The following is a 112,501-nucleotide window of genomic DNA, read 5'->3' as shown; positions in this document are numbered from 1 at the left end:
ATAGCGGGCGAACCCGTAGAGCCCGCCGACCACCCCGCCCCCGGCCTCCTGGCCCGGCACGGGCACCGTCGTCTTCGAGGGTGCCCCCACGGAGAAGGTGAAGGCGCCGGAGACGGGGTGGCTGTCCGCCGAGACCACCTGGTAGGTGACGGTGAAGGTGCCGTCGGGCTGTCCGGGGCGCAGCTTCACCCCGTAGCTGTTGCCGCCCAGGTCGGCGACGTCACCGGTGTCGACCTGCTTGCCCTTGGGGTCGTACACGCGCACCGAGCCGTCGGACGTCGCGACCTTCTCGGAGAAGGTGAGCGAGATCTGGGACGGCGCCTCCTGGACCACGGACCCCTGTTGCGGGTCGCTGCCGGTGAGCGCGGCGTGCGCGGAGACCGGCACGGCACCGGCGAGCACCGCCGCGACCGTGGCGAGCAGCAGCAGAAGCAACGCCCTCAGCCGGTGCGACGACGGCGAAGCACCACCGGCCGACCGTCTCGCGACACCGGACTGCCGCACGCCCTCCGACCGCGTCGCCGCGCCGGACCGCCGTACCTCACTGGACGGTCTCGGCCGGCGCGACGGCCGCAACCCGTTCAAGGGCCTCAACGGGGTTCCCTCCCTCAGTGACCGGTCGTCGGCTGGTACGTCGCCGATTTCACGGGCATCTCGACCGTGATGGCCTTGGACTTGGTGAAGTTCAACCGCAGGGACACCGTCTCGCCTTCCTTCGGCTTGCGCTTCAGGTTCTCGAACATCAGGTGGTTTCCGCCGCTCCGGAGGACGAGTTCGCCACCGGCGGGGACCTTCAGCGCCGAGACCTGCTTCATCGCCTGCCCGGCCGTCCGGTGGACGGTGACGTCCTGAGCGAGGTCACTGGTCACGGAGGTCAGCTCGTCCGCCGCGCCGCCCTTGTTCTCGATGACGAGGTATCCGGCCGCCATGGAGTCCGTGACCGGCTGCGGCATGTACGCCGCCTTCACGGACAGCTCGGCCGCGGAGGAGCCGGAGGAGCCCGACAAGCCGCACCCGGTCAGCACGATCCCACCGGCCGCGATCCCACCGGCCACGAGCACAGCGACCCCGGCCGCACGCACCCTCACGGCTTCGCGCCCTTCAGCAGCTTCGGCAGGTCCTTCTCGTAGTCCTGCACGGTCGCGCTCTTGTCGTACAGCACATAGCCCGCGTCGGTCTTCGGTGAGAACGCGATGACCTGGGTGCCGTGCTCCGAGACGGTCTTGCCGTTCTTGTCCTTGGTCGGCGGGGCGATGGAAATGTGGAGCTCGAGCGCGCCGGCCTGGATCTTGTCGAAGTCGCCGGTCAGGCCGACGATCTCGGGGTCGATGCCCTTGAGCCACTTGCCGAGCTCAGCCGGGGTGTCCCGCTCCGGGTCTGTGGTGACGAAGACGATCCGGAGGTTCGCCAGCTCCGACTTCGGCAGCTTCTTCGCGACCTCCTTCTTCGCGACCGCGATGTTGTTCATGGTCAGCGGGCACACGTCGGGGCAGTTGGTGTAGCCGAAGTAGATCAGCGTCGGCTTGCCCTTGGTCTCCTTGCGGAGGTCGTACGACTTGCCCTCGGTGTCGGTGAGCACCAGGTCCGGCTTGACGAACGGCTGGTCGAGAACCGTGGACGCCTTGGTCGGTCCGGTCTCGGAGACCTCGGCGACGGACGTCGTGGACGCGTCCTCGCTGCCGCAGGCGGAGAGACCGAGGACGGCCGCGACGAGCAGGGCACCGGCCGCGTACGTCTGCCTCGTCCTCCTCCTGTTCTTCATGTTCTTCGTGATCTTCTTATTCGTGTGCATATGAAAATGTCCCAGATGGTTTGAGCCCCGGCGCGCCCCGGGCGGGCGCCGCTGCGGCGGACACACATGCCGTACGACGACCGCGTGCGCGCCGGGGACGGGGAAGCAGGGAGTCGGGAGTCAGGGCCTCAGACCTCGGTGCGCCGACGGCCGGCGAGCACGCCGTACGCCACGCCCGCGGCGCCGACGACGATGCCGACGATGGCGAGCACGCGGGCCGTGGTGTCACTGCTGTCGGCGGGCTCGGCGGCGGTCTCCTTCGAGGCGGCCTCGGCGTCCTTCGCGTTCTTCGCGTCCTCCGACTGCTCCGACTCGTCCGAGGCGGCGGTGGACGAGCCGTGGTGGTCGCCGGACGCGGCGGACAGCGCGAGCACCGGCGCCGGGTGCTCGGGCTCCTCCTGCCCCTTCTGCGGGACCTCGATCCAGCGGACGACCTCCTTGTTGGAGTACGTCTGCAGCGCCTTGAAGACCAGTTCGTCGGTGTCCTCGGGGAGCTGGCCCAGGGAGAGCGGGAACTTCTGGAAGTAGCCCGGCTCGATGCCCTTGCCGGTGGCCGTCCAGGTGACCTTGGACACGGCCTCGTCGATCTGCTCGCCGTGCAGTTCGATCGGCTTGTCGAGCTTGGCGCGGGTGACCTGGATCTTCCAGCCCGGGACGGCCTCCGGCTGGGCCGAGGCGAGCGGGTGGTCGGTCGGGAAGTTCACCTCGACCTTGGTGGTGGAGGCGTTGTCGCGCTCGTTCGGGACCTTGAAGTTGACGGTCGCGTACCCGCCCTTCGCCGCCGTGCCCTCCGCCGCGACGCTGACGTGCGCGAACGCGGGACCGGACAGGACGATGACGGCGGAACCGGCGAGGGCGCCGACGGCGGCGATACGAGAAGCCTTCATGACTGGTGACACTCCACGGTGAGTGAGTAGAGGAAAGGACGGAAGGGGAACGCGTGTCATGACCAGTTGAGGGGAGGCGCGAGGAGCGCGGATCGAGCCACGCTCGCACCCGCACTCACACCTGCGCCCACACCCGCAACCGCACGCGCGCGTGCGCCGCACGCCGACGTCCCCGACTCCCTCCCCCGTCGATGCGCGGCGGGGCGACGCGAGGCGGTGGAGCCCCGCGCTGCCGAGCCGTGTGCAGGCAGTACGTGGAGTGTGAGTGCGACTGGGCCGTCGTCGTGTCAGGCGGCGAGGGTGAGCGCGGCGCTCGGAGGGCCGCGTCGGATCACCGTGTGCTGGAGCGCGGTCGTACACGGGGTCGGCGGCGTCGGGTACGTGGGGCGAGGGGCGCGCGATAGGGCGCCCGGCGCGCCCGGAAGCCCCGACCGCAGGGCCCGCGCCAGCGCGAGCGCCCCCCGCAGCGACCGTACGAGCGGCTCGTGGGCCGACAGCCGGGCGAGGCGCAGCAGCGCGAGGTCGCCGTGGCGGAGCAGCCACCCGGCGGCGACGGCCGCGAGAACGTGGCCGAGCAGCATGGGCAGGGACGGCAGGACGGCCGCCGAGGAGTCCGGCGCGGTCGTCATGGCGTCCGCGGGGTGGTGCGTGGCGTACGTACCGCTCAGCCCCGCGTCGACGAGGATCCGTCGGGCCTCGGCGGGGCTGATCGCCGCGGCGGTGGCCCCGCAGACGAGTCGCGCGGCGCGTTCGACGAGCGCCGCGTCCATGGCGGCGGTGGCCTTCGAAGTGGCCCCCGCGCCGTGCTGGCCGAGCCCGAAGAGAGTGTGCAGCACGGTCTGGCCCACGGCGAGCAGGGCCGCGATCCCCGGCAGTGAGCGTTCCCTGCCGGCCAGGGCGGCGGCGACGGCGAAGACGCCGACGAATCCGACACCGAGGCTCCACAGCGGAATGCTCGCGCACGAGGCGAGCGCGTGGCCCGCGCCGGCCAGCACGACGCAGACCGCGGCGAACACCGCGGCCCGTAGAACCCGGAGATCACCTCCGGTGCGTGTGCGGGCTTTCATGGCGGGGTCATCATCCCATCGAGGTCCGGTCGGGGGAGCGCCGGGTGCCCACGCTGAGGTACGCGGCGGGAGGGAGCAGTGTTCAGACGGCCGTACGGCACCGGATGGAGGGGAGGCACCCTCGGCACACGGGACCGTCGCGCGCCGAGTGACACACATACTCCTGGGTCCTGAGGTGTGGAAGTGGTGGGGGATTCGGAAGGGTTTCGTCCGCATACACCGAATGTGACGAGGCCGCATCCGCCGTATGGGCGGCGGGACCGGTTCCGGGCGATTGCGGGCCCGTCTCGGTGGCAATACGTAACGGTATGTCGAGCCGCGGCCGGGAGGCTGGAGCATGAGCATCTGGTGGTCACTCCATTTGCGGCGTGATGCTGCGAGCGTGCCGCTCGCCCGGCGGCTGCTGCTCGGCACGATGGAGACGGCGGGCGTCGACCCTGACGTCTCGTACGACCTCTCCGTCGCCCTCAGCGAAGCCTGTGCCAACGCCGTGGAGCACGGTGGCGCCGTCCCGTCGGGCAGCGTCTCCGAGGCGTTCCGGGTCACCGCGTACCTCGACGGCGAGAAGTGCCGTATCGAGGTCGCCGACTCGGGCCCCGGCTTCCCGCACCGCCAGCCGCCCCGCCAGGCCCACGCCGACGACGAGAACGGCCGCGGTCTCTGGCTGATCCGCGAACTCGCCGACCACGTCCACGTCGGCAACAACCCGGGCCGCGGCGCCGTCGTGAGCTTCGACAAGATCCTCAAATGGCGAGAGGGCGCACCGCTCGTGGCGGTGTAGCGCGTGCGCGGTCTGGGCCGCGTGGCCGTCCGGTTGCATACTGGCTGGATGGGGGAGTTGGCGACCAGTACGGGCGTCCACCGGTGAGGGGGACGCAGCCGCGGGCCGACAGAACGTCACCGGACACGGCAGCTGAGGCCTGCGCGCAGACACCCGCGCCGACGGCGCGCGTGACCGAACAGCATGTGGTCAAAGAGCATGTGATCAAAGAGCATGTGGTCAAAGAGCATGAGACCGAAGAGCACGTGACAGACCAGCGCGTGATCCCGCCGTGCCCGTTCCCACGCCGTACGACGACACCGAACCGTACGTCGGCACGCCTCGACCGACCGTGCCACTCCGTACGACACGGTCGGCCGGGACGACCGCACCCAGCCGTACGACACCTGCCTGCCCCGCGGCGCACGCGTGCCGCACGCCACTCCGCGCCGGGCGTGCGCCTCGCGGGGTGTTCCCGGGCATGGGCTCCCCCGAAGATGTCCACCGCCGACGTCGGGCACGTCCCGAAGACCTTGCCCGCCATGGTGGTTGACGACCGGCGGGGGCGGGGATTGGCGGGGCACACGGGCGGGACGGGACGACAGGGGATGGCGAATGCAGCTCACGGTGCGTACCTCGGACGGTCGGCGCCTGTCGATCAACGATGGCGGGCATCCCGCCGGCCGACCTGTGTTCCTGCTGCACGGCACACCGGGCAGCAGATTCGGGCCCGCTCCGCGTGAACGGGTGCTGTACCAACTGGGCGTTCGGCTGATCACTTTCGACCGGCCCGGGTACGGCGACTCGGACCGGCTGCCGGGCCGTACCGTCAGCGCGGCCGCCGCCGACGTCCGGCACATCGCGGACGCGCTCGGCATCGGCCGTTTCGCCGTGGTCGGTCGCTCGGGCGGCGCCCCGCACGCACTGGCCTGCGCGGCGCTGCTGCCGGACCGCACGACTCGGGCGGCGGCCCTCGTGAGCCTCGCCCCGCGGGACGCGCCCGGACTGCACTGGTTCGACGGGATGACCGAGTCGAACGTGCGCGAGTACGTGAACGCCGCCATCGGCCGCAACCGGGTCACCGCGACCCTCGGGCGCCGTTCGCGGTCGATCCTCGCCGACCCGGCCGCGTCCGTCGCCGAGATGGCCGGCGGGCTCCCCGAGTCGGACCGGTGGATCGTCGCGGACGCCGGGATCCAGGACATGCTGGTCCGCAACTTCGCGGAGGGCCTGCGCAGTTCCCCCGACGGCTGGGTGGACGACGTGATGGCGTTCAGCACGGGGTGGGGGTTCGATCTGGGCCGGATCAACACGCCGGTGAAGCTCTGGCACGGCGAGGACGACATCTTCGCCCCCGTCGAACACACCCGCTGGCTGGGCCGGCACATCCCGGACGCGGAGGTCGAGGTCGAGCGGGGCGCCGCCCACTTCGGCGCGCTGCGGGTCCTGACCCGGGTCCTGAGCTGGGCCGTGAGCTAGGCCGTGGGGGAGGCCGGCGCTCCGCGGGGCGCCGGCCTCCGGACCTCCCCGGTGCTCAGGTCTGCTGCGGCTCCAGGTCCCTGCCCACCCGGCGCCATACGCGGATGGACTCGGTGACGGGATGGGTGTCGCCCAGCAGCACGGACGCGCGGGACTCCGTCTGCTGCTGGAGCCGTTCGGCTTCCTCCTGGCGCTGCATGTCCCGCAGGGTGATCGACAGATTGCCGATGCTGACCAGCACATCGGGATGGGTGGGACCGAAGCGGCGGCGCAGCCCCTCGACGGCCAGCCGCTCCCAGTGCTCGGCACGGTCGTACATGCCCATCTCCCCGTAGGCGTTGGCGAGATTGAGTCCCGCGCAGAGCACCGCCGGGTGGCCCTCCCCGAGGTCCTCCGCCAAGGCCTCACGGGCCTCCTTGCTCAACTCGGCGGCCTTCTGCACCTCGCCCAGGGCCCGGTGGTAGATGGACAGGTTGTTGAGGCAGTACATGACGAACGGGTGCTCGGGGCCGAAGGAGGTCTTGTAGCCCTCCAGCACCTCGTTGACCAGTTCGACCGCCCGCGCGGCGCCGTTCTCGGGATCCGTGGCGAAGTAGTCCGCCGCGAGGTTGAGCCTGCAGGCCAGGGCCTCGGGCAGGTTACTGCCGTAGCGGTCGCGGTACAGGGCGTACGTCTCGGAGGTCTCCTGGCTGATGCGCAGCGCCTCCGCGATCTGGCCGTCCTTGCGCAGGGAGACCGCGAGGCTCTTGTCGACCCGCAGCACCTCGGGCACGTTCGGGTTCATGACCTGCTTGAAGCCCTCGCGGACCTCGCGAAGGATCTCCACCGAGTTCTTGTAGTCGCCCAGTTCTCGCAGGTCACGCGCGTGATGGCCCTTGGTGGTGAGGGTGTAGGGGTGCAGCGGCCCGAGCAGCGCGGTACGGCGGCGGACGGTGTCCTCGTCGAGCTGCCGGGCGGCCTCGCTGTCGCCGGCCAGCCGGTAGTCGATGGCGAGGTTGTTGGCGGCGGACAACGTACGAGGGTGATCCTCGCCGAAGATCTCACGGAAGCCCCGGTAGATCCGCTGGTCCAGGTCGAGGGCCTCCTTGAAGCGGCCCACCGCGCGCAGGTCGGCGGCGAAGCTGCCGGAGGTGATCAGGATGCTCGGATGGTCGTCGCCGAGGAGTTCCCGCTGGTCGGCGAGGGTCTTCTCGTCGAGGTCGAGCGCCTCCTGGTACTGCCCCTGCGAGCGCAGCACATTCGCCAGCTCGAAGCGGAGGTTGAGGATCTGCTCGTCGTTGGCGTCGGGGAACTCACCCGACCAGAACTCGTTGAGCTGGCTGCTCAGGGTGCGGGCGGCGTGCAGGTCACCGCGCTTCCACAGGTAGCGGACGCGGTAGACCATCAGCTGCCGCGGGTCCTCCTCCGAGCAGTTGCGGATGTTGGACGGCGTCAGATGCGGCCAGATCACCTCGAAGCCCGGCCATTGGGCGGGGTCGTCCAGGGCCTCTTCGGGCGGTCGGGCGGCGGCCAGGATGCGGTGCACCTCATGGATGGTGTCGTCGAACTTCACCTCGTCCATGCCGTCGCGGACGGCGGCCTGGACGAGGCGGTGCACCTGGATCGAGTTGTCGGTCGAGTCGACCTTGGCGAGGGCGAAACGGTTCAGTGCCTGGGTGACCCGGCCCAGCATGTAGCGGGCGCGCAGGTCCCGGTCGTACGGCAGCAGTGCCTTGATCATCGCGTCGCTGCCGATGAGGCTCATCGAGATGGGTTCGGCCGAGAAGAACGCGCAGAGTTCGAGGAGGCGGGCGGCGGCCGGCGACTCGTCCCTGAGGCGGTTGATGGAGATGTTCCACGTGGCGCCCACGGACCTCGGGTACTCCACGGCCTCCACCGCCTCCTTGACGGAGAGCACCTGGGTGGACTGTTCGCGCAACTGCTCGATGTACTCCTCGACGGGTGTGGCCGTCGCCTCCAGCCAGGCCGCCGCGACCTCGATGGCGAGCGGCAGATCGCCCACCGCGTCGGCGACCAGCCCGCCGTCCTCCTCGCTCAGCCCCGGCACCCGGCGGCACAGGTGCTCCACGCTCTCCTCGCGGGTGAAGACCTCCACCTCCAGCGGCTGGACCTTCGGCAGGGTGGGCCGGGTGCGGGTGGTGGCCAGGAGGTGGCCGTAGACGTGGTCGGGGACGGGAGCGGTGTAGTCCGGGAACTTCTTCAGCACCTTGTCGAGGTCCTCGACGTTGTCGAAGATCAACAGCCAGCGATTGAACGGTTCCCCGCTCCGCAGAGCTTGGATCACCGCCTCGGCCGCCTCCTTCACGTCCTCGCCCACACCGAGGCCGAGGGGCTGGGCGAGCGCCGCCAGCTTCGGCAGCACCAGCTCGGGCTGCTCGGCGTCGACCCACCACACCACGTCGTAGTCCGCCATGAACCGGTGGGCGTACTCACGCGCGAGCTGTGTCTTGCCCACACCGCCGAGACCGTGCAGGACCTGCGGCACGCGCTGCCCTGGGCGGTTCGTGGTCAACTGCTCGCGCAGCTTGTCCAGGATGGTGGAGCGACCGGTGAACCACCGGTAGCGAGCGGGGACGTTGGAGACGCGCCTGCCCACACTGGGGAAGCGCAGGCCGCGCGAGCTGGGGGAGACGGTGGAGACCGCTTCGGGGCGGTCGAGGCCGTGCAGCAGAGCGCTGTACGCCTGGGTCTCGTTGAGGCCCTTGAGGTCGATGACGCTCCGGCCGGCGAACGGCAGGCTGATCTGCACGTCGTCGACACGGATCGACAGCGGCTGCTGCCGCTTCTCCGAGCCACCGGAGTGCACCGCCGCCTCCCAGGCGACCCTCGCCCGGCGGGAGTCTACGAAGCTGGGCGAGAGCACCGCGAGCACCCGGTGCGCCCCGCCGGGCATGGCCTCGGCGCCGATCTCCGCCGTCGGCATCGTCTGCACGTTCTTCGGCACGACCTCGAAACCGGCACCGCGCAGCACCGACTCCAGCCAGTCCACCCACATCCGGTCCTCGGACACGTAGTAGAGCGTCAGCTGAGACAGCGGCACCGGCCGCTGCCGGGTGTACGCGGCCTTGAACTGGGCCCGCTTCGCCTCACTGATAGGCGGCAGCTTGGTGACCCGCTCCTCGGTGATCACGGAGGTGAGCCGTTCGCAGGCGCTCAGCATGGAGTTGGCCGACTTCGGCGGGTCGCCGAAGGCCGCGAGGATCTCCTCGTACGCGTAGTACGGCTGGTAGAGGATCTCCGTGGTCGCCCAGTAGTCGGCCATCTGGTCGGTGTTCAGGCCGGAGGGCAGTCCGGAGAATCGTTCTCTGGCGCGGGCGCGGCCGGCGTCCAGCTTGTCCTTCTCACCGAGGTCGATGCGCATGGCGACGGGCAGGATGCGGATGCCCTTCTCGCCGTGCAGCTCCTTGATGTCCTGCGCGACGGCGGCGGCACCCTCGATGCTCTGCTCGCTCAGCGTGTAACAGACGACCAGGGTGTTCGGCATCTGCACGGTGCAGATGTCCGCGAGGTCGCTCAGACCCGTCCGGCTGTCGATCAGCGTGTAGTCGTAGTAGCGCTGCATGTCGTCGCGCATCGCGTCGAAGAACTGGCCGCCGCCGTAGCTGGCGTAGAAGCGGTCCCAGTCCATGTTGCCGACGATCGGGTAGTCCCGGTGCCGTTTGCCCGCGGACAGGAAGTCCAGGCTGCCGCCCTCGGGAAACGCCCAGTCCAACGACAGGGCGTGCGGCCTGACCCGGGCGTAGTGGCGGTGCCAGTCCGGCGCCCGGTCGGGCAGGTTGCGCAGCGCCTCGCGGCGGTAGTCGTCGATCAGGTTGATCAGTCCGGGGGTCCCCCGCAGCAACTGCGCGTCGAGGAAGGGATGGAAGAACTTGTGCAGGCCCGGCGCCTCCAGGTCCCAGTCCACGGCCAGGACACGGTGTCCGTTCGCGGCCAGGATCCAGGCCACGTTGGCGAGCGCCATGGTCCGCCCGGTGCCGCCCTTGTACGAGTAGAACGTGATCACGGTGCCGTTGCGGCTCTTGCTCATGCTCATGCCCTCCGCCCTGTCGGCCTCTTTCGGCCTCGCTCGTCGCGCGCCTTTCGGTGGTCGTGCCAGGTGGTGCTGCCGGGGTCCGTCACCCGGGGCTCGCTAACCCAGGTCGGGCCCCCTCAGCCGTGGAGGCTCGCTCGGTGGTCCCTCCGGTGGATAGGTCTCGACGTTCTCCCAGTAGTAGTGGACGGCCGACGTCACGGCGCGGTGCAGCTCGTTGCCGAAGGAGTCCAGGTCACGGATGCTGCCGTTGGCCGAGTAGTGGCCGGCCCGGTCCGTCATGCGGGACACGAGCGTGCGGTAGGTGAGCTCGTCCAGCTCACGTTCCCGCTCGGCGGTCACGACGTCGTCCTTGTGCCGGGGAGTCATGACGCTGATCCAGGGCCGCCGCTCCCCGCACAGCCTGCCCACCAGCTCCCTGCTCCGCTGCGACTCCAGCGCCCAGCGGTCGAGCAGCATCAGTCCGGGCGCCTTGGGCCTGCCCTCGTTGAGCATCCGGGCGCTCTCGTCGAGCACGCCGATGTTGACCTTGTAGTTCCTGGTGCGTACGAGTTCCGCGGCATGGTCGCCCAGTGGCATGGCGGACTCGGGGTGGTAGGGGTTCCAGTCGTGGGGCTGGTCCCCGTAGAAGTCCGGCTTGCGACCCTGCGGCAGTTCCGAACGGGTGCAGGCCAGCACCGATATGTCGAACTCCGGCGGACGCTCCTCCGATCCGAACGCGGCGGGCAGGGACTCGTACTCCTTGGAGATCTTGCCTTCCTCCAGCGAGGCCTCGTTGGCCACCCGCACTATCTCCTTGGCCAGCCGGTACACGGCCCGCTCGTACTCGTCCCTGAAGTAGCGGAGTTTGATCAGTCCGTAGAAGCCCTCGTCCGCGTAGTCCTGACCGAAGGCGGCGTGGTTGAACTGCAAATCCCTCGCCACCTGGGGCATCTGAGCCGGTTCCACCGGCACCCATAACGCCGGGATGATCGTGTTCTCCCGGGCGGGACCGCCGCGCGCCCGCTGGGTGACCTGGCGTTGCGAGAACGCCCACCACTCCCGGCCGCACTGCCGGCTCGTGAAGTAGCGCGGCGAGTACAGCGGTACGAACACCTTGCAGCGCGCCAAGTTCATGGACAACTCGTCGGTCCACTTGGTGCCGACCGACATCTTCTGGTCCAGGAACCCGACCTTCGCCCCCCGGGGCAGGTCGGTCAGCCCCATGATGTGCTCGCACAGACCGTCGTACAGCTTCTTGACCCACACATCCGGGTCGCCGCCACCCGAGTCATGACTGGGTGTGTGCGCGTAGCTGAGGAAGAAGTACGGGTTGCTCCCCCCTCTGGCCAGACCGGCTCCTTGCACGTATGCCCCCCGACGCTCCGTGACTGGGCCCCTAGTGTAGGAACCCACAAGTCCTGTTCGGAACAGGACGAACACACCCGACTCGGCTCCGGAAGGTCATGTTCTGGCAACCCGATGCCGGGACGGCCGACGCGAAGGGTGAGGGGCCGCACCGCCCCGGGGGCCGGAGGATCGGGGCGTCGCGGCTGGAAAGAATGCGGCCCGACCAGGCCTGAAGCCGCCGCCCCCTCCGTGCGGGGCCTACCGCGCCGCCTCCCAGGCGCCCCGGTGCTCCCCGGCCGCCTGCCGGGCCGCCCGCAGTGCCTCCGCCCCGACGTCGGCCGTCCGGAACCCTCGGAGGGTCCCCCGCATCCCCGCCACGAACCGCTCCCCCGCGGGAGTGAGCGCACCGGACCCGGCGAGGGTCTCCACCGCCTCGGCCGTCTGGTCCCGCCAGCGGGAGAACTGCACCTCGGCCTTGCGGGCCGTGTCACCGTCGGCGGACCGCCACCGCGCGAACCAGAAGTCGATCACCGCCAGATGGGCGTACGTCCCCTGCAGCAGCCCCTCCAGCGGACGCGGATCAGGGCGCCAGGGAGCGTAGAACAGCTTGTCGCACGACGGGTCGTGAAGATCCGTCAGGTCGAGTACCGCACCGAGCTTGACGTGCTGGAACTCATGGACGAGCAACAACGCGAGCGACTCGGGGTCGGCGGGGCGCGCGATGGCGACCGCCCCGAACGCGTCGCGGGCCGCCGAACTGATGTCGGAGCCGTCGGAGGCGGGGCGGAGCGGGGTGACCACCTGGAGCCCGGCGGCGATGCCGGGGGCGTACTGCGGAAGTTCGCGGCGGATCCACGCCCACGCGGCAGCCAGATCGGCCCGCCATGCCTCGGCCTCGCCCTCGTCGAGCCGGGGGTGCGCAGGATGCCCGTGGCAGTCCCGCCAGGGGTCGGTGTCCTCCAGCGCGACGGCCCAGCCGTCCAGTTCGAACCGTCGGCTCCCCCGCCAGGCCGGGTCCTTGGGGCCCTTCCAGGACACCGTGTACGTCGTGCCGTCCGCGCGGACCGTGAAGCCCTCGTCGTCCGTGCGGACCTCGGCCTGTTCGACGCCGTCCCCCAGCGCGAGGACTCCCAGCGTCGGCAGCCGCAGCACCCCCTCGTGGACGGGCACGACGACGGCCTCCGCCCGTCCGGCGCGCAGTGCGGCGGCCGCGGCGATCTCCGCCACGCCGCGCATGGCGGTCTCGGCCGCGTCCGGGCCGCCCCGCAGCGACCGGAGGGCCCAGGGACGTACGTAGGGGTGGGTGAGGACCCGGTCGACGGATTCGGGGGCCGTGCCGTCGAGGAGTGTGAGTGTCTCCCAGGCGGCCTCGCCCAGCGGGGTGTGCGGTGTCTCGTGCCAGACGAGGCCCAGCAACTCGCGGCCGAGGGAGAGCTGGTGGCGGGCCAGCAGGTCCGTGGTGGCGGTGGAGCCGAGGCCCGCGGCCAGTTCGTCGAGGTGCTCGTCGGCCAGCGCGGGCTGGGCGGACTGGTCGGACATGTGTCGGTCCCGGATGTCGGTGATGAGGTGCAGCAGGTCGGAGCAGTACACGGACGGGTTGAGGAAGCCGCTGCCGGTCCGGTACCGGTGGGCGTACAGCCCGCCGCCGCAGGAGCGTACGACCGGGCAGGCCCGGCACTGGTCCGACAGCCCGCCGAGTCCCTGCTGCCGGGCGACGAGGCCCGGGTGCGCGGCCACTTCGTCGAGCGAGTGGGTGATCACGCCCATGCCGGTGGCGGGAGCGCCGTCGTAGGCCGTCTTGAGGGAGTCGGCCTGTTCGAAGCTGCCGTCGGTCTCGATCACGGCGAGGTCGGCGGGCGCCAGCCCGAGCGACTCGGTCAGGCTGCTGTCGCCGCGCAGGGTCCGCAGGACGGAGTCGAAGATCCGTACGTCCATGGGGCGGCCGTCCGCCGCCCAGCGGTCGTACACCGCCAGCAGCCAGCGTGCGTAGGCCGTGCCGTCCGTGTCGTCGGCCGGCCGGAGCGGGGGTTCGTCCCAGGTGGCGTGCGGGAGGAGGAAGTCGACGCGGGGCGGGCGGAGTTCGGCCAGCGCGTCGTAGACGGCGACCGGGTCGTTGCGCACGTCGATGGTGCACAGGATGCCCGCGAACAGGTGGCGGTAGCGGGGCCGGTCGAGCAGGGCGATGCCCCGCAGGACCCGGTCGTGGCTGCTGCGCCCGTTGGCGTAGCGGCGGTGCAGGTCGTTCGCGGCCTTGTCGCCGTCGAGCGAGACGCCGACCTTGATGTCGAACTCGTCGAACAGGTCGAGGAAACGCTCGTCGAGGGTGACGGCGTTGGTGTGGATCCGCAGGTCGAGCGCGCTCACACCGGTGAGCGTCCGATGCAGTTCCTCGGCCGCTCGGCGCAGCCGGATGTGACCGGCCAGGAGCGGCTCGCCGCCGTGCAGAACCACGTGAACGGTGTCCAGGCCATGCGTTGTGGCATGTTCGGCGATGCGTTCCGCCGTGGCCTTCAGGACTTCGTCGGACGTCACAATGGGCCGACCGCGCCAGCTTTGGTCCGCATGTTCGAACACGTAGCAGTGATCACATGCCAGATCGCAGCGGCTGTGCATTTTGAGCACGAATTGGCGTAAGGGGTGGATTGGTCGGCCCATGGGTGTCATGAGAGGTGTGTCAGTTCCCGATCGATGGGTGATCGATGAGATCAGACCGAGCTCTGGAAGGCCGCCACCGCGACCCTGCCCGGCCCCCGCCGATCGACGCCGTTCGACACGGCGCGAGTCACCGCCGGGGACAGTGCGCCGCTACTCTGTGCAGCCAAACGCACGAGGGAAACCCGCTCCGGGCCGACCGCGGTCGGCTTTCCCGGCTCTTCTGCCGCGATGTCGAGAGAAGCGTTCATTCGGACCTCATCTTCTGACAGCACCTCAGGTGCTGACCTGTATGGCCTTCGATAACTGAAGCATTGGCCGACGGGAACCGCGCGCCGGGAGGGCCGAGTCAGAAGCTGCAGGGGCCGACTGGACGAGCGGCATCAGATACCAGCCGGCCTGATTGCGTGCTGACGATAGCGCCCGTACCGGACGGCGAGCGCCTCCTCCATGACATAAACGTGAGGCGGGTCACACCAGTGGGTGAATGCCCACACCTCCCTCTGTCGCCAATACCGAGGCCACCGCCCTGAGGCCTGGTCAACCTCGCCATGATGACGATCGCGAGCAGGCCTGGACCTCGTAAGGTTTTTGCTTATTTTTTACTCTTGCGCTCAACGATAAAAGGGTAAACGGTCCTCGAGGTGGCGTACTGGACTCGCTCTGAAGCGCGAAAGGCGCGGGGTGCGCTCTTCGCGCCCCACCCCAACCAAGTGCGCCCCCAAGCGACTTGATCGACTTCTGTCCTCGTGGAGAGCCCGGCGCGGTCCCATACAGCGTTTCGGGGTTCCGGGCAAGATCCGGAAGAGTCACTCTCCGTAGCGCCAAGCAGGTGTGGAACGCCGACCAAAGGTGACGACGCCGCGCCCCGGCGAACGGTTCCGCCTCGGCCGACCGACCCGCTCCCCACGCTCAGCGCCCTCACAGCCGCCTCCCAGCCCTCTGACGGACCGCGTGCCGGGTTTCTGCGGCATGACGGGACATCACACCAGCGGAACGATCACTCGGCGTCGGGCGCTCGCCGCGGCCGGAGGCACGGTCGCGGCCGATGGGCCGGCGGTCGCGGGTTACCGGTCGGCGTTCGCGGACGAGACGAGCGACGCGGCGGGGACGTCGGCCCGACGTGTCCTCGACGAGGGGGTACGGACACGACGGCCGGCCGCCGGGCCCTGGCCGCGTTCGACGCGGACCTGCATCAGCGGGGGTGGGACGGGGCGCCTGGTAGCTCGGGGGCCACTGCTGTCGGGCGGGTGCGGGTGATCCGTGGTTTCTCGCGCAGTTCCCCGCGCCCTGAAGGCTTGGGCCTGCGGGCCCGGCCTTCATCGGGATGGCGCCGTTGCAGGGCACGGACGGGGCGCAACCCGGTCGCTTTTCAGGGGCGCGGACAGCCCCCGCCCACGCGCAGACAAGGACGGTGGCCGGAGCACTCCCAAGGGCACCCCGGCCACCGCCCCCTTCTCAGCTCTCTCCGGCACCCTTCACGGACGCCATCCACAGCTCGACCTCATCACTCCGGCGAGGAAGCGCGGCGCTGAGGTTCCGGTTGCCGTTCTCCGTCACCAGGATGTCGTCCTCGATCCGGACACCGATCCCCCGGTACTCCTCCGGAACGGTCAGGTCGTCCGCCTGGAAGTACAGCCCGGGCTCGACGGTCAGCACCATCCCCGGCTCCAGCGTGCCGTCGACGTACGTCTCCACCCGTGCCGCCGCGCAGTCGTGGACGTCCATGCCGAGCATGTGCCCGGTGCCGTGCAGGGTCCACCGGCGTTGCAGGCCCAGTTCCAGGACGCGCTCCACCGGGCCCTCGACGAGCCCCCACTCCACCAGCCGCTCGGTCAGCACCCGCTGCGCGGCGTCGTGGAAGTCGCGGTACTTGCCGCCCGGCTGGACCGCCGCGATGCCGGCCTCCTGCGCGTCGTACACGGCGTCGTAGATCTTCCGCTGGATCTCGCTGAAGCGGCCGTTGATCGGCAGCGTGCGCGTGACGTCGGCGGTGTAGTACGTGTGGGTCTCCACGCCCGCGTCGAGCAGCAGCAGGTCGCCGGAGCGCACGGGGCCGTCGTTGCGGACCCAGTGCAGTGTGGTGGCGTGCGGGCCCGCGGCGCAGATGGAGCCGTAGCCGACGTCGTTGCCCTCGACCCGGGCCCGCAGGAAGAACGTGCCCTCGATGTAACGCTCGGAGGTGGCCTCGGCCTTGTCGAGCACCCGGACGACGTCCTCGAAGCCGCGCACGGTCGAGTCGACCGCCTTCTGCAGCTCGCCGATCTCGAAGTCGTCCTTGACCAGCCGTGCCTCGGAGAGGAAGACGCGCAGTTCCTCGTCGCGCTCGGCGGTGACCTTGTCGGTGAGCGCCGCCTCGATGCCCGCGTCGTGGCCGCGGACGACCCGGACGGGGCCGGTGGCCTCGCGCAGCGAGTCGGCGAGTTCGCGGACATCGGAGACCGGAATGCCGTACAGCTTCTCCGACTCGGTCAGCGAGTGGCGGCGGCCGACCCACAGCTCGCCCTGGCCGGAGAGCCAGAACTCGCCGTTCTCGCGGTCGGACCGGGGCAGGAGGTAGAGCGTCGCCTCGTGGCCCTCGTCCTTCGGCTCCAGGACGAGGACGCCGTCCTCGGTCTGGTTGCCGGTGAGGTACGCGTACTCCACCGACGCCCGGAACGGGTACTCGGTGTCGTTCGAGCGGGTCTTCAGGTTGCCCGAGGGGATCACCAGCCGGTCGCCGGGGAAGCGCGCGGAGAGCGCGGCGCGGCGGGCGGCGGTCTCGGCGGCCTGGGCGATGGGCCGCAGGTCGTGCAGCTCGGTGTCGGCCCAGCCGGACTTCATGTTCTCGGCCAGCTCGTCGGACACGCCCGGGTACAGGCCGTTCTTGCGCTGCTTGATGGGCTCCTCGGCTTCGGTGGCCTCGTTCTCCGGGGTCGCCGGCTCGAGCTCGTCCGCCACGGTCATCCTCCTAGGTACGGCACTGGACCCCGTCCATCGTACGGTCGCGACGGACGGGGCCCAGGGCCCTTCAGGACGTCTCACAGGCGGTCACCGAGGGCCTACGCGCAGCAGCCGTTGGGCTCGCGGGGAGCAGTCGTGCGGGGCTCGCGGGATGCGGTCGTACCGTCACACGGGAGGCAGCCGTACGGGCTCGGGGGGGATGCGGTCGTACGGGCTCGCGGGGAGCAGGCGTGCGGGTTCGCGGGAAGCGGTCGTACGGGGCTCGCGGGAGCAGCCGTGCTCGCTCGCGCGATGCCGTCGCGGCCCGGCCGGGGCCGGCTACTCGAACCGCGCCGCCAGCAGCACCACGTCCTCCGCGCCGTCCGTCGCGTCGAGCTCGTCCGGCAGCACGGTGCGCAGGACGTGGTCGGCGAGGGCGCAGGGGTCGGCGCGCAGCGCGCGGGGGACGCCGGCGGCGGCCGCGTGGAGCCGGGCGAAGGCGCGGTCGACGGGCTCGCCGGTGCGCTGGAGGAGGCCGTCGGTGTACAGCAGGACGGTTTCTCCTGGCTGGGCGGTCAGCTCGATGCTGGGCGCCTCCCAGCAGGCGAGCATGCCGAGCGGCGCCGACAGGGACGTCTCCACGAACTCGGTGCGCCGGTCGCCGATCACCAGCGGCGGGCTGTGCCCGGCCCCGGCCAGCGTGAGCTTGCGCGGCGCGGGCTCGACGTAGGCGAAGAGGGCCGTCGCGGAACGGGCCGGCTCGGTGAGGCGAAGCAGCAGTTCGAGGTCGGAGAGGACGGCGACGGGGTCCTCGCCCTCCATCACGGCGTACGCGCGCAGCGAGGCCCGCAGCCGGCCCATGGCGGCGATCGCGCTGGGCCCGGACCCCGTCACCGAGCCGACCGCGAGGCCGAGCGCGGCGTCGGGCAGCGGCAGGGCGTCGTACCAGTCGCCGCCGCCGCGCGGTCCGGTGCGGCGCCGGGCGGCGAGCTGGACACCGGGGACCCGGGGCAGCCGGGAGGGCAGCAGTTCCTCGGCGATCGTCGCCATGGACACACGGGTCCGCTCGACCTCGACGAGCCGCGCCAGGTGCTCGGCGGCGTACCGCGCGTACAGCCCGACGAGGTGTCGCTGCCGCTCGGCCGGTTCGGCGGGCTCGTCGTACAGCCAGACGACGGCGCCGAGGCGGCCCGCGGCGTCGGTGGACAGGGGGAGCGCGTAGCTGGCGGCGTATCCGAGCCGGGCGGCGACCTCGCGGTGGCGGGGGTCGAGCCCGTCCTCGGCGAACAGGTCGGGTTGAGCGATCTCGCTGTCGCCGCCGGGCAGTCCGTCGAGGATGCGGCCGTACGGCAGGGAGCTGCGCGGCACGGTCTCCATGTGGCCGAGGTCCGCGCGGCCGAGGCCGAGGCCGATGGTGGTGTCGGGCCCGAGCCCGTCGCGCGGTTCCAGGACGACGAGGCCGCGCCGGGCGCCGACCAGGGCGGCTCCGGCGTTCAGTGCCTCCTGAAGGGCGCCGTCGAGCGCGTCCGTGCGTGCCAGGCGTTCGGTGAGTTCGTGCAGGGTCGTGAGGTCCGAGACCCAGCCGGCGAGCCGGTCCTGGAGGACGGCCCCGGGGGGCGTGCCCGCTCCTGTGGCAGGGGTGACAGGCGAGGCGCCCGGGGCGGCAGGCGCGGGCGCGACAGTGTGTGCCGGAGAGGGAACCGTGGAATCGATTCCGGCCACTTTCGGAGGGTGAGGGGCGTTCATGGTGTCCGGCTTTCCGACCGGTGCGTATTGCTGAAAAGCATCGCAAACCCCCATGTCATTCTGCGCCGCTAGCAGTGTCTCCACATGTACACGCACTCGTGAGGGGATGTCCAGCATTGTCCTGCTGGGATATGTGGTGTCCGCGTGGCCCTGTTGGACTCGTGTCGGGTTGCTGTCCAGTCCTTTGGAAAAATCAAAGTTGGCTTAAAAGTGTTGTGGTGAACGGTGTATTGAGGTCGACTGGCCTTGTTCAACAGAGCGTCACAGCGATCGTGATGGGTACGTACTCGGTGAAGGCCAGGGGTGGCGCCAGCCATCCGGAACCTGGCGACGGAACCGGGCGTCCTATCCACCGACGACCGAGCCCCATCCTCCCGTGGCGGAGGCGGCGAGCAAACGCCGGACGGCAAAACGCCAGGCGTCGCCACCCCCACGCCACGCCATGCTTTGGACAGACTGCAAGTCAGCGCAAGCGATGGACGCGGACGTAGCCGAGCCAGCCCGCAGGGGTTCCCCTTGTCCGCGACAGGGGTGTGATGCGCCAGCAGGTACGCACAGTGAAGTGAACGACACATGTTGTGAGTGACCCCACGGTGTTGCCATGCGTGCAACGGAAAGGACGAGCGCTCATGCGCGAGATCCCCGGAAAGCGACGCAGGCTCCTGTCCAAGCGCAACGGCGGGAGGCCCGAGCTGCTCGAGCAGGCCCTGACGTTCGCGAGGGAATGGCAGTGGCCCGTACTCCCGGGCGTGGCGCCGGACCCGCAGGGGCGCGCCCGCTGCGCCTGCCCGGACCCGGAGTGCGTGGTGCCCGGCGCTCACCCGTTCGATCCCGGCCTGCTCGCCGCCACCACCGACGAGCGCATGGTCCGCTGGTGGTGGACCAACCGGCCCACGGCACCCATCGTCCTGGCCACCGGCCGCAGCGCGCCGTGCGCGGTCAGCCTGCCGGCCCTCGCCGCCGCACGGGCCCTCGCCGCGCTCGACCGCGGCGGCATGCGCCTCGGCCCGGTCGTCGCCGCCCCGCACCGCTGGTCGATCCTCGTCGCCCCGTACTCGATGGAGCAGCTGGGCGAACTGCTCTACGCCAAGGACTTCGTCCCCGGCTCGCTCCGCTTCCACGGCGAGGGCGGCTACATCGCACTGCCGCCGTCCGAGACGGGCCACGGCCGGATCCGCTGGGAGCGCGCGCCGCTGCCCGGCTCCGCGGCCCCCTGGGTGCCCGACGTCGAGGCCGTCGTGGACGCGGTCGTCGACGCCCTCACTCGTACGGGTGTGAGCGCCCCCGAGTTCTGAGCCCGCCCGGCGCGCGCTCGGCCGGGCGCCCCGGTGGGTCGTTATCTTCCGCTCATGCAGCGTCTTCCCGGGGGCCTCGTGGCCCCGTCGCCGCGCGGTCGGCACAGTGCGCCCTCACCCCGGACCCACCGAGCGACCGGAGTGGTGCGCGGTGGTCCGGACGCGCGCGGGCTCCGGCTCCTCGGGCTGACGGTCGTGGTGGCGTGCACCCTCACCCTGCCGCTCGTGGCATCGGCGGGACCCCTGGCCGACGCCGGCGACACCATGGCGCGGCGGGCTGCCGGACGACTCGACGGCGCGGGTGTGGAGCGGCTCTCCGCCGATGCAGCCGATGCAGCCGATGCAGCCGATGCAGCCGGGGCCGCCGGAGCCGCTGAAGTCGCCGATGCCGCTGAGGTCGGCGGACGCGCGGCGGCCGGGCACTCCGGGGGCGGGTCCGCGGGGAGACCGGCGGTCGGGTCCGGCGACGGACCTCACGACGTTATCGATGACAAGGCACGGGACGCCCGCGGGGACGCGGAGTCGTCCCGCTCGCACATGCTGCTCGGCCTCCGGCTCGCCACCGCCGCCCGATGCGGCCCCGAACTCACCTCGCCCGACGGCATCGAGGCCCAGACCTGCGTCCTCACCCAGGGTGAGGAGACCTGGGCGCGTACGTACTACCGCAACGCGACCGGACGGGAGCTGAGATCGGCCCTCAGCGTGATGGGTCCCGGCGGTCGAAGTGTGCGCATGCACTGCGTCGTGGGCGCGGAGGACGAGCCGGGGGTGTGTGAGACACCGAGGGAGCGCACTCAGGGCGAGCCGGGAGCGTACACGGCCGTGGCGGAGTTCGCGGCACCCGACGGAAGTGGGCCACTGCTCCTGCGTTCCGGTAGCAACTCCCCCGGCTCTCAAGGGCGTTGACGGCGACGCTGAATCCGTACAGTGCGGCCGCTCGCGGGCCCGGACATGAAAAGACCCGGTTGCTGGCGACGGGGGATGCACCAGCAACCGGGCTGATGGAACCGTAACAAGAGATCGGCGCTTCGCAAATTCGATCTCGGCTATTCGGACACGAATTTGCCTGTCACGTAGGGGAGTTGTGACAGGAGTCACCACAAACGCAGGGTCAGCGCCGACCGGTGGACGACCGGCCGGCGCTCCCCGTGTCAGCTGAGCGTGACCTGCCGGTTGGTGAGTCCACCGCGCGCCCGACGCTCGTCCGGGGTGAGCGGAGACTCCTCCGCCAGAGCCGCGGCGAGCCGCTCGGCGAACTCCGCGGCCGGCTTCTCGATGTCGTCCGCGCCGACCCCGGTGGGGAGGTCCCACACGGGCACCGTGAGCCCGTGAGCACGGAAGGAGCCCACCAGACGGGTGCCCTCACCGAGGCTGGAGGCGCCCGCCGCGTGCAGCCGCGCCAGAGCGTCCAGAAGACGCTCCTCCGGGTGCGGCATGACCCAGCGCAGATGGTTCTTGTCGGGGGTCTCGCACCAGTAGGCCGCGTCGACACCGGAGAGCTTCACGGTCGGGATCGCCGCGGAGTTGGCCCGCTCCAGGGAGGCGGTGACCTCCGGGGTGGCGTTCTCCGTGTCGGGGACCCAGAACTCGAAGCCCGTGTGCACAACTGGCTCGAACTCACCTTCGGGGTCGAGCAGGTCCTGCAGCCGCGGCCCGTCGGCCGGGGCGCGCCGGCCCTGGACGGGGGTGCCCGGCTCGGCGACGAGGGCGCGCTGGAGGGTGTCGGCGAGGTCGCGGCTGATGTCGCCCGACGCCGTGTCGTTCTGCAGGCCGATCAGCACCGAGCCGTCGTCGCGGCGCAGCGCGGGCCACGCCATGGGCAGGACGGTGGCGAGCGTGACCGACGGGACGCCCTCGGGGAGCGCCTCGCGCAGCTTCAGCTCGACGGTGGCGGCGGGGACCAGCTCGCGCAGCGCCACCCAGTCGCACTCGCCGGGCAGGCCCTCGAACGGGCGCTGCACCAGCTCGGTCACGGCCTGGGCGGCGGCCCGGCCGTGACAGGCCTTGTAACGGCGGCCGCTGCCGCAGGGGCAGGGCTCGCGCGCACCGACGACGGGGACCTGCCCGTCGGCGCCTGCGGTGCCGACTCCGCCGGTGCCCTGCGGGCGCTTGGCCTTCGTGTGGGGTCGCTTCTTGGCCATCGTGGGTGTCTCCCGATCACGGCTCGTCTCGTACTGGCGCGAGCCTAGCCGCTCGTACGGCGGCCGACGGGACCCTGTGGACAACGCACCGAGTCGTCCCTGAACCGGTGATTCAGGCCAGGTTGGTCGGTCGTGCCCGGGGTGACCGAGGGGCAGTGCAGGGCCGATCGAGGGTCAGTCCATGTCCTCGAACGCGTCCGCGAAGTCCAGGTCGGGCAGGGACGAGACCGACGGGGCCGTGACGCGCGTAGCGAAGTCGTCGCGGCGGTGGGTGTGGCGGACGTCGTCCTGGACGACGACCCAGACCGTGACCTCGCCCCGGGCGTCGTCGCGTACGCCCCAGTCGTCGGCCAGTGCCGTCACGATGTTCAGTCCGCGGCCGCCGTGTGCGGTGACCGAGGGGGTGGACGGAATCGGGCGGGTCGGGCCACCGCCGTCCGTGACCTCCAGGGTGAGCCGCCCCGAGGGGTCCATGCGCCACGCGCAGCGCACGTCGCCGTCGCCGGCCAGCGCGTCGTTGAGGGGCCTGCCGTGTTTGCAGGCATTGCTCAGTAGTTCGGAAAGGATCAGCAGGGCGTCGTCGATGACCGATTCCGCCACTCCACCGTCGCGCAACTGATCACGCAACCGGTGCCTCGCCTGCCCCACGCCCGCAGGGCCATGGGGTACGGCCATGCTCGACGACGTGGGCACCTCCTGTGCCACCACCAACGCCACCCCCGAGACCTCCTTCACCCCACGCCACGGTGTGAATGCCCCATGGGACTGGACTGGAAACCGGCCAACACATGTGCTCTGACGCACTCACACCGATCGAATACGGTCCGAACGCGCCGGTGCACTCCCTGTGAGGAGCTGGCTGAATTTCGCCCCCGATGTACGGACTTGTCCGCGCACACAGATTCGCCGGTCTGGCGGAATTCTTACCTCCGCCGAGCTGGTGTGCGGGGCTGCGGAGAGGGCCAGTGGCATGGCCAGGACTGAACAGGCGTGTATGCCCTGTATGGCGCGTATGGCGTGTATGCGGACGGGAAGCGGCGCGGCACGCGGAGGAGCACCCGGAGGGGGCGCGCCGTGGGGGCGCGGAGGGGGCTGCGGCGTGTGCGGCGAGGGTCGGTGGTGGGAGGAGGGGTGCGTACGCCGGCGTGCGCGACGCGGATCAGCGGTGGAGCTGGTCGAGGACCGCGCGGGGGCGGTTGGTGATGATCGCGTCGACGCCGAGGCCGACGCAGAGGTCGACGTCCTCGGGTTCGTTCACCGTCCATACGTGGACCTGGTGGCCGGCCTTCTTCAGGCGCTCGATGTACGCGGGGTGATTGCGCACGATCCGGATGGAGGGGCCCGCGATCCGGACGCCGCCCGGCAGGCGTCCGTCCCGCAGCCGGGGCGAGACGAACTGCATGAGGTAGACCGCGGGCAGCGTCGGGGAGGCGACCCTCACGCGGTGCAGCGAGCGCGCCGAGAAGCTCATGATCCGTACCGGCGACTCGTCGGCCGACGCCGGCGCGTCCAGCCCGAACCGCTTCAGCAGCACCAGGAGCCGCTCCTCCACCTGCCCGGCCCAGCGCGTGGGGTGCTTGGTCTCGATGGCCAGTTCCACACGGCGTCCCGCGTCGGCCACGAGTTCGAGCAGTCGTTCCAGGGTGAGGACGGAGGTGTCGGCCCGCTCCTCGGGGGCGATCTCCCAGTCGGGTGCCTCGTCGCCGTTCTTCCATGAGCCGAAGTCCAGCGCGGCGAGATCGGCGAGCTCCAGGGTGGACACCGCGCCGCGACCGTTCGACGTACGGTTGACGCGTCGGTCGTGGACACAGACCAGATGGCCGTCCGCGGTCAGCCGGACATCGCATTCGAGGGCGTCCGCACCGTCCTCGATCGCCTTCTTGTACGCGGCCAAGGTGTGCTCGGGGGCTTCCTCGGAGGCCCCTCGGTGGGCGACGACCTGGATCGGGAGCTGTCGTGCGTGGGTCACCGCGTCATGGTGCCACCGTGAAGGGGGTACGCGTCGGGGCGGTGGCGTCGAGCGGCTGCGGCACCAGGGGTGATGCGCACCTTTAGTCAGATAGATCCTATATAAAGGTTCCTCCCGGACCCACAGACACCGCTTATGGTGCCCTGACGGCTCGTGGGAAAAGCTGACCGCATACAGAAACTCGCGCACGGCCCCGCCGTGCGCCCGAGACGAGTCGACCGCTGACAGGTGACAGCCGTGGATCGAGGAGAGAAGCTGTGAGCACCGAGAACGAGGGCACCGCGGTACCCCCGGCCCCGTCCGCACCTCCCGTGCCGGTGGACACTCCCGCTGCCTCCGCGCCGGCCCCGGCCCCCGAGCCGAGCGCGGCCCCCGCGGGAACCACCTCCGAGTCGGCACCGACCGCCCACACGGCGCCCCCGGCTGCCACGGCCGGCGCCGCCGCCGAGAACGCCCCGACGGCCCAGCTCCCGCCGGTCCCGCCGACCGCACCGGACCAGACGGCGGTTCAGCCGCAGCCGCCGCACGAGCAGCCGGTGGCCCACGCACAGCCGCAGCCGCACGGCCGGCAGGCTCAGCCGGAGCTGGTGACCGCGGGTGCGCCCGGGTACGCGGCCGCGTCGGGCCCCGGCCATGGAGCCGGCCCCGGCTACGGGCAGGCGCCCGGCGCTGGCGGAGGTTACGGCCAGGCGCCCGGCGGTCCTGGTGTGCCGAGCGGTCCCGGTGTGCCGGGAGGTCCGGGTGCTCCCGGGGGCACCTCCGCCCCCGACGCCGCGTGGCCGCCCCCGGCTCCGCCGGCCGTCCCGTCGTACGCGGACGGCGGGCACACGTACGCCGACGGCAGTGGTGTCGCGGGACCCGGCGGCCCCGGGGACCAGGGCGGCGCCGGCGGGCACGGCGGTGGCGCGGGCGGCGGCTGGGGCTCCTCGTGGCAGCAGACGCAGCAGCCGGCCCCCCAGCCGGGCGGCAAGAAGCGCGGCGGCCTGATCGCGGCGGTCCTGGCGGCCGCGCTGGTGGCGGGCGGCGTCGGTGGCGGCATCGGCTACACGCTGGCCGACCGCAACGACAACTCGACGGGTTCCACGACCGTTTCGGCCTCCCAGAACGGCGGTGACGTCAAGCGCGCGGCCGGTACGGTCGCCGCGGTGGCCGCGGCGGCGCTGCCGAGCACGGTCACGATCGAGGCGTCCGGCAGCGACGGCGAGGGCGGTACGGGCACGGGCTTCGTGTTCGACAAGGAAGGACACATCGTCACCAACAACCACGTGGTGGCGGACGCGGTCGACGGCGGCAAGGTGTCGGCGACCTTCCCGAACGGCAAGAAGTACAACGCCGAGGTCGTCGGCCACGCGCAGGGTTACGACGTGGCGGTCATCAAGCTGAAGAACGCCCCGTCGGACCTCAACCCGCTGACGCTCGGTGACTCCGACAAGGTGGCGGTGGGCGACTCGACGATCGCGATCGGCGCCCCCTTCGGTCTGTCGAACACGGTGACGACGGGCATCATCAGCGCGAAGAACCGCCCGGTCGCCTCCAGTGACGGCTCCTCGGGCAGCAAGGCCTCGTACATGAGCGCCCTGCAGACCGACGCGTCGATCAACCCGGGCAACTCCGGCGGTCCGCTGCTCGACGCCCGGGGCAACGTCATCGGCATCAACTCGGCGATCCAGTCCGCGAGCAACGGCGGCTTCGGCTCCGGCCAGGCGGGTTCGATCGGCCTGGGCTTCGCGATCCCGATCAACCAGGCGAAGAACGTGGCCCAGCAACTGATCAAGACGGGCAAGCCGGTGTACCCGGTGATCGGCGCGTCGGTCTCGCTCAGCGAGGGCACCGGCGGCGCGGAGATCACGGACTCCGGCGAGAACGGCGCGTCCTCGGTCACGCCCAACGGCCCCGCCGACAAGGCCGGTCTGAAGTCCGGTGACGTGATCATCAAGCTCGACGACCACGTCATCGACAGCGGCCCCACCCTCATCGGCGAGATCTGGACCCACCAGCCCGGTGACAAGGTCACGCTCACATACATCCGCGACGGCAAGACCCGCACCGCCGAGGTCACCCTCGGCGAACGCCAGGGCGACAACTGACGAAGGCGCGGCTGGCGGGGGCGGTGCCTCCTGGCGTCCCCACGCACCGCCCCTCTCACGGGGCGGTGCGTGACCCGTCCTCCCCGCGAAGGGCCCACGCGCGGCCCACGGCCCCCGCGACCCGCGCCGGGCCGGTACGCTGTACCCGCTCCGCCCCTGGTGGGCCGGGGCGTGGGTGGGTTGCCCGAGCGGCCTAAGGGAACGGTCTTGAAAACCGTCGTGGCGCAAGTCACCGTGGGTTCAAATCCCACACCCACCGCATCGCAGGTCAGAAGCTTGCAGGTCAGAAGGGGTGCCACTCTCCGGAGCGGCACCCCTTCTGCATGCACCCTGTCTCACCCTGATTCGGCGGTATCCCACTTCTGACCAGCGCGTGCGGCCAACCTGCGGCCAGGATTCAGGACCCCTTCGCGCCGTCCTCGTGCTCCGCCAACCCCTGCTCGATCAAGGCGTTCATCTTCGCCTCCTCGCCGTCCAGGACCTTGGCGTAGTAGCGCTGAAGGACGGCGACGCTCTGTCCCGCGCGCCGGGCGGTCTCGGCGAGGCTCACCCCGGAGCGAAGCCAGAACGACACACAGGCGTGCCGCAGGTCGTACGGAATGGCGGCCAGCGGAGAGGCCACCTGCGCGGGCGTGAGCACCTTCCGCCGGGCCTCCTTCCACGCGGCTCCGTACTCCTGCGAACGGATCGGCCCGCCACGTACGGCGCTGAAGAGTCGTCCCTCTGGGGTGGTGCCGAACTCGTCGATGTGGGCGCGCAGGATGGCGACCAGCACCGGAGGGATGGGTACGGGCCGGACAGCGCGGCGGGCCCGATGCTTCAGTTGCCGTTCCTCGTACGGCTTGCCGTCGTCCGTCCACGCGGACCCCACCTGCGGCCGTGCGCCGGCGAGCATGAGTCGCCCCCAGCCTTCCGCAGGAAGGTCGCACTGGTCAGCGCTCAACATGGACACTTCCTCCGGGCGCATCGCCGCGTAGTAGATGCACCCGAAGAACGCGACGAGGTGAGCACCACGCGGTCCTTGCGCGCGGACCGCGTCCAGCAGCGCCCGTGCCTGCGCTGGCGTGGCGACGCTGCGCACGTCCAGTTCCTCCACTGCCTTGGGTGTCTCCCAGTGCACGCGGAGCAGCGGATTACCGGGCAGCAACTCGTGTTCCACGGCTAGGCGCAAGCAGTTGCTCAGCACCGCGCGGCGGCGCCGGAACGTGTTTGCAGCCGCGGGCTTCCCGTCCTGCCGCTTGGCCAGGTGCTCCAGCACCGTGCGGACGCGCTTGGCGCTGTCCAGGTCGACCACGGCCGGCGCGTTGCGCTCCACCCATGCCAGCGCCTTGGCTTCCGCCTCGGGTGGCTCCTGGCCATGACGCCCGGCGTTGAAGCCCCACTGGTAGAGGGCACGGCGCAAGATGTCGTCGTCCGGCCGCCCCTTGCCGGTCGGACACAGAGCCATCGTGGCGATGGTCAGGCTCTCCGCGATGCTCGCCCGGTGCTTCGCCGCCGCAGTCGGCCACTTCCGGGCGGCGTGTCCACGGGCGTGGGCGTACCAACTCGTACGGTTCCGCTCGCGCACCTCCGAGACAGGAAGCCCCGTCTCGGTGTCGAACGGCTCACCCTTGCGGGTCGCTGTCAGCAACTCCGCCCGGCGGGCGTCCGCGAGGGTCTTGGTGGCGAACTTCTCTTGGAACTCCGTCCCGTCGACCTGCCAGCGCAGTTGGAACGGAGCGACCTTGCTGGGGCGCTTGCGAACGCTCCAAAGGCGCACGTCGTAGCTGTGCATTGATCTCCCTGATGGAAGAGGGTCCCGCTGATCAGCGGGACCCTCCGGGGCGGTCTGGTTCAGGCGCTCATCTCGTACTTCGCCCACCACGCGTCGAGGTCGCTGCGGCGGCAGCGAAGCTGCCCGTTGGGGAGCTTGATGAGCTTGGGAGCCTTGCCGCGGGCACGCAGGCGGTAGAACGCGGCGCGGCTCATCTCGATCTCTTCGAGGACTTCGCGGAGCTTGAGCTTCTCGTTGCTGGGCAAGGTCGTGACTCCTTCTCGGGCGAGGCGTCCCGGTGGCCTTCTGAAAAGTCCGCTACCTGCGCTACCTCCGCTTCCTTGCAGGTCAGAGCCTTGTCGGAGGTAGCGGGAAGGGGTAGCGGTAGCGGATGGCGTGGCGAGGGGTAGCGGGCCGCAGGGGTGCGACCCGCTACCGGGTTTGTGCAGGTCAGGTGCTGGTTTCGATGCCGGGTAGCGGGAGTAGCGGATTTTCCGGGGGAGGGGGGCAGTAGCGCTGCCAGGCGTCGTGGAGGTCCGTGGCGTAGTAGCCCTTGAGCACGCTTCCGCCGGTCTTGATGTTGCGGGAGGTGACCGGGTCGCCGTCGGCCGTGACGTACTCGGAGAGCATCCGGGAGAGCCGGCGGGAGTCGAGTGGCTTGCCGTTGAAGTCGGCCCATGGTGCGTCGTCGAGGGCGTTGAGCCGGTCGAGGATGGCGACGGTGGGCAAGCGGTCGATGCCGAGCATGACGTGGTCGCGCAGGTCGGTGAGCAGGCGGATGCCGATGCTGCCCTTGTCGTTGGCCTGCGATGCCTTGACCAGCATCAGGCACGCTTCCCGTGCACGCTGCGGCCAGTCGCCGCCGGCCGCGTCCGCGATGGCGATCAGCGGTTCCCACACGTCCGCCGGCCGGTCGGCAACCCCGTCGGGCATCTCGGGGAAGGAGTCGGTGACCTGCTCCTGTACGGTCTCGGTCCACTTGGCGAGCCGGTCGCGGAGTTGGTTGCCTTCCCGCACGTGGATACGGGTGCGGAACTGCTCCACCCGCTCGTTCCTCGCGCGGCGGCGCATTCGGATGATGACGGAGCGGGTCATGATCGTGTCGGGGAGGTTGCCGAGTCCGGCGACGGCGACGGCGCAGTACGAGGGGAAGCCCTGTACCTGCTGGTTGGCGCCGTCTCCGACGCACCGGTACATCACCCGGCCGCGAGTGTGACCGGCGTTGATGAACCCCCGGAGCTGCTCGTTCTCCCCGGCCTTGGGGCCAAAGATGGTGTCGATCTCGTCGAAGAGGATCGTGGGCCGTCCGCCGTCGACCCCGGACACGGACCGGAACAGGGCGGCGGCGGACGCGTCCACGGCCGCCATGGCGCGGGGGACGAGGGTCTCGACGACTTCCAGCGCCCGTGACTTCCCCGACCCTGGTTCCGGGGACAGGAAGGCGAGGCGGGGGGTGGAGTCGAAGGCGTCGAGCAGGTGAGCGTGCGCGTCCCACAGCGTGACGGCCACGTACGCGGCCTCGGTGGGGAAGACGTTGAACCGGCGGTGGAAGGCTTCCACGTCGTTGAGCAGTGCGGCGCCGTCGATGGCGGGGGTGGTGGGGGTCGCCTCGCTCATGCGGCGGCCCTCCCTTCCTGGGGGCTTCGGAGCGGGCAGCGGGTGCGGTGGAAGGTGTAGTTGTCGATCAGGTCGGTGACGGCCCGCTGGCCGCGGGCGGTGTCGGTCTTGCCGCACGCGCAGGCGTAGGCGGCGGTGGGGATGGCGGCGGGCCGCTTGGACCAGCGGGCGCCGTCGTGGGGGTGGCGGTAGACCGGCGGGGCGTAGATGCGGATGCCGGGACGTTCCGGCGTCGGGTCGTCCGGGTCGGGGAGCCGGGCGGCGTCTGGCTGCGGCTTCGGACGAAGGGCAGAGGGGACGCCCTTGCGGGCGGCGCCTGTCGGCTCGCCCACGGCCGCTGTGTCCACAGGCTGTGGAGCGGCGTGGGGGCCGGTGGGGGTGTTGGTAGGGCAGTCCAGGGCGGGGGGAGTTGGCGCCGTCATGCCGCCTCCCGTGGGGTGGCGTGGGCGATGACCCAGTCCAGGGCGCTGCGGATGGTGGTGCGGCACTCGGCCGGCGGCAGTCCCGTAGCCTCCCCCGCCCCCTGGATTGCCTGCTCCACCACGTGCCGGGGGATGTCGCCCCACGCCACGAACCGGGCGACCTTGCAGGCGCTGCGGTGCAGGGTGTTGTTGCGGCCGTTCGGCCCGCCCTCGGTCGCGGAGGCGATGACGGCGCACTCGCGCTCCAGCGCCACACGTGCGGCGCGGGTGCCGTCGTGGACCCGAACCGGCACCGGAGCGGGCCGCTCAGACTCGCGCAGCAACGCGGCGATCCATGAGGGCAGTTCGGCGACGGGCGCGTCGTGGGTGACCTCGTATGTCCCGTCGGGGGTGGTGCTGCCGGGGGCGACGACGTAGCCGCCCCATGCGCGGGTGTCGATGTGCGGTCCGAGACGGTCCACGCTGCACTTCAACCGCATCCCGGCGGGGGCGGTGAAGTAGAGGTGTTCACCGCGCGCGGTCCGCACCCGGTAGGTGTCAGGGAGCACCTGTCCGGCGCGCTCGCAGAGCGCCTGCAACGAAGTGGCGCCGTCAGGCGCTCCTTCTGGCTCTTCCGCCTTGACCGGGTCGAGGTCGATGACTAGCAGCCCGGCCGGACCGGTCGCGATGCCGACGTTGTACGGGCGGGCGGTCCACGCGGCGCGGATCAGGGCGGGGTCGGTGGTGGCGCGCTCCTCGGGGGTTCGGTGCCCGCCGGCACACCGCCCGGTGCCGGGGCATGCGCGTTCGGCGTGTCCGGCGGGGCGCTTGCTGTGGGGGTGGAGCGGGATGACCGGCCATCCGCGCTCGGCCACCGTGAGGGCGGACACGAGCAGCGGCAGACGCTCCGGGGCAGCGGTGAGGATGCCGGTCATGCAGCCACCCCCACGCGGGTGCGGGTGGCGAGGTAGGCGCGGCCGATGTGCTCGCTGTAGGCGGGCGGGATGGCCTCGGTCAGTTCCTCGCGCACGTCGGTCCAGTCGATGCCGAGTGCGGCTTGCAGCTCCGGGACGGACGGTTTGCCGCCGCCGTTGCCGTAGGCGGCCACGTACGGGCCGTCGTAGAAGCGGCCGTGCCGGTAGCCGCGCACCCGGCCCCGGTGCGGCACGTGTGCCGGCTGCTCGATGCTCCAGCCGCCCAACTCGAAGTTGCGGTGTCGGATCACTCCGAGACCGAACATCTCCCCACACAGGGTCAGGTCTTTGCGGATCTTCGCGCGGCCGTTGGGCTGCTCGATGACGTACGGCAGGCCCGCCTTGTCGAGCAGTTCACGGGTGGGCGCCACGAGGTCGATATGCGAGCGGCCCCAGCCCTGCGAGGCGTTCGTGCCCACGGTCAGCGCACACCCGTGCTGGCACGGCGGGGAGGCGTGCACGAACGCGTACCGGCGGATCTCGCCGGTGGCGATCAGATGGGCGAGGTAGGCCAACGCGTCGCCCCGGTGGTACGGGAACGGGTAGTTGGGCCGGTGGGCGATGTCGCAGCCGCGCACGGTGAATCCGGCGCGGGCGTAGCCGATGGCGGCGCCGCCGGCGCAGGAGAACAGATCCAGCAGTAACGGCCGCTGGTCGTCTCGCCGGATGTCGGTGGGTTGGGTCATGCTGGGAGACCTCCACAGGTCTGTTGAGGACTAGGGAGACAAGGGCGGCCCCGCGTTCTTTGGCGAGAGGTGGGGGCCGCCCTTGGCGTAGCTACTGGTAGAAGCGGTTCCGTTTGATCACGGCCTTGCGGATGTTGACCGTGGTCCCGCCCCCGCTGTGTCGGGGGCCGAGGACCTGCACGGCGATCCAGCCGCCGAAGATGACGGCGGCGAGGATGATGAGCTGCTGGACGAACGCGGCGAGTGCGGCGATGAACGACGTGAGGAGCACGAGCCCGCCGCACACGGCGAGGAAGCCCACTCCCCCGAGCGCGACGTTCACCGCCGTACGCGAGACGGCCGGCCGTGTCTCGGCGGGCGCCGGGGCCGGGGCGGGTGCGGGGGTGAGGGTGTAGCCGGTGACGACCCGCCCGTCGGGGAGCACGACACTCTGCACCGCCGCAGCGGTGCCCGGCGGGGCGGGTACGAGGGGCGCGGCGGGCGGGTGCACGGTGATGGGTTGGGGGTGGTGGACTTCGATGGCCGTGGAGTGTTCGGGGTGGACCACGGGGCCTCCCTGGGGATGGCGGCGGGCCCGCGTCGTCGGGTGTGACGCGGGCCCGTGGGTGGGTGTGACGGGTAGGTGTGATGTGGTGTGACGGGTCGCTGTGATGGCGCGTCACACGCGGGTTTGCCTAGGGGTTTGGGTGTGACGGTGCCGTCACATGTGACGGGTGTCAGGCGGCCGTGAGGGTGGGGATGATCCGCCACCGGCCGGTGGTGTTCGTCGCCTCCAACCGGCCCTCTTCGGCGGCTTCCTTCAGGCGCTTGGACACCCATGAGCGGCCGAGGTGGTGCTTGTCGCACCAGTCGGTGAAGTCCTTGGGGCCGACGACCATGCGGCCCTCGTTCTCGAACTCCACCAGCGCCTGGTCGAGCAGGCGGCGTGCTTCCTCGCCCTTGGGCTTGCGCCCGGTCTCCTGTCCGAAGATCGGGGCGTCGTCGCCCTCCTCCGAGGCGGGGAGTTCGGCTTCGGGGTCGATGTGGTCGTCTTCGGCATCGACCAGGGGCCCATACCCGATGTCGTCCACGTCGTCCTCCTCCACGGCGGCGGGCCCGGCGTTGGCGGTGCGGCCGGTGTAGGCGTTTCCGGCGACGCTGGACGCGGCGCCGGCGGTGATGGGGTCGGCGGTCGCGCCGTTGCGCTGTGCCCAGTCGGCGAGGACCTCCATGAGCGAGACCGCGCCGGGCCCGAACCCCCAGGTGCGGCCGGGGGAGGCGTAGCGGGACTCGTCGACGCCGGGGGTGACGAGATAGCAGTAGCCGGGGCGGCGGTTTCCCCACGCGCCGGGGTGGGCGCCCGCGTCGAGCACCGTGTCAGGCAGGGAGAACGACTCGTCGCGGGGGTCGCAGCCGAGTGCGATCACGGACGGCAGGGACGCGCGGGTGCTGGTGGACATCTGGTCGTACGACGGCCGCTGGAGCGACACGACCAGAGAGACGCCGGCGGAGCGGGCTTCCTGGGCGATGCCGGTGAACGCGTCATCTCCGAGGTTCCGCAGCGTGCTGGCGGCCTCTTCCATCCACGCGACCAGGTACGGCATCCCCACGCACCCGCACGCGCGGCCGTCTGTGCGGCAGGTGTGCTTGGGGTCGTTCTGGGCTTCGGCGGCCGCGGGGACCCACTGGCGGTAGTTGTGCTGGCCCAGCCACCGGGTCCGAGCGGGGATGACGGCCTGGATCGCTTCCACCATGACCTCGGTGGGGGTGCCGCCCTCGGCGGCCCAGTCGATACCAGGGAGCAGGGGGCGGAAGTCCTGGAACATCTTCGGGTCGGACAGCCACAGCAGCACATCCCGCCGGGACAGGATCTCCGTCTGAAGGTTCAGGGCGGTCTCGCCCTTGCCCGACCCGGTGCCGCCCGCGACCAGCACGTGGGTGCCGTTGCGGCCCGCTTCCGGGTCGCCGGGCAGCCACAGGTACATGGGGGAGCCGTCGTCGTAGCGGCCGATCACCAGCGGTTCGGCGATCGAGCCGCCCAGGTTCGACGGGCCTTGCCAGTACGCGGGCTGCGCCAGCATGTCCTCGGGGACGATGACGAGTTCACCGCGCCGGGAGGAGCCGGGGTCGGGCTGGTAGCGCACGGCGGACGTGGGCAGATCCAGCGCGGACGCGATCCGGCCCAGAGCCTTGGACACGTCCTCGTTGGTCTGCTCACCTGCCTCCACCGCGAGCGGGGCGGTGACCCGGTTCGGCTCCACCTTCGCGTCGCCGATCTGCGCCCGCGCCAGCCCCACCTTCTCCAACAGGCCCTTGTCGCTGCTCTGGCCGGCGGGGTCGTCGTTGCGGCGCAGGATCATCCGGATGTTCCACGACAGCGCGAACACCGGCCCGCCGATCAGATACATGTCGGCCAGTGGCCCGGCGGTCGGCCCGGCCAGGCACGCGGCCGTCGTCCACGCGGACGCCGCGGCCACCGTGATCGCGGAGTGCAGGCGCCGCTGCTGGGTGGTCGACCGTCCGGCCCACCACGTGACACCGGTCAGGGCCACGGAAGCGAGGGTGAGGCCGACCCCGGCGCCCGCGCTCTGCTCCCACTTCAGACTGCCCAGCCCGCCCGCGATGCCGACCCCGGCGGCGGCCACCCACGGGGGCAGGTGCGGCATCGCCCGACTCAGCAGGTACGCGCCGATGCTGCTGCCTCCACCGTGGGACTCGCCCGGCAGGAGACCGGTACCGGTGTAGTCGGCGACCAGGCCGTTGTCGAGGAAGTCGGTGTGCCGCACGCGGCGGCCGTTGCTGTTCCTTGCCATCGGTCGACCTCCCTACTGCTGGTCCCAGTTCATGACCGGCTGCGCGGGGCGCCGGGCACGGTGACGGACGCGGTTGATCTCTTCCTCGAACTCCTGCTGGAACGTCGCGTAGCAGGCGGCGGCGTTCTTCGCGGCGCTGCGCAGGTCATCGGCGGCCCGGTTCATCTTCCGGGCCACCTTCGCCGCCCGGATGCGAGAGCCGAACGCACGCCCCTCCGGGTCCGGCACGGCCGCCAGCACGCCCTTGAGGATCTCGGTGCCCATGGCGACCTCAATCGACAGAGTCACGGCCGCCGCACGCAGGGTGTTGCAGTAGTGCCGCACCAGCGCCGGGGAACTGAAATCCGGGGCCGGGAGCAGCGCTTCGGCGTGCGGACGGCCGCCGCCCGCACGCGAGCCGGCGGCGCGCTTGTTGTTGTTCACGGTGACGTTGATCGGCGGGACGATCGACCCGCCGAGCGCGCCGACGAACCCGCCGGCGGCGGCCCCGGCGTTGGCGAACTTGCCGGTCTTCGGGTCGTTCACCGGCCCGCGCGCACGCTGGCCGTTGTTGTTCTGCGCCATGGAGACGATCTCCCTCGGGTCAGCGGGACGGGCGGACGAAGAACCAAGTGGTCTGCGCGGCGATCAGGATGAGCCACCACAGCAGCGGCAGCGATCCGGCGAGCGGGCCGAACCCGGCGGCCAGCGCCAGCCACACGGCGGCGAGCGTGGCGAGCCCGCCCAGCCCGATGCGCCAGAACAGCACCGAGCCGGACGCGGGGCGGCGGCGCTGCATGACCAGCAGCCACACCAGCGGCGCGGCGGCCAGCGGGGCGACGACGAGAGAGGACCACCAGCCGATCAGGTGCAGCAGCCCGGCCACGACGAACGCGAGCACGGCGAGACCGGTCGGGGCGAGCACACGGCGGAAGCGCCACAGTGTGCGACCGAGGAAGCCGAGGGCTTCGCGGGTCAGGGAGGGCTGTTCGGGGACGACGATGACGAACGGGTCGGAGCGGCGTCCGCGCTGACGCGGGATACGGACGGTGTGGACACCGGCGGCCGACTTCACGGTGCGGGAACGGGTACGGCTGGACACAGCGAAACTCCCAGGATGGAGGGTTGGTTGAGGGTGCTGTGCGAGGTTCAGGCGGCGGCCTGCTCGGGGTGGGCGCAGAGCACGCACATCCCCAGCGAGGTCGGCAGGCAGTAGCTGTAGACCACCCGGCACTGCGGGCATGTGCGGCGGGCCAGCATGGCCAGGGCCAGCGCACCCCACTTCCGGGAGGTCATCGGGCGCACCGGCTTGGCCAGGTCGATGCGGTACAGGTAGGAGACGCGAGGGCCGCCGGCGCGCCGGTTGTAGCGCATCACCTGCGCCGCTACCGGCTGACCACCGGGCCGTAAGCCCTTGGTGCGGAGCTGGCGGCGGGTGGCGTAGCCATCCGGGGCCATCCGCCAGGGGTAGGTGGGGATGCCGTAGCGGGCCCCGGACGGGTCGAAGCACTTGCTGTAGGCGGTCGGCATCACTCACCGCCCACGGCGACCAGATGCGGCCGGTCGTTCTCGTCGGCGCTGCGGACCGCGAGGATCTGCTTACGCGCCCACGACTCGCTCATGCCGTACGCCTCACCCAGCGCACGCGCGGACAGCGGGCGTGCGGCCTGTACGGATTCGGCGTACGTACGGCGTGCGTCCTGCCGCATCCGCTCCAGCTCCGCATCCTCGAACTGAGCCTGGCGAGCGGCTTCCTCCTCCGCACTCAGCTCCGCCGTGCGGGCAGTGTGCGGGGCGTGCGGATCGTCGGCCCGCACGGCATCCGCACGCTCCTCCACCTGCGCCGACACCACCGGAGCAGGGGCCGGACGCGTGTCGGCGGGGGCGGTGTCGGGGAGGTCGCGCGTGGTGTCGGCGGGGGTATGCGGACGCCGTGCGGATTCATCCGCACACTCCCCGTCCGGGGCCCGCACGGCGGCGGTGGGCTGGTGGTGCAGCACCTTGGCCACCAGGTCGGAACCGAAGTAGATCGACCCCACCGGGAGGGAGGTGGCCAGCAGCACCAGGGCCCAGTTCGCGGGGTCCCAGTCGGCCAGCCGTCCCCAGTCCACGGCCCGGCCGTGCAGCTCGGGCACAAGGCCGTGGACGTAGTTCAGGACGAGTGAGGCCAGGGTGTAGACGGCCAGCACCCGCAGCGCGAACCGCTTGTCACGCTGATCGGTCAGCACGAGCGTGGCGACCAGGGCGAGCGCCATCAGACCGTCGACCACGAACGGGTACAGGGTCGCGGCGGTGGCGTCCGCGCCGACCACGCGGGCCACGTCCCGCAGCGCGTTCCATGACACCCGGAACGCCATGACGACCACGGCGACCAGGGCCAGCACCAGCAGCGTCTTGCCGGTCCGGTTCATGCCGCGCCCCCGACCAGTTCGGGGGCCCGTACGTCGCCGTAGCCGGTCAGCTCCAGCGTGGCGCCCGCGTAGTCGGCGGACGCCTTCAGTACCCGCGTTCGGCCGTTGTTCTGCTCGCGGTAGACGACGGCGTCCGGGGCGATGCCCAACGCCTCCCGCCACGTCTCGAAGTCCGGCAGGTCGCGGTGGAACCGCAGCTCCAGCCGGTCCGGGTAGATCGGAGACACTTGTACGTCCGGCGCCGGCAGGTGCCCGAAGTCCACCGCCAGCACACGCAGCACCCGCAGCGCGGTGGCCAGGTCGTCCAGGGTCAGCGTCTCGCTCACGCCCCCACCCCCGGCAGGACCGTGACGGCCCGGTTCGCCAGCTGGCGATGCGCGGCCAGCACCTTGCGCCGGGCCCGGCGGATGCGCTGGTGGTCCACCTCGGTCGGCATGCGGTCCAGCAGGCTGATCCGCACGTCCAGCAACTCGACCTCCGCCTCGATCAGCGGCGTTTCGACCGCGATGGCGTCCAGCTCCGCGATCGTCGGCTCGCAGTCGAACTCGTCGGCGGCGGTAACAACCGCCTGAACAGCACCGATGTGCTTCATGGGTCGTGCTTCCTCTCGAAGGGTGGAACGGCCCGAACCGCACCCCCGGAGTTGGCCCTCCGGGGGTGCTCGCCGTTGAAGGAAAAGCCGCGCGTCATGCGCGGTCGCGGCCACTGAGGAGCGGCCGAAGTGCCCCGCACCGGACTCGAACCGGTCGGGATGCCGTACGGGGCGCGCCGGTCTTCTCCGCCTTGTTTCCGACCCCTTCGGGCAGGCGGACCACGGGTTACCGGCAGTTCCCTGTGTGAAGTTCTCAAGCAACGGACGCTGCCTTCGTACTCACCCCTGCGGGGCTTTCCTCCGGGCGCTCTTGTACGGCAGAACCGTACATGACACCCCATCCGACTTGTCTGGAGGAGTGCCGCTGGGCAAGAGACTGCACGAGTCGCGCTTGGAGAGTCAAGCCCCCTGGTCTAACTTGTACGGAGGAGTTGGAGCAGAGGAGTCACATTGCCGGTGCGACGCGGTATGACGAAGGCGCAGGAAATCGCCTATGACCTGCGCGAACAGATCCAGTCCGGCCAACTGTCGGGGGGTGAGGCGCTCCCCAGCGAGTCGAAGATGATGAGCCAGTACGGCTACAGCCGTGAGACGGTGCGCGCCGGCGTTCGCCTCTTGATCGAAGAGGGCTTGGTCGTGACGGGACAGGGGCAGGGGAAGTACGTCCGACAGGACTATCCGCCGGTCGTGTGGAACTGGACGACTTTGGAGAGCCGGAGCCGCCATGCCACGGCGGTTGAAGGGCGGACCGCTGGTGACCAGTGGGCAAGCGCGATCGCCGAAAACGGCAACGCCCCACGCCAAGACATCACGGTCTCGATCGTGGAGCCCCCAGCCCACGTGCGTGAATGCCTCGAACTCCCTGCGGACGGGCTTGCAGTTGCTCGCAAACGGGTCCGGTTCATAGACAACCAGCCGTACGCGCTGGCTGATTCGTACTTTCCCCAGGCACTTGTCAGCGGTACACCCCTGATGGAGCCACGTGACGTATCGGCGCCAGGTGGGGTACTGGCTTCATTGGGCCTCGTGCAAACCAAGTACAGAGACGAGATCTCAGTTCGAATGCCAACTCGTCAGGAGGCTGAGCTACTTGCCCTTCCCGCGGCAACACCAGTCGCAGAGCACACTCGAACCGGCTACGACGCGGACGGCCGTCCCCTCCGCTGCATGGTCACCATTCTTCCCGGAGACAGGCACAAGATCCTTTATGAAGTCGACACGGACTGAGTACCTCCGCCCTGCGGCGGCGGAGGACGTACCCGCCCTCCTAGCTCTGCGCGTTGAGGCTGAGGGGTGGCTACGCAGCAAGGGCACGGACCAGTGGAGTGACCCTGAAACCGGCGAACGGGCCATAGCGAAGTGGCGCGCCAGCATAGACGAGGGACGCGCATGGGTCGTCGTCGGCGAGTCTGACGAAGTGCTCGCAACAGTCAGTCGGGGGCCGGTTGACCGAGATTTCTGGACGGACGATGACCGTCCAGAGACAGGGCTGTACCTGTACAAGCTGATGGTCGCGCGTGAAGCGTCAGGGCGGCACCTTGGCGCACGTGTCATTGACTGGATGTCCCGGCTCGCAGCGCTGGAAGGGCGAAGCTGGGTGCGCATCGACACCTGGCGCACCAACACAGGGCTGCACGCCTACTACGAACGGCTTGGCTTCATGCACGTTCGCACTGAAACGCCGTCACATAGGCGCTCTGGATGGCTCGCGCAGCGCCCGGCGGGTGCGCTCACCATGCCTGATGACCTCTTGTCCGTTGGCGTCCCGGAGAAGCCGCATGGGGACATGCCCGCGCGCGTCGCAGTGCCGCTTCAGAACCGCTAGCGCTGGTCGGTCACGCTCCGCTCTGTTTAAGGCTCGCGCGCGCCAGCCGCTGGTGGCGCGCGCAGCGAGCCTTCCTCCCGTAGAAGCGGCCTCGGGCGTCCGGCCGTTCGTACGGTGGCACGCTCGATTTGGGTGGAGCCAGACCCGCGCTCCGGGGGTGGGGCCTAATGGCAGACGGTGATGTGCGTCGGTTTCCCTGTCTCAGCGGTGGGCACAGCGACTTCGAAGATGGGTTTGGGATGATTTAAGAGGTTGCGAAGGTAAAGAACATCTAAAGAATGCCTAAAGCATTCGTTGTGTTCTAGTCAGTGTCGGGTTCCAGTACTACGCTCCGTCACTGAAGGTGCAGCGTAGCGACGGAGCGTAGTACTGGAACCCGACACTGACAGCCCATGCTTGAATCGTGGATGCCCTGTGTGATCAGTGCAGGTCGTGGGTGTTGTCACCAGCCGTAGGTTCAGGGCAAGAAAAAACCTGACCCACAAGGGGTCAGGTGAGTTATGAAGAGACCGTATCGCTAGAAGACTAGTCCGTCAAGTTCTGGCGGAAGCTGGCTTGGCAGATCTACCAACCAGCTGGGCGACTGTAGGGCCCGACAGGATCGGGCATCTGGTGCTGCTTAAAGTCTGCAGGCGTTAGCTGCTTCCACCAGTGAGAGCCCACACCATCCTGCGGGTTGCCCCTCAGGTCGCCAGCCAAGAACCCCGAGCCTGGGTTGACCAGTCCCACCGGTACGCGCTGGCGCGCCTCAGCCAGGGGGAAGCGTAGGTCGCTGTCGTTGGAGATCACAATCGCAGCGTCTATCGCTCCGCCAAGCACGTCGAGCAGAAGGTGGGACGCGACGTTCACGTCGCTGCCCTTCTCTTCGCTGTTTGCGACCGATGCCATGAAGATCCCTGATTGAAGGGGCGTGCCACCATCCTGAACCATGATCGGCCAGTCTGGAGCGACAATCTGGGGCCGGCCTCTGCGGTCCTTTCTCGCTAGAGGCGCACTCTTGACCCGATAGACGTACTTGCCGTACTCGATGTGATCGACGCTGTTATGGGCCACCAGCGCCTTCAGGTAGATGTCCTGGTCACGCTGCGCAGAGGGGTTCGTAGCTGCATTGATACGAGCTGTGCAGTACACGATCCTCTCAAGGGTGGCGCTAGGCCAGATTGGAGTCGCGCTGAGCAGTGAGCCTGCCAGCCCCCGAACGTCTAGCCAACGCCAACCGGTTGTTCCTCGGCCGCACAGGCCACGACCGCCGTAGTAGACGTTGTACGCGTCTACGTACACCCCAATGCGCATCCTCGAAACCTAGCACCAGGGCAGTGCCGCTGATGCCCAGAAGGCATGTACGGCAGTGAGCCGCTTCAACTTTAAGGCGACCGCTGCGTGCCGCTGACTGAAGAGCCAGCAGCGAGCCCAAACCTACGCCTGGCATGGTCGGGCCAGCAGGGAAGAACGAGTGCTCGCCAAGCAGCCCACGGCTGACGATGACCCATCCCTACCTTCATCGCCGGGTGTGCCCTAGCCAAGGCGGCTGCCGGGGGCTCATGTCCACCCGGTGCCCGTGCGGCCAACCTCTGGCCAGCGGGCTGCAAGCCGCGCCCGACCTGAGGGGGTTCTTCCGCGGGTCAAGGCGCATCGGGCTGTGCAGGACCGGCCGATCTTGAAAGCCCTCACCGCCTGGTCCGTCAGACTTTCCCTACACCATCAAGCCCCGCCCTTCCGGGCGGGGAGGAGGGGTCCTTCACTTCCGCATCCCCGCGGAGGCCAGCCGGCCTCCGCCGTGGCGCACTTACGGGGCCATGATCACTCGCGCCAAAGCAGCTCCAGGCCAAAGGCGCTATGCCGGCCACTCGATACGACGCATCCCAAGGGGGTGGCCGTGAGCGAACTCGACGTGTCGGCCTGCGCATCGAGGTCGACTGAGTCGCCAGTGGTCCCCATATTTATCCGAAAATCCTGTGATAGAGCCACTTGATGCCGTCCCATGCCACGTTGGCACTCTTGATTGTTTGCGATAGCCATCCGAAGCCGGCAGCATCCAGCCATTCACAGAGACCGGTGACTGCGCTCTTTGTTTCTCGAACTACGGATCCCTTGGCGCTGGCAGCAGCCCGGAGGAGCCGGCCAAGCTCGGCGTCAGTTAGGTTCTCGATGTTCGCCACAGTCTTCTTTCCCGTCGCTCATCGGTTCGCTCGTCGCTGGCTTTCATGACTTGATCTCGGACCCTCTCAGGGATGAAGTCGAACGGCCCGAAGGCCTTAATGGGATCAAAGATCCAAGCTCTTTTGGTGTCGGAGCAGGATGTGATCATCCCGGAAAAAAGCTCCTGAAGTCCGTATAGGTTGCTTGCGGAGTACGGATACATTTCGACGGTTCGTCCCAGGATCGCTGAAATTTTCACGGAGCGGTCTCGAATAATTTCCGCGATGATTTCCTCTTGATCCTCGCTTGGCAGGTTGAGGCGGTAATTCCAGTCCATTGGATCGGCTAGGTCGATTTGATTTACCCCGAATACGATCTTCTCGTGATGATCGGCCAGGAGTTGCAAGTAACCCTGATCGATTGCAATGGCACGCTGGCGTGCAGCCAACACCCACAGGACGACGTCGCAGCGGCCTAGGTTGCTTTGATACATCTGGAGGTAGTCGGGATCGCGTGCTACGTCCTCCCCGAGCCCCGGTGCGTCAACAATGCGAAGCTTCAGTTGATCTCCAGTGAGCGATGTGGGATTCGCTGTGACATTCAGGTCAACATTGAGGAACTCTTTGGTGCACGCCACTGCGTGACTGATCGGCAAGTGCGTCTTGAACATCGCATTGATCGTCGAGGACTTGCCCGTTCCCGAGGTTCCGATGACGCCGATCGTGGGTGGGTACTCGCGCAGGTAATCCGCCATGGACGTGCTTACTTCATCTGCGATATCCGGAGGGAGCGTGAGCTGCTCCGTGCTCCCTGAAGAGATTTTCGACTTGCTGTGTAGACGCGTCATGGCAACCTCGTGTTGATTGCATAGGAAGCAGTAGGACATGGACGGCGGTAGCCCGTTCCAAATGTCAAGAAGTCACTGCTGTTGGCCTGGACGAGTCAACTCTCAATCTTAGATCACTCCTACACGTCCGGCCACTCGGGGAACCTTCAGTCGGCCTTAGTCGAGTGAGGAGGCCTTCAGAGGGTGATGCACAGTTTGTCTAAAAGGCTGACCGCGAGCGGTGATCTTGGCCAGAGTGATGAGTCGCTATTTGCCGCAGTGCAACTGATCACGAACTCGATCGTCGGATCCGGGCAAGGCTCGACGGACCACAAGCCGCCTCATCGTCTGCATGGCGCGATGCAGCGAAGTTCAGCAACCAAGGTGACCGCGCGTGACCGGGCCCAATCGCTACCGGCCTCGTAACCAGTCCACCAGGCCTAAGCGATCCTCACGCCCGTAGTTCGCATCGAGGAGCGCAACTGGCAAGGGGTCAAGGTAGCGCAAGTATGGTGGCGGCCCTGCCGCTCAGTCTCAACGGCATTCCCATCCGTGGAAGTTCGCGCCCGTTCAAGGCCGTGTCAACCGAGGGTGACACGCAGGATCTGAACGGCCCTGAACTACCAGGAACGGCAACCAGCAGAGCTGGACAGCGTGTTGGGGGCGCCCGCGCACGAGACGGAAGATCGCCGGCTCCCCCCCTCCCGGCTGGAACACCAGCCCTGCCTGGGTCGGGCGCGAGCGTCGGCGCTCACCTTCAGCAGGCCCCTGTCGGCGAACCCAGGTTCGCCGACAGGGGCCTGCTGCTGGACCGACGCAGGGTCACCTTTGTTGCGTCGCACCGCCGTTCTGGTGCCGCGCTCATGCAACCTTAACTTTCCTCGTGATATTTTCACGCCTGTGATTAAGGATGAGGTCGCCCGCATCCGTGATGCCGCGGCGCAACTCTGTGAACCCCTGCACGACGCCTTCGCTTGGGCTGTCCAGCGGCAGCGCAGCCAACTCCCGGAGATGAACGGCCCCGCCTACGGCTGGATCCGCACTCACATGACCCGCGCTCTTGTTCACTCGCGGCTCACATCGGACGCTGACAGCCTCGGCGACTGGAAGCTCAGCGGCAACCATCGTCGTAACGGAGAGCTGTGGCTTACAAACGACGAGTACCGCACCCGACTGCTGCACGGGTTCCGGGATGACCACGTCCCAGCTCCGGGGCCCAACCGTCAGCGCCGGGCCTTCTACCAGAACCGGCCACTGGCGAAGTTTGGCCAGATGACCCTGCTCGGCCCGGAGGACAACGACCTGCTTATCCTCTGGCGTATCGATGCTGAAGGTGCGCCGTTGTTTCGGGTGGTGCGAACGATTGGCACCTGGCGGTTCGGCAAGGAGCAGCTAGTCGATCTTGACTTCCCGCTTCTCACCAGCGCGTCCGACCTGCGCGACCTTCACTTCGAGCCGCAAGATGAAGGTCTGGAACTTGAACTTCCGAACGAGGAGACGAACGATGCCGACGGCACTGGAGGCTTCTCCTGGTGAGCGGCTGCGGACTCTCCGTGACCTTCTTGGGCTCACCGGCGCCGACCTCTATCGCCTGACCAAGATCAGTCAGAGCTGGATCTCACAAGTGGAGACTGGAGCCCGAGAGCCGGCAGAAGACCGGCTCCGCGTCATCGCCGAAGCCACCGACACCCCGATGAGCTTCTTCTACGCAAGGCCGTCTTCCGTGCCGCTGGACTCCTTGCGCTTCCGCAAGATGGCAACTGCTAGCAGGACCGTCACTCGCCGTATTAGTGCGTTCTATGGCGAGGGCTTCCGCGTAACCGAAGAGATCACGGGCCGGGCTCACTACCCGGCTCCGCCTCTCCCGTTCGCCAGTGAGTCGGAGCTGGGTGATGATGACATCGAGGAGCTTGCAGCGCAGACTCGCGTGGCCCTTCGCCTGGCTTCTGACAAGCCGATCCCACACCTGACCCGCGCCCTGGAGCGGTCGGGCATTGCCGTTGCTCCCATCGTGCTACCTGACCCAACGGGTGACTCAGTCAGCCCAACAAACAAGCACTTTGGTGTGTCGTACTGGGCAGGTATCGGGGAAACGGCGCTGATTGCATACTTCCCTGGCCCCCAGGGGGACCGCGACCGGTTCACCCTTGCCCATGAACTCGGGCACCTCGTGCTTCATACCTTCAGGCCTCATGCAGGCGACCCAGAAGGTGAGGCAAACCGGTTCGCGGGCGCCTTCCTCGTGCCGTACGAGCGGGCGCGAGAGGAGATGACAGACCGCCTGACACTGGAGGGCTTCGCCCGCCGCAAACAGGCCTGGGGCGTGTCTATCCAAGCCCTCATCCTTCGTGGCGCTGCTGTAGGCAACATCGGTGAGAGCCGTAAACGTTCGCTGTATGTGCAGCTGACTCAGCGAGGCTGGCGTAAGGAGGAGCCTGTATCAGTCGGCCAAGAGGACCCCTTGCTCCTGTTCAGCCTGCTGCAGCGCATGTATGGAGACAGGCCGTACCTGCCTGCCTCGGACGAGCTGGCGATCCAGCCCGCGGTTTTGCGCTCCATTGCCCCGCAGCCGGTCAGCAAGAGGCCTGCCGCTGAAGCGTCGTTGCCTCGTCCTGACGGAAAGGTTCTGAACTTCACTCAGCGTGCCATACAGTCGTCGGCAACTCCCCGAAGGGCGGCGCAGTAGAGACGTGGTGGCCGACTAGCTCCCTTCGGACCCACGTGACTAGCCTGAGTCGATTTGCGCTCCTGGAGTCTGGCCAACCTGTGGCCAGGCTCCCGCCTCCATACTTGTCGTTCGATCTGAAAGCCCAGGTCAGGATGTGAGAGCTAGTGCGTGCTCGGCGGTCTTGAAAACCGTCGTGGCGCGAGTCACCGTGGGTTCAAATCCCACACCCACCGCATGGCGAAACGGCCCCTGACCAGGCAATCGGTCAGGGGCCGTCGTCGTGCCCGGTTCCCGCTCAGCACCGTGGTACCCCGCGGCTACCCGCTGGATCGGGCACGGTCGGGGCACGAGCATCTTGTGATCCGTAGCTCTACGGATGTCGGTCATGATGGTCATCCATGATGCTGCGCGGCCTTCAACGACCACTATTGGGCGCGGGTGGTTGCTGTGGGCGCTGTACCTCGCTGCCGTCTCGATTCCTGACCCCGTCAGTTGACGGCTGCCTGGACCGCTACGCGCCGGGAGCCCGGTACTGAACTTGCCCGGCTTTGCGCAGGGCCTCCATGGTTTCGTCGACGGTCAGGAGAACGGTCGTCTCGAACGAGTTGAGCGCGCCGCCTCCGCTGATCGCCAAGGCGACCGCGGCCATGGAGACGTTGTCCGGGGCCTCCCACAGGTTGTAGCCGTCGCGGGTGCCGAACGCGTACCAGAAGCCGTGGAGCTTGCCGCCGACGGACTCGATGTACGACTGAGCGGCCTTGGCGCGGTCCTCGGGGTGGCCGATGAGTCTCGCCCAGGTCTCCGGCGTGTAGCTGAACCTCGATAGATAGAGCGGCATCATGTCTCCCTTTCGTCCCGACTAGGGATGCCCCTGCGGGATGGGACCCGCCTCCGAGGTCATCCGCTTATCCCCCGAACGGCGGGGGTGATGACTGCCGGTCGCGGGTGTGGTGGGCGGCATTGGGCTCGCGACCTGGCTGGTCTTCGGGGCTCCCATGACCGGGACGGGGGCATGCGGTTGGTGCGGCATGGCTTGGCGTTGGCGTCTCTCGGCGCGGTCAACGGCGGTGCCTGGCTGATGTTTCCGGCAGGGAGGACGATGCGTCCGATGTGGTGGCCGGCTGAGGGCGGGGCGGGGAGCGGGTCGGTCGGTGGGGCAGTCAGCGGCTGTGCCGGGCCGCGTACACGTCCAGGGGTTCCAGCGCGCCCCACGCCTGGTCGAAGCTGTCCGCGAAGTACCGCAGGAAGGCGGGGCCTTCGACGCTGAAGCCCGTCAGTTGTTGGCGGCCGGCGCCGGAGAAGGACAGGAACGTGACGGAGTCGTCCACGAGGCCGGTGTTGTGCCAGGCGCAGGAGGCGGTCCAGGGCATGACGCGCGCCTCGTAGGCGTAGATGTCCGCCGTCTCCTTCTGGTGGTCGAGCAGCCACTGCAAGTACGCCGGCTCCGGTGTGCTGTCGCGCTCGGGGACGCCGATGATGCGCCGGGCGCTGGCGCCCTCACCGGAGTGGTCCCGGGCCCAGTCCAGCACCGTGCTGTAGTACTCGGCCACTTCCGGTGCTCCCCAGTGGCTGGGCGGGTGCCGTCGGACGTAGGTGAGCCGGATCTCGCGGCGGGCCGCCCGGATGCGCGCGGCGGAGGCGCGGTAGAAGGACGACGGGTCCGGGTAGCGCACCATCTCCGCCCTCAGCGCCTCCACCGGTTCCTCGGGGCCCTCCCGCTTGAGCCTGTCCAGCTCCGTCCTGGCCTCGCGCCACAGGGACTGCCACTGGCTCCACTCCCCGTCCAGCGCGGCGACCAGGCGGCGGGTGACCGTCTCGCCGGGCAGACGGCGTCCGTTGAGGGCCTCGGAGACCGTCGACGGACTGCACTGGGCCCGCGCGGCGATCGTCGTGACCTGCGGGGTGCCCGCAGTGATCCGCAGCCGGCTCAGCTCCGCCGCGAAGCGGCGCACGGCCGGCGGCACACCGCCCGCGTGGACGTTCATCGTTCCCCCTGAGGGCGTCGCCCGGTCCGGTGACCGTCATCCGGTCCGGTGACCGTCATCCGGTCCGGTGACCGTCATCCGGTCCGGTGACGGCGATCGGCTCCGACGCCTGTGATCGGTCTACGACTGTGATCGGTCTACGACTGTGATCGTCCCACTCTCTCCCGTGCGGCCGCCGAACTTCGCCGAATCCCGCCGAAGAAGCCCGAACTCCGCCGACGCTTCCAGGACTTTCGGGCTCTGCCGGAATCCCTGGACCGCGTGGAGCGGCGCCTGGTCAACTGGCCGACATCTCAAGCCGAGGATCGGAAGAGGAAGGTGACCGCACATGCCGATCGACCTCAGGATGTCACTGCGCCGCCACTACACGACGTTTCTCGCCGTGCTCGTGACCGGGATCGTTCTGATCCTGGCGGTCAACGACACCGCGCGCACCCTGGACGTCTACCTGAACTGCCTGATGAGCGTGGCAGGCATGATCGCCGCCTATGTGCTCTCGCCGCCGGACCCCTCCCGCCCGGCCGACCGTGATGAACGGCCCGGCGCGACGGGGGACGAGGCGCGGTGATTACGGCGGCGTGGCCGGGAGCCGGGGCGGCGCGCCGGGAGCCGGGTTCCGGGTCCGGATCACCGGCGCCCTGCCGCACACCGGGCACACCAGGCACGCCGTGAACGGCCCCCTGACCACGTCGGATGGCCAGGGGCCCTTCTTCTGCGCGGTGGGCGCTAGGCCGCCTTGGGGGGCCGAGCCGACCGGGTCGGCCGGGCAACGGGGCTCGGGGCCGTGGCCGGGTCCTGTGCGTCCTCGGGCCAGTAGGGCTCGTCCTCTCCGAAGTCCGGGGCCCGGAACGGGTCGGTCGTCGGAGGCGGCGATACCGCGGTCGGACGGCTGGGCTGCCCTTCCAGGGCGGAGAACAGCGACGTCGGGTCGATGAGAGGTCTGCCTTTCGTTACAGGCCCCTGAGGGGACCTGGTGTGCCGTGACCGGGCACAGCGGTTCTACAGCTTGGTCATCTTGGCGTACGGGCTCGAGATCCGCACCTGCGCCGAGCCGAAATCGACGAGCGCCGCGATTCCGTCCTCGATGCCGACCACCCGGCCGAGTCCGTACACGTCGTGCGTGACCTGGTCGCCCAGGGCGAAGTGCTTGGGAGCCGGTGCGACCGGGGCCTTGAACGGGCTGGTGGGCAAATGACGCTTCGGTGCCGCGGGCTTTGTCATGGCTCAGTATGAGCCTACGCGTCTCCGGCCCGCTGTGGCCGTCGGCACATATCTCTCGGGAAAACCGTGTTATTCCGGGCACCACGGGAGATCAGCCGACGCCGTCGTATCGCACAAGCCCGTGGGCTCACACAGAGCCGCGCCGGGCGAGCGTACGGGGGCTTGGCCGCTCGCCGGTGTGCGTCCGCACGCTCTGCCGGGCGCAACCCGGTGCTGGAACGATCCCCGTGCCGGTACCGGCGAGAAATCAGCTGAAGGGGGCCTGGCATGGCTGTGGTGTTGTCGATGCACTGGGCGGGGGTCACGCCGGAGCAGTACGACACGGTGCGGGACGCGGTCGGGTGGGAGGAGGTGCCGGCGGTCGGCGGGCAGATGCATGTGGCCTGGTTCGACGACCAGGGGTTCCATGTGACGGATGTGTGGGACTCCCAGGAGGCGTTCGAGGCGTTCTTCGGCGAGCGGCTCGCGCCCGCGATCCAGAAGGCCGGCCTCACGGGGTCGCCCGAGATCGTTTTCAGCCCGCTGCACCGACGGTTCGTCGCGCCGGGCGTCAGCGGTACGGGGTGAGCGGTACGGGATGAGCGGTAGGCGATGAGCACCCGCGCGTTCCGGTGAACGCGCGGCTGGAAGGGGTGTCCCGGTGTGTGGGGCGCCCCTTCGTCTCCGGATGCGGGGCGGAGGACGGGCGCTGATTCTGGAGGGGACGGCGAACAGCGGAAGGAGCCGCGATGTCTGTGATCGACAAGCTCAAGCACATGCTGAAGGGCCACGAGGGACAGGCCGGCAAGGGCGTCGACCGTGCCGGTGACTTCGTCGACGAGAAGACCCAGGGCAAGCACAGGCGTCACGTCGACACCGCTCAGGACCGGCTCAAGCGGCAGATGGGCACGGACCAGACAGGCCGGACGGACCCGGGCGGCCGGGAAGAGCCCCCTCTTCGGTAGGTGGCATAGGCCACGCGGCCGAGGGTCAGTGGGGGCGCCTCGGGCAGGCCACATGGCATCTACCCGGTTGCTACGAGTGCTCTGGCCCCCCCATCCCTCCTTACCCCCTCCGCCCCGACATCCGAGCCGCCGACGCCACCGTCGAGCGGGCCTCGCGTTCCGTGAGGCCCGTGTGGATCGCGGCGTCTATGAGGGCGTTCGCGAGGTCGGGGCCGAGGCCGTTCTCGTAGGCGCGGCAGGCGGCCCAGAAGAGGCGGGTGTTGCGTTGCCCTTCGTGGGCGGTGAGGACGAAGTGGATCAATCCGTGGCCGTGGTCGTGGCCCCGGGCACCACCACGGCCACGGCCTTCTCCGTGGCCACGGTCGTCAGCCGCGGGGATCCCGCCGCCCTCGTCGAAGCCAGGGCCACGGCCCGGCCCCAGACCCCTGCCGCCCGGCCCGCCGGCCGCGCCTCCCCGCGCTCGGGGGCTCCTGACCGGCGGCAGCAGCAGCCGCAGCAGCGCTGAAGGGCAGGGGGCCGGCGGGAGGTGGCCCGTTCCCGGGACCGTGCCGTACACGCCGCGGTCCGTGCGGGACCCGGGGCCGACCAGGTAGCCGCCGGCGCCCCTGATGTCGATACCGGGGGCGAGACGGCTCGCCGAGTTCGGCACCACCACGTCGGGCGGGCCGGTGAGCCACAGGTGGCGGCCTCCGCTGGGGGTCAGGATCACGACCGTGTCCGGGATCGTGAAGAGGTGGCGCAGAGCCAGTTCACGGAGGGCCGCGGAGGAATCCGTACCGGATTTGGTGTCGAGGTCGACGCCGATCAGATGGTGGGGGTGGAGACCGCACGCGATGCCGTAGCCGGTGGCCCAGGGCGCGGCGGCGAAGAGCGCGCGGACGCGGCGGGGATCGGTGGAGGCGTCGTACACGCCGTGGCCGAAGCGGCCGCATTCGCCGTGGCAGGGGGTGGGGGTCGGGTCGTCACGGTGAGGTGAGCGCAGGGCCGGGAGTTTCGAGCGGGACAGGGGGATCACCGCCAGTCCGCGTTCGGCGGCGGAGAGGGCGTGTGCCAGGGCCAGGGTGGTGGCCTGCCGGTCCATGGTGGCCATGCCTCTATATTCGTACGTACGTTCGATAAAGGGAAGGGGGTCCGGGCGGGGTTTCGGGTGTCCGGTCATCCCCGCAACGGCTCCGGCTTCACGGCCATCGAGCAGGACAACGCCGTCGTCGGCTTCACCGCCATCTGGTGAGCCGGCGGGGGTGGCGGATCCGGCCGCGTGGCTCAGGGGTCGCCGCCCCCGGGTGTGGGACATGTTCGTGGGGTGTGTGCGCCTGTGCGGCGGTACTTCGGTGCCGCCGCACAGGCGTTTGACGTGATGGACCGATGCGGCCGGATCTGCGGGGTGCTTCCATGTCGCCACGCAGCTGGATCGGTGCGGAGCCACCTCGCAGCAGCGTCGGCGTATTGACAGTTCCCCCACCCCTTCCTTCAATCTGACGGATAGTCAGAAACCTCCGGAGGGGGCCGTGGCGTGGTGGTCGAGGATCTGTCCGTGCGACTCAAGGTCTACGAGGGGCGCCCCGCCGTACGCGGTGGTCTCGGCAAGGACCCCGTCAACTCGCCCATGATCCGGCACTGGTGCGAGGCCATGGGTGACACCAACCCCGCGTACACCGGACCCGACGCGATCGCGCCGCCCACCATGCTCCAGGTGTGGACGATGGGCGGGCTGAGCGGACACGAGACGCGTTCACCGGCGTACGAGGAACTCCTCGCCCTCCTCGACGGCGCCGGGTACACCTCCGTCGTCGCCACCGACTGCGAGCAGGAGTACCTGCGGGTGCTGCGCCCCGGGGACGAGATCACCTTCGACTCGGTCATCGAGTCGGTGTCCGACCGGAAGACCACCAAACTCGGCACCGGGTACTTCGTCACCACCCGCATGGACGTCCGCGTCGGCGACGAACTCGCCGGCACCCATCGCTTCCGGATCCTCAAGTACGCGCCGCGCGCCGCGGTCCCGCCACAGGACCCGGCCCCGCGCCGCCCCCGCCCCGTCGTCAACCGCGACAACGCCGGCTTCTGGGAGGGCGTCGCACGGCACCGCCTCCTCATCCAGCGCTGCACCGGATGCGGCGCGCTGCGTTTCCCCTGGCTGCCGGGGTGCAACGCGTGCGGCTCGCCCGCGTGGGACACCGTCGAGGCGAGCGGCGAGGGCACCGTCCACTCGTACGTCGTCATGCACCACCCGCCCTTCCCGGCCTTCGATCCCCCCTACGCCGTCGGGCTGATCGAGCTCGCCGAGGGCGTACGGATGGTCAGCAACGTCATCGGGGTGCCGTACGACAAGGTGCGCATCGGCATGCCCGTACGGCTCGCGTTCGTGCGGTACGACGAGGAGTTGGAGTTGCCCGTGTTCCGTGCGGAGGAAGGGGCGCGGCCATGAGGGCCGGGGACGGGCTTCCTCCGCTGCGGATCCCGATCACGCGGACCCTCGTGGTCGCCGGAGCCATCGCCTCGCGCGACTACCAGGACGTGCACCACGATCCGGAGCTGGCGCGGCGGCGCGGATCGCCCGACGTCTTCATGAACATCCTGACGACGAACGGGCTGGTCGGACGGTACGTCACCGACTGCTTCGGCCCGCGTGCCGTCCTCCGCAGGGTCGCCATCCGGCTCGGCGCGCCCAACTATCCCGGCGACACGATGGTGTTGGCGGGCACGGTCGAGGAGGTCGACGGGGACACGGCCACCGTGAAGGTCGTGGGGGACAACGGCATCGGCCGACATGTCACGGGGACGGTCACCGTCACCGTCCCGGCGGAGGGCGTCGTATGAGTGTGCGGGCGAAGGACCGGCTCGGCGGGCGGGCCGCCGTCGTCGGGATCGGGGCGACCGACTTCTCCAAGGACTCGGGGCGCAGTGAGCTGCGGCTGGCCGTGGAGGCGGTGCGGGCCGCGCTGGACGACGCGGGACTGACGCCCGCGGACGTGGACGGGATGGTGACGTTCACGATGGACACGAGCCCGGAGATCACGGTCGCGCAGGCCGCCGGCATCGGGGAGCTGTCCTTCTTCTCCCGCGTCCACTACGGCGGCGGGGCGGCGTGCGCGACGGTGCAGCAGGCGGCGCTCGCCGTCGCGATGGGCGTCGCGGAGGTCGTGGTCTGCTACCGGGCGTTCAACGAGCGGTCGGGGCGGCGGTTCGGGGCCGGCGTGCGGCACCGCGAGCCGTCGGCGGAGGGGACGGCACTCGGCTGGACCCTGCCGTTCGGGCTGCTCACCCCCGCGTCCTGGGTGGCGATGGCGGCGCAGCGGTACCTCCACACGTACGCGCTGACCCCGGAGGCGTTCGGGCACGTGGCGGTGGTGGACCGCAAGTACGCGGCCACGAATCCGGCGGCGTACTTCCACGGGCGCCCCATCACGCTCGCCGAGCACGCGGCCTCCCGGTGGATCGTCGAGCCGCTGCGGCTGCTGGACTGCTGCCAGGAGACGGACGGCGGCCAGGCCCTCGTCGTGACGTCGGTGGAACGGGCGCGGGACCTGCCGAACCCGCCCGCGGTGATCGTCGCCGCCGCCCAGGGAGCCGGCCGGGCCCAGGAGCAGATGACGAGCTTCTACGGCAGCGATCTGACGGGGCTGCCCGAGATGGGCGTCGTCGCGCGCCAGCTGTGGCGGACCTCCGGGCTCGGGCCGGGCGACATCGACGTGGGCATCCTCTACGACCACTTCACGCCGTTCGTGCTGATGCAGCTGGAGGAGTTCGGGTTCTGCGCGGCCGGGGAGGCGGCCGGGTTCGTCGCGGAGGAACGGCTCCCGCTGAACACGCACGGTGGCCAGCTCGGCGAGGCGTACCTGCACGGCATGAACGGCATCGCGGAGGCGGTACGGCAGCTGCGGGGCACCGCGGTCAACCAGATGGCCGGCACGGAACACGTCCTGGTCACCGCGGGCACCGGAGTACCGACCTCGGGCCTGGTGCTGGGCACGGACGGGTGAGGGCGGCGAGGACCCCGTACCCGTACGGCCGGACAGGCGTTCCTCAGGGAGGCACCCTCAGTGGATGGGGGCCGTTCATCCACCTCCAGTAGGTGGGGTCTGCCCCACTCCTACAACCTGAGGGGGATTCGTCTTCGGGACCTGCGGCCGATCCGCCGGGGCGGGCCCGCTCCTAGCGTGGAGCCATGACCACACTCGTCTGCACCAGCGCTTCGAACGCCGCTGCACCGGCGACGCGGACCCTGCCGAACCCGCCGCTGGTGACCCTGTCGTACCCGTCGTTCTCGGCGTACGTGAAGGCCCGTCAGCCGCTGCTGCTGCGGACCGCCCGGTCGCTGACGGCGAACCCGAGCGACGCCGAGGATCTGCTGCAGACCGCGCTGGCCAAGACGTACGTCGCCTGGGAGCGGATCGAGGACCACCGGGCGCTCGACGGGTATGTGCGGCGGGCGCTGCTGAACACGCGGACGTCCCAGTGGCGCAAGCGCAAGGTGGACGAGTTCGCGTGCGACGAGCTGCCCGAGCCGGACGGCGTCCACACGTCGGACCCGGCGGAACAGCAGGCGCTGCACGACGCGATGTGGCGGGCGATCATGAAGTTGCCGGCCCGCCAGCGGGCGATGGTGGTCCTCAGGTACTACGAGGATCTCAGCGAGGTGCAGACGGCCGAGGTCCTCGGGGTCTCGGTGGGCACGGTGAAGTCCGCGGTGTCGCGTGCGCTCAGCAAACTCCGCGAGGACCCGGAACTGGAACCCGTCCGCTAGCCCGGTCGTTGGCCTGACATGCGGCTGCGATCAAGCTCCTCAGGTAACGCTCTCTGATCGATCATCCCGGCACCTAGTGACATACCGCGCGGTATGTGAGCAGAATCAGCGCAACCGTTACCACCGCGTAGGCAGAGCCGCCCCGGGAGGACGCCGTGCTGAGCACCATGCAGGACGTACCGCTGTTGATCTCCAGGATCCTGACCCACGGACAGGTCATCCACGGGACGTCGCAGGTGATCACATGGACCGGCGAGGGGGAACCCGACCGCCGCTCCTACGCCGAGATCGGCGCCCGTACCGCCCAGCTGGCCCACGCCCTCCGTGAGGACCTCGGCGTCGAGGGCGACGAGCGGGTCGCGACCCTCATGTGGAACAACGCGGAGCACGTCGAGGCGTACTTCGCGATCCCCTCCATGGGAGCCGTCCTCCACACCCTGAACCTGCGGCTGCCCCCCGAGCAGCTCGCCTGGATCGTCAACCACGCCGCGGACCGGGTGATCATCGCCAACGGCTCGCTGCTCCCCCTCCTCGCGCCGCTCCTCCCGCACCTCAAGCCGGTGGAGCACGTCGTCGTCTCCGGCCCCGGCGACCGGTCGCTGCTCGCCGGAGCGAGCGTCCAGGTGCACGAGTACGAGGACCTGATCGCCGGCAAGCCGACCACGTACGACTGGCCCGAGCTGGACGAGCGCTCCGCCGCGGCCATGTGCTACACCTCCGGCACCACCGGCGACCCCAAGGGCGTCGTCTACTCCCACCGCTCGATCTACCTGCACTCCATGCAGGTCAACATGGCCCAGTCCATGGGCCTGACGGACGCGGACCTCTCCCTCGTCGTCGTCCCGCAGTTCCATGTGAACGCCTGGGGCCTGCCCCACGCGACGTTCATGACCGGCGTCAACATGCTGATGCCGGACAGGTTCCTGCAGCCCGCCCCGCTCGCCGAGATGATCGAGACGCAGAAGCCGACCCACGCCGCCGCCGTCCCCACCATCTGGCAGGGCCTGCTCGCCGAACTGAGCGCCCGCCCGCGTGAGGTCTCCTCCCTCACCCAGGTCACCATCGGCGGCTCCGCCTGCCCGCCCTCCCTCATGCAGGCCTTCGACAAGCTGGGCATGCGCGTCTGTCACGCCTGGGGCATGACGGAGACCTCCCCGCTGGGCACCATCGCCCGGCCGCCGGCCCATGTCGAGGCCGGCTCGGACGAGGAGCTCGCGTACCGCCTCACCCAGGGCCGCTTCCCCGCCTCCGTGGAGGCCCGCCTCACCGGCCCCGGCGGCGAGCGGCTCCCCTGGGACGGCGAGTCCGCCGGTGAGCTGGAGGTCCGCGGCCCCTGGATCGCGGGCGCCTACTACGGCGGCCAGGGCGCCGAGCACCTCCGGCCCGAGGACAAGTTCAGCGAGGACGGCTGGCTGAAGACGGGCGACGTCGGCACGATCAGCCCGGACGGCTTCCTCACCCTCACCGACCGCGCCAAGGACGTCATCAAGTCCGGCGGCGAGTGGATCTCCTCGGTCGAGCTGGAGAACGCCCTCATGGCCCACCCGGACGTCGCCGAGGCCGCCGTCGTCGCCGTGCCGGACGAGAAGTGGGGCGAGCGCCCGCTGGCCACCGTCGTGCTGAAGGACGGCGCGAGCACGGACTTCGCGGCGCTGCGGTCCTTCCTCGCGGAGGAGGGCCACATCGCCAAGTGGCAGCTCCCGGAGCGCTGGACGATCATCGAGTCCGTCCCGAAGACGAGCGTCGGAAAGTTCGACAAGAAGGTGCTGCGCAGGCAGTACGCGGACGGTCAGCTGGACGTGACGCAGATCTGACGGACGTGACGCTGATCTGAGGGTCCGGCGTCTGGCCGGCTGAGAAGAGCTGTACGACTTGGGGCACTGTTTCACGTGAAACAGTGCCCCAAGTGCTGTTGTCGGGCCTCAGCCCGTGTGCCGACGGCCTCAGGTCGTGCTGGGGCGACCTCAGTTCGTGCCGATGCGGGCCAGGAGGTCCACGATGCGGGTCTGGACGTCCGGGCTCGTCGAGCGTTCGGCGAGGAACAGGACGGTCTCGCCCGAGGCCAGGCGCGGGAGTTCGGCCTGATCGACGGCGGCGGTGTAGACGACGAGCGGGGTGCGGTTCAACTGCCCGTTGGTCCGCAGCCAGTCGATGATCCCGGCCTGGTGCCGGTGGACCTGGAGCAGATCCATCACCACGAGGTTGGGGCGCATCTGCGCGGCGAGGGTGACGGCGTCCGCGTCGGACGCGGCCCGCGCGACCTGCATGCCCCGCCGTTCCAGCGTGGCGGTCAGGGCGAGCGCGATCTCCGCGTGCTCCTCGATCAGCAGCACCCTCGGCGGATGCTGCTCGGAGTCACGCGGCGCGAGCGCCTTCAGCAGGATGGCCGGGTCGGCCCCGTACGCCGCGTCACGTGTCGCCTGGCCGAGCCCCGCCGTGACGAGCACGGGCACCTCGGCGGCCACCGCGGCCTGGCGCAGCGACTGAAGGGCCGTACGCGTGATGGGACCGGTGAGCGGGTCGACGAAAAGGGCGGCCGGATACGCGGCGATCTGTGCGTCGACGTCCTCACGCGAGTTCACGATGACGGGGCGGTAGCCGCGCTCGCTGAGCGCCTGGTGCGTGGGCACGTCCGGAGCGGGCCACACGAGCAGTCGGCGAGGGTTGTCCAGCGGCTCCGGCGGCAACTCGTCGTCCATCGGCTGCGGCTGGGGCCGGTCGGGAACCTCCACCGCCCCGCCGGGCCCGTCCAGCGGCTCGGGCCCTTCGTCCGCGTTCTCGTCCGGGGCCCCTATGGCGTACGAGCGCCCGGCCCCGTCCGTGTTGCCCACCAGCCGGGACTGCCCGGCGAGCGACGGCTGTGGCGGCAGGGGCACCTGTCCGGCGAGCGAGGCGTGCGGCGGCAGCGGCACCTGCCCGGCCAGTGAGGACTGGCCCGGCTGAGCGGGCAGCGGGGTCTGCCCACTGCCGTTGCCCTTGGCCTGCCCGGGCTGCGGGTGGGGGCGCGCGGCAGACTCGGAGCGGTCACCGCCGGGTTCGGGCGGCGTACCGAGCTTGCGTCGCCGACCGGAACCGCCGGGCTGGTTCGGGGCCGGGGTGGACCCCGGCTGCGGCCGGCCCTGCGCCTGGGGGGCGCCCTGGCGGGCGAACGGTACCCCCTGGCCCAGCGTCCGCACGCTGATCGCCCGCCCCTGCGTCGAGTTGGGGTCGAGCGAGGCGACGGGCCCGGCGGTCGGCGCGGCCTCGGCGGGCAGCGGCTGCGCGGCACGCGGCTGCCGCACGGCACGCTCCGGCGGCAGCGGGGTCCCCGACGACGGCGTCGACTGCGGAGGCAACGGAGCCTGCGCACCGGCCACGGGGACACCGACGCCGGAGGAGTCGTGACCGGGGTCGGGCCAGGACTGGGGCTGCGCCTGCGGCGTGGCTTGGGCGGGCTGACCGGCGCCGGGCACGCCCTGGGCGGGCCCCGGCTGGGGGGCAGCCTGAGCACCTTGCGCGGGCGCGGGCTGGCCGGGCGCGGCGACCTGCTGGGGAACGCCCTGGGCCGGTACGGCAGCGGCCTGCGCGGCCACCCCGGGGGCACCCTGGCCGGGCACGGGCTGCGCGCTCGCACCGGGAGCGCCGACGGGCTGACCGGGGGCCGGTGCCGCGGCACCCACGGGCTGGCCGGGGGCGGCGGCCTGGGCGGGCATCTGCTGAGCCGGACCGGCGACACCCTGCGGCGGTGCGGCGGGGCCCTGCGCGGCGGTGGCCTGCGCGGCAGCCCCGGGAACACCCTGGGCGGGCACCGGCTGTGGGGCGCCCGGCAGACCCTGAGCGGGAATGGGCTGACCGGGAGCCGCGGCCTGTGCCGGGGCGGCCGCCATGGGCACACCCTGGGCGGGGACGGGCTGCGGCGCCGGGACGCCCTGTGCGGGTACCGGCTGTGGTGCTGCGGCACCCTGTGCGGGCACCGGCTGGCCGGGCACCATCTGCGGAGGGATGCCCTGACCCGGCGGAACCTGGGCAGGCACCGGCTGCTGCCCGGCGGTGACCTGTGCCCCGGCGTCGCCCTGCTGTGCGGCGGGGCGGACGGCGCGGCGGCGGCCGGTCGGCGCGGGCAGGGGATGCGGCTGCGGCGGGGTGTGATCGTCTGCCGGGTTGTGCAGCGCGGCGTCGTGGCGCCCGTCGTCCGCACCACCGGTGGGAGCCCCCGGCAGCTGACCGGCGACGACCGCCTGGCCGACCCCGGGCGCCTGCGCGGGATCGGCCACCGGTACGGCACCCTGCGCGGCGGCGACACCGGGCACCCCGGCGACCTGGACCTGCGGCGGAGCCTGCACCTGGCCTTGGACCTGCGGCTGCGGCTGGGCCGCCTCACCCGTTGCCCGGACCTGACCCTGAGCAAGGGGCTGGGCGAGCCCGGCGGGCAGCCCGGCGGCAGGCACAGGACCGGCAGCCGGCACGGGGCCTGCGGCGGGAACGGGGCCCCCGGCGGGCACCATGCCCCCAGGCGGCACGGGCCCCGGCAACGGCTGCCCGGGCGACACCGGACCTGCCCCCGGAATCGGCTGCCCGGCGGGCACGGGCCCAGCGGCAGGGACCGGCCCCCCGCCAGGTGCGGCCCCAGTCATCGGCACAGGCCCACCAGCGGGTGCGGCCCCACCAGGCGGTACGACCCCTCCGGCAGGCAGCGCGCCTCCTCCGGGCAGCGCGGCCCCACCGGCGGGCACCCCGGCCACAGCGGCTCCCTGGCCGCCCTCACCGTCGTACGCCTCTGCTCCCGGAGTCCCCGGCCCGCCCGGGGCCGCGGGCACCGGCACCGGACCGAGCCCGGCGTTCTGCGCGTACTCGGGGCCGCGGTCGGCCTCGGCCGGCGGCAGCGCGAAGACGGCCCGCCCGGCGGGCTCGGCGGCGGCCCGCTCCTCCGCCTTGGCCAGCGCACGACGACGGCGCCCGGTGGGCTGGCCCTCGCTCGTGTCACCGGTCGCGGCGTCGGGCGAGGGGGTCGTGGCCGGGCCGGCGGGCAGCGCGGGCGGCAGCGCGTTCTGCGCGGCGGGCTCGCGGCGCGCCCGCCGTCCGCTGGGCGCGGGCACGCCCTGCGGCGGCACGGTCCCGCCGAGCCCGGAGGCGGCGGCAGCGGTACCGGCGGCGTGCTCGGCCGCCGTGACGACCGCGCCCTCGGCCGCGACGGCCTCTCCGGAACCGTCGGCCGCGGCTGCCCGGCCGCGCCGTCGTCCGGTGCCCTCGGCCTCGTCGGTGCCGCTCTGCGCGGGCACGGGCGCCTCGGCGGGGGGACCGCCCGCGACGTCCTCGGCCCGGCGCCGACGACGCCCGGTGGGAGGCGCGGCGGACGCGGCCTCCGCCTCGGGGACGTCGTCGCTCTCCAGGAACGCGTCCACGGACGAGCGCCGGGCCCGACGCCGACCACCACCGGCTCCACCGTCGGCGTGCTCGGGCAACGAGACCTCGGCACCGGCGGCCACGGGACCGGCGTCGGCAGGAGACTCCGCGGGGAGCGCGGCCTCGTCGACGGCCACGACCGGCGCCTGCGCGGGAACCGTGCCCGCGCCGCCCCCGAGCGGTACCTCCAGCACGTACGCGCTGCCGCTCATCCCCGGTACCTCGTGCGTCTGCAGCACACCGCCGTGCGCACGCACGATCCCCTGGACGATCGGCTGGTGCACCGGGTCTCCCCCGGCGTAGGGGCCGCGCACCTCGATCCGTACGACCTCGCCGCGCTGCGCCGCCGCCACGACGACGGTGTTGTCCATGTAGCCGCCGACGGACATGGGCGCGTTGCCGGTCGCGTCGACACCGGCGACGTCCGCGATCAGATGCGCGAGCGCGGTCGCGAGCCGGGCCTGGTCGACCTCGGCCTCGATGGGCGGCGCGTGCACGGCGAACTGCACCCGCCCCGGCCCGACCAGCTCCACGGCACCGTCGACACCGGCGGCGACGACCGCGTCGAGCATGACCGTCGTACGGACGAGGCCGTCCTCACCGGCGTCGATCCGCTGGTACCCGAGCACGTTGTCGATCAGCGTGGTGATCCGCGAGTACCCGGCGGTGAGGTGGTGGAGGACCTGGTTGGCCTCGGGCCACAGCTGACCTGCGTCGTCGGCGGCGAGGGTGCCCAGTTCGCTGCGGAGCTGGTCGAGGGGGCCGCGCAGGGAGGTGCCCAGCACGGCGAGCAGCTGCTCGTGCCGCGCGGCCAGGGCCTCGTAGCGGTCCTTCTCCCGCTCGCCGAGCGCGGCGTACCGCTCGTCACCGGCGGCGAGTTCCTCGGCGTGCTTCTCGCGCAGCTCGGCGAGTTCGGCGGTGTGCTGCTCCCGCACGCCCTCCAGTTCCTCGGCGTGCTCCTCGGCGAGCTGCTTCAGCTCCTCCGCGTGCCGCTCGGCCTCGGCGGTCTTCTCCTCGGCGAGCTGGTCGTAGGGCCGCCGGTCGGTGAACGTCATCACGGCCCCGACGAGCTGGTCCCCGTCGCGCACCGGCGCGGTCGTCAGGTCGACCGACACCTTGTCGCCGCTCTTGGACCACAGGACCTGCCCCCGCACCCGGTGCTTGCGCCCGGACCGCAGGGTGTCGGCGAGCGGGGACTCGCCGTACGGGAAGGGGGAGCCGTCCTCGCGGGAGTGCAGGACGAGCGTGTGCAGCTCGCGCCCGCCGAGATCGCTGGCCCGGTAACCCAGTATCTGGGCGGCGGCCGGGTTCACCAGGACGATCCGCCCGTCGGTGTCCGTCCCGACGACGCCCTCGGCCGCGGCCCGCAGGATCATCTCGGTCTGGCGTTGCGAACGTGCGAGTTCGGCCTCGGTGTCGACGGTGCCGGAGAGGTCGCGCACGACCAGCATGAGCAGCTCGTCATTGGCGTAGCCGTAACCGTCGTAGGCCTGCTGCCCGTTCTCCAGATTCGCGCTTGTGACCTCGACCGGGAACTCGCTGCCGTCGGTCCGGCGGGCGGTCATGCGGGTCGGCTTGGTCCGCCCGGTCGGGTCCATGGTGTCGGGCCGGCGCATCGACCCCGGAATCAGCCGGGAGTCGAACTCGGGGAGAAGATCCAGCAGCCCGCGCCCCACCAGGGCGGTACCCGGGGCCTCGAAGGCCTCCAGGGCGATGGTGTTCGCGTTGACGACGGTCCCATTGGCGTTGACCAGCACCAACGCGTCGGGCAGCGCGTCCAGTATGGCTGCGAGGCGAGCAGCGCCTCGGGATGGCCTGCTGCTCACGAGACGCTTCCTCCCTGTTACCGCACCTTGCCGACCGCCTGGGCCATCTTGCCAACCGGCCCGCAACGTGTCACGCGAGGGAGTCTACGGGCAGAGGTTGCGCTCGCGACGCCGGATGAGAGGGAGGTCGCACACCGAACATACGGAGATGCCGTGACCGTGTGTTTTGCCGAACAACACGCCTCGCGGCACATATGTACGGCGCCTACGACCCCCACTCGGGCTTATGGGCATATGCCGTCGGAGTTATCGGGGAGAGGGGAGAGGAGGGGGCGGGCGGGGGCGGTGCCGTCGGCCCGGGGGCGGTGCCGTCGGTTTGTGGGTGGGGGGAGCGCCGTGATGGGGAAGGTGGCGTTACTTGCGGAGGTCGGGGAGTACGGGGACCAGCGCGTCCCAGCGGGCGATCTCACAGCCGTTGCCGCGGTCGTAGCGGGCGTCGACCGGGCGACCGGCCCAGGTCCCCGTCACGTGGGCGGTGGCCGGTCCGCCGTACATCATCGTGCAGACGGCACCCTCCTCGACGGGGGCGAAGGGGTCCTTGCCCCAGGTGGTCCGCTGATCGAGCCGGCCGCAGGCCGCGCCGACGCGCGGATGACTGCCCCCGTCGGGGTGGCAGTGCAGCTCGAACCGCCCGTCGACGTCACCGCCGGCACCCCGGACCGTGACGATCAGCCGGTGCTGCGGCTCGGCGAGAGGCAGGGGCAACGAGGTACGAGGGAGCAGATCCCCGGTACGGGGCAGCCCGTCGGCGGCGTAAGCGGCCGGAGCGACCGCGGGCGAGAACGCCCCGGCGGCGGCAGCGGCGAGGGAGGCGGCGACCCGGAAGAGGGCCCGGCGGGCGGGACGGCCGGGGGCCGCGCTGCGGGGGCTGCCGGACCTGAGGGCGACCGGGCGGGCGGAGCGGCGCGGGTCCGCGACGAGGGAGGTGCCGGCGGCGGAGGTGGACGCCTGGGGCGATGTGGGGGGAGGGCTCTGCGACATGACCTGACTAACGCCACGCGGGCCGCACGGTTGCGGCGGACGGAAGGACGGCACGCGCGGGCGAACCCCGCCCCCGCCCCTGTTCCCCTTCCGGCTCCCCGCCGACCGCCCGCCCTCTCGCCGTACTGATCCCGGACGTCCCTGACGAACCGTTCCCGAACGCTCTCCGACCCGCCGCGACGTGCCATACGGCTTTGCCCTGCGGCCTCTCCGCCTAGTACCGTGGGAGGCGATTGGTGACAGCCCACTCGGCTGTGTCATCATCTGCACGCACCACTCGCGCTCGCGCGGGCGGTTGTGCGGGAGGCGTCGCCTAGTCCGGTCTATGGCGCCGCACTGCTAATGCGGTTTGGGCCTTAAAGCCCATCGAGGGTTCAAATCCCTCCGCCTCCGCGCTTGATCACCGAAGCCCCGGTCCACGCGACTGGGGCTTCGTCGTTCCCCGGAGTGCCCGCCGAGTCGTTTTCGCAGGTCACAAGGGGTGCGGCAAACGGATTTCACATGGCGACGGCAGTCATGTAATGTTCTTCCTGTCGCCGAGAGCGGGCCGAAAGGACCGGGACCGGCGGAAAACAGAACAAGCACTCGTAGCTTAACGGATAGAGCATCTGACTACGGATCAGAAGGTTGCAGGTTCGAATCCTGCCGAGTGCACACAGGTCAAAGCCCCCTCGGGATCATCCCGGAGGGGGCTTTGTCGTGCTGTGCGGCAGTCGGTGGAGCATGGCCTGCTCCGTCGGCGGCGCGGCTTGGGGCCTTCAGGGGGAGACCATGCTCACGCAGTGGAGGGAGGCGATGGGGGCGGTCGTCAGTAGCGGTGGCCGGGCCAGTGCGGGTCTGTCCAGCGGGCCTCGCCGGTGAGTCCGAGTAGCCGTATCCGGTGCTGCAGCGCTTTCGGTGCGTTCGACTCGCGGAGCCGCTTCGTGGCGTGGTCGAGGAGCCAGGTGACCAGGTCGGCGCGCATTTTCTCCTCGTCGTGCTCGTACCAGCCGACTCTCCACGGCAGGCTGTCTCCCAGAAGCTCGTACTCCCATTCCGCCGCCGCCTCGGCCAGGCGGCGGTCGCTGAGGGGCCCGGTGTGTTTCTCCCATGCGGCAAGCCACGGTCCCAGCGTTCCGGACGCCTCGGCACACAGCACGAAGACCCGGTGTGCCGGTACGACCGCGTCCGGGTCGGTGAGGCTCTGTGCCCACCAGGCATGCAGGAACTCGCGTACCGGACGGGCGTGCTCCTCGGGCCACTGCTGACAGCGGCCTCGGGCGAAGGAGCACCCGGCCTCCTCCAACGCGTCATACAGGGGATTCACGCGACCGGCGACCAGCTCTGCGGCGAACTGCGGCAGGATACGGCGCAGCACCGCGGCGTGATCGGTCCAGTCGACGGCCTCCCAGGTCCTGCGCAGGAGATCCGGCTCCAGTTCCACGTCCGGCGTCCTGAGCAGGGCAAGCTCCTCCGAACTGCCCCAGTGGCATTCGCAGTTGTGCTCGTCCGGGTGTGCGGTCATGCCGCGGAAGGTGGCGGAGAGGTTCTCCAGGGCGGCGCTGAGGCGGCGGCGTGCGGGATGGTCGGCGAGTTGCATGTGCTCGGCCTTCGAGGACTCCGTACGGCTTCCGCCGGCCGAAGATCGCCACCTTACCCGGGATGCCGCCGTGTCATGGCTCGGACGGTTGGGGCTGCGTCGTGGTCCTGTCCGACGTGGGCCAGATGTAGGGGAGGTCGGGTGGGACGTCGGGGAAGAGGGGGGTGTATGTGGCGGGGTCCTTGCGTACGAGTGCCGAGCGGTGGCTGCGGTGGAACGTGTCGTCGCCCAGCCAAGGGGGGAGGTCGGCGGTCTCCCGCAGCGCGGCCTGGGGGCGGACCCGCGTTCCGGGGCGGAACGCCAAGAGGTCGGCGACCAGGGTGGCCGCGCAGCTGTCCTGGTGGCCCTGCTCGCGCCACACCGCGCACACGTCCAGGCCGTACCTGACGAGCGCCTCCTCGTACCCGGCCCACATCCGTACCGCCGGATGGTGGCGCCAGCCGTAGCCCGGTACGACGAGGCCGCGGAGCACCTGCAACGCCTCGACCCGCTGTTTGCCGAGTCGGCGGCGGTCCAGGGTGAGCGCCGACGCCCGGAAGTCGGGGTAAGGCAGGAACGTCTGCATGGTGACCTCACGAGTACCGCGCCAGCGGCCCTGACACATCCTGACGTCGACTGAATGGGATATGGAGAAAACGGGCACTTCGGCAATCATGAACGCACAGCACGACGGCCCCGACCGGGCTCACCAGCGGCCCGAAGGGCTCAGCGACACGACGGTGGAGGCGCTCGGCGCGCTCTCCAAGGCGCTGGAGATGACCGAGCGGGCCCGCGGCCGCCTCTACGACTTCCATCAGCTCACCGGCGGTGCCGATCTCGAACTGGACCGGGCCGTGCGCCTGCTGCGGGAGGCCGGGCACCCGGAGTGGGCGGAGAAGGTGCGGACCGAGATCCTCGGGCGCAATGTCATCCCCGGGCATTGGACGTTCCAGATCGTCGAGGCCTACAACGACACCTACTACGAGCCGTTCAAGGCGCTGGAGAAGAGCGCCGTGGACGAGTTGGCCGACGGCCGGGACCATCTCTACGAGGCGGAGATGAAGGAGGCCCGCCGTACGGCCGGCCACCCCGCCCACACCGCCCGACCCGACAGCTCTTGAGCGGCTTCCGCATGGAGGGGAGAGGGGGGTGGCTCGTCCTCGCGGCCCTCCTCGCGTCGCGTCGTCAGCCAAGGCACCGCCGGTCGGCGGTCGCTCCGTTTCCGCAGGTCAGTCGCATTGTCAGTGGTGCCCTCTAATGTCGTGAGGGATGGCACACGCGTGGAGATGTACCGGGCTGCGGTGGGGCGGCGCCGAGCCCTGTCTGGTGTGGGAAGGCGGGCGGAGGAGTCCTCTGCCTCGGGGGAAGGCGGTGGTTTTCGGAGTCGTGGACGGGGGCGGACGGACCTGTGTCGGGGCCCGGGGGCATGCGTGTCCGGTGCGGGCGGGTGTACCGGGGCGGAGTACCGGCGCGCGGTGCGAGGAGTGTGCGCGGCTGGATCGGGCGCATTCCGTCGCGGCTGACACCTTCGCCGATGACCCGCGGCCGTACCACGTGTACCTCGCGTGGTTCGGGTCCGGCATGGTGAAGGTCGGGATCACGGCGGTCGAGCGGGCGTCGGCGCGGCTGCTGGAGCAAGGGGCGGTGTGCTTCGCGTGGCTCGGGCGGGGGCCGCTGATGGCCGCGCGGCGGGCAGAGGAGGTGCTGCGAGCCGCGCTGAAGGTGCCGGACCGCATTCCGTACGCCGAGAAGAGGCTGCTGCGCGCCGCCCTGCCCGAACGGGCTGAGCGTGAGGGGGAGTTGGCGGCGCTCCACGGGCAGGCCCTCGCACTGCCGGGGTGGCCGGAGTCCCTGGAACCGGTGGCGTTCCAGGCGGTCGATCACTTCGGGGTGTTCGGGCTGGACGGGCTGCCGGCCGCCGACGGGGTGGTGAGCGAGCTGGTCGCGGGCGGCGTGGTCGGCGGTGAGGTGCTCGCCGTCGCCGGGCCCGATCTGCATCTCGCCACCGGACGGGGAGTCGTCGTCCTGGACACACGGCTCATGACCGGGTGGGAGTTGACCGCTCCCACGGGCGAGGGCGCGCGTGACGCGGTCACGGTGCCGGTCAGGGAGGTGCGCGAGCGAGGGGGAGGGGGAGGGGTGCAGGACGGGCTGTTCTGAGGCGGGTCAGAGGGCGCGCGGGTGAGGGGGGCGAGCAGGTGAGGGCGAGCGGGTGAGGGGGCGAGCGGGTGAGATTGCGGGCGGCCGGGGGGCTCCGCGCTGGCCCTGGTCGACGTGCTCCGGGTAAAGACTTCGATCCCTTTTGGATCCCGTACGGAAAGGTGCTGGACGGTGGTGGATGGCCGACGCGACAGTGGCGACATGAGTGATCAGCAGATAGCACCTGTCCCTGCCTTCGAACCGCCTTACTACGCCGTGGTGTTCACCTCCACGCGGACCGAGGACCAGAGCGGGTACGGGGAGACGGCCGAGCGGATGGAGGAACTGGTGAAGGACGTGCCGGGGTATCTCGGGATGGACCACGCACAGACACCCGGCGGCCTTGCCATCACCGTGGGGTACTTCCGGGACGCGGACGCCCTGGAGCGGTGGCGGAGCGACACGGAGCACCGGTCGGCCCAGAAGCGGGGGCGCGCCGAGTGGTACCGGAGCTACTCCCTGCACGTCGCCAAGGTCGAACGCAGCCAAGGGTTCGTGAAGGAGAAGGAGTAAGGAGTAAGGCACTAGGAGAGGAGGGGACGGGGCGCGGGGTGAGCGGCCCGGCGGGTGCCCCTGCCGGCGCTACGACGTCTGGTCCGACAGGCGGCTCCGTGAGTGGGGCGGAGCATGACCGCGCTTGCATGAGGAGGGGGTCGGGGCGGGGGTGCGCGTCCCGTTTCCTGTGGGCGGGAGGCTGTGGGATCTCGGTGAGGCGCCCAGGGGAAAGCCCTGTGGCGAGGCGGGGAATCCCTGGTCAGCGGGGTTCTGTCCCGGAAGTCGGGGATCTTCCCAGGTGTTCCCTGAGAGGCTCCTGTGTGTTTCTCAGAAAAATCACAGGTTCCAGAAAGGGTGTTCTCAGAGGGCCCCGACAAGGTGTCCAGCATGACCACGACCTCGCCCCAGGGGCGCACCGAACTGCTGAGGCCGGACGGGAGCCCCGTCCGGGTGCTTGTGGTGGACGACGAGCTGTCGATCACCGAACTGCTGTCCATGGCCCTTCGCTACGAGGGATGGCAGATCCGGAGTGCGGGGGACGGTACCGGTGCCCTCCAGGCCGCGCGCGACTTCCGGCCCGACGCCGTCGTCCTGGACATGATGCTCCCCGACATGGACGGGTTGACCGTCCTCGGGCGGCTTCGGCGGGATCTGCCGGACGTGCCGGTCCTCTTCCTCACGGCGAAGGACGCGGTCGAGGACCGGATCGCCGGACTCACCGCCGGTGGCGACGACTACGTCACCAAGCCGTTCAGCCTGGAGGAGGTCGTCGCCCGGCTGCGGGGTCTCATCCGGCGTTCCGGCGCCGCCGACCGGCGCTCCGACTCGGTGCTCGTCGTCGGTGACCTCATGCTCGACGAGGACAGCCACGAGGTGTCGCGCGGCGGGGACAACATCCACCTCACCGCCACCGAGTTCGAGCTGCTGCGGTTCCTGATGCGCAACCCGCGGCGGGTGCTCAGCAAGGCGCAGATCCTCGACCGTGTGTGGTCGTACGACTTCGGGGGCCAGGCGAACGTGGTCGAGCTGTACATCTCGTACCTGCGGCGGAAGATCGACGCCGGGCGTGAGCCGATGATCCACACCCGGCGGGGAGCCGGTTATCTGATCAAGCCAGCCGCGTCGTGAGCGGGCGACGACGGACGCGTACGCGGTGGCGGTCGGGGCTCAGGCCGGGACGAGGGAAGCGGCAGCCGCGCACACTGCGTACGCGGCTCGTCGTCTCCGCGGTGGCGTTGATCGCGGTGGTGGGCGCGGTGATCGGAACGGTGACGACGATCGCGCTGAGCGAGCACCTGAACAATCAGCTGGACCGTCAGGTGCGCGACGTGGGCGAACGGGCGGCCGGTCCTCCCCAGGAGGCGCTGGACGGGCGTAAGCCGAGCGGCGGCTTCTACCCCGGTTTCCAGAAGCCGAACGGCTCTGCGGCGGCTGACAACTCCGCTGCGTCCACGGCTCGGACGACGGACGAGAAGCTCGAGGACTTCGTGAGGGGTCCGACGCAGAAGAACACCGTCATCGCCGCGGTCGACGACAGCGGCAAGGTCAGCAAGGCGGTCGTGGCGCGGGAGAAGTCCACCGACTCCGGCGGCTTCGACCGTATGTACGGGACCGAACTCCCCGCCGCGGCGACGGAGGAACTCGCCGCCGCGTCCAGGACGGGCATGGACACGGTGGAGCTCACCGGGCTCGGTGACTACCGGGTCACCTACGTCACCGGCGTCAAGGGCACTTACTACGTCGCGCTGCCGACCGCGGACGTCGACAACACCCTCAGCACACTCGTCGCCGTGGAGCTCAGCGTCACCGCCGCCGGGCTCGTCGCCGCCGGTGTCGCCGGGTCCGCGCTGGTCGGGGTGGCCCTGCGGCCGTTGCGCAAGGTGGCGGCCACCGCCACCCGCGTCTCCGAACTGCCCCTGCACACCGGCGAGGTCACCCTCAACGAACGGGTGCCCGAGTCCGAGACCGACCCGCACACCGAGGTCGGACAGGTCGGGGCCGCCCTCAACCGGATGCTCGACCACATCCACGGCGCGCTGCACGCGCGGCAGGAGAGCGAGACGCGCGTCCGGCAGTTCGTGGCGGACGCCAGCCATGAGCTGCGGACACCCCTCGCGTCCATCCGCGGCTACGCCGAACTCACCCGGCGCGGCAGGGAGGAGATCGGGCCCGACACCCGGCACGCGCTCGGCCGCATCGAGTCCGAGTCCGGGCGGATGACGCTGCTCGTCGAGGATCTGCTGCTGCTGGCGCGGCTCGACGCCGGACGGCCGTTGCAGTTCGAGCGGACCGATCTGATCCCGCTGGTCGTGGACACCGTCAGCGACGCGCGGGCGGCCGGGCGCAGCCACAACTGGCGGCTCGACCTGCCCGACGCGCCGGCGCCGGTGTCGGCGGACGTGGCACGGCTCCAACAGGTCCTCGTCAACCTGCTGGCGAACGCCCGTACGCACACACCGCCCGGGACCACGGTCACCGCGCGCGTGCAGCGGCGCGGGCCCTGGATGTGCGTGGACGTCGAGGACGACGGGCAGGGCATCCCGGAGGACTTGCTGCCGCATGTCTTCGAACGGTTCGCGCGCGGGGACTCCTCCCGGTCCAGGGCGTCCGGCTCGACCGGCCTCGGGCTCGCCATCGTGCAGGCCGTGGCCGACGCGCACGGCGGCGCCGTGACCGTCGACAGCGTGCCCGGCAGGACCGTGTTCACCGTGCACCTGCCCGTCCTCGGCGGGCCCGGACCCCTGCTCGACGACGCCGCCAACTGGCAGCTCGACGACCTGGACCACGACGCCGACCCGGATGCCGACCCGGACGCCGACCAGGACGCCCGGCACGACGCCGACCAGGACTTCGCTCAGGACATCGGCGGCGTCGGCCGGGACCTCGTCGACGCCGCGCGCCGGCAGCCGGACTCACAGGCACAGCACAGCGTCAGCACACGGGCATAACAGAGCGGGTCACGAATGTACGTGTCATGCGAACCGACTCTTCTCCCGGCACCCTGCCGGCGCGGGAGCACCTCCCGGCCACAGACGCCGGTACGCCTGTCCTGGACGTAGTGATCCCTGTCCACAACGAGGAGAAGGACCTCCAGCCGTGCGTCCGCAGACTGCACGAGCACCTCGCGCGGACCTTCCCGTACGCGTTCCGCATCACGATCGCGGACAACGCGTCCACGGACACCACCCCCCAGGTGGCCGCCCGGCTGGAGGCGGAACTGCCGCGGGTCAGATCGTTCCGGCTGGAGCAGAAGGGGCGCGGGCGGGCCCTGCGCGCCGTCTGGTCCGCCTCCGACGCCCCGGTCCTCGCCTACATGGACGTGGACCTGTCGACCGACCTGAACGCCCTGCTGCCGCTGGTGGCCCCGCTGATCTCCGGTCACTCGGACCTCGCCATCGGCTCCCGGCTCGCCCGTTCCTCGCGGGTGGTGCGCGGCCCCAAGCGGGAGTTCATCAGCCGCGCGTACAACCTGATCCTGCGCGGCTCGCTGCAGGCCCGCTTCTCGGACGCGCAGTGCGGGTTCAAGGCGATACGGCGGGACGTGGCGCAGGCGCTGCTGCCGCTCGTCGAGGACACGGGGTGGTTCTTCGACACCGAGATGCTGGTGCTCGCCGAGCGCGCCGGGCTCCGGATCCACGAGGTGCCGGTCGACTGGGTCGACGACCCCGACTCGACCGTCCACATCGTGAGGACGGCCACCGACGACCTCAAGGGCGTGTGGCGGGTCGGCAGGGCCCTCGCCACGGGGTCGATCGCCCTGGACCGGCTCGCCCGCCCCTTCGGGGACGACCCCCGCGACCGCGACATCGAGGACGTGCCGCGCGGCCTGGCCCGCCAGCTCCTCGGCTTCTGTGTCGTGGGGGGCCTCTCCACCCTCTTCTACCTGTTCCTCTACAGCGGCTTCCGCAGTCTCGCGGGGTCGCAGACCGCCAACGCGCTCGCCCTGCTCGTCTCGGCGATCGCCAACACGGCGGCCAACCGGCGCCTCACGTTCGGCGTCCGGGGCCGGACCGGCGCCGTCAGACACCAGGCGCAGGGCCTGGTGGTGTTCGGCATCGGCCTCGCCCTCACCAGCGGCTCGCTCGTCGCCCTGAACGCGGCCACCAGCGACCCCGCGCACTCCACGGAACTGGCCGTCCTCATCGCCGCGAACCTCGCGGCGACGGTGCTGCGGTTCCTGCTCTTCCGGGCCTGGGTCTTCCCCGACCGGCCGGGGCAAGCCGGCCCCTACGCACACCAGGACCGGTTCCAGCCGACGGCCCACCGCCCGCCGACGGCCCACACGACGCCGCGCGCCGAGTACGCGACGGCGCCGACAGCCCCGACAGCCCCCACAGCCCCGTACGGGACCACCCCGTACCCCACGACCCCGTTCCGCGCCGGTGACGCCGCGGACCGCACCTGGGGCGACGCGACCATGCGGATGCGGCCGGTGCGCCCGCACGACCAGGATTCGAGGAACACACGATGACCACGCACTTCGACACGGCGCACCAAGGGGGCGCGAGCCCCGCCGACCCCGGCTGGGGACCGCCCACGACGAGAGCAGACGTCCAGGGGGCGGCGGTCGCGGACCCGCCCGGCACGCCGCCCACGGCACCCGGCTCGGGTGAGCCCCGGCAGCCCCTCGGCCGGCGGATGTGGCGCGGGCGCCCGGAGGACAACCGCTGGGTGCGCCCCGGCTTCCTCCTCGCCCTGCTCCTCATCGGTGGCCTCTACACCTGGAACCTCACGGCCTCCGGGTACGCCAACTCCTTCTACTCGGCGGCCGTGCAGGCGGGCAGCCAGTCCTGGAAGGCCCTCTTCTTCGGGTCGCTGGACTCGGCCAACGCCATCACCGTCGACAAGCCCCCGGCGTCGCTGTGGCCGATGGCCCTGTCGGTACGGCTCCTCGGCCTGAACTCCTTCGCGATCCTGTTCCCGCAGGTCCTGATGGCCGTCGCCACCGTCGGCGTGCTGTGGGCGGCCGTCCGCCGCCGCTTCGACGCCACGGCCGGCTTCCTCACCATGGCGGTGTTCGCGCTCACGCCCGTCGCCGCGCTGATGTTCCGCTTCAACAACCCGGACGCGGCCCTCGCGCTGCTGATGGCCACCGCCGTGTACTGCACCCTCCGCGCGCTGGAGAAGGCACAGACGAAGTGGCTGGTCTGGGCGGGTACCGCCATCGGCCTCGCCTTCCTGGTGAAGACCCTCCAGGCCTTCCTGATCCTGCCGGTCCTCGCACTCGTGTACGTCGCCTTCGCCCCCGGCACCTGGAAGAAGCGCGTCGGCCAGGTGCTGCTCGCCGGGCTCGCGATGGTCGTCTCCGGCGGCTGGTGGGTCGCGATCGTCGAGCTGTGGCCGGCCTCGTCCCGCCCGTACATCGGCGGTTCGCAGAACAACTCCTTCCTGGAGCTGACCTTCGGCTACAACGGCCTCGGCCGCATCAACGGCGAGGAGACCGGCAGCGTCGGCGGCGGCGGCGGTGGCGGCGGCAACTGGGGCGAGACCGGCTGGGACCGGATGTTCAGCTCGAACATCGGCGGCCAGATCTCCTGGCTGATCCCGGCCGCGCTGATCCTGCTCGGCGCGGCGATCTGGGCCACCCGGAAGCTGCGGCGCACCGACGCCACCCGCGCCGCGTTCCTCCTCTGGGGCGGCTCGCTGCTCATCACCATGGTGGTGTTCAGCTTCATGCAGGGCATCTTCCACGAGTACTACACCGTGGCCCTCGCCCCCTACATCGCGCCGCTGGTCGGCATGGGCGCGGCCCTGCTGTGGGAGCGGCGCGCCGAGGTGTGGGCCTCGCTCACCCTGGCCGCCGCGACGACGGCCACGGCGGTCTGGGGGTACGTTCTCCTCACCCGCTCCACCGACTACCTCCCCTGGCTGAAGTGGGTCGTGCTGATCGGCGGTCTGGTCGCCGCGCTCGGCCTCGTCTTCGCGGCCCGGCTGGGACGTCAACTGGCCCTCGTGGTCGTGGGGCTGAGCTACGTCACCGCACTGGCCGGCCCGACGGCGTACACCCTGACCACGCTCGGCGAGGGCCACACCGGTTCGATCGTCACGGCGGGCCCGGCCGTCCAGGGCGGCCGGGGAGGCCCCGGCGGCGGCATGGGCGGTGGCCCCGGCGGCCCCGGTGGTGGCGGGATGCCGGGCCAGCAGGGCCAGAACAACCAGCAGGGCGGCCAGAACGGCCAGAACGGCAACAGCCAGAACGGGAACGGCCGGGACGGGAACGGTCAGATGGGCCAGCCCCCGACCGGCGGCTTCGGCGGAGGCCCGAACGGCCAGCAGGGCCAACAGGGTCAGCAGAACGGCGACGGCGGCCGGATGGGTGGCGGTGGTGGTGGCGGCATGAGCGGTCTGCTCAACGGCGCGAGCGTCAGCGACGAGGTCAAGGCACTGCTGGAGAAGAACGCCGGGGACCACACCTGGGCGGCCGCCGCGATCGGCGCTCAGAACGCGGCCAGCTACCAGCTCTCCACGGGCGAACCCGTCATGGCCATCGGCGGCTTCAACGGCACCGACCCGTCCCCCACCCTCGCGGAGTTCAAGAAGTACGTGGAGGAAGGAAAGATCCACTACTTCATCGCCGGCGGCTCCCGCGGTGGCATGGGCGGCGGGAGCAACGGCACCTCCGCGCAGATCAGCTCCTGGGTCCAGGAGAACTTCGAGACGGTGACGGTCGACGGCACGACGTTCTACGACCTGACGCAGGCGAAGTAGGCGCGGCCGACGTGGAGTAGGCGCGGCCGACGTGGAGTAGGCGGTGGTCCGGGGTGAGCAGTGAACCCTGGGCCACCGCCTTTCCGTACGCCGTCCAGAAGTGTGTCACCCCTCGCCGGCACCTTCCTCAACATCGGCCCGCACTCGCTGGACTTCTCCCTGGCCGTACAGCGCGTGATCCGCCGGACGGGGCTGCCGGCCCACGGCCAGGCCGGGGCGATCGCCGCGGTCTTCCAGTTCGTGTACGGCTTCGGCACCATCGAGGGGCACTACGTCCAGCGCTGTGCGAGCGCCGGCATGACCCAGGAGGAGTACTTCCCGGCACGCCATGACCGCCGTGACCGTCACCCCCGAACTCCACGAGGTGGTCCAGCACTCCGCGGACCTCATGGAGGCCCGCGGCGGCGACACCGTGGAGGAGATGCGCGAACGGGACTTCGCCTACGCGCTGGACACGCTCATCGCCGGCATCGAGGCGATGGTCGAACGCGGCTGACTGCCCCTGGACCAGGCGCCCCCGGCCCCCGGCCCCCGGCCCCCGGTCTCCGGCCCCCGGCCCCCGGCCCCCGGTCTCCGGCCCCCGGCCCCCGGCCCCCGGTCCCCCCGAGGGCTCTCGGTCCCCCCCCGGCCCTCAGTCCTCCCCGGCCCTCAGTCCTCCTCCACCAGCCGTGCCGGGAAGCCGCCCGTCGCCACCGGGCCCCAGCGCTCCGGGGTGATGCGGATGATCGACTTGCCCTGCTTGACCATGGCCTCGCGGTACTCGTCCCAGTTCGGGTGCTCGCCCGCGACGTTGCGGAAGTACTCCACCAGCGGCTCCACCGACTCCGGGGAGTCGATGACCTCGGCGGTTCCGTCGATCTGGACCCAGGGGCCGTCCCAGTCGTCGCTGAGGACGACGACGCTGACCCGCTCGTCCCGCCTGGCGTTGCGCGTCTTGGCGCGCTCGGGGTACGTGGAGACCACGATGCGGCCCGAGTCGTCGACACCGCAGGTCAGCGGTGAGGCCTGCGGCCCGCCGTCGGCCCGGCGGGTCAGCAGGAGCGCCCGGTGCCGGGGGCGTACGAAGTCGAGGAGCTCGTCGAGGGAGACCTTGGTGTTGGTCGCGATGTTCCGTGCCATGCGCACAGCGTAGGGCCGGGTCGCCCGAGGGGGCGGGCCACCCGTCACCCGCCCCCGTCATCCAGCCCCGGACAGGCACTCCCCCTGCACCGCCTGGACGTCCAGTTCCACCTTCAGGGTCGTGCCGATGGCCGCGATGCCCGCCTGGAGGACCTGGTTGTAGTTCATCGCGAAGTCCTCGCGGCGCAGTTCCGTCGTCGCCCGGAACGCGGCCCGCGTGCCGCCCCACGGGTCGGGGCCGGTGCCGAGGTACGCGAGGTCGAGGTCGACCGGGCGGACCACGCCGTGCAGGGTCAGCTCGCCGTGCACCGTCCAGCGGTCCGGGGCGACGGGGGTGAGGCCCGTCGACCCATAGGTGATCTCCGGATGGCGCTCCACGTCCAGGAAGTCAGGGGACCGCAGGTGGTCGTCGCGCATGCCGTTGCCCGTGTCGATCGAGGCGGCCCGGATGACCGCCGCCACACGGGACTTGGTGCCCTCGTCCGGGGTGGGGGCGATCTCGATCGAAGCGGAGAACTCGGTGAACCGCCCGCGGACGCTGGAGATGCCCAGGTGCTGGGCGACCGCCGCGACCGACGAGTGGGCCGGGTCCACGGTCCAGGGGCCGGGCGGCGGGAGTTCGGTGCCGCCGAGCCGGGCGAGGGTGACCGTGCCGACCTCCGCCCGGCCGCTCGCGGTGACCAGGGCGCTCGACGCGACCGGCCCGTAGCCGACGGCCGTGACGATCACCGTGTACGCGCCGGGCGCGAGCGCCGTGGGCTCGTGGACCGCTCCCTCCGCGTCGGCCTCGGCCCGCATCACCTGCGTACCGGCCCTGTCGGTCACCGTGACGACCGCGTGCGACACGGCCCAGCCGTCCCTCGTGCGGATCCTCGCGGTCAGTCCCATGTGCGCGTCACTCCTCGGGTACGACCGGTCGGCGGGGCTCAGGTGCCGCCCCGCCGACCGGGTGTGAACTACTCGCCGGGGTGGGCGAGTTCGATGTCGTGGCTGTCGACTCCGGTGCCGGAGACCGTCAGGGCCGTGGCCACGGGCGGGTACCCGGTGGCGATGACCGTGTAGTCGCCGCCGTCCAGGTCGGCGAAGGCGTACGCCCCGTCCGGGCCGGTGGTGGCGGTGGCCACGACGTTGCCCGCCGCGTCGACCAGCGTCACGCGGGCGTCGGCAAGCGGCCCGCCCGGCGCCCGGACGACCCCCTGGAGCCGGGCCCCGGCCTCCAGCTCGATCTCGACGCGGGTGACACCGGTGCCGCCCACCTCGACGGGCAGGGCGCGCGGACGGAACCCGGCGGCGTTCACCGCCACGGTGACGGGACCGGGCACCAGCTCCCCGAAGCCGAACTCGCCCTGCTCACCGGTTGTTCCGGTGGCCAGCACGTCCCCGCGCACATCGGTCACCACGACCATCGCGTCCTTGACGGGCAGCGCGTCGCCTGCGGCCCGCACCACACCGTCCAGCCCGCTCGTGCCGCTCAGCAGGATGTCGTACGAGATCGGCTCGCCGTTCACGACGACCGTGGACGCCTGCGGCTGGAACCCGTCGGCGGCGGCGATCAGCACATACGACCCGGCGGCGGGCGCGTCCACCGCGTAGACCCCGTCGGCCCCCACGACCGAACGGCCGAGCTGCCGGCCCCCGAGCGAGATCAGCGTGACCGCGGCCCCCGGCACGGGCGCCTCCTCGGACCCGCGCACCTGCCCGCGCACGGGCACCCCGCCGCCCACCGACGCCGGTACGGAGTCCGTGGCGGCTGCCGAGGCGGCCGCCGAAGCCACATCAGCCGTGGCGGCAGCCGCAGCGGTGGAGGGAGCCGCGGCGGAAGGGGTCCCAGCCCCAGCCCCAGCCCCAGCTCCAGCCCCGGCCGCGGCCGGGGACGGCGACGCTGCCGTACCGGCCGTCCCCTTCTCTGCCGCCGCCTGGGCGAGCGCCCCGTGGGTCCGCAGCGGCACCTCCTTGATGAACACGGAGAAGACGAGCGCCAGGACGGCGAAGGGGGCGGCGTACAGGAAGACGTCGCCGATGCCGTGGCCGTAGGAGCTCTCGATGACCGTGCGGATGGGCGCGGGCAGCGCGTCCAGGTCGGGGATCTCGCCGTGGCCCATGGAGGACCCGGACACCCCGAGCTTGGCGAGGCCCTCCTCCGCGTAGTGGGTGATCCGGTGGCTGAGGACCGCGCCCAGCGCGGAGACGCCGATCGCGCCGCCGAGGGAGCGGAAGAAGGTGACGACGGAGCTGGCGGCGCCCAGGTCGCCCGGGGCCACCTGGTTCTGCGTGCACAGCACCAGGTTCTGCATCATCATGCCGACGCCGAGGCCGAGCAGCGCCATGAAGACCGCCACGTGCCAGTACGGGGTGTCGTACCGGAGCGTGCCCAGCAGACCGAGACCCGCGGTCACCAGAACACCGCCGGCGAGCAGCCAGGCCTTCCAGCGGCCGGTGCGGGTGATGACCTGGCCGGAGACGGTCGACGAGACGAACAGACCGGCGATCATCGGGATGGTCAGGACGCCGGACATGGTCGGCGACTTGTCGCGGGCCAGCTGGAAGTACTGGCTGAAGAAGATGGTGCCCGCGAACATCGCGACACCGACGAAGAGCGAGGCCAGCGAGGCCAGGGTGATCGTCCGGTTGCGGAACAGCCGCAGCGGGATGATCGGCTCGCTCGCCTTCGCCTCGACGAGGACGAACAGCGCGAGCAGGGCCACCGTGCCGCCGACCATCGCGTACGTCTGCGAGGACACCCAGTCGTACTTGTCACCGGCGAAGGTCACCCAGATCAGCAGCAGGCAGACCGCGGCGGTGATCAGGAAGGCGCCCGCCCAGTCGACCTTGACCTTGCGCCGGACGACGGGCAGGTGAAGGGTCCGCTGGAGCACGATCAGGGCGATCACCGCGAAGGGCACGCCGACGTAGAAGCACCAGCGCCAGCCGAGCCAGTCGGTGTCGGTGATGACACCGCCGACCAGCGGGCCGCCGACCATGGCGGTCGCGAAGGTGGCGCCGAGGTAGCCGTTGTACCGGCCGCGCTCCCGAGGGGAGATCATCGCGGCGAGGATGATCTGCGCCAGCGACGACAGGCCGCCCATGCCGACGCCCTGCACCGCGCGGAACCCGATCAGCATCCCGGCGTTCTGGGACAGTCCGGCCGCGGCCGAGCCGAGCACGAAGACGACGAGCGCCAGCTGGATCAGCAGCTTCTTGGAGAACAGGTCGGCGAGCTTGCCCCACAGCGGGGTGGACGCGGTCATCGCCAGCAGCGACGCGGTCACCACCCAGGTGTACGCGCTCTGGCCGCCGCCCAGGTCCTTGATGATGTCGGGCAGGGCGTTCGAGACGATCGTCGACGACAGGATCGCCACGAACATGCCGAGCAGCAGTCCGGTCAGCGCTTCCATGATCTGCCGGTGCGTCATCGGAGCGCCGTCGCCGTGCGAGGCCGCCTTGGCGGGGCCGTGGCCGTGCTTGGCGTGAGCCCGCACACCGGCTGGTGTGGTCGTTGCCATGGGCTTCCTTCTCTTACGTGGTCTTCGCGGGTGTACGGGTTGTGGTGGGTGTCGTTCAGGGGGCCGGGCGGGAGACGGCGGCCGCGTCGAAGCTGTGGCGCAGCCGGCCGAGGAGCCGGACCAGCTCGCCGACCTCGTCGTCGGACCAGTCGCTCAGCCGATGGGCCATCAGCCGGCTGGTGCGCCGGTGGAGTTCGGTGACCAGTGCGCGGCCCTCGGGGGTCAGGCGCAGGATGCGCGAGCGTCTGTCCGCCGGGTCGGGGAGCCGTTCGATCCAGCCCCGCTCGGCGACGTGCGCGACATGGCGGCTGGTCACCGACATGTCCACCGAGAGCAGCTCGGCGAGCCTGCTCATCCGCATCTCGCCGTTCCGGTCGAGCAGCGTGAGGACTCCCGCCGATCCGCCGGGGCAGTCGTACGGCAGCATCCGTGCGATCTCCCGCTTCACGACCCCGATGGCGCTGAGCTGGCGGGCCAGCTCCTCGTACTGCGCTCGCTCGGCCATGGGAGCCCCTCCCGTGTTTGTTGCTTAGGGCAACCATAAAACTGGATGGTTGCTGCAGGCAAACGAATGTGTGGGTGTGCGGCCCAAGTCTTGGTAAAGGAGGGTGCCGTGGACGGGGCCGCTCCACCCTCCCCCACTTGGGTGCCCCCTCGCGGATTCGCTAAGGTCTCGGGCCATGGCTGACAACCAGGGCCCCCAGGGCAACTACGACCCCGCCGGGAGCACGCAGATGTTCCGCGCGTTCGTTGACGAGACCCCGCGGGGTGGCCGTGCGGAGGTGGCCTCCTCCGGGCCCCGCGTCGGTCTGATCGTCGGGATCGTCGCGGCGGTGGCGGTCGTTGCGGCGGTGGTGTGGCTGGCGCTGGGCTAGCCGTCCGGTGGGGCGGCGGGCGCCTACGCGTCTGCCGGGTTCCTGTGATCTTGCGGCTGCGGGGCGGTTTGCGGCCGGTCGCAACCACCCACCACCCGCACGCACCCACCCAGCTACTCCCCCCGCATATCCGTCCGCGCACACGACGACCGCCGGGATGTCCCGAACTCATGGACATCCCGGCGGTCGTCTCTCTGTCTGGGCGCTCCCTGCCCCCTCTTGGGGGCTCAGTCGGAGATGAGACCCTCGCGCAGTTGGGCCAGGGTGCGGGTGAGGAGGCGGGAGACGTGCATCTGGGAGATGCCGACCTCTTCGCCGATCTGCGACTGGGTCATGTTCGCGAAGAAGCGGAGCATGATGATCCGGCGCTCACGGGGCGGGAGTTTGGCGAGCAGCGGCTTGAGGGACTCGCGGTACTCGACCCCTTCGAGCGCGGTGTCCTCGTAGCCGAGGCGGTCCGCCAGCGAGCCCTCGCCGCCGTCGTCCTCGGGGGCGGGTGAGTCGAGCGACGACGCCGTGTACGCGTTGCCGACGGCGAGGCCGTCGACGACGTCCTCCTCCGACACGCCCAGGACGGCGGCGAGTTCGGTGACCGTCGGGGAGCGGTCGAGCTTCTGCGACAACTCGTCGCTGGCCTTGGTGAGGGCCAGGCGCAGTTCCTGGAGGCGGCGCGGGACCCGGACCGACCACGAGGTGTCGCGGAAGAACCGCTTGATCTCGCCCACGACCGTCGGCATCGCGAACGTCGGGAACTCCACGCCCCGTTCGCAGTCGAAGCGGTCGATCGCCTTGATCAGGCCGATGGTGCCGACCTGGACGATGTCCTCCATCGGCTCGTTGCGCGACCGGAAACGAGCGGCCGCGTAGCGCACCAGCGGGAGATTGAGCTCGATGAGGGTGTCCCGGACGTAGGCGCGCTCGGGGCTGTTCTCGTCGAGGGCGGCGAGCCGCAGGAACAGGGAGCGGGACAGGGTGCGGGTGTCGATGTTCGCCGAGGCCGGCAAGGCCGGGAACTCAGGCGCCGGCGGAGCCTCGGTGCCGGGAAGGTCCTCGAGCTCCTGAAGGTCCTGAGGGGCCTGGATAGCGTCGGGCGCGGTCTCGCTCTTGGCGAGCGTGAGCACCTTCGAGCTGCCCTGGTCTGCGGACATGCCACCCCCTTTGGGTCGCGGACGGTCGCGGCGGACGCTCCGTCGTAGGGAACGCAGCCTCCACCTGAATACCGGCGGCGAGGCCACGGCAAACGCGCTGGGGGAAGAATGTCACACGTCGGCAACGCGATGTAGTGACATGTCGACATGGAGAGGGGTAATTAACCCAGTAAACAGGCGGTCTGACGGTGTTTCGGCCCATATCCACCGGAAAGAGTTGCGGTGAGTGATTCGCTCTCCGCGGTGATGCCTCGACAGCGCATTCGGTTAGGCCAGATGGCCTGGGCACGTGTGCTCGTGGCCCATTCTGTGCGCCCCGCCTGCCTTTGTGCGCCCCGCGTGCCCCACGGTCCCTCCGGGGTGGAACGGAGGTTGCCGGTTACCGACGGTCACGCCGGTGCCCCCGGTCGCGCGGTGTCCGGAAGGGCCCGCTTCGGCCCGCGCCAAGGCCCGGTCATCGCCACGTCCCGGGCCTCGCCACGTCCCGGGCCTCGCCGCGGTCCGGGACTCGATGTTGCCCAGGCCTCGATGTCGCCTAGGACTCGATGCGGTTCGCCGACCGCAGTCGCGCGAAGCTCCGGGCCAGCAGTCGGGAGACGTGCATCTGGGAGACGCCCAGCTCCGCGCTGATCTGCGACTGCGTCAGATTGCTGTAGTAGCGGAGCAGCAGGATGCGCTGCTCGCGCTCGGGGAGCTGGACGAGGAGGTGCCGTACGAGGTCGCGGTGTTCGACGCCGTCGAGCTCGGGGTCCTCGTAGCCGAGCCGGTCGAGGAGCCCCGGCATCCCGTCGCCCTCCTGGGCGGCCTCCAGTGAGGTCGCGTGGTAGGAGCGGCCGGCCTCGATGCAGGACAGGACCTCGTCCTCGGTGATCCGGAGCCGCTCGGCGATCTCGGCGGTCGTGGGGGTGCGGCCGAAGGCGGTCGTGAGGTCCTCGGTGGCGCCGTTCACCTGGACCCAGAGCTCGTGCAGCCGGCGGGGGACGTGGACCGTGCGGACGTTGTCGCGGAAGTAGCGCTTGATCTCGCCGACGACGGTCGGCATCGCGAAGGTGGGGAACTGCACGCCGCGGTCGGGGTCGAAGCGGTCGATGGCGTTGATCAGGCCGATGGTGCCGACCTGGACGACGTCCTCCATGGGCTCGTTGCGGGAGCGGAAACGGGCGGCCGCGTACCGCACGAGCGGGAGGTTCGCCTCGATGAGCGCCCCGCGTACGCGGTTGTGCTCCGGGGTGCCCGGTTCCAGGTGCTTGAGCTGGCCGAAGAGGACCTGGGTGAGGGCGCGGGTGTCGGCGCCGCGACGTTTCTCCTGAACGGGCCCTTGGGTTTCTTCCTGGGGTGGCGCAGTACTGGCCGACACGGTCAACGCCACCTCTTCATCGATCAACTCATCAACTCAACCGTCAAAAGCGGTCATAGCATCACAAGACATGTGTGCCTTGATCAAGCACCGCATATCGCCGTGTTGAGGGAGAGTGGAGACCGTGCCGGGCAATCGGGGGAACCGGGAAACGGGGCACGACGAAGCCCCGCACCTTTTGAGTGGTGCGGGGCGGGCCGTACGGGCGTATGGGCGGGAAGCGCGGCGGGAAGCCCGGCGTGTCAGTACTCGTAGTCCGCGATCACCCACGTGGCGAACTCCCGCCACAGGGCGACGCCGGCCTGGTGGTCGGGGTGCTCGACGTACCGGCGCAGGGAGTCCGCGTCGTCGAACGCCGAGTTGATCGCGAAGTCGTACGCGATGGGCCGGTCGCTGATGTTCCAGCCCAGCTCCCAGTGGCGCAGCTCGGTGATGGTGCCGTCGAGGGCCCGGAAGGCCTTCTCGCCCTCGACGACCCGCGGATCGTCGCGCTCGACGCCCTCGTTGAGCTTGAACAGGACCAGATGGCGGATCATGGGTGCTCCGGGAAGGTCGTACGACGCGGGGTGCTGCCGGTCACTCGGCTCCGTCGGCGATCCAGGTGAAGAAGTCGCCGATGGACTGGGCGGCGGTCGAGACGCCCTCGAACCCTATCTGGACGTAGTCCGCGGCCTTGGCCGGGTCCGTGATGATCACGTACAGCACGAAGACCACGAGCACGTACAGCGCGATCTTCTTCCCCTGCACCGCCACAGCGGCCTCCCCCGCCTCATATGTCCCTGTCCGGCGGCGAGTGTAACCCGATCAAGCGTTCGCAGGAGATCCCCGGAACGCGGGAAGGACCCCACCTGACGGTGAGGCCCTTCGGACCCGACGGTGGGGTCAGGAAGGCTTGACCGCCGAGACCGGGGTGACGGTCACCTTGTTGTCGCACTCGGCCCACAGCCCGTCGTTCAGCGCGACCTGGTGCTTCCCGGAGCGCGGCAGCCCGATGACCATCGTCGGATACGTCACCGGGTCCTTGCCCGACAGGCAGTAGCCGTCGGCCTCCCCCTGGACCTGGACGAAGGTCAGCTTCACCCACGCCTTGCCGTGCGGCCGGACCTTCACGCTGGCCGCCTTGCCCTTGCGGGTGACCTTGAGCGGGGTGTTGTGGGCGGGGGAGCCGTTGCCGGCGCCCGCGACCGTCGGATGGCCCTTCAGGACGCACGTCCTCCCGGAGACGTTGGTGAACTTCACGATCGCCGCCCCGGTCCCGGTCCCGACGGGCCGGTGGGCGGCCTGCCGGGCGCTGACCTGGAGGGCGGAGGCCCGGCAGGCGGGCGGCTGGGCGGAGGTGGTGGTGCTCGCCGCCATGGCGGTGCCGGGCAGGATGCCGGTCACCGCCGCCGCGACGGCCGTGACCGCCGTCGTCGTCGCCAGAGCCGCCCTGCGAATGCCGTTGCTGTGCCGCATGCTGTCGTCCCCCTGAGTCGCCTCGTCCGCGGGTTTCGGTGGTCGGTTCTCGCCCCGCGGTACGCGTGGTCGTCGTACGTGAGTGCAGATAGGGCGGGAGAGCGGCGGGGTTCCGTGCGGCGACCCTTGTGACGGAACGGTGACGCGCCTGCTGAGACGGAGCAGCGCGAAGGGCCCGGTCCATCGGACCGGGCCCTTCGTCTACCAGCGGTAGCGGAGGGATTTGAACCCTCGGTGACTTGCGCCACACTCGCTTTCGAGGCGAGCTCCTTCGGCCGCTCGGACACGCTACCGAGGGAGACCTTACAGCAAGGTGGGGCGTGCTTTGAAATCGATATGAGGGGAGGGCCGGGTGCGCTGCCGCGGGCGGTTCAGCGGAGGCGGAAGAAGTCCGTGAGGAGCCGGGCGCAGTCGTCGGCGAGGACGCCCTCGACGACCTCGGGGCGGTGGTTGAGGCGGCGGTCGCGGACGACGTCCCAGAGGGAACCGGCCGCGCCGGCCTTCTCGTCGCGGGCGCCGTAGACGACCCGGTCGACCCGGGACTGCACGATCGCGCCGGCGCACATCGTGCAGGGTTCGAGGGTGACGACCAGGGTGCAGCCGGTCAGCCGCCACTCGCCGAGTGCGGCGGCGGCCCGGCGGACGGCCAGTACCTCGGCGTGGGCCGTCGGGTCGCCGGTCGCCTCGCGTTCGTTGTACCCGGTGGCCAGGACGGTCGTGCCGTCCGGGGACAGGACGACGGCGCCGACCGGGACGTCGCCGCCCGCGGCGGCCCGCCCGGCCTCGTCCAGGGCGAGCCGCATCGCGGGCTGCCAACGGTCGCGTACCGGATCGGGGCCCGGTGCCTCTGCGTCGGTTGCTTCGGTCACCCGGGGAACCTAGCGGATCGGCCGCCGGCGAGCCGTCCGGGTGTCACCCCGAGGCCCGACGTCCGAGGCCCGCCGTCAGCGGCCTGACGTCCGGCGTCCGGGGCACGTCGCCCGACGTCTGCCGCGCGACGCCCGAGACCCGACGCCCGAGACCCGACCTCCGAACCCGCCGCCCGAGACCCGCCGCCGGGCCGTCGTGTCGGCGGGCCCGGTGGCGATCTAGCGGACCGTCTCCAGGACCTCCGAGGCGCCCAGGGCCTCGGCGATGGAGTTGAGGGCGTCGTCGGCGTCGAGGGCGCGCAGTTCCTTCTCGCTCACGCCGAGGTCGTCGAGGATCTCGGCGTCGCCGACGGGGCTGTGCGGCACGGCCTCGGCGGCCGTGTCGTCGTCATCGTCGTCGGGCTCACCGTCCTCCGTACCGTCGAGGTCGAGGGAGTCCAGGTCGGGACCGTCGTCTCCCGGCTCCTTTCCGAGCAGTTCGTCGGTGAGCAGGATCTCGCCGTAGCTGCTGCGGGCAGCGGCGGCGGCGTCCGAGACATAGATACGAGGGTCGTCCTCGCCATCGATGCGGACGACGCCGAACCAGGCGTCCTCCTGCTCGATGAGCACCAGCACCGTGTCGTCGTCGGGCGAGGCTTCACGGGCCAGGTCGGCCAGATCCGACAGGGTCTCCACATCGTCGAGCTCTGTGTCGCTCGCTTCCCACCCGTCTTCGGTGCGCGCGAGCAGTGCGGCGAAGTACACCGTGACTCTCCCACTGGTCATAGGCGTGCCGGTTGGGGGTCCCCCCGGCGGAGGTCGGTGGGCGGGGAGTGCTGTCCTCCGAGCCCCACCCACTCGGAATCGTGGCAGAAACAGAGCGCCCAGGGGACGTCTTCGGCTCCCTGTGTCCGGCAGTTTTGATCGCCGACCGGGCAAGGCGTTCACCTGCGCACCTGTTGCCGCCACCTGCGGATCGTACGCGGACTTCCCCGCCGCATATGCACGGCCACCCCGTGAGCGCCCCGAGCATGCCCCGTGAGCACCTCGCGAGGAGCCCGAGAGGGGGGACGGGCCGGGGCGAACGGGGGTGTTCGCGAGGCCGCCGGCCGGGCTACCAGCGGAAGGTGCGCATACGCATCGCGTGCCGGAGCCGGGCCGCCTTCGCCCGGCGCGGCTGCACCCGGTCGCGCAGTTCCCGTGCCTCCGTCAGCTCCCGCAGGAACTGGGCCCGGCGCCGCCTCCGCGCCGCATCGCCCTGCTCATCGGGGTCGGCGGCGCCCGCGTCGGTGCCGGCCTCCGCCGGTTCCCGCAGGTCCGTGCCCCGCGGGCGTTCCCCGTCCGTCGCGCGCCGCGGATCCCCCTCCGCTCCTCGCTGTCCTTCCCGGTTCGTCCCCCGCGACCAGGTCCCGCCCGTCCTCCGCGGACGCAGGGACTCTTCGTCCACTCCCGCCATGGGCTCACCACCGTCCGGCATCGGCTCACCACCCGCCATGTCCCTCCCACTTTCCCTCCGGCGGCGGGTTTGATGCCATCGGAAGGGTGAACCGCGTGGGTCGGGGTTGCTGCGCGGCGACTGAACGGTTCCGCGGCCGGGGACGGGGAGCCCGCCGTTGTCGCCCCCGTTACTGTTGTGGTCATGCGTCTCCACGTCGTCGACCACCCCCTGGTCGCCCACAAGCTCACCGCGCTGCGCGACCAGCGCACCGACTCCCCGACCTTCCGCCGTCTCGCCGACGAGCTGGTCACCCTGCTCGCCTACGAGGCCACCCGTGACGTGCGCACGGAGCAGGTCGACATCGAGACGCCGGTCGCCCGGACCACGGGCGTCAAGCTCTCGCACCCGCGCCCCCTGGTGGTGCCGATCCTGCGCGCCGGCCTCGGCATGCTCGACGGCATGGTCCGGCTGCTGCCGACCGCCGAGGTGGGCTTCCTGGGCATGATCCGCAACGAGGAGACGCTGGAGGCCTCCACGTACGCCACGCGGATGCCCGAGGACCTCTCGGGGCGTCAGGTGTACGTCCTCGACCCGATGCTCGCCACCGGCGGCACCCTGGTCGCCGCGATCCGCGAGCTGATCGCCCGGGGCGCCGACGACGTGACCGCCGTGGTGCTCCTCGCCGCGCCCGAGGGCGTGGAGGTCATGGAGCGCGAGCTGGCGGGCACCCCGGTGACGGTCGTGACGGCCGCGGTCGACCTGCACCTGAACGAGCACGGCTACATCGTGCCGGGCCTGGGTGACGCGGGCGACCGGCTGTACGGGGCGGCCGAGTAAGGACCACCCCGTCTCTAGCGGGGCTCAGCAGGTCTTCGTCGGAGTGGGCGTCGGCTTGGGCCTGGTCAGTTCGGCCAGGGCCGCGTCGGCGTCCTTCTTCTTGCTGAGGGCCTTGAACCCGGCGCCGATGACGAGGTCGACCTCGGTGGCCTTCTTGCGGCCGTCGGTCTTCAACCGGGCGCCGGCGAGCTGGGTGTTGAGGACGGGCAGCGCCGTGTCCTCGGCCGCCTTCGCGCCGAGGAGCAGGGCGGTGCCCTTGACCTTCTTGTCGTACTCCTCGGTCGCGTTGCCCACGTTCCCGATGCGGAAGCCGCGTTTCTTCAGTTCCTCGGCGGTGTCCTTGGCGAGGCCGGAGCGGGGGGTCGCGTTGAGGACGTTGACGGTGATCTTCCCGGGCGCCGGGTACGACTCCGGGGTGCCGGTCGGCTTCCGGCCCGTCCTGCCCGCCGTCGGGGAGGGGCTCACCCGGGCCGAGCAGTCCGCCTTGGGGCCGGCCGCGGCGGCCTGGTCGTCACCGCCGGTGAAGACGTCGATGAGCTGCAGGGTTCCCCAGCCGATGAGGCCCAGCGCGGTCGTGGACGCGACGACCGCGAGCACGAGCCTGCGGCGCCTCTTCGGTCGGCGCAGCCGCGGGTACTTGTCCCCCGTGATCCGGTACTGGCCGCCCATGCCGGGAGGAGTCAGCATGCTCATGGGCGCAGCGTAGTGCCGTTGGGCGGCGATGCCTACTAGATGATCATTGACCGTGCGCCAGTCCAACCCGAAAGGGCCAACCGGCGGCTCGGCCCACCGGAACGTGGGTGTCCGGTCAGTCCAGTTCGAGGACGCGGGCGTGCAGGACCTGGCGCTGCTGGAGGGCCGCGCGTACGGCGCGGTGGAGGCCGTCCTCCAGATAAAGGTCGCCCTGCCACTTCACCACGTGCGCGAAGAGGTCGCCGTAGAACGTGGAGTCCTCGGCGAGGAGGGTCTCCAGGTCCAGCTGCCCCTTGGTCGTCACGAGCTGATCGAGGCGGACCGGGCGCGGCGCGACGTCCGCCCACTGCCGGGTGCTTTCCCGGCCGTGGTCGGGGTACGGCCGGCCGTTTCCGATGCGCTTGAAGATCACACGGAAAGCCTACCGGTCGAGACGTTCCGGGCGCAGCCATGGCGACGGAGTGCGACCCGGGAAAAGGTTCCGTGAATCGGTCAAACGGCGCATTAACCGGAGGCCGATGGTGTGTGATCCCCGCTGTCCCCGCGGTCCGAGTGCCCTGGAACCCGTGGTTCCAGGGCACTCGGGCGGGGCCCGGTTCAGTCGGTTTCGGGGGCCTTCGGGCGGTGTCGTTCTCCGCTCTTGGGGTCCCGGCCGCGTTCCGGGTGCTGCTCGGGGCGTGCCTTGGGTGCGCTGCGCACGGCCTCCGCGCGGAGGAGGGCGCGCAGGACGGTGTACGGGTCGCTGGGCATGGCTGTGGTCCTGTCCTGTGCTGGGTTCTGTGCCGGTTTCCCGCCGCGGTTTCTCGCGGGGGTGAGCTGCGGGAACGGCTCGCTCAGCAGCGCAGGACCACGGAGCGCGGGACGTGCGGGGCGGACGGGGGCCGGGGCGGGGCCGACGCGAGCGGGGGGCGCTCCGCCGTGGCCGGGGCCGGTGAACCGGCGGTGGGGGCCGCCGGGCGTGTCGCGGTGGCGGGACGCTGGTGGTGCCGGGACGGCGGCCGGGGCGCGGTCTCCACGAGGTCGTATTCGACGAGGGCCGTCTCGCCGGCCAGGGGCGGCACGCCACTCGCGTGGGCGGTGCCTTGGGCGGCCGGGAGGACCAGGGCGAGGGCCAGCACGAGCACACGCAGCCACAGCCGTGCGGCGACGGGGGCGTGCGGGGTCGTGCTCACGGTGACTGTCTGCCCGCCGGGCGCCCTTCTCGCATCGAGCCGCCCGAAGAACCCCCTATTCGGCGTACGGGAACCGGCCCCCGCGGAAGGGGACGAAGCCCCTCCTCAGGGGCGCGGGGTACTGCGCGACCGACCCGGACCGCTCCGCTCCCACCACACAACCCAGGCCACCCCACCCGTACGGCGTGTCGACGGCACCCTCGCGCCGAAGGGCCCCGTACGCGAGGGCGACGGAGGCCTGCCCTCGCACCGGCGCGGCTCTCTCACGCGGCGTATGGCTCCCCCTCCCGTCGGCGCCCCCTCATCCGACGTGGTTCCACTCACCCGGCGTGGCTCCCCTCCCCCCCGCGGCCCCGCTACCCGGCGCTCTGCTTCTTCGCCTTGGCCGCCGCCTTCATCTCCTGTTTGTGCGCCCGGACCTTGGCCAGTGACTCGGGTCCCTTGATGTCGGCCACGGAACGGAAGGAGTCCGGTTCGCCGTACGCTCCCGCCGCCTGACGCCACCCCTCCGGTTGGACACCGAGCTGCTTGCCGAGGAGTGCGAGGAAGATCTGTGCCTTCTGGCGGCCGAAGCCGGGCAGGGCCTCCAGCCGGGCCAGGAGCTCCCGGCCCGTCCCCGCGTCCTTCCAGACCCCGCTCGCGTCACCGTCGTAGTGCTCCACGAGGTACTGGCACAGCTGCTGGATCCGCTTGGCCATGGAACCGGGGTAGCGGTGGACCGCCGGCTTGGTGGAGAGGATCTCGGCGAACGACTCCGGGGACATCGCGGCGATCTCGTGCGCGTCGAGGTCGTCCGCGCCGAGCCGCCCGGCGATGGTCGAGGGGCCCTTGAACGCCCACTCCATCGGCACCTGCTGGTCCAGCAGCATGCCGACCAGCGCGGCGAGCGGACTGCGCCCGAGGAGTGCGTCGGCCTCGGGATCCTGGGCGAGGTGAAGGGTGACGTCCATGCCCCTGATGATGGCGCGGACACCGGCCCACCGCAGCCCGGCCCCCCGGGCGCCGGCCCACCGCAGCCGGCCACCCCCAGGGCGCCCACACGCCGCAGCCCGGCGTCCGTCTACGGCCGCCAGTACCCCAGCGCCTGTATCCGCTGCTTCGGCAGGCCGAGTTCCTTGCGGAAGTACGTGGTGAGGGAGCGGGTCGTGGCGGTGTCGCAGGCGATCCAGACGTACGGGTCGGGGGTGCCCTCAAGCAGCGCGGGGGCGTCCGACCGCACCCGCGTGACGAGGTGCGCGCCGGCGCCCCGGCGGGGGACCGGGCGGAGGTCGTGGTGGTCGGGGTCGCGGTGGAGCGGGAGGCCGCCCACGCCGTCGGACCCGTTCTCGGCCGGGGTCTCGAACCAGATCGTGGTGGGGGTCGAGGGCAGGGCGCCCAGCAGGGAGTTGATGGCCGGGAGCGAGGCCGGGTCGCCGATGGCGAGGATGTGGGAGGGGGCCGGGTCGGGGTCGGTGAAGCCGGTGCCGTGGACGGTCGCCTCGATCGTGTCGCCCGGCTTCGCGGAGCGCGCCCAGTCGCTGGCGCGACCTTCATGGAGGGCGAACTCCAGGCTGAAGGTCCCGGCGGCCGGGTCCGGGTCGACCAGGGTGTACGCCCGCTGGTGCGGGCGGGCGGCGGGCCCCGTCTCCCCGGTGGGCGCGAACCAGAGCCTTACCCACATCGTGGGGTGGACGCCGGTCGTCGCGAGCATGCCGCCGTCGGTGAGATGGATCCGCCGGTAGTCGGCGGTGACGTGTTCGGCGCCCGTGACGGTGAAGACGAAGTCCTTCGCGCGCAGCAGTTTGAGGACCGCGCCCTCCCAGCCGTGACCCTGCCCCATGACGCCTGCACCCTTCACGTACGCTTCCCTCATCAATGCTTAGGTGAGGCTAACCTAAACCACAGTTGCACGTCAGGGACAGACATGAGCACCGAGACCTACCGGGACGCCCGGGGCATCCCTCACCTCCGCGCCGCCGACGCCCGTGCGCTCGCCCGTGCCCAGGGCCGGGTCACCGCACACGACCGGGCCTGGCAGCTGGAGGTCGAACGCCACCGGTCCCAGGGCACCTCGGCGGCCTTCCTCGGTGCGGACGCGCTCGGCTGGGACCTCTTCGCGAGACGGGCGAGACTCGACGACACCGCGAGACGCTGCTTCGCCCGGCTGGAGAAACAGGACCCCGGCACCGCCGACTGGGTCCGCGCGTACGCCGACGGGGTCAACGAGGGACTCGCCGAAGGGGCCCGGCGCGCACCCGAGTTCGAGCGGGCCGGGCTCGCCCCCGGGCGCTGGGAGGCCTGGCACCCGCTCGGGGTGTGGCTGGCCACGCACATCCTGTTCGCCGGGTTCCCCGCGAAGCTCTGGCGCGAGGAGGTCGTCCGCCACCTGGGCACCGACGCGGTGGGCCTGTTCGCCACCGACGGGCCCGGCACCGCCGGGAGCAACGGCTGGCTGGTCGACGGGTCCCGTACGGCCACGGGGCGGGCCGTCATCGCCGGTGACCCGCACCGGTTCATCGAGGAACCCGGGGTCTACCAGCAGATCCGTCTCTCCTGCCCCGAGTTCGACGTGGTGGGGCTCGCCGTCCCGGGCATGCCCGGCGTCGCCCACTTCGGCCACACCGGGCACGTGGCCTGGGCGATCACCAACGCCATGGCCGACTACCAGGACCTCTATCGGGAGCGGCTGCGGCGCACCGCGACCGGGGGCGTCGAGGCGCTCGACCCGGACGGGCGCTGGCGCGCCGCGCACCGGCACGTGGAGACCGTCGAGGTCGCCGGCGGGGCCCCCGTCGAGGTGGAGGTCATTGAGACCGCCCGGGGGCCGGTCGTCATCGGGGGCTGCGAGACGGGGGCCGCCGGCGACGCGGGCACGGCCACGGCCTCGGGCACTCACGCCGGTACCCACGCCGACACCGGCGCGGGTACCGCCTCCGCGGCCGGCGCGGGCGCGAGCACCGCTTCCGGCATCGCCTCCGTCGGTCCCATCAGCCTCCGCTACCCGCCGCGGGTCACCGAGGACCTCGGGATGAGCGCGCTGCTCCCCCTCCTCCGGGCGCGTGAGGTCGCCGATGTGGACCGGGCGCTGGATCTGTGGGCCGAGCCGGTGAACGTCGTGCAGGCCGCGGACACCCGGGGTGGCGTGCTGCACCGGGTGGCGGGGCGCGTGCCGGTGCGGAGCGCGGACAACCGCTGGAGGATCGTTCCCGCGTGGGAGCCGGGCCATGGCTGGGAGGGCTGGCACGAGACGCCCTACGGCACGTTCGAGGACGGGGTCGCCGTCATGGCGAACCAGCGGGGCCCGGCGGCCCCGCTCGGCGTCGAGTTCGCGCCGCCCCACCGAGCCGACCGCATCCGGGAGTTGCTGGCCGAGCGGCCGGTCTGGTCGGCACCGGACATGCCGGCCATCCACATGGACACGCACCTCGCCTCCGCCGGGCCTCTGCTGGACTACTTGGCCGCCCTCCCCGACGGCCCCGGCAGCCCCCACGGCTCGGACGGTTCGGGCGGGTCCGAGAGCCTCACCCCGGCCGCCGCCGACCTGCGTGCGCGGCTGCTGGGCTGGGACCGGCGGATGGCGGCCGACAGCGTCGAGGCCACGGCGTACGCGGCGGTGCGCGGCGCGGTCGTACGACGGCTCGCCGCCCAGCCCGCCTTCGCGGCGCTGGCCGAGCCGCCGACGTACCCGGAGATCTTCCGGCCCTGGCTCTCGCTCACCGTCCGGATCGGGTTCGCGCTCGAACATCTGCTGCGGGCCGAGGAGTTGTACGGGATCGACCGGGCGGGGCTCGTGCGGGAGGCGCTGGAGGAGGTGGCCGGAGGCGTGTTCGGGCCGTGGGGCGACAGCCACCGGCTCGCGCCGTGGCGGGCGCTCGACCCCGCGGACCCGTCCGCCGCGCACGTGGAGCCGGGGCTCGCGGGTGACCACGACTGCGTGCTGTGCACCACCGCCGTCCCCGGGATCACCGACCTCAGCGCGCGCGGTCCCGCCGCCCGTTACGTGTGGGACCTGGCCCGGCGTGAGGACAGCCTCTGGGTGGTGCCGTTCGGCGCGTCCGGCACGACCGGCTCCGCCCACCACCGCGATCAGCTGCCCCTCTGGCTCCGGGGGGAGCTCGTACCGGTCGTGACCGACTGGGAGCGGCTCACCAGGGACACCGCGCCCACCGACCACGGCGAGCACCACAAGAACAGCCAGACAGCCAGGACAGCCAGGACAGCGGACAGCAAGGACAGTGAGGGGAACGACGATGAGCGTTGACGCGTACGGCGGTCGCGTAGCCGTCCACGAGCAGGTGATCGACGGCTTCGGGGCCGTCCGCGTCCTGCCGCTGGACCCGAAGGCCGACGCCGGTGTCGTCCACGGCTGGGTGAGCGAACCCCGGGCCGCGTTCTGGGGCATGAACGGGCTCACCGCGGACCAGGTCCGGGAGATCTACGCCCACCTCGACACCCTCGACACCCACCACGCCTTCCTCGCGCTGCACGACGGCGAGCCCGTCGGACTGCTCCAGACGTACGAGCCGGACGCCGACCGGGTCGGCGAGTGCTACGACGTCGAGCCCGGCGACATCGGCGTGCACGTCCTGCTGGCGCCCGCCGGGCGGGGCGGGGCGCGGCCCGGCTGGTCGGCCTCGTTGCTGGCGGCGTTCACGGCGTTCGTACTGGTCGGCCTCGACCGGCGGCGGGTCGTCGTCGACCCGGACGTGCGGAACGAGAAGGCGATCGCGCGGTTCCTGCGGCAGGGCTTCGAACGCGGACCGGTGGTCGTGCTGCCGGAGATCGACCTGCCCGACGTGTACCTGCCGGAGAAGCGGGCGCAACTGGCGTTCCTGCGGCGCGAGACGGTGCCGGGACGGCCCGTTCGGACGTAGCGTGGGCGGGTGACTCCTGAGGACCTGATCGCGCACTACGCGTTGGAGCCCATCCCCCGGGAGGGCGGGCGCTTCCGCCAGACGTGGGCGGGGCCCGAGCGGGGCGACGGGCGGCCCGAGGGGACCGCGATCGTCGCCCTGCTCACCACCGAGCCGGGGGACTACTCGGCGCTGCACCGGCTGCCGACCGACGAGATCTGGCACTTCCACCTCGGCGACCCCCTCCGACTGCTCCTCCTGCGCCCCGACGGCTCCTCCGGCACCGTCGTGCTCGGGCCGGACGTGCTCGGCGGGCAGCACGTGCAGTACGTCGTGCCCGCCGGGACCTGGATGGGCGCGAGTGTGCTGGGCGGCGAGGGGGCCTGGACGCTGTTCGGCTGCACGATGGCGCCGGGGTTCACCTTCCAGGGGTACGAGCACGGCGACGCGGGGGAGTTGGCGCGGCGGTACCCCGACCGGGCCGCGCTCATCGCGGAGCTGGGCAGGGAATGAGGGCGGACGCCCGGGATGAGTGGTGAACACACGCTTCCCGGCGCCCGTACCTACTCGGAGGAATCCGAGCCGGCGACAGTGGATCCGGAGCGCGACGTGGGCCGACGCAGTGACAGGGACGAGAGCCGACAGGGCGGAACCGGCGTGAGGGGCGTGCGAGGCCTTCCCTATGTCCGGCCGTATGTCCGGCGCCTGGTGCTGCTCGGCACCGTGCTGGTCCTGTTCCTCCTCGGCGGGGCGGGGACCGCGTCGGCGCACGCCGCGCTCAAGGGCACCGATCCCGCCGACGGCAGCGTCCTCGACTCCGCGCCGAAGGACGTCACCCTCACCTTCACGGAACCGGTGAGCCTCCTCCAGGACTCCATCCGCGTCATCGACCCCGAGAACCGCGCGGTCGACACGAGCAAGCCGGGGCGGTCCGGCGACCGGTCCGACACGGCCCGCGTCACCCTGCCCGCGGGGCTGGCCGACGGTACGTACACCGTCGCCTGGCGGGTGATCTCCGCCGACAGCCACCCCATCTCCGGAGCCCTCCTCTTCTCCGTCGGCGAACCCTCCGCAACCTCCGCGACCCTCCCCGCCGACCTCACCGAGGACCCCCTCACCGCCTCCTTCTACGACATCACCCGCTACTTCGCGTACGGCGCCCTCGCCCTGCTCATCGGCGTCACCGTCTTCGTGACCGCGGTCCTCGGCCGGGCGAACGACACGCTCCGCAAGTTGCTCCTGTCCGGCTGGCTGGCCCTGACGCTGTCCTCGGTGGTCCTGCTGCTCCTGCGCGGACCGTACGAACGGGGCAGCGGCGTCGGCGCCGTCCTCGACCCGTCCGTCCTCGGCGGCACGGTCGGGACGCGTCCGGGCCTCGCGCTGCTGGCGCGGCTCACGCTGCTCGCGGTGGTCCTCTTCCTCCTCGTCCGGGTTCGCGGTCAGGAGAGCTGGGGCCGGGGCGCGACCGGTGCCGGGGTGCTGCTCTCGGTCGGGCTCGCCGGGACCTGGGCCGCCGCCGAGCACGCCTCCGCGGGTATCCAGGTGCCGGTGGCGATGACCTCCTCCGTGCTCCATCTGCTCGCCATGGCCGTCTGGCTGGGCGGCCTGACCGCCCTGCTGACGGTGCTGTACCGGGCCCCGGAGACGCTGTCGACCGCCGTCGTCACCCGTTTCTCCCGCCTGGCCTTCGCCTCGGTGGTCGTCCTGGTCGTCACCGGCGTCTACCAGTCCTGGCGCGGCCTCGGCTCCTGGTCCGCCTTCACCACCACGGCGTACGGCCAGGTCCTCCTCGCCAAGCTGGCGGCGGTCGCCCTGCTGCTGGCCGCGGCCGCGTTCTCCCGCCGGTGGACGGCGCGGTGGGGCGCGGTGGCGGTCGGGGAGAACGACGAGAACGACGAGAACTACGAGAACGACGAGAACGGCGAGATCGGCGAGAGTGCTCGAACCGGAGGGGCCGTCGTGGCGGAGGCTCGGGTGCCTCAGCCGGTGGGGGCGGTGGCCCGCGTGGACGGCGGGGCGGCAGCGGAGGCGGCGTCCGCGGCTTCCCCCGTCGCTGCCGCTGCCGATGCAGATGCCGATGCCGATTCCGGCTCCGCCGAGGGCACCGACGCCGGCTCCGGCTCGGCCGAGGGCACCGACGCAGGCTCCGGCTCGGCCGAGGCCACCGACGCAGGCGCCGGCTCGGACTCCGGTGAGGGCGTCGGCGGCACCCACGCCCCCAGCGCCCCCACCGAGCCGGCCGACCTCCACCGTCTCGCCCTGCGCCGCAGCGTGCTCGCCGAGTTCACCGTGGCGGTGGTGGTGCTGGTGATCACCACCGTGCTGACGGGCACCCTGCCGGGCCGGGCGGCGGCGGAGAGCGCGCAGGGGACCGGGAGCGCGGCGGCGCCGGGGGAGGTCACGGCCTCCTCGACCGTCGTGCCGTTCGACATGGGCACCCCGAACGGGCACGGCAAGGTCCAGATCGACCTCGGTCCGGGCAAGGTCGGCAAGAACTCCATCCAGGCCGTGGTGTTCGGCCCCGACGACGGCATCGCGACCGTCCCCGAACTGCGCCTCACGTTCACGCTGAAGGCGCAGAAGGTGGGCCCGATCGACGCCAAGCTGACCGACCGCGGCGGCTACTGGGCCACGGACACCCTCCAGATCCCCCTGCCGGGCACCTGGACGATGAAGCTGACGGTCCGTACGACGGACATCGACCAGGTCACGGTCGAGAAGAACGTCAAGGTCGGCTAGGACCTGGCCGCCCCTCGGCCGTCCGCTTCCCCTTCCCCGGCCAGCAGGCGGCGCATCGTCTCCGCCGCTCGGACGGCCGCGTCGGCGCAGCAGTTGTTGAACAGGACGTGCAACTCGTCGACCTGCTCGGCTGCGGCCCGCAACCGCGGCAGCCACGAGGTGAGTTCGGCCTCCGTGTAGTCGTGGCGGAAACGGTCCTCCTTGCTGCCGGTGCCCCAGGCGGGGCTCCGGCCGTGGAACCGTACGACGGCCAGCTCGGGCGTGGTGACGGGCACGAGGGGCGGCAGTGAGGTGCCGAGCCCCTGGGCCATGTCGACGCCCACCGCGACCAGGCCGAGTCGGGACAGCAGGGCCGTGGTCTCGTCCGCCTGCCCGGGGCGCCACCACGCCGGGTGCCGGAACTCCACGGAGACCGGCCAGCCCGCCGTACGCTCCGCGCACTCCGTCAGCGTCTTCTCCGCCCGTGGCCCCGGCGCCAGCCAGGGCGGGAACTGGAACAGCACGGCCCCCAGCCGGTCCGCGATCCGCAGCGGCTCCACGGCGTGGGCGAAGCGCTCCCAGATCCGGTCGAGCAGACCCGGCAGCGGGGACGTCCGGTCGCGCAGGTCCTCGGGGAGCGCCGTCGGCCGGGTCGGATGGCCGGTCAGGAGCGAGAACGCCTTGACGTCGAACCGGAATCCGGGTGGCGTCCGCTCGGCCCAGAGGACGGCGTTGCGCCGACTGGGCAGCGCGTAGTAGCTGGAGTCGACCTCGACGACCGGGAACTGCTCGGCGTAGTACCGCAGTCGGGACTCGGCGTCGCGTCGGCCGCGCGGATACCAGCCGCCGGCCAGTAACGCGCGGTCCGTCCAGGAACAGGTACCGACCAGCAGCTCACCCATGCGGTGCCGGTTACCCGAAATCGGCCGGACGACTACTCGGTGCCACGCGGCACGGTGCGGCGCGGCTCGACTCGCCTCGTGCGCCCGCGGCCCTTGCTGGGTCACCGAGCGGGTGGCTACGCGCCGTGGGGGTCGTGCAGCGGCGCGCCCACGAGGGACTTCGACGCGGTGCCGTCCACACCGACGGGCGGCTCCCCGGCCACCATCACCCGGTGCATGATGCGCGGGAAGTCCAGGTGGGCGGTGTCGTTGGGGGCCAGATGGACGGTGGCCCGGTTGTCCCAGAGGGCCACGGAGCCCGGCTCCCAGCGGAAGCGGACGGTGTACTCGGGGCGCGTGATCTGCTCGACGAACATCTCAAGGAGCAGTCGGCTCTCCGCTCTGCTGACGTCGACGATGTTCTCGACGTAGTACGGGTTGACGAAGAGGACGCGTTCACCGGTCTCGGGGTGCACGCGGACGACGGGGTGCACCGAGGCCACCTGATGGTCCTGGAGGTGGCGCAGATACGGGTCGGGGCCGGAGCGGGCGAGGTAGCCGACGCCGAGACGGTGCTCGGCACGCAGCCCGTCGGCGAACCGGCGTACGGGTTCGGAGAGTCCCGCGTAGGCGGTGGCCAGATCGGCCCAGGTGGTGTCGCCGCCGTACGGGGGCACCTGTTCGGCGCGCAGGAGGGTGAGGGCGGGCGGGTCGACGCGGGCGGTGTGATCGCCGTGCCAGCCGCGCAGGGTGGAGTGGCGGCGGCGCTCCAGCCATTCGGCCTGGTCCATGCCGTGCTTGCGGCCCAACTCCTGGCGGTCGGCGGTCGTCTCGATCTCGGGGTACTCCGCGGGCGACACCGAGCCGCGGGAGCGGAGCCGGATCGGCTCCCCGAAGCGCCGCGCGAACGCGATCTGCCCGGCGTGGTCCAGCCGCTGCCCCCGGAAGAACACGACCTTCCAGCGCAGCAGCGCCGAGCGGATGCCGTCGACCGTGCGGTCGTCCAGGGGCCCGCAGAGGTCCACGCCGTGGATCTCGGCGCCGATGTACCCCGAGGCGGGCCTCACGTCCAGTCCGTCGACGGCTCCCGTGCTGTCGCTGTTCATCGCTCGCCCTTCATCGCTCACCGTTTCCTGCTCACCTTTTCCTGCTTACCTTTTCCTGCTCGCAGTTCCCTGCTCGGTACGGCTGTCGTACCCGTCCTACCCGCCTGGCGGCCCCTTTCAGCCGGACGCGAGCCCGGCGGGCCGCGCCGTACGGAGAGACGCCGACCGGCGCGGTCCAAGACGTAGGCTCCGAGGGCGAGAAGTCGAACGGTGATCCGGAAGTTGATGGGAGATCACGTCATGAGCGACAAGCCGACCGTCGGCGTCCTGGGCACCGGCATCATGGGGGCGGCGATGGCCCGCAACCTCGCCCGGGCCGGACACCCCGTCCGCGCGTGGAACCGCACCCGCGAGAAGGCCGAGCCGCTGACCGCCGACGGTGTCCACGTCGTCGACACCCCCGCCGAGGCCGTCCGGGGCGCCGACGTCGTCCTCACGATGCTGTACGACGGGGCGACCGTGCGGGACGTGATGCGCGACGCGGCGCCGGCCCTGCGCGCGGGCGCCGCCTGGGTCCAGTCCACCACCGCCGGGCTGGATGATGTCGCCGAACTGGCCGCCCTGGCAGGCGAACACGGCCTGGCCTACTACGACGCCCCGGTCCTCGGCACCCGGCAGCCCGCCGAGGCCGGGCAGCTGACGGTCCTCGCGGCCGGTCCGGTGGCGGGGCGGGACACGGTGACGCCCGTCTTCGACGCCGTGGGCGCCCGTACGGTGTGGACCGGTGAGGACGGGGCGGTGGGCACCGCCACCCGGCTCAAGCTCGTCGCCAACAGCTGGGTGCTCGCCGCCACCAACGCGGCCGGGGAGACACTCGCCCTGGCCAAGGCCCTCGGCGTCGACCCGCGGTCCTTCTTCGAGATCATCGACGGCGGCCCCCTCGACATGGGTTATCTACGCGCCAAGTCCGCGCTCATCCTCGACGACAGGCTCTCCCCGGCGTCCTTCGCCGTGGCCACCGCCGCCAAGGACGCCCGGCTGATCGTCGAGGCGGGGCAGCGCCACGGGGTCCGCCTCGACGTGGCCGAGGCCGGCGCCGAACGCCTCGCCCGCGCCGCCGCGCACGGCCACGCCGACGAGGACATGGCCGCCGCGTACTTCGCCAGCTTCGACGAGGCCGCGAAGAAGTAAGGGGCCCCATCGGGGGCAGGGCCCCCGCCCGCAATGAGGCCCTCATCTCGGGCGGTCCCTGTCGCGGGCCGGGCCCCTCCCGCCGAGGTCCCCATTCGGTGCGGGTGCCGGGCCCCCTCCAGCGCCGAGGCTCCCCTCCCGCGATGAGGCCCTTATCCCGGGCGCGGTCCCTGTCGCGGGCCGGGCTCCTCCCGCCGAGGTCCCCATTCGGTGCGGGTGCCGGAGCCCCTCCCGTGCCGAGGCCCCCTCCCACGACGAGGCCCTCATCCCGAGAGGGTCCCCTCCCGCGCCGGAGCCGTACCCCGAGCGGGGTCCCTTCCCGCGCCGGAGCCGTACCCCGCGCCGGGTCCCTGTCCCGCGCCGAGCCCCCTCACCAGACCTCAGGACCGCTCGGCGGTGTTCCGTTCCTCCGTCGGCAGGACCTCGGGCGTCGCCCCGGTCAGCGACGCCGAGTCCGGCGGCGCACCGCCGTCCGCCGCGGCGGCGGCGACGGCCGGCTGCCCGGCCGACGGCTTCCGCTTCCGAAGCCGCCCCGTCACCCACAGGGCGACCGGCTCGGTGAAGCGGGCGGTGAGTGGGCCCGCGATGACCAGGATCAGTACGTACGCGGTGGCCAGCGGCCCGAGGGACGGTTCGATGCCGGCGGTGACGGCGAGCCCGGCGATGACGATGGAGAACTCGCCGCGCGCGACCAGCGTGCCACCCGCCCGCCAGCGGCCCTTCGCCGAGATCCCGGCCCGGCGGGCCGCCCAGTACCCGGTGGCGATCTTCGTCAGCGCGGTGACGACGGCCAGCACGAGCGCGGGCAGCAGCACCGGCGGGATGCTCGCCGGATCCGTGTGGAGGCCGAAGAAGACGAAGAACACGGCGGCGAACAGATCCCGCAGGGGCGCCAGCAGACTGTGCGCCCCCTCGGCGACCTCACCGGACAGCGCGATGCCGACGAGGAACGCACCGACCGCCGCCGACACCTGGAGCTGCTGTGCGAGTCCGGCGACGACGAGCGTCAGCCCCAGCACGACCAGCAGCAGCTTCTCGGGGTCGTCGTTGGAGACGAAGCGCGAGATGTGGCGCCCGTACCGCACCGCGATCAGCAGGACGAGCCCGGCCGTGCCCAGGGCGATGGCGAGGGTCGCGCTGCCCGCCGCGAGTCCCACCCCGGCGAGCAGGGCGGTGACGATCGGCAGATAGACGGCCATGGAGAGGTCCTCGAGGACCAGGATGCTCAGGATGACCGGCGTCTCGCGGTTGCCGAGCCGCCCCAGGTCGCCTAGGACCTTCGCGATGACACCGGAGGAGGAGATCCAGGTGACACCGGCGAGCACGACGGCGGCGACCGGGCCCCAGCCCAGCAGCAACGCCATCGCCGCGCCGGGCAACGCGTTCAGCGCGGCGTCCACGAGACCGGCCGGGTACTGGGTCTTGAGGTTGGAGACGAGATCGCTGGCGGTGTACTCCAGGCCGAGCATGAGCAGCAGCAGGATCACGCCGATCTCGGCGCCGATCGCCACGAACCCCTCGCTCGTGCCGAGCGGCAGCAGCCCGCCCTCCCCGAAGGCGAGCCCGGCCAGCAGATACAGGGGGATCGGGGAGAGCCGGAACCGGGCGGCGAACCGCCCGAGCAGCCCGAGTCCGAGGATGATCGCGCCGAACTCGATGAGGAAGACGGCGGAGGAGTGCCCGGAGGACTCGGCGGCGAGCCGCACGGGCGGGGCGAGATGCGGGGGAGTCTGGCTGGCGAGGGACGCGGAGAGCTGGGCGGAGAGGTGCATGGGCCGCTCACTCCCGGCCGAGTATCGCGGCGGCCGCCTCCACACCCTCACGGGTGCCGATCACGATGAGGGTGTCCCCGCCGGCCAGCCGGAAGTCCGGCGCCGGTGACGGAATCGCCTCGGCCCGCCGCAGTACGGCCACGATGGACGCGCCCGTGTCGGTCCGCATCCGGGTGTCACCGAGGACCCGTCCGTTCCAGTGCGACGTCGAGGTCAGCTCGATCCGCTCGGCGACCAGGCCCAGTGCGGTCGTGGACAGCAGGTTGGGGCTGTGGTGGTCCGGCATCAACGCGTCCACGAGGGCGGTCGCCTCGCTCCCCGTCAGCCGTACCGACAGCGCGCACGCGTCGGGATCGTCCTCCCGGTACGCGCTGAACGTCCGTGACCCGTCCCGGTGCGCCACGACGGAAAGCCGCCGGTGCTCACGGGTGTTGAGGTCGTACCGCACACCGATCCCCGGCAACGGCGTACTGCTGAGGCGCGGAGCACCCACGGCTGGTCCCCTGTCTGGTTCGGACATGTCTTCGGAAACCCGATGGGTGCCACCCTAACGAGACCCGAGATCGGCCTGGCCGAGGCGAGGTGGAGTCCCCGGTGGGACAATCCCCGTCCGGCCCCTCCGGCGTCCACGCCGGTGATCTGCCCAGTACCCCCGTGCCGGCGGCCATGCGGACCGTGCCGGCGGCCATGCGGAACCGAGGCCGTCGACGTCCGCCGCCGCGCCCACCCCGGCCGCGGTTCCGCCCGGGCAGCGGGGGAAGGACCGAAAGGAAGCGCAGGCATGATCCAGTGGGTGTCCCTGGGCACCGGCCCCCGCCCCGTACCCCGGCCCGTCTCCACACCGCTGGTGTGGGCCACGGCGTTCGCCGGCGCGATGGCGCTGGTCGCCGTCCTCAACGCCCTGGTCGGCACGGACCGCCCCGGCCTTGCCCTGACCGCGCTCTCCCTGCTGTCCGCGCTGCTCGGCGTCCACGCCCGTTTCACCGCCGCCCCCGGTACGGCCGCCCTGTGCTGGCTCTTCCTCAACGGCTTCGCCATACCCCCGGCCGGCGTCCTCACCTGGGCCAACCCCCGTGACACGTTCTGGCTGGTCTGCCTCCTCACGGCGGCCCTCACCGGCACGACCCTGGCCCGCCTCCTCCAGGCCCGAGCGGCCTACCGCCGCCTCACCACCAGCGTCCTGCCGCGTACCCAGGAGCCGGGGGACTGGCCGGGGGACGTGTGAACCCAGGCCGGGAGCGGAGCCCTGCGGTCGCCGGGCTTCAGCGGCGGTACGCGGTGGCGGCGACGGCGGGCAGGACCGCGAGAGCGAGGACACCACCGGTGAGGGCGAGGACGGGGTAGCCGGAGGCGGCGACCACCAGGCCCGAGCTGATGCCGCCGGTGGCACCGGCGACGGCGATGGAGACGTCGACCATGCCCTGGGTCCTGGCGCGGGTCGCGAGCGGCACGGCGTCGGTGATGATCGCGGTGCCCGACACGAGGCCGAGGTTCCAGCCGAGGCCCAGCAGCGCCAGGGCCAGCGCCAGGAGCGCGACGGAGTCGCCGGGCGCGGTGGCGGCGAGCAACCCGGAGGCGAGCAGGGTGAGGCCGGAGGCGGCGGCGATCCGCAGCCGGCCGAAGCGGTCGACGAGCCAGCCCGTCAGGGGCGAGGGCAGATACATGGCGGCGATGTGGACGGCGATCACGACACCGGAGGCGGCGGTGCCGTGGCCGTGGTCGTGCAGATGCACCGGCGTCATCGTCATGATCGCGACCATGACGAGCTGGGTGAGGACCATGATCAGCGCCCCGAGGACCACACCTCCGCGGCCTTCGCGGACGGCGGTGCTCGTCGTGGTCCCGTCGGCGGGAGCGCCCTGCGGCCCGGCGTCGGCGAGGGCACGGGCCGTGAGCAGCGGATCGGGCCGCAGCCGGACGGCGAGGACGAGCGCGGCGAGCGCGTAGGCGGCGCCGGACAGCAGGAACGGACCCGCCAGCCCGGGGATGCCGAGCTTCTCGGCGAAGGTGCCGGTGGGGGCGGCGAGGTTGGGTCCGGCGACGCCCCCGAGGGTGGTGGCGACCAGCACCGTGGACACGGCCCGGGCGCGGTGGTCGCGGGGCGCGAGGTCGGCCCCGGCGTAGCGGGCCTGGAGGTTGGTGGCGGTTCCGGCACCGTAGACGAACAGGGCGACGAACAGCAGGACGGGGTTGTCCAGGACGGCGGCGGTGATGACACCGAGGCTGCCGACGGCGCCCGTGAGATAGCCGGCGGCCAGCCCGGGCCGACGCCCGTGGCGCTGCGAGACCCGACCGACGACGACGGCGGTCAGCGCGGACCCCGCGGTGAACAGCGCACTCGGCAACCCGGCGAGGCCGGTGGCGCCGAGCATGTCCTGGGCGAGCAACGCCCCCACGGTGACACCGGCGGCGAGCCCGGCCCCGGAAAGAACCTGGGAGGCGACCAGCACCCGCAACACACGGCGCTGCACGGCGGCGGCGTCGGGCGGAACGCCGGTCGTGTGAGGGGACGCGCTCCTGTTCATGCCTCTCCCATGCCTCTTCCAGAGCCAACTGAGACGGAAAGCGAGACGGAAAGCGGGACGGAAAGCGAGACCGAAAGCGGGACGGAAAGCGAGACGGACAACGCCGCCCGTGAGGGGTGAACGCAGCCAGAACCGCGACCACCAGAGCCCAGTCCCTGCTCACATCCTGCGCCAACCGCTGAGCAGTTCCTCGGGGCCGTACAGCGCCTGAAGGCCGGAGCAACCGAGCCCGCTGCGGGAGACCGCCACGAGAGGTACCGGCTCATCGGTGATCGCCGCCCGGTGCTTCTGCAGCGCGGCCAGGTCGTGGCCGTCGAACGCGGAGTTCTCCAGCCACTTGATCGAGCCGAGGAAAAGCAGCTCCTTGGCCACCGGCTGTCGGTCGGCGCCCACCAAGTCGATTTCGACGTCGTTGCTGCGGGTCCAGTACCCGCCGATCGCCGGGGCGGCCGGCAGGAGCCCGTCCGGCAGGAGGCGGGCGAGGGATTCCCGGACCAGGGGCTCGATCGCGCGGCCCCGCCAGCTCATCCACTGCTCCCTGATCCGGCTCAGTGTGAGATCTCCTCGCATCCGCTCGATCTCCGCCATGTGCGGATCCAGGAACGCGAGCCAGAACCGGAGGTAGGGGTCGGCCACGCGGTAGCGCCGTTCCTTCGATGGCCGCAGTGAGAGTGGCAGTTCGGCGGCCACGACCCGTTTCTCGGTCAGCAGGTCAGTGGCTCGGGTGAGTGTGGTGTGGGCGATGCCGCCGGCCGCGCGGGCGATGTTGGTGAAGGTCCGCTCCCCGGATCCGATCGCACGCAGGACCTCCCTGCTCATCGCCTGCGGTGGGAACTCCGCGGCGAGAGAGCGCTCGGCGGAGACCAGCAGCGCCGAGATCGGGTTGTCCAGCGAGTCGCGGAGGAACTCCCAGACATCCGCTCCGGCCCGCCACTCGGCGCAGATCAGGGGGAGACCCCCCGTGATCAGAGCGGCGTCGAACGCGGCTGCCGGTGACAGGCCCAGCATCTCGCCGATGTCAGCCGGGTTGAGCGGTCCCACGACCATTTCCCGGCCCCGCTGGTGGAAGGGGCGGTCGTAGCTGTTCAGCGCCTCCATCATCGACAGATCGGACCCCACCAGGAGGAGGAGCACGGGCTTGCGGCTGAGCAGCCGGTCCCATGCCCGCTGCAACATGCCCTCGAAGGCGTCGACGCGGTCCATGAGATACGGAACCTCGTCGATGACGACGACGCTGGGGGTGTCGTCGGGCAGGATCTCCGCGAGGAGCCTGAACGCCGCGTTCCACTGATCGGGGGTCTCCTCCGCGAACAGCCCCCGCTCCGGCAGAGTGGACCTGGCAACGGTGTCGAGCAGTTCCGACAGCTCGTCCTCCGCCGTTCCGCCCGCCGCGGTGAAGAAGAGGTACGGCGTCTCGGTCCGCCGGAGGAACTCCTCGACGAGGCTGGACTTGCCCACCCGCCGTCTCCCCCGCATGAGGACGCACTGCCCCGGCCTCGCCGCCCCGACGGCGTCCCGAACCGCCTGCAAGGCGCTGCCGAGCACCCGCAGCTCACGGTCCCGTCCGATGAACCGACGCACTCCAACCTCCCGACGGAGATAGTATCGCCAGGAATACTATCTCCATCGATACCATCCATTCCGGCTCGCCCGGTCGAGCGTGAGGCGGCTGAGGGCGCGCGCACCGTCCTGTGCCCCGCGGTGGCGACGGGCGACCCTGCCGATCCTGGCCGGTTCACGCGCACCGATCCGCCGGACTTTCAGCCGGGCCGACGCGGTCGCTAGTTGGCGCACGCCAACAGGAGGGAAGTGGCGTGCGGGGCGAAGGCCGTGGCCGCGGCCGACGCCTCGCTATCCACCTCTGCCGGGGTGACGGACGCCAGTCGTGCGGAAGGCGGGAGAGGTCGAACGCAGCGTGCCAGCCCGGCCCGCGCAGCGCGAGCGCCATTCGACCAGCGCGGCCAGCCGCTGGGGCTTCGTGCCCGGCGGCTTGCCGCTCCGTGCCGCCCGCCGGCGCCTCGACACGCAGCGCGGAGTGCCTGGCATGACCCGGCGGACGGGCACGCAGCCGAGCTGGGCATTCACAGGGAGCTGCGTCCGCCTGGGAGGGGGGTGCCCGGGACGAACGCCAGAGGGCCGGACCACTTTCGCGGTCCGGCCCTCTGGGCTGGCGGAGGATACGAGATTCGAACTCGTGAGGGGTTGCCCCCAACACGCTTTCCAACTGTGGTGGTGGGCTCTGGGGCCGCGAACGGGGCCGTTCACCTGCGTTCATGGCCGGCTGACCGCCGGGGTGCGGACGGCTCCGGGTCCCGCCTGAACGGCCGTGAACGGCGCAGAATGAGACGGAAACTGAGACGGCTGTGCCGCTACGGCTCAGGTGTTTGCTGCGCAGCCCACGCACAGCGCCATTGTGATGACGATCGATAGATGGCCCTTCCGATCGTCTGTTGCCCACGAAGGAGCGGCAGGAAAGTGTGTTGACGTTGGAGCGCAACCAAATGGCTGCCTCCGGCATGTAGGCATGTATGACAGCTCTCGATGAGCGTCGGGCACGTGCCCGACGTCTGCGCCGCCTGCAACGCGTTGGTTTTTGGACGCTCGCTGTCCTTGCAGCGCTCATCTTGTTGATCGGCCTTCCGTGGCTCGTGGTGAGGGGGCCGTACCAGCTCGACAGGGGTTATATCGACACGAGCACTGTGGGGGCAGGCACCGGCTCCGCCGCGCTGGTCAGCGGTCTGAGGACCGCTCTAGTCGCGACCGTGGCCGCCATCGGCGCTGGCATCGCCCTCGTGTATACGGCGCGTAGTTACCAACTAACCCGTCGCGGGCAGGTCACCGAGCGCTTTACCAAGGCCCTTGAACGACTCGGATCGACCGAAACGTATGTGCGCCTGGGTGGAGTGCTGGCGCTGGAGCAGATCGTCCAGGATGCCCCCGAACAGTCCAGCCACGCTGCCCAAGTCCTCAGTCACTTCGTACGTGACCGTGCACCCGCCCGACCGAACCAAGCGGCCGTGTGGCCGGACCTTGGTCCGGAGACCAGCACCCCTTCCTCATCCGGCGAGGAGGAGACCAGAGACGGTGACTCCGCAGAGTTGCCGGAGCGGCCCGACGCCGATGTGCAAGCAGCCCTGACCGCCCTCACTCGCCCAGCATCGCGCACGCATGTCGACACCGAACTCCGTCTGGTCTTTGCTGGACTGCACCTCCACGGTGCCGTGCTGACCGGAGCAGACCTCACCGACGCCGACCTGGAAGAGGCCGACCTCGCCCACGCGACCCTGTTCGCGGCGAACCTCACCGGCGCCAATCTGATCGGGACCAACTTCTACCGCGCTCGCATGAGTGACGCGATCTTCACCAAGGCATGCCTGGAAGGAGCGAGCCTCAAGAGCGTCGTCCTCTGGGAGACGAGCCTCCAGGGCTTCGACGTCGGCGGAGCAGATCTCACTTATGCCGAGCTGACAGGGTGTGACCTCACCAAGGCCAATTTCTATGAGGCTGAGCTCTTTGGCGCCACCCTGGACAGGGCAGACCTCACTGGCGCAAACCTGACTCGGGCGAATCTGAGCCACGCCAGCCTGACCGGGGCGACGTTTACAGGTGCCGACCTGAGCGGGGCGAACCTAACGGACGTTAAAGGGCTATCGGCTGGCCAGCTCCGGGCAGCATTGATCGACGGTGAAACGCTACTGCCGCCGGAGATCGAAGCGCAGGTACGCACCTCCGCTCGCTAGCTCACCGGCTGTGAGCCGTGGCTCCGCCCTCGAGTTGTTGCTCCAAGATCCGGCCCGCCTGGACCTCAGCCGATGACTGTCAGCCACAAGGGCGGGTGCGCCGACCGATCAGGCGCGCGTATGCCTCGCTGTACCCACCCGCCTCAGGCAACTGCCAATGCCCTCGACCAGAGCAAGCCGCGACGGCCGGCCCGTGACTACGGCGCCTCAGTCCTCAGCTTGGGAAGCTCGGGTTCTTTGGCGACAGTCGCTGCACTGACCTGCGGCGAAGCGGTGTCGGGGGCCGCGACTCACCCATCGCCAGTCCCCGCTGTTCCCCGCACGATCTGGCACGCGTATGGCACGGCCTCTCTGACCACGACCTCGGTGGTCTGGTTATGCGGGGTCCCAGGCTGCGCTGAAGAGGGCCAGTTCAAGGACATCCGGCGCCGCGGGCCACTCGATCGATGCCCCTGTCAGTTGCTTGCTGGCCGCGTACATCCACTGGAGGTAGATGTGATAGCGATGGGAGGTCCAGTCGCTGTTACGCCAGATGCGATTGGCGATCACCGAGGCCCATTCGTAGCCAGCCGCGACCCCAATCTTCGTGGCATGCCGACGGAGAACCCCAGCGAGCACGCTGTCGAGGATGAGTGGGCGCAGCCCCTTCACCTCTGGCAACGCCTGACCAGCAAAGTAGAGGAACTTGGTAAGAAACGCTGGCCCAAGACCGTCCAACACCTGCAGCCTCTCGTAGGCTGCGGACGCGCCTTCGTCAGTGAGCAGGGATATGGCTTCCGCGAAGGCATCCTCAGCACCTGGCTGGGCAAGCACCTGACGCGTGCGGTACGGGCCGTAGCCCGTGAGGCCGTAACCCCAGACCTGGGTGGCCACGAACGCCTCTGCCCAACTCTGTACTTGTTCCGCGGCTCGGACTGTGGCCACCACGTCGGCCCGGCTCACGGAGGCCGAAGCAACTGCCGCCCGATCGGCGAAAGCGTTGGGCCAAGGGGCTACAGCCGTCCAACTGGAAGGCGAGTACAGAATGCTGTGAGCCCCGCTTCCGTGTCTGTACCGCCGGCCTCTCTCTGGGTCGGTCAACCATCTGTCCAGTGACTTCACCGCGTCTTCTGGCAGCAGCCGTGCGTGCATCGTGGCGTCGAGCTTGTCTGCCAGGTTCTGGTCAAACCTCATGGAAGCGCCTCCTGCGTGACACGACATAGTGGCACGCCGCGACGGAAGCGGACACGATATGTACGTGCGTTGAAACGGCTCCGGAGAGCGCTTCACTCCTCGACAAGACGGCTGATCAGGGCTTCATGGGTGTTTGTGTGAGCGCTCCCCGTCCACGGGTAGTCCACAGGGGCTCAGTACCGCTTAGGCACCCACGGGCCCGCCGATCGGGGTTGGTGATGAACACCGCGAGCGTGATCATGTTAGGAGCTCTCCGGATCCGGCGCGCGATCGGAACGTTGCAGGCATCGGCTGAGCGGCTCGCTCGTAGTCCCAGGTGTTAATTGTGCTAGCCAAATGGAGCAACGCAGCATACCGGCGACTCGGACCCCAAGGAGAGTAGGAGTGTGAACAGCACGGATGAGACGGCGCCGGAGTCTCGAAGGACGCGAGTCGACAGTGTGCACAAGTGGGCTGCCACACTAGCCGCTGTTGTTGCGCTTGCTTTCTCGATCTACAACTTCGCTGAGCTCCAAGAGAAGCCCAGAATCGATGTGACACTTCCTCACCTATTGCGCATGGGTCCGGTAGATAGCGGAACGGCTTTCCAAATCCAGCCGACGGTTTCCACCAGATTCAAGACCCAGGATGTCGAGGTGATTCGTGATGCACGACTGCAACTTACTCCCGTCGGCTCGATTTCTTCCCTCAAGAAGCCGATTTTCTACTGGCATGAAACCGGAACGTATGTATACGATTTCGCTTCGGATCAGGTCAATTATACCTGGAGTAGTGATCCTGCGCCCTTCGTCATCAGTCAGGACAAACCTCAGCAGCCCACACTCGTGTTCTGGGCTGACAATTGGACCTTCCAGTCCGGCCAATACGAGGGATCGCTTCAGTTGAGCCGGTCAGGGAATCGCCCTTTGAGCAAGAAGTTCTGTCTGACTGTTTCAAAGAAAGCCGTCGAAGAATTCCATGGTGCCGAGCAACGGCAGATCTTCTTTTTCCGTGATGACCTGCCCAAGTTTCACTCATCCAGCAACTCTCCAGGCTGCTACCGCAGGGAAACGGATTAATAGCTCTCGCCGGTCAGTAGTTCTCTGGGTCCGCTAGGGGATGCCTGACCTGCAGCCCTCCGGCGCGAACTATGGGCACAGTGGTCGCTGAGGTCTCCTGAGCACGTCAAACGGGTGCCTGTGGCCGCCGGTGGCCCGGAGTGGCTGCGGTGGTTGCTGTACTTCTCAGCTGTACAGCACTTGCGCTGATCGCCGCCTTAAGGAGTTCGATCGGGTGGCCGGTGCCGGAGGCTCCGTCGGAGGTGCTCCGGCCGTGCTCAACCGCTCATGGCTGCCCGTGTTCGCTGTCGTTGATGTCAGCCATGGATGTCTGGTCCGCTGCTGCCTACGTCAGGTGTCAATGAAGTCCCAATCTTCCCCGAGAACCCACCTCAGTGCAGACAGCTTGCCCTGGACGAAGCCCCAACCGAAGTCGTCCCATGGGCCGACGTTGTCCTCACCGTACCGCCGCTCAATATCGCGCATAGCAGCGTTCATTTGTTCTTCCAGTTCAGGGCTGAGCGGTTCACGGTGGCCGTCTTCGACCTTTTCTTGCAGAATTAGTTTCCGTACGTACCAGACCTTTTCGAAGTATTCGTTCTCCGCCTTGATGATTTCGGCGAGGGAACGGGTTTCGGTCTGGACTAGCTCTACCTCCTCGATTAGCTCCGCGAACTCTTCTCCAAAGTGGCCCAGCATCAAGGAATTGAGTCCGTCCACACCGTATACATACCGAGACCGTACCTGATCGAAAATATCGGCTAGGTCTGGATGAGGCTTTCTATGGTCGCCTTTAGTTGTAGAGAAGTCCTCATGGTTCGATGTGGCGAAGCAAATAATATCGCCGGTTTCATTGTCGTCCTTGACCGTGGACCTGTAGAGCTCGATGAGTAGGGCGTCTGCAACGCTGTTCTTGTTGAGGTGCAGTGGCGCCTTCTTTTCCAGTCCACGCTTCACTGCGGCCTCATTTTCGACCGCTCCGGGCTCGACCCTCTTGCCGCTTTTTAGAAGGTCGAATATTTCAGAGAAGTTCTGAAGAGACCCCTCTGCAATATAGGGGATCTGGTGAGTCATCTCGGCTATCCAGCGCTGAGCCTCTTCGTCCCCATACTCCTGGAGATCTTGCTTCAGTAGCCGAAATCGCTCGCGAACGCTTTTAGTTGCGGCGTTCTCTGCTCTTGGACGGTTTCTCTCGAACTCGTCGATGATGAGCGATGGCACCAACAGTTCAAGCTTCCCTTGATGCTTAAGAACGCGTATGGCGACGATGGTTTGCTGTCCGTCTCGCCGCCGGGCCATGTCAAGCCATACCGATGTGTCGATGAGAAGTCTGAGCACAGCAACAGGCTACGGGAGTTCATGGTCGCGCGGGTGACCATTAAGGTCGGTGGAGTCTCAATGGGCAAGGCAAGAGATGTCTTCTTGCCCTGAGTCTTGCCGGGGATCTTGGTGAGCTGGGTTTTTGCTGGTCAGGGGCGGTGGGCTCGTGCGCCTGGTCGTCGTCGTTGGTCGTCATTGGCCATTGGTGAGCGGCCTCGGACGGCCCAGGGACGGCCCAGTGCTTCCGCGCCAGACTGGCCGCCGGCACCCTCGATGCGCCCCGTCTGAACCTCAGCCGACGACAGTCAGCCACGACGGCGGGTGCGCCGACCGACCACGCACGCGTATGCCTCGCTGCACCCCCACCGGCCTCAGCCACGTTATCGCTGGTGTCGACCGGGGCAAGCCCTCGACGGCCGGCCTGTGAAGGCAACGCGGGCCGTTCGTCTCAGATCCCTACGTGGCTCCTGCCAACTGCATGCCTCAAGCCTGGAAGCAAGTTGAACGACGATGTCAGACCTAGATGGTTTGATGGGAGGTACCTACTAGCGGCCATCAGGGTTTACAACCATGGCAAGTTGTGGACCGAGTGGCAACGGAGGTCGAGATGAGCGACCGCAGCTCAATTGAGTGGACCGAAGCAACGTGGAACCCAAGCACTGGGTGCGATCGGATATCAGAAGGTTGCGATAATTGCTATGCACTCACGCTGGCGAAACGACTCAAGGCCATGCAAGCGCCGAAATATCAGGCCGACGGAGACCCTCGAACGTCTGGGCCTGGATTCGCGGTCACTACGCACTCAGACTCGCTAAATACCCCACATTCCTGGAAGGCGCCTCGTACGGTCTTTGTTAATTCAATGTCGGACCTTTTTCATGCCAAAGTACCGATTTCCTTTATTCAGGAAGTATTCGAGGTGATGCGAGATACGCCTCGACACACCTACCAGATTCTAACCAAGAGGTCGCGGCGATTGTTGACCATCGCAGATCGCATTGACTGGCCACAGAACGTATGGATGGGGGTGTCCGTGGAAAGCGAAAAATTCTTGACGCGAGTCGCCGATCTGCGACAGGTGCCAGCGGCAGTCCGCTTCCTCTCGTGCGAACCGCTTCTGGGGCCTTTGCCTGGCTTGGACCTGCAGGGAATCGACTGGGTAATCGTTGGCGGCGAATCCGGGCCGGGGCACAGGAGAATGGACGAAGAATGGGTGATTGCCATTCGCGACACATGCCATCAGGGAAACGTCCCATTCTTTTTTAAGCAATGGGGTGGCATTACTCCAAAAGCCGGGGGCCGGGAGCTCCAGGGACGTATCTGGAGTGAGTACCCTGCCGCCCGGCCGCACGCTCGGCTATAACTACATCAGGTGAACGGAAAGGTCACCCGAGTACCGTCCGGGAAACCTGAGCGTCCCGGTCGATCCACCTGGATGAGTCCTTCCTTTTCCAGGGGGCCGAGCACCGGCCTCTTTAGATGGGTCTTGCGGTAGGGCGTATTGATCAGGGTGAACTCTTCGAGTCGGGTTATGCCGACGGTCTTTCCTGAGAACCTCTGCAGTAGGGCTGTGCGGAGCGGCGTGACGTCGACGTCGCCTTCCGTAAAAAGCACGTCCTGTCCCGCTAGGCGGTCGGAGAATGTAAAGCCGCCGCCGGGGTCTACTTTCCACATGGCGTCTTTCATCAGTTCCACGCCCTTCACGTCTCGTGTGCCGTGAAAGAGGTAGTAACCGATGTGGCCTGTGCGGTTGATCATCGCGAACGACTGAACGTAGGTAAACCCGCAGACTTCGGAAAGCTGCCTTTGGTAGAGGTCATGCAAGAATTGCTGGCGTGCTCCTCCTCGGAGACCTGCTGCTTCCTTATATTCATCGGTCCCGAACAGGTCTGTGAGGTGGTGATCGACGTTCCCGGCCCCGGCAAATCGGTTGACGAAATCGACCATGTAATTAACAAACAGCTCACACCTAGGGAAGGAGAGGAGGTCGGCGAGAAGATTCATTGGCAGGCCGGAGAACCCGAACGGGTCCACGAACGCGAATGTTGGTGCGAGTCTCCTCCTCTGCACCCCAAGGTATGAAAGCAAATCTGTGGCCGTTTCAGCGAACGGCGAATTGACGGCCTCCACCTTGACGTTGGACGGCCAGGGCGAGTGGTCAGCTTTATAAGATTCGATCAGCCACTGCAGGTTGTCAAATCTCTTTGGGTCCGCCTCGCAAAAGAAGAAAAGAAACTCGCAGCGCATCCTTGGGAAGTATGGGTGTTTGAGGAGCGTGTCGAGTGCGATGAGGGGAGAACCGGGCTCGCCGTTTTCGTATGCTCCAGGTCCCGCGAAGCCATCAAGGAATACGATGCGCCCGTTGTACGCGGAGAGGACAGGGAACCACCCGCCGAGGTACCGGCGCAGCAGGTCATGCTTCGCGCGCGTGTGAGGTTCAAGCTCCCACAGTGTGGTCTTGGGACCTGCCATCGTCCTACCTCCTATGTGACGTGCTCGGCACTTCACGTTACGAGAGACTGCAGGTCATCGCAGTAAGATCTGACAAATCCTTAGAAGTCAGTGAGCGCGCTCGCCGAGGCATCAGGGTCAGTGGAACAGCCCTTGGGGCCGTGGTCATCGACTCTCGCGCCACAGTGGCTGCGCAACGCCGTGAAGCCGACCGCCCGCCCCGGCCAGCGCCCGTACCTCTTTCTGAAGTCAGGTGGCTCATCGCCCGAGCGCGGCACGGGCGCCGGCCGGGCTGGAGCGGGACGAAGGCAGGAGCGCAGGCCCGGCCGGGGGCCGGGCCGCGCGCGGTGAGCGGAGCGAGCCGCCTTGAACCAGTAGAGAAAGTTGTAACTCAGTCGGTCTGCTGTTCCGTGTCCTGTCTCGGCTGATGGTTGACACTGCGGCTTCACCTGATGCTTGACACCGCTTGCCTCGGCTTGGCTGTGCGCGTCTGATCGGCGCGTGC

At 70.4% G+C, this 112,501-nt stretch carries 101 protein-coding genes, 4 tRNA genes and 1 pseudogene (1 of these 106 cut by a window edge); 39 read left to right on the top strand and 67 right to left on the bottom strand.

Features of this window, described 5'->3' with window-relative positions:
- The 5 genes from ACZ4Z3_RS21180 to ACZ4Z3_RS21160 all read right to left on the bottom strand — a co-directional run.
- Window positions 1-435, bottom strand: the beginning of a protein-coding gene (locus tag ACZ4Z3_RS21180) for a copper resistance CopC/CopD family protein (RefSeq protein WP_468502450.1). The gene continues 1,581 nt to the left of window position 1, outside the view; only the first 435 of its 2,016 coding nucleotides appear in the window; it begins with the start codon at window positions 433-435; its stop codon lies beyond the left edge, outside the window.
- 173 nt (window positions 436-608) lie between these two features.
- The gene (locus ACZ4Z3_RS21175) at window positions 609-1,088 is read right to left on the bottom strand and encodes a copper chaperone PCu(A)C (RefSeq protein ID WP_468502449.1); all 480 of its coding nucleotides are present in this window, start codon (window positions 1,086-1,088) and stop codon (window positions 609-611) included.
- Complete coding sequence (locus tag ACZ4Z3_RS21170; RefSeq protein WP_468502448.1) at window positions 1,085-1,792, bottom strand: SCO family protein; 708 nt, start codon at window positions 1,790-1,792, stop codon at window positions 1,085-1,087. The genes ACZ4Z3_RS21175 and ACZ4Z3_RS21170 overlap by 4 nt, the downstream gene beginning before the upstream one ends.
- Window positions 1,793-1,920: 128 nt before the next feature.
- Window positions 1,921-2,679, bottom strand: a complete 759-nt coding sequence (locus ACZ4Z3_RS21165; protein WP_468502447.1) for a YcnI family copper-binding membrane protein — start codon at window positions 2,677-2,679, stop codon at window positions 1,921-1,923.
- Window positions 2,680-2,966: 287 nt separating this feature from the next.
- Entirely contained in the window at window positions 2,967-3,746 is a 780-nt protein-coding gene (locus ACZ4Z3_RS21160; protein WP_468502446.1) for a hypothetical protein, read from the bottom strand.
- Window positions 3,747-4,083: 337 nt separating this feature from the next.
- On the opposite strand from ACZ4Z3_RS21160, the gene ACZ4Z3_RS21155 reads away from it, so the two are divergent.
- Both ACZ4Z3_RS21155 and ACZ4Z3_RS21150 read left to right on the top strand, forming a co-directional pair.
- Window positions 4,084-4,527 (top strand): ATP-binding protein, encoded by a 444-nt coding sequence (locus ACZ4Z3_RS21155; RefSeq protein ID WP_468502445.1) that lies wholly within the window; start codon window positions 4,084-4,086, stop codon window positions 4,525-4,527.
- A 594-nt stretch (window positions 4,528-5,121) separates the two neighbouring features.
- The gene (locus ACZ4Z3_RS21150) at window positions 5,122-5,985 is read left to right on the top strand and encodes an alpha/beta fold hydrolase (protein WP_055712791.1); all 864 of its coding nucleotides are present in this window, start codon (window positions 5,122-5,124) and stop codon (window positions 5,983-5,985) included.
- 55 nt (window positions 5,986-6,040) lie between these two features.
- Here the strand turns inward: ACZ4Z3_RS21150 and fxsT are convergent, their stop codons facing one another.
- From fxsT to ACZ4Z3_RS21120, 6 genes are all read right to left on the bottom strand, one after another.
- The gene (gene fxsT, locus ACZ4Z3_RS21145; protein WP_468502739.1) at window positions 6,041-10,012 is read right to left on the bottom strand and encodes an FxSxx-COOH system tetratricopeptide repeat protein; all 3,972 of its coding nucleotides are present in this window, start codon (window positions 10,010-10,012) and stop codon (window positions 6,041-6,043) included.
- 102 nt (window positions 10,013-10,114) lie between these two features.
- Window positions 10,115-11,362, bottom strand: a complete 1,248-nt coding sequence (locus ACZ4Z3_RS21140; RefSeq protein WP_468502444.1) for a TIR-like protein FxsC — start codon at window positions 11,360-11,362, stop codon at window positions 10,115-10,117.
- Window positions 11,363-11,602: 240 nt separating this feature from the next.
- Window positions 11,603-14,008 (bottom strand): FxsB family cyclophane-forming radical SAM/SPASM peptide maturase, encoded by a 2,406-nt coding sequence (locus tag ACZ4Z3_RS21135; RefSeq protein ID WP_468502443.1) that lies wholly within the window; start codon window positions 14,006-14,008, stop codon window positions 11,603-11,605.
- A gap of 41 nt (window positions 14,009-14,049) precedes the next feature.
- The gene (gene fxsA / locus ACZ4Z3_RS21130) at window positions 14,050-14,247 is read right to left on the bottom strand and encodes an FxSxx-COOH cyclophane-containing RiPP peptide (RefSeq protein ID WP_079049446.1); all 198 of its coding nucleotides are present in this window, start codon (window positions 14,245-14,247) and stop codon (window positions 14,050-14,052) included.
- 1,207 nt (window positions 14,248-15,454) lie between these two features.
- Window positions 15,455-16,942: an aminopeptidase P family protein gene (locus ACZ4Z3_RS21125; RefSeq protein ID WP_468502442.1), complete on the bottom strand. Its 1,488-nt coding sequence runs from the start codon at window positions 16,940-16,942 to the stop codon at window positions 15,455-15,457.
- A 315-nt stretch (window positions 16,943-17,257) separates the two neighbouring features.
- Window positions 17,258-18,781, bottom strand: a complete 1,524-nt coding sequence (locus ACZ4Z3_RS21120) for a SpoIIE family protein phosphatase (RefSeq protein WP_468502441.1) — start codon at window positions 18,779-18,781, stop codon at window positions 17,258-17,260.
- Between the two features lie 512 nt (window positions 18,782-19,293).
- Here ACZ4Z3_RS21120 and ACZ4Z3_RS21115 point away from each other — a divergent pair.
- Window positions 19,294-19,959 (top strand): bifunctional DNA primase/polymerase, encoded by a 666-nt coding sequence (locus tag ACZ4Z3_RS21115; protein WP_468502440.1) that lies wholly within the window; start codon window positions 19,294-19,296, stop codon window positions 19,957-19,959.
- A 114-nt stretch (window positions 19,960-20,073) separates the two neighbouring features.
- Here the strand turns inward: ACZ4Z3_RS21115 and ACZ4Z3_RS21110 are convergent, their stop codons facing one another.
- Window positions 20,074-20,382 (bottom strand): hypothetical protein, encoded by a 309-nt coding sequence (locus tag ACZ4Z3_RS21110; protein ID WP_468502753.1) that lies wholly within the window; start codon window positions 20,380-20,382, stop codon window positions 20,074-20,076.
- Between ACZ4Z3_RS21110 and ACZ4Z3_RS21105 the strand changes: the two genes are divergently transcribed.
- Entirely contained in the window at window positions 20,263-20,865 is a 603-nt protein-coding gene (locus tag ACZ4Z3_RS21105; RefSeq protein ID WP_468502738.1) for a hypothetical protein, read from the top strand. The genes ACZ4Z3_RS21110 and ACZ4Z3_RS21105 overlap by 120 nt on opposite strands.
- A gap of 245 nt (window positions 20,866-21,110) precedes the next feature.
- On the opposite strand, the gene ACZ4Z3_RS21100 is transcribed toward ACZ4Z3_RS21105, so the two are convergent.
- The 3 genes from ACZ4Z3_RS21100 to ACZ4Z3_RS21090 form a co-directional block, all read right to left on the bottom strand.
- Window positions 21,111-22,100: a DUF5926 family protein gene (locus ACZ4Z3_RS21100; RefSeq protein ID WP_468502439.1), complete on the bottom strand. Its 990-nt coding sequence runs from the start codon at window positions 22,098-22,100 to the stop codon at window positions 21,111-21,113.
- A gap of 174 nt (window positions 22,101-22,274) precedes the next feature.
- Window positions 22,275-22,817, bottom strand: a complete 543-nt coding sequence (locus ACZ4Z3_RS21095) for an ATP-binding protein (RefSeq protein ID WP_055524417.1) — start codon at window positions 22,815-22,817, stop codon at window positions 22,275-22,277.
- Between the two features lie 442 nt (window positions 22,818-23,259).
- A complete protein-coding gene (locus ACZ4Z3_RS21090) occupies window positions 23,260-24,069 on the bottom strand; it encodes a glycerophosphodiester phosphodiesterase (protein WP_468502438.1) in 810 nt (269 codons plus the stop codon).
- Window positions 24,070-24,326: 257 nt separating this feature from the next.
- On the opposite strand from ACZ4Z3_RS21090, the gene ACZ4Z3_RS21085 reads away from it, so the two are divergent.
- Complete coding sequence (locus tag ACZ4Z3_RS21085) at window positions 24,327-26,156, top strand: S1C family serine protease (protein ID WP_468502437.1); 1,830 nt, start codon at window positions 24,327-24,329, stop codon at window positions 26,154-26,156.
- A 174-nt stretch (window positions 26,157-26,330) separates the two neighbouring features.
- Window positions 26,331-26,415: transfer RNA gene (locus ACZ4Z3_RS21080), tRNA-Ser, on the top strand.
- Between the two features lie 138 nt (window positions 26,416-26,553).
- Here ACZ4Z3_RS21080 and ACZ4Z3_RS21075 read toward each other — a convergent pair.
- From ACZ4Z3_RS21075 to ACZ4Z3_RS21010, 14 genes are all read right to left on the bottom strand, one after another.
- Window positions 26,554-27,930 (bottom strand): tyrosine-type recombinase/integrase, encoded by a 1,377-nt coding sequence (locus ACZ4Z3_RS21075; RefSeq protein ID WP_468502436.1) that lies wholly within the window; start codon window positions 27,928-27,930, stop codon window positions 26,554-26,556.
- 59 nt (window positions 27,931-27,989) lie between these two features.
- Window positions 27,990-28,175: a helix-turn-helix transcriptional regulator gene (locus ACZ4Z3_RS21070; RefSeq protein ID WP_468502435.1), complete on the bottom strand. Its 186-nt coding sequence runs from the start codon at window positions 28,173-28,175 to the stop codon at window positions 27,990-27,992.
- Between the two features lie 184 nt (window positions 28,176-28,359).
- Entirely contained in the window at window positions 28,360-29,526 is a 1,167-nt protein-coding gene (locus tag ACZ4Z3_RS21065; protein ID WP_468502434.1) for a DUF3631 domain-containing protein, read from the bottom strand.
- Window positions 29,523-29,858 carry a hypothetical protein gene (locus ACZ4Z3_RS21060; RefSeq protein WP_468502433.1) on the bottom strand — a complete coding sequence of 112 codons (336 nt, stop codon included), beginning with the start codon at window positions 29,856-29,858 and terminating at the stop codon, window positions 29,523-29,525. Before ACZ4Z3_RS21060 ends, ACZ4Z3_RS21065 begins: the two co-directional genes overlap by 4 nt.
- A gap of 86 nt (window positions 29,859-29,944) precedes the next feature.
- On the bottom strand, window positions 29,945-30,862 hold the full coding sequence (locus ACZ4Z3_RS21055) for a bifunctional DNA primase/polymerase (protein WP_468502432.1): 918 nt from the start codon (window positions 30,860-30,862) through the stop codon (window positions 29,945-29,947).
- Window positions 30,859-31,587: a DNA methylase gene (locus ACZ4Z3_RS21050; RefSeq protein ID WP_468502431.1), complete on the bottom strand. Its 729-nt coding sequence runs from the start codon at window positions 31,585-31,587 to the stop codon at window positions 30,859-30,861. Before ACZ4Z3_RS21050 ends, ACZ4Z3_RS21055 begins: the two co-directional genes overlap by 4 nt.
- Window positions 31,588-31,678: 91 nt before the next feature.
- Window positions 31,679-32,134: a hypothetical protein gene (locus tag ACZ4Z3_RS21045; protein WP_468502430.1), complete on the bottom strand. Its 456-nt coding sequence runs from the start codon at window positions 32,132-32,134 to the stop codon at window positions 31,679-31,681.
- 169 nt (window positions 32,135-32,303) lie between these two features.
- On the bottom strand, window positions 32,304-34,379 hold the full coding sequence (gene traB, locus ACZ4Z3_RS21040) for a plasmid transfer protein TraB (RefSeq protein ID WP_468502429.1): 2,076 nt from the start codon (window positions 34,377-34,379) through the stop codon (window positions 32,304-32,306).
- A 12-nt stretch (window positions 34,380-34,391) separates the two neighbouring features.
- Entirely contained in the window at window positions 34,392-34,943 is a 552-nt protein-coding gene (gene traA, locus ACZ4Z3_RS21035; protein WP_468502428.1) for a plasmid transfer protein TraA, read from the bottom strand.
- Window positions 34,944-34,962: 19 nt separating this feature from the next.
- On the bottom strand, window positions 34,963-35,460 hold the full coding sequence (locus tag ACZ4Z3_RS21030) for a hypothetical protein (RefSeq protein ID WP_468502427.1): 498 nt from the start codon (window positions 35,458-35,460) through the stop codon (window positions 34,963-34,965).
- 47 nt (window positions 35,461-35,507) lie between these two features.
- Window positions 35,508-35,888 carry an RRQRL motif-containing zinc-binding protein gene (locus tag ACZ4Z3_RS21025; protein ID WP_468502426.1) on the bottom strand — a complete coding sequence of 127 codons (381 nt, stop codon included), beginning with the start codon at window positions 35,886-35,888 and terminating at the stop codon, window positions 35,508-35,510.
- Window positions 35,888-36,769 (bottom strand): DUF2637 domain-containing protein, encoded by an 882-nt coding sequence (locus ACZ4Z3_RS21020; protein ID WP_468502425.1) that lies wholly within the window; start codon window positions 36,767-36,769, stop codon window positions 35,888-35,890. The genes ACZ4Z3_RS21025 and ACZ4Z3_RS21020 overlap by 1 nt, the downstream gene beginning before the upstream one ends.
- Window positions 36,766-37,095 carry a hypothetical protein gene (locus ACZ4Z3_RS21015; protein WP_468502424.1) on the bottom strand — a complete coding sequence of 110 codons (330 nt, stop codon included), beginning with the start codon at window positions 37,093-37,095 and terminating at the stop codon, window positions 36,766-36,768. Before ACZ4Z3_RS21015 ends, ACZ4Z3_RS21020 begins: the two co-directional genes overlap by 4 nt.
- A complete protein-coding gene (locus tag ACZ4Z3_RS21010) occupies window positions 37,092-37,361 on the bottom strand; it encodes a DUF6284 family protein (protein ID WP_468502423.1) in 270 nt (89 codons plus the stop codon). The genes ACZ4Z3_RS21015 and ACZ4Z3_RS21010 overlap by 4 nt, the downstream gene beginning before the upstream one ends.
- Window positions 37,362-37,829: 468 nt before the next feature.
- On the opposite strand from ACZ4Z3_RS21010, the gene ACZ4Z3_RS21005 reads away from it, so the two are divergent.
- On the top strand, window positions 37,830-38,588 hold the full coding sequence (locus tag ACZ4Z3_RS21005) for a GntR family transcriptional regulator (RefSeq protein ID WP_468502422.1): 759 nt from the start codon (window positions 37,830-37,832) through the stop codon (window positions 38,586-38,588).
- On the top strand, window positions 38,569-39,186 hold the full coding sequence (locus tag ACZ4Z3_RS21000; RefSeq protein ID WP_468502421.1) for a GNAT family N-acetyltransferase: 618 nt from the start codon (window positions 38,569-38,571) through the stop codon (window positions 39,184-39,186). The genes ACZ4Z3_RS21005 and ACZ4Z3_RS21000 overlap by 20 nt, the downstream gene beginning before the upstream one ends.
- A gap of 564 nt (window positions 39,187-39,750) precedes the next feature.
- Here ACZ4Z3_RS21000 and ACZ4Z3_RS20995 read toward each other — a convergent pair.
- Window positions 39,751-40,317 carry a PIN domain-containing protein gene (locus tag ACZ4Z3_RS20995; protein ID WP_468502420.1) on the bottom strand — a complete coding sequence of 189 codons (567 nt, stop codon included), beginning with the start codon at window positions 40,315-40,317 and terminating at the stop codon, window positions 39,751-39,753.
- 1,006 nt (window positions 40,318-41,323) lie between these two features.
- Window positions 41,324-42,079, bottom strand: a complete 756-nt coding sequence (locus ACZ4Z3_RS20990; RefSeq protein WP_468502419.1) for a GTPase family protein — start codon at window positions 42,077-42,079, stop codon at window positions 41,324-41,326.
- Between the two features lie 903 nt (window positions 42,080-42,982).
- Here ACZ4Z3_RS20990 and ACZ4Z3_RS20985 point away from each other — a divergent pair.
- Complete coding sequence (locus ACZ4Z3_RS20985) at window positions 42,983-43,687, top strand: hypothetical protein (protein WP_468502418.1); 705 nt, start codon at window positions 42,983-42,985, stop codon at window positions 43,685-43,687.
- Window positions 43,656-44,837: a helix-turn-helix domain-containing protein gene (locus ACZ4Z3_RS20980; protein ID WP_468502417.1), complete on the top strand. Its 1,182-nt coding sequence runs from the start codon at window positions 43,656-43,658 to the stop codon at window positions 44,835-44,837. The genes ACZ4Z3_RS20985 and ACZ4Z3_RS20980 overlap by 32 nt, the downstream gene beginning before the upstream one ends.
- 493 nt (window positions 44,838-45,330) lie before the next feature.
- Here ACZ4Z3_RS20980 and ACZ4Z3_RS20975 read toward each other — a convergent pair whose 3' ends face one another.
- Window positions 45,331-45,657 carry a GYD domain-containing protein gene (locus tag ACZ4Z3_RS20975; RefSeq protein ID WP_468502737.1) on the bottom strand — a complete coding sequence of 109 codons (327 nt, stop codon included), beginning with the start codon at window positions 45,655-45,657 and terminating at the stop codon, window positions 45,331-45,333.
- Window positions 45,658-45,979: 322 nt separating this feature from the next.
- The gene (locus ACZ4Z3_RS20970; protein ID WP_468502416.1) at window positions 45,980-46,804 is read right to left on the bottom strand and encodes a helix-turn-helix domain-containing protein; all 825 of its coding nucleotides are present in this window, start codon (window positions 46,802-46,804) and stop codon (window positions 45,980-45,982) included.
- 328 nt (window positions 46,805-47,132) lie between these two features.
- On the opposite strand from ACZ4Z3_RS20970, the gene ACZ4Z3_RS20965 reads away from it, so the two are divergent.
- Window positions 47,133-47,372: a hypothetical protein gene (locus ACZ4Z3_RS20965; protein WP_468502415.1), complete on the top strand. Its 240-nt coding sequence runs from the start codon at window positions 47,133-47,135 to the stop codon at window positions 47,370-47,372.
- A gap of 431 nt (window positions 47,373-47,803) precedes the next feature.
- Here ACZ4Z3_RS20965 and ACZ4Z3_RS20960 read toward each other — a convergent pair whose 3' ends face one another.
- Window positions 47,804-48,025: a hypothetical protein gene (locus ACZ4Z3_RS20960; protein WP_055521757.1), complete on the bottom strand. Its 222-nt coding sequence runs from the start codon at window positions 48,023-48,025 to the stop codon at window positions 47,804-47,806.
- A 267-nt stretch (window positions 48,026-48,292) separates the two neighbouring features.
- Between ACZ4Z3_RS20960 and ACZ4Z3_RS20955 the strand changes: the two genes are divergently transcribed.
- Complete coding sequence (locus ACZ4Z3_RS20955; protein ID WP_468502414.1) at window positions 48,293-48,592, top strand: hypothetical protein; 300 nt, start codon at window positions 48,293-48,295, stop codon at window positions 48,590-48,592.
- A 161-nt stretch (window positions 48,593-48,753) separates the two neighbouring features.
- Entirely contained in the window at window positions 48,754-48,969 is a 216-nt protein-coding gene (locus tag ACZ4Z3_RS20950) for an antitoxin (protein WP_468502413.1), read from the top strand.
- 100 nt (window positions 48,970-49,069) lie between these two features.
- Here ACZ4Z3_RS20950 and ACZ4Z3_RS20945 read toward each other — a convergent pair whose 3' ends face one another.
- Window positions 49,070-50,059, bottom strand: a complete 990-nt coding sequence (locus ACZ4Z3_RS20945) for a bifunctional DNA primase/polymerase (protein ID WP_468502412.1) — start codon at window positions 50,057-50,059, stop codon at window positions 49,070-49,072.
- 438 nt (window positions 50,060-50,497) lie between these two features.
- Here ACZ4Z3_RS20945 and ACZ4Z3_RS20940 point away from each other — a divergent pair, with 438 nt between their 5' ends.
- The 5 genes from ACZ4Z3_RS20940 (at window position 50,498) to ACZ4Z3_RS20920 (ending at window position 55,530) form a co-directional block, all read left to right on the top strand.
- Window positions 50,498-51,397, top strand: coding sequence for a bifunctional MaoC family dehydratase N-terminal/OB-fold nucleic acid binding domain-containing protein (locus tag ACZ4Z3_RS20940; RefSeq protein WP_468502736.1), 900 nt, complete (start codon window positions 50,498-50,500; stop codon window positions 51,395-51,397).
- Complete coding sequence (locus ACZ4Z3_RS20935) at window positions 51,394-51,789, top strand: MaoC family dehydratase (RefSeq protein ID WP_468502411.1); 396 nt, start codon at window positions 51,394-51,396, stop codon at window positions 51,787-51,789. Before ACZ4Z3_RS20940 ends, ACZ4Z3_RS20935 begins: the two co-directional genes overlap by 4 nt.
- Window positions 51,786-52,952 (top strand): lipid-transfer protein, encoded by a 1,167-nt coding sequence (locus ACZ4Z3_RS20930; RefSeq protein WP_468502410.1) that lies wholly within the window; start codon window positions 51,786-51,788, stop codon window positions 52,950-52,952. Before ACZ4Z3_RS20935 ends, ACZ4Z3_RS20930 begins: the two co-directional genes overlap by 4 nt.
- Window positions 52,953-53,137: 185 nt before the next feature.
- Window positions 53,138-53,716, top strand: a complete 579-nt coding sequence (locus tag ACZ4Z3_RS20925) for a SigE family RNA polymerase sigma factor (protein WP_468502409.1) — start codon at window positions 53,138-53,140, stop codon at window positions 53,714-53,716.
- Between the two features lie 155 nt (window positions 53,717-53,871).
- Window positions 53,872-55,530, top strand: a complete 1,659-nt coding sequence (locus tag ACZ4Z3_RS20920) for a long-chain fatty acid--CoA ligase (RefSeq protein ID WP_468502408.1) — start codon at window positions 53,872-53,874, stop codon at window positions 55,528-55,530.
- Between the two features lie 150 nt (window positions 55,531-55,680).
- Here the strand turns inward: ACZ4Z3_RS20920 and ACZ4Z3_RS20915 are convergent, their stop codons facing one another.
- Window positions 55,681-60,924, bottom strand: a complete 5,244-nt coding sequence (locus ACZ4Z3_RS20915; protein ID WP_468502407.1) for a PAS domain-containing protein — start codon at window positions 60,922-60,924, stop codon at window positions 55,681-55,683.
- Window positions 60,925-61,278: 354 nt separating this feature from the next.
- On the bottom strand, window positions 61,279-61,905 hold the full coding sequence (locus tag ACZ4Z3_RS20910) for an SSI family serine proteinase inhibitor (RefSeq protein ID WP_468502406.1): 627 nt from the start codon (window positions 61,903-61,905) through the stop codon (window positions 61,279-61,281).
- Between the two features lie 302 nt (window positions 61,906-62,207).
- On the opposite strand from ACZ4Z3_RS20910, the gene ACZ4Z3_RS20905 reads away from it, so the two are divergent.
- A tRNA-Ser gene (locus ACZ4Z3_RS20905) sits at window positions 62,208-62,298 on the top strand.
- A gap of 188 nt (window positions 62,299-62,486) precedes the next feature.
- A tRNA-Arg gene (locus ACZ4Z3_RS20900) sits at window positions 62,487-62,559 on the top strand.
- A 154-nt stretch (window positions 62,560-62,713) separates the two neighbouring features.
- On the opposite strand, the gene ACZ4Z3_RS20895 is transcribed toward ACZ4Z3_RS20900, so the two are convergent.
- Together ACZ4Z3_RS20895 and ACZ4Z3_RS20890 are read right to left on the bottom strand one after the other, a co-directional pair.
- Window positions 62,714-63,484, bottom strand: a complete 771-nt coding sequence (locus tag ACZ4Z3_RS20895) for a hypothetical protein (RefSeq protein ID WP_468502405.1) — start codon at window positions 63,482-63,484, stop codon at window positions 62,714-62,716.
- 73 nt (window positions 63,485-63,557) lie between these two features.
- Window positions 63,558-64,049, bottom strand: coding sequence for an MSMEG_6728 family protein (locus tag ACZ4Z3_RS20890; protein ID WP_468502404.1), 492 nt, complete (start codon window positions 64,047-64,049; stop codon window positions 63,558-63,560).
- Between the two features lie 88 nt (window positions 64,050-64,137).
- Between ACZ4Z3_RS20890 and ACZ4Z3_RS20885 the strand changes: the two genes are divergently transcribed.
- From ACZ4Z3_RS20885 to ACZ4Z3_RS20850, 8 genes and pseudogenes are all read left to right on the top strand, one after another.
- A complete protein-coding gene (locus ACZ4Z3_RS20885; protein ID WP_468502403.1) occupies window positions 64,138-64,584 on the top strand; it encodes a hypothetical protein in 447 nt (148 codons plus the stop codon).
- Window positions 64,585-64,732: 148 nt separating this feature from the next.
- Window positions 64,733-65,623 carry a DUF2797 domain-containing protein gene (locus tag ACZ4Z3_RS20880; RefSeq protein ID WP_468502402.1) on the top strand — a complete coding sequence of 297 codons (891 nt, stop codon included), beginning with the start codon at window positions 64,733-64,735 and terminating at the stop codon, window positions 65,621-65,623.
- A 201-nt stretch (window positions 65,624-65,824) separates the two neighbouring features.
- Window positions 65,825-66,175 (top strand): antibiotic biosynthesis monooxygenase family protein, encoded by a 351-nt coding sequence (locus tag ACZ4Z3_RS20875; protein ID WP_468502401.1) that lies wholly within the window; start codon window positions 65,825-65,827, stop codon window positions 66,173-66,175.
- 369 nt (window positions 66,176-66,544) lie between these two features.
- Window positions 66,545-67,285 carry a response regulator transcription factor gene (locus ACZ4Z3_RS20870; protein ID WP_468502400.1) on the top strand — a complete coding sequence of 247 codons (741 nt, stop codon included), beginning with the start codon at window positions 66,545-66,547 and terminating at the stop codon, window positions 67,283-67,285.
- A complete protein-coding gene (locus tag ACZ4Z3_RS20865) occupies window positions 67,282-69,105 on the top strand; it encodes a sensor histidine kinase (protein ID WP_468502399.1) in 1,824 nt (607 codons plus the stop codon). The genes ACZ4Z3_RS20870 and ACZ4Z3_RS20865 overlap by 4 nt, the downstream gene beginning before the upstream one ends.
- Before the next feature lie 26 nt (window positions 69,106-69,131).
- Complete coding sequence (locus ACZ4Z3_RS20860; protein ID WP_468502398.1) at window positions 69,132-70,628, top strand: bifunctional glycosyltransferase family 2/GtrA family protein; 1,497 nt, start codon at window positions 69,132-69,134, stop codon at window positions 70,626-70,628.
- On the top strand, window positions 70,625-72,865 hold the full coding sequence (locus ACZ4Z3_RS20855) for an ArnT family glycosyltransferase (RefSeq protein ID WP_468502397.1): 2,241 nt from the start codon (window positions 70,625-70,627) through the stop codon (window positions 72,863-72,865). The genes ACZ4Z3_RS20860 and ACZ4Z3_RS20855 overlap by 4 nt, the downstream gene beginning before the upstream one ends.
- Window positions 72,866-72,967: 102 nt before the next feature.
- A pseudogene (locus tag ACZ4Z3_RS20850) lies at window positions 72,968-73,361 on the top strand (TetR/AcrR family transcriptional regulator C-terminal domain-containing protein); the annotation flags it as partial.
- A gap of 152 nt (window positions 73,362-73,513) precedes the next feature.
- Here ACZ4Z3_RS20850 and ACZ4Z3_RS20845 read toward each other — a convergent pair.
- The 4 genes from ACZ4Z3_RS20845 to ACZ4Z3_RS20830 form a co-directional block, all read right to left on the bottom strand.
- Window positions 73,514-73,984 carry a PPOX class F420-dependent oxidoreductase gene (locus ACZ4Z3_RS20845; protein ID WP_468502396.1) on the bottom strand — a complete coding sequence of 157 codons (471 nt, stop codon included), beginning with the start codon at window positions 73,982-73,984 and terminating at the stop codon, window positions 73,514-73,516.
- Between the two features lie 57 nt (window positions 73,985-74,041).
- Window positions 74,042-74,872 (bottom strand): YceI family protein, encoded by an 831-nt coding sequence (locus ACZ4Z3_RS20840; protein ID WP_468502395.1) that lies wholly within the window; start codon window positions 74,870-74,872, stop codon window positions 74,042-74,044.
- A gap of 68 nt (window positions 74,873-74,940) precedes the next feature.
- Entirely contained in the window at window positions 74,941-77,397 is a 2,457-nt protein-coding gene (locus ACZ4Z3_RS20835) for an MFS transporter (protein WP_468502735.1), read from the bottom strand.
- A gap of 145 nt (window positions 77,398-77,542) precedes the next feature.
- Entirely contained in the window at window positions 77,543-77,992 is a 450-nt protein-coding gene (locus ACZ4Z3_RS20830; RefSeq protein ID WP_468502394.1) for a MarR family winged helix-turn-helix transcriptional regulator, read from the bottom strand.
- Window positions 77,993-78,167: 175 nt separating this feature from the next.
- On the opposite strand from ACZ4Z3_RS20830, the gene ACZ4Z3_RS20825 reads away from it, so the two are divergent.
- Entirely contained in the window at window positions 78,168-78,362 is a 195-nt protein-coding gene (locus tag ACZ4Z3_RS20825) for a hypothetical protein (RefSeq protein ID WP_055713413.1), read from the top strand.
- 227 nt (window positions 78,363-78,589) lie between these two features.
- Here the strand turns inward: ACZ4Z3_RS20825 and ACZ4Z3_RS20820 are convergent, their stop codons facing one another.
- The 9 genes from ACZ4Z3_RS20820 to ACZ4Z3_RS20780 all read right to left on the bottom strand — a co-directional run bounded on the left by ACZ4Z3_RS20820 (window position 78,590) and on the right by ACZ4Z3_RS20780 (window position 84,626).
- Window positions 78,590-79,510: an RNA polymerase sigma factor SigF gene (locus ACZ4Z3_RS20820; protein WP_055713414.1), complete on the bottom strand. Its 921-nt coding sequence runs from the start codon at window positions 79,508-79,510 to the stop codon at window positions 78,590-78,592.
- A 535-nt stretch (window positions 79,511-80,045) separates the two neighbouring features.
- On the bottom strand, window positions 80,046-80,879 hold the full coding sequence (locus ACZ4Z3_RS20815; RefSeq protein WP_468502734.1) for an RNA polymerase sigma factor SigF: 834 nt from the start codon (window positions 80,877-80,879) through the stop codon (window positions 80,046-80,048).
- A gap of 230 nt (window positions 80,880-81,109) precedes the next feature.
- On the bottom strand, window positions 81,110-81,403 hold the full coding sequence (locus ACZ4Z3_RS20810) for a Dabb family protein (protein WP_468502393.1): 294 nt from the start codon (window positions 81,401-81,403) through the stop codon (window positions 81,110-81,112).
- Between the two features lie 40 nt (window positions 81,404-81,443).
- The gene (locus ACZ4Z3_RS20805) at window positions 81,444-81,620 is read right to left on the bottom strand and encodes a hypothetical protein (protein ID WP_099966503.1); all 177 of its coding nucleotides are present in this window, start codon (window positions 81,618-81,620) and stop codon (window positions 81,444-81,446) included.
- Between the two features lie 129 nt (window positions 81,621-81,749).
- Window positions 81,750-82,322, bottom strand: coding sequence for a DUF4232 domain-containing protein (locus ACZ4Z3_RS20800; RefSeq protein WP_468502392.1), 573 nt, complete (start codon window positions 82,320-82,322; stop codon window positions 81,750-81,752).
- Window positions 82,323-82,530: 208 nt separating this feature from the next.
- Window positions 82,531-82,615: transfer RNA gene (locus ACZ4Z3_RS20795), tRNA-Ser, on the bottom strand.
- Window positions 82,616-82,693: 78 nt separating this feature from the next.
- Window positions 82,694-83,125, bottom strand: coding sequence for a tRNA adenosine(34) deaminase TadA (gene tadA / locus ACZ4Z3_RS20790; RefSeq protein WP_468502733.1), 432 nt, complete (start codon window positions 83,123-83,125; stop codon window positions 82,694-82,696).
- Between the two features lie 285 nt (window positions 83,126-83,410).
- Window positions 83,411-83,935 (bottom strand): tRNA adenosine deaminase-associated protein, encoded by a 525-nt coding sequence (locus ACZ4Z3_RS20785; protein ID WP_468502732.1) that lies wholly within the window; start codon window positions 83,933-83,935, stop codon window positions 83,411-83,413.
- 349 nt (window positions 83,936-84,284) lie between these two features.
- Window positions 84,285-84,626, bottom strand: a complete 342-nt coding sequence (locus ACZ4Z3_RS20780; protein ID WP_468502391.1) for a hypothetical protein — start codon at window positions 84,624-84,626, stop codon at window positions 84,285-84,287.
- Window positions 84,627-84,809: 183 nt separating this feature from the next.
- Here ACZ4Z3_RS20780 and upp point away from each other — a divergent pair, with 183 nt between their 5' ends.
- Window positions 84,810-85,445 carry a uracil phosphoribosyltransferase gene (gene upp / locus ACZ4Z3_RS20775; protein ID WP_468502390.1) on the top strand — a complete coding sequence of 212 codons (636 nt, stop codon included), beginning with the start codon at window positions 84,810-84,812 and terminating at the stop codon, window positions 85,443-85,445.
- Window positions 85,446-85,469: 24 nt separating this feature from the next.
- Here upp and ACZ4Z3_RS20770 read toward each other — a convergent pair whose 3' ends face one another.
- From ACZ4Z3_RS20770 to ACZ4Z3_RS20745, 6 genes are all read right to left on the bottom strand, one after another.
- Window positions 85,470-86,114, bottom strand: a complete 645-nt coding sequence (locus ACZ4Z3_RS20770; protein WP_468502731.1) for a LytR C-terminal domain-containing protein — start codon at window positions 86,112-86,114, stop codon at window positions 85,470-85,472.
- A gap of 139 nt (window positions 86,115-86,253) precedes the next feature.
- On the bottom strand, window positions 86,254-86,550 hold the full coding sequence (locus tag ACZ4Z3_RS20765) for a type II toxin-antitoxin system VapB family antitoxin (protein ID WP_003999914.1): 297 nt from the start codon (window positions 86,548-86,550) through the stop codon (window positions 86,254-86,256).
- Between the two features lie 185 nt (window positions 86,551-86,735).
- Window positions 86,736-86,888, bottom strand: a complete 153-nt coding sequence (locus ACZ4Z3_RS20760) for a hypothetical protein (RefSeq protein ID WP_468502389.1) — start codon at window positions 86,886-86,888, stop codon at window positions 86,736-86,738.
- 83 nt (window positions 86,889-86,971) lie between these two features.
- Window positions 86,972-87,310, bottom strand: a complete 339-nt coding sequence (locus tag ACZ4Z3_RS20755; protein ID WP_468502388.1) for a hypothetical protein — start codon at window positions 87,308-87,310, stop codon at window positions 86,972-86,974.
- Between the two features lie 356 nt (window positions 87,311-87,666).
- Window positions 87,667-88,260, bottom strand: coding sequence for an HhH-GPD-type base excision DNA repair protein (locus tag ACZ4Z3_RS20750; RefSeq protein WP_468502387.1), 594 nt, complete (start codon window positions 88,258-88,260; stop codon window positions 87,667-87,669).
- 110 nt (window positions 88,261-88,370) lie between these two features.
- On the bottom strand, window positions 88,371-89,129 hold the full coding sequence (locus ACZ4Z3_RS20745) for a siderophore-interacting protein (protein WP_468502386.1): 759 nt from the start codon (window positions 89,127-89,129) through the stop codon (window positions 88,371-88,373).
- A gap of 84 nt (window positions 89,130-89,213) precedes the next feature.
- On the opposite strand from ACZ4Z3_RS20745, the gene ACZ4Z3_RS20740 reads away from it, so the two are divergent.
- The 4 genes from ACZ4Z3_RS20740 (at window position 89,214) to ACZ4Z3_RS20725 (ending at window position 94,881) form a co-directional block, all read left to right on the top strand.
- Window positions 89,214-91,550, top strand: coding sequence for a penicillin acylase family protein (locus ACZ4Z3_RS20740; RefSeq protein WP_468502385.1), 2,337 nt, complete (start codon window positions 89,214-89,216; stop codon window positions 91,548-91,550).
- The gene (locus tag ACZ4Z3_RS20735) at window positions 91,540-92,163 is read left to right on the top strand and encodes a GNAT family N-acetyltransferase (protein WP_468502384.1); all 624 of its coding nucleotides are present in this window, start codon (window positions 91,540-91,542) and stop codon (window positions 92,161-92,163) included. The genes ACZ4Z3_RS20740 and ACZ4Z3_RS20735 overlap by 11 nt, the downstream gene beginning before the upstream one ends.
- A gap of 9 nt (window positions 92,164-92,172) precedes the next feature.
- Window positions 92,173-92,655 carry a cupin domain-containing protein gene (locus tag ACZ4Z3_RS20730; protein WP_468502383.1) on the top strand — a complete coding sequence of 161 codons (483 nt, stop codon included), beginning with the start codon at window positions 92,173-92,175 and terminating at the stop codon, window positions 92,653-92,655.
- Between the two features lie 144 nt (window positions 92,656-92,799).
- Window positions 92,800-94,881 (top strand): copper resistance CopC/CopD family protein, encoded by a 2,082-nt coding sequence (locus ACZ4Z3_RS20725; protein WP_468502382.1) that lies wholly within the window; start codon window positions 92,800-92,802, stop codon window positions 94,879-94,881.
- On the opposite strand, the gene ACZ4Z3_RS20720 is transcribed toward ACZ4Z3_RS20725, so the two are convergent.
- A complete protein-coding gene (locus tag ACZ4Z3_RS20720) occupies window positions 94,878-95,762 on the bottom strand; it encodes a DUF72 domain-containing protein (RefSeq protein ID WP_468502381.1) in 885 nt (294 codons plus the stop codon). The genes ACZ4Z3_RS20725 and ACZ4Z3_RS20720 overlap by 4 nt on opposite strands.
- Before the next feature lie 116 nt (window positions 95,763-95,878).
- Window positions 95,879-96,847, bottom strand: coding sequence for a TauD/TfdA dioxygenase family protein (locus tag ACZ4Z3_RS20715; RefSeq protein ID WP_468502380.1), 969 nt, complete (start codon window positions 96,845-96,847; stop codon window positions 95,879-95,881).
- Window positions 96,848-97,087: 240 nt separating this feature from the next.
- On the opposite strand from ACZ4Z3_RS20715, the gene ACZ4Z3_RS20710 reads away from it, so the two are divergent.
- A complete protein-coding gene (locus ACZ4Z3_RS20710; protein ID WP_468502379.1) occupies window positions 97,088-97,978 on the top strand; it encodes an NAD(P)-dependent oxidoreductase in 891 nt (296 codons plus the stop codon).
- A 380-nt stretch (window positions 97,979-98,358) separates the two neighbouring features.
- Here ACZ4Z3_RS20710 and ACZ4Z3_RS20705 read toward each other — a convergent pair whose 3' ends face one another.
- Together ACZ4Z3_RS20705 and ACZ4Z3_RS20700 are read right to left on the bottom strand one after the other, a co-directional pair.
- Entirely contained in the window at window positions 98,359-99,750 is a 1,392-nt protein-coding gene (locus tag ACZ4Z3_RS20705) for a cation:proton antiporter (protein WP_468502378.1), read from the bottom strand.
- 7 nt (window positions 99,751-99,757) lie between these two features.
- Window positions 99,758-100,243, bottom strand: coding sequence for a cation:proton antiporter regulatory subunit (locus ACZ4Z3_RS20700; protein WP_468502377.1), 486 nt, complete (start codon window positions 100,241-100,243; stop codon window positions 99,758-99,760).
- A gap of 288 nt (window positions 100,244-100,531) precedes the next feature.
- Here ACZ4Z3_RS20700 and ACZ4Z3_RS20695 point away from each other — a divergent pair, with 288 nt between their 5' ends.
- Window positions 100,532-100,975, top strand: coding sequence for a hypothetical protein (locus ACZ4Z3_RS20695; RefSeq protein WP_468502376.1), 444 nt, complete (start codon window positions 100,532-100,534; stop codon window positions 100,973-100,975).
- A 37-nt stretch (window positions 100,976-101,012) separates the two neighbouring features.
- Here ACZ4Z3_RS20695 and ACZ4Z3_RS20690 read toward each other — a convergent pair whose 3' ends face one another.
- On the bottom strand, window positions 101,013-102,275 hold the full coding sequence (locus ACZ4Z3_RS20690; protein ID WP_468502375.1) for an MFS transporter: 1,263 nt from the start codon (window positions 102,273-102,275) through the stop codon (window positions 101,013-101,015).
- A gap of 159 nt (window positions 102,276-102,434) precedes the next feature.
- The gene (locus tag ACZ4Z3_RS20685) at window positions 102,435-103,856 is read right to left on the bottom strand and encodes an ATP-binding protein (protein WP_468502374.1); all 1,422 of its coding nucleotides are present in this window, start codon (window positions 103,854-103,856) and stop codon (window positions 102,435-102,437) included.
- Between the two features lie 947 nt (window positions 103,857-104,803).
- Between ACZ4Z3_RS20685 and ACZ4Z3_RS20680 the strand changes: the two genes are divergently transcribed.
- Window positions 104,804-106,015: a pentapeptide repeat-containing protein gene (locus ACZ4Z3_RS20680; protein ID WP_468502373.1), complete on the top strand. Its 1,212-nt coding sequence runs from the start codon at window positions 104,804-104,806 to the stop codon at window positions 106,013-106,015.
- 375 nt (window positions 106,016-106,390) lie between these two features.
- On the opposite strand, the gene ACZ4Z3_RS20675 is transcribed toward ACZ4Z3_RS20680, so the two are convergent.
- Window positions 106,391-107,146 (bottom strand): 8-oxoguanine DNA glycosylase OGG fold protein, encoded by a 756-nt coding sequence (locus ACZ4Z3_RS20675; RefSeq protein ID WP_468502730.1) that lies wholly within the window; start codon window positions 107,144-107,146, stop codon window positions 106,391-106,393.
- A gap of 428 nt (window positions 107,147-107,574) precedes the next feature.
- Between ACZ4Z3_RS20675 and ACZ4Z3_RS20670 the strand changes: the two genes are divergently transcribed.
- Window positions 107,575-108,246, top strand: coding sequence for a hypothetical protein (locus ACZ4Z3_RS20670; protein ID WP_468502372.1), 672 nt, complete (start codon window positions 107,575-107,577; stop codon window positions 108,244-108,246).
- Window positions 108,247-108,576: 330 nt separating this feature from the next.
- Here the strand turns inward: ACZ4Z3_RS20670 and ACZ4Z3_RS20665 are convergent, their stop codons facing one another.
- Complete coding sequence (locus ACZ4Z3_RS20665) at window positions 108,577-109,563, bottom strand: PIN domain-containing protein (protein ID WP_468502371.1); 987 nt, start codon at window positions 109,561-109,563, stop codon at window positions 108,577-108,579.
- A 589-nt stretch (window positions 109,564-110,152) separates the two neighbouring features.
- Between ACZ4Z3_RS20665 and ACZ4Z3_RS20660 the strand changes: the two genes are divergently transcribed.
- Window positions 110,153-110,908, top strand: a complete 756-nt coding sequence (locus tag ACZ4Z3_RS20660; protein WP_468502370.1) for a DUF5131 family protein — start codon at window positions 110,153-110,155, stop codon at window positions 110,906-110,908.
- Window positions 110,909-110,913: 5 nt separating this feature from the next.
- Here the strand turns inward: ACZ4Z3_RS20660 and ACZ4Z3_RS20655 are convergent, their stop codons facing one another.
- Window positions 110,914-112,017, bottom strand: coding sequence for a three-Cys-motif partner protein TcmP (locus ACZ4Z3_RS20655; protein ID WP_468502369.1), 1,104 nt, complete (start codon window positions 112,015-112,017; stop codon window positions 110,914-110,916).
- Window positions 112,018-112,501: the final 484 nt, after the last annotated feature.

Source organism: Streptomyces sp. NPDC030296, assembly GCF_055572815.1.
The sequence above is the reverse complement of the archived record's forward strand: the minus strand, read 5'-3'. Positions and strand labels throughout refer to the sequence as shown.

Bases quoted from the DNA above. Each gene is read 5' to 3' on its own strand.
- ACZ4Z3_RS20750 (WP_468502387.1), bottom strand. From the start codon at position 88,260: ATGGACGTCACCCTTCACCTCGCCCAGGATCCCGAGGCCGACGCACTC.
- ACZ4Z3_RS21025 (WP_468502426.1), bottom strand. From the start codon at position 35,888: ATGCCGACCGCCTACAGCAAGTGCTTCGACCCGTCCGGGGCCCGCTAC.
- ACZ4Z3_RS20965 (WP_468502415.1), top strand. From the start codon at position 47,133: ATGCCGATCGACCTCAGGATGTCACTGCGCCGCCACTACACGACGTTT.
- ACZ4Z3_RS20895 (WP_468502405.1), bottom strand. From the start codon at position 63,484: ATGCAACTCGCCGACCATCCCGCACGCCGCCGCCTCAGCGCCGCCCTG.
- ACZ4Z3_RS21155 (WP_468502445.1), top strand. From the start codon at position 4,084: ATGAGCATCTGGTGGTCACTCCATTTGCGGCGTGATGCTGCGAGCGTG.
- ACZ4Z3_RS20660 (WP_468502370.1), top strand. From the start codon at position 110,153: ATGAGCGACCGCAGCTCAATTGAGTGGACCGAAGCAACGTGGAACCCA.
- ACZ4Z3_RS20880 (WP_468502402.1), top strand. From the start codon at position 64,733: ATGGCACACGCGTGGAGATGTACCGGGCTGCGGTGGGGCGGCGCCGAG.
- traA (WP_468502428.1), bottom strand. From the start codon at position 34,943: ATGGCGCAGAACAACAACGGCCAGCGTGCGCGCGGGCCGGTGAACGAC.
- ACZ4Z3_RS20720 (WP_468502381.1), bottom strand. From the start codon at position 95,762: ATGGGTGAGCTGCTGGTCGGTACCTGTTCCTGGACGGACCGCGCGTTA.
- ACZ4Z3_RS20825 (WP_055713413.1), top strand. From the start codon at position 78,168: ATGGCTGACAACCAGGGCCCCCAGGGCAACTACGACCCCGCCGGGAGC.
- ACZ4Z3_RS20975 (WP_468502737.1), bottom strand. From the start codon at position 45,657: ATGCCGCTCTATCTATCGAGGTTCAGCTACACGCCGGAGACCTGGGCG.
- ACZ4Z3_RS21050 (WP_468502431.1), bottom strand. From the start codon at position 31,587: ATGACCCAACCCACCGACATCCGGCGAGACGACCAGCGGCCGTTACTG.
- ACZ4Z3_RS20970 (WP_468502416.1), bottom strand. From the start codon at position 46,804: ATGAACGTCCACGCGGGCGGTGTGCCGCCGGCCGTGCGCCGCTTCGCG.
- ACZ4Z3_RS20890 (WP_468502404.1), bottom strand. From the start codon at position 64,049: ATGCAGACGTTCCTGCCTTACCCCGACTTCCGGGCGTCGGCGCTCACC.
- ACZ4Z3_RS21000 (WP_468502421.1), top strand. From the start codon at position 38,569: ATGAAGTCGACACGGACTGAGTACCTCCGCCCTGCGGCGGCGGAGGAC.
- ACZ4Z3_RS20860 (WP_468502398.1), top strand. From the start codon at position 69,132: ATGCGAACCGACTCTTCTCCCGGCACCCTGCCGGCGCGGGAGCACCTC.
- tadA (WP_468502733.1), bottom strand. From the start codon at position 83,125: ATGCGGCTCGCCCTGGACGAGGCCGGGCGGGCCGCCGCGGGCGGCGAC.
- upp (WP_468502390.1), top strand. From the start codon at position 84,810: ATGCGTCTCCACGTCGTCGACCACCCCCTGGTCGCCCACAAGCTCACC.
- ACZ4Z3_RS20870 (WP_468502400.1), top strand. From the start codon at position 66,545: ATGACCACGACCTCGCCCCAGGGGCGCACCGAACTGCTGAGGCCGGAC.
- ACZ4Z3_RS20945 (WP_468502412.1), bottom strand. From the start codon at position 50,059: ATGGCCACCATGGACCGGCAGGCCACCACCCTGGCCCTGGCACACGCC.
- ACZ4Z3_RS20840 (WP_468502395.1), bottom strand. From the start codon at position 74,872: ATGGGACTGACCGCGAGGATCCGCACGAGGGACGGCTGGGCCGTGTCG.
- ACZ4Z3_RS21170 (WP_468502448.1), bottom strand. From the start codon at position 1,792: ATGCACACGAATAAGAAGATCACGAAGAACATGAAGAACAGGAGGAGG.
- ACZ4Z3_RS20705 (WP_468502378.1), bottom strand. From the start codon at position 99,750: ATGCACCTCTCCGCCCAGCTCTCCGCGTCCCTCGCCAGCCAGACTCCC.
- ACZ4Z3_RS20675 (WP_468502730.1), bottom strand. From the start codon at position 107,146: ATGCACGCACGGCTGCTGCCAGAAGACGCGGTGAAGTCACTGGACAGA.
- ACZ4Z3_RS20990 (WP_468502419.1), bottom strand. From the start codon at position 42,079: ATGGCGGATTACCTGCGCGAGTACCCACCCACGATCGGCGTCATCGGA.
- ACZ4Z3_RS20690 (WP_468502375.1), bottom strand. From the start codon at position 102,275: ATGAACAGGAGCGCGTCCCCTCACACGACCGGCGTTCCGCCCGACGCC.
- ACZ4Z3_RS20735 (WP_468502384.1), top strand. From the start codon at position 91,540: ATGAGCGTTGACGCGTACGGCGGTCGCGTAGCCGTCCACGAGCAGGTG.
- ACZ4Z3_RS21135 (WP_468502443.1), bottom strand. From the start codon at position 14,008: ATGACACCCATGGGCCGACCAATCCACCCCTTACGCCAATTCGTGCTC.
- fxsT (WP_468502739.1), bottom strand. From the start codon at position 10,012: ATGAGCAAGAGCCGCAACGGCACCGTGATCACGTTCTACTCGTACAAG.
- ACZ4Z3_RS21160 (WP_468502446.1), bottom strand. From the start codon at position 3,746: ATGAAAGCCCGCACACGCACCGGAGGTGATCTCCGGGTTCTACGGGCC.
- ACZ4Z3_RS20780 (WP_468502391.1), bottom strand. From the start codon at position 84,626: ATGGCGGGAGTGGACGAAGAGTCCCTGCGTCCGCGGAGGACGGGCGGG.
- ACZ4Z3_RS20715 (WP_468502380.1), bottom strand. From the start codon at position 96,847: ATGAACAGCGACAGCACGGGAGCCGTCGACGGACTGGACGTGAGGCCC.
- ACZ4Z3_RS20930 (WP_468502410.1), top strand. From the start codon at position 51,786: ATGAGTGTGCGGGCGAAGGACCGGCTCGGCGGGCGGGCCGCCGTCGTC.
- ACZ4Z3_RS20875 (WP_468502401.1), top strand. From the start codon at position 65,825: ATGAGTGATCAGCAGATAGCACCTGTCCCTGCCTTCGAACCGCCTTAC.
- ACZ4Z3_RS21125 (WP_468502442.1), bottom strand. From the start codon at position 16,942: ATGACCGTGGCGGACGAGCTCGAGCCGGCGACCCCGGAGAACGAGGCC.
- ACZ4Z3_RS20710 (WP_468502379.1), top strand. From the start codon at position 97,088: ATGAGCGACAAGCCGACCGTCGGCGTCCTGGGCACCGGCATCATGGGG.
- ACZ4Z3_RS20740 (WP_468502385.1), top strand. From the start codon at position 89,214: ATGAGCACCGAGACCTACCGGGACGCCCGGGGCATCCCTCACCTCCGC.
- ACZ4Z3_RS21055 (WP_468502432.1), bottom strand. From the start codon at position 30,862: ATGACCGGCATCCTCACCGCTGCCCCGGAGCGTCTGCCGCTGCTCGTG.
- ACZ4Z3_RS20800 (WP_468502392.1), bottom strand. From the start codon at position 82,322: ATGCGGCACAGCAACGGCATTCGCAGGGCGGCTCTGGCGACGACGACG.
- ACZ4Z3_RS20910 (WP_468502406.1), bottom strand. From the start codon at position 61,905: ATGTCGCAGAGCCCTCCCCCCACATCGCCCCAGGCGTCCACCTCCGCC.
- ACZ4Z3_RS21120 (WP_468502441.1), bottom strand. From the start codon at position 18,781: ATGCTGGACATCCCCTCACGAGTGCGTGTACATGTGGAGACACTGCTA.
- ACZ4Z3_RS20845 (WP_468502396.1), bottom strand. From the start codon at position 73,984: ATGGCACGGAACATCGCGACCAACACCAAGGTCTCCCTCGACGAGCTC.
- ACZ4Z3_RS20855 (WP_468502397.1), top strand. From the start codon at position 70,625: ATGACCACGCACTTCGACACGGCGCACCAAGGGGGCGCGAGCCCCGCC.
- ACZ4Z3_RS21165 (WP_468502447.1), bottom strand. From the start codon at position 2,679: ATGAAGGCTTCTCGTATCGCCGCCGTCGGCGCCCTCGCCGGTTCCGCC.
- ACZ4Z3_RS20680 (WP_468502373.1), top strand. From the start codon at position 104,804: ATGACAGCTCTCGATGAGCGTCGGGCACGTGCCCGACGTCTGCGCCGC.
- ACZ4Z3_RS20655 (WP_468502369.1), bottom strand. From the start codon at position 112,017: ATGGCAGGTCCCAAGACCACACTGTGGGAGCTTGAACCTCACACGCGC.
- fxsA (WP_079049446.1), bottom strand. From the start codon at position 14,247: ATGAACGCTTCTCTCGACATCGCGGCAGAAGAGCCGGGAAAGCCGACC.
- ACZ4Z3_RS21005 (WP_468502422.1), top strand. From the start codon at position 37,830: ATGACGAAGGCGCAGGAAATCGCCTATGACCTGCGCGAACAGATCCAG.
- ACZ4Z3_RS20770 (WP_468502731.1), bottom strand. From the start codon at position 86,114: ATGGGCGGCCAGTACCGGATCACGGGGGACAAGTACCCGCGGCTGCGC.
- ACZ4Z3_RS20745 (WP_468502386.1), bottom strand. From the start codon at position 89,129: ATGGGGCAGGGTCACGGCTGGGAGGGCGCGGTCCTCAAACTGCTGCGC.
- ACZ4Z3_RS20835 (WP_468502735.1), bottom strand. From the start codon at position 77,397: ATGACGCACCGGCAGATCATGGAAGCGCTGACCGGACTGCTGCTCGGC.
- ACZ4Z3_RS20810 (WP_468502393.1), bottom strand. From the start codon at position 81,403: ATGATCCGCCATCTGGTCCTGTTCAAGCTCAACGAGGGCGTCGAGCGC.
- ACZ4Z3_RS20950 (WP_468502413.1), top strand. From the start codon at position 48,754: ATGTCTGTGATCGACAAGCTCAAGCACATGCTGAAGGGCCACGAGGGA.
- ACZ4Z3_RS21065 (WP_468502434.1), bottom strand. From the start codon at position 29,526: ATGAGCGAGGCGACCCCCACCACCCCCGCCATCGACGGCGCCGCACTG.
- ACZ4Z3_RS20830 (WP_468502394.1), bottom strand. From the start codon at position 77,992: ATGGCCGAGCGAGCGCAGTACGAGGAGCTGGCCCGCCAGCTCAGCGCC.
- ACZ4Z3_RS21115 (WP_468502440.1), top strand. From the start codon at position 19,294: ATGCGCGAGATCCCCGGAAAGCGACGCAGGCTCCTGTCCAAGCGCAAC.
- ACZ4Z3_RS21075 (WP_468502436.1), bottom strand. From the start codon at position 27,930: ATGCACAGCTACGACGTGCGCCTTTGGAGCGTTCGCAAGCGCCCCAGC.
- ACZ4Z3_RS21150 (WP_055712791.1), top strand. From the start codon at position 5,122: ATGCAGCTCACGGTGCGTACCTCGGACGGTCGGCGCCTGTCGATCAAC.
- ACZ4Z3_RS20760 (WP_468502389.1), bottom strand. From the start codon at position 86,888: ATGCCCAGCGACCCGTACACCGTCCTGCGCGCCCTCCTCCGCGCGGAG.
- ACZ4Z3_RS21020 (WP_468502425.1), bottom strand. From the start codon at position 36,769: ATGAACCGGACCGGCAAGACGCTGCTGGTGCTGGCCCTGGTCGCCGTG.
- ACZ4Z3_RS20960 (WP_055521757.1), bottom strand. From the start codon at position 48,025: ATGACAAAGCCCGCGGCACCGAAGCGTCATTTGCCCACCAGCCCGTTC.
- ACZ4Z3_RS20925 (WP_468502409.1), top strand. From the start codon at position 53,138: ATGACCACACTCGTCTGCACCAGCGCTTCGAACGCCGCTGCACCGGCG.
- ACZ4Z3_RS20935 (WP_468502411.1), top strand. From the start codon at position 51,394: ATGAGGGCCGGGGACGGGCTTCCTCCGCTGCGGATCCCGATCACGCGG.
- ACZ4Z3_RS20820 (WP_055713414.1), bottom strand. From the start codon at position 79,510: ATGTCCGCAGACCAGGGCAGCTCGAAGGTGCTCACGCTCGCCAAGAGC.
- traB (WP_468502429.1), bottom strand. From the start codon at position 34,379: ATGGCAAGGAACAGCAACGGCCGCCGCGTGCGGCACACCGACTTCCTC.
- ACZ4Z3_RS20695 (WP_468502376.1), top strand. From the start codon at position 100,532: ATGATCCAGTGGGTGTCCCTGGGCACCGGCCCCCGCCCCGTACCCCGG.
- ACZ4Z3_RS20955 (WP_468502414.1), top strand. From the start codon at position 48,293: ATGGCTGTGGTGTTGTCGATGCACTGGGCGGGGGTCACGCCGGAGCAG.
- ACZ4Z3_RS20885 (WP_468502403.1), top strand. From the start codon at position 64,138: ATGAACGCACAGCACGACGGCCCCGACCGGGCTCACCAGCGGCCCGAA.
- ACZ4Z3_RS21010 (WP_468502423.1), bottom strand. From the start codon at position 37,361: ATGAAGCACATCGGTGCTGTTCAGGCGGTTGTTACCGCCGCCGACGAG.
- ACZ4Z3_RS20980 (WP_468502417.1), top strand. From the start codon at position 43,656: ATGCCGACGGCACTGGAGGCTTCTCCTGGTGAGCGGCTGCGGACTCTC.
- ACZ4Z3_RS21100 (WP_468502439.1), bottom strand. From the start codon at position 22,100: ATGGCCAAGAAGCGACCCCACACGAAGGCCAAGCGCCCGCAGGGCACC.